Raw genomic sequence first — 111,958 nt, forward strand, 5'->3', positions numbered from 1 at the left:
AGCACGCTCTTGCGAAGACTCAGTCCGTCGGCGCGCAAGGCTTCGTGGCGGCTGGCGCGAACCTGGCCGCGAAGTGCGACGTCGATCTTCATGGGCGAGCCGCCGTGGGCATTGGCTGGCGCCAGATCGACCCGCGTCAGGTAGCGGCGTTCTATGGCGCCAGGTGTCACCATATTCAGGGCAATCTTGGGGTGCACCGCCGCGACAACGCTGCGTGACTCGAGCACTTCGCCGCTGGCAAGCCGGACGCCCTGGGTTTGACCGCCACGGGCCACGATCTCGGCAGCAGGAGCATGGAGCCGAATCTCGCCCCCCAGTTCCGTCAGGCGGGCCGCCAGGGCGTCAGACAGAGTCTGCATGCCTCCCACGGCGCGGCCCAGGCCGAAGCGCTGGATGAAACCCAGAAGCGCGAAATAGACCCCGGTACCCTCACCTGTGATAGGGCCGGCGGCACCCAGCAGGCAGCACAGGGCGGATTGCGTGACCGGGTGCTCGAACCGTTCCATGATGGAGGTGTAGGCGGGGCTTTTCATCAAGCCCATGAGTTCCGGCCTGAGGTGCCGGTTCTTGATCAGCACCTTGAGCGCCTGCCATTTCGCTCCTAGGTTCATCTGCGCGGGATCGACCCGCATCATGGGGATCGCCAAGTCGATGAAGGTGTTTACCAGTTGCATCAAGGCCAGGAACTCCGTGGCGTCTGCCGTGCTGAAACGGCGGATCTCAGCGGCGGTCTGCTCCGCGCTGCGGCCGAATACGAGTGAGTTGCCATCCGGATGCAGATAGACATAGCCAGGCTCCATTTCGGTCTGACGAAAGCCGTGGCGCTCCAACTGGAGCTCCTGCGGCATCATGGGATGCACGCGCAGAGACATCAGATCGAGGGCGCAGGGGTGCACCAGATGATTTGGGGCTTCGGGTATCAGATAGCCGGAGGAGGCCATGCCACCGACCTTGCCGAGGGATTCGACGACGATGACCTTGCGGCCCTCGGCGGCGAGATAGCAGGCGCTGGCCAGCCCGTTGTGGCCTGCGCCGATGACGATGGCGTCATAGAGAGGTGTAGTGCTCATACAGATTCCTGGAAAAGAAGAGGGCGGGCTTAGGCTGGCGCGACTGGCTTCCACCAATGCAAGTGTTCGGACGCATCCTGGAGCCGCTGCCAGGCGATGGCCACGGCGATCCTGGCCGCCGGGAGCTTCATGCCCAGGCCGAGCAGGATCATGACCACGGTCTCGCGGATGCAGGCCCCATTGAGCTGTCCCGTACGGGAGATGCGCCGAGCCCCTTCGACACTGGTGCCTATCACCAGATCGAAGGCGGCCTCGATCGAGTCGAACTGGAAGACGCCTTGCTCGCGTCCATAGTTCAGGCTGCGGAAAGCCAATTGGCGGCGCGGATCGTCGCCGTTGATGCGATCGACCAAGTCCGCATGCGAAACTATGGCGCCATGGGCAGGATCCATCGCCGCACGGGCCAGCGCCATCAACGGGCCCGTGGCGAGCATCACTGCGCCGTCATCCAGGGGCTCGAATAGGCGTTCGAAACTCTGCAGCATTTCGCTCGCTGTGGTGCGGCCGATCTCCGCAAGAACTTCGTCCAGCGTGTCGAAGTATTTATAGAAAGTGCCGCGGGAGACATTGGCCGCACGGATCACGTCATCGATCACGGGGCGGCGTTTTCCCGCGCTCTTGCGGTAGGCGTCCATGGTGGCCGCAATCAGGCGTTCGCGCATGCGCTCGCGCCGCTCCCGCGCCACCCGGCGGCGGTGATCACCCAAGGGATGTTGATCCTTTATTGGGTCGATCGGAGGCAGATGCGCGTCCATGATCGGGCGGCCTACAGCGCATTCATCGAGGTATTGGCCATCCGAGAGGGTTCTGTCAACCTGCCTCGCCGCTCCGGCCACGCGGCCAGTGCTTTCGCCGACTCCTTGGGCCTTTGGACGGCGAGCCTCAGAGAGAGGCGGGCTTGAGGAATGGTTGTGCATGGAATAATTGAACACTTTTTTTGATTGTGCTCATATGTTCATCGGAATGACATAGGTGTTTACTATGTGCCTTCACGGGTTTACGAGTTATTTGATATGTGTTAATTGATGCACAATTCAAAAAAATGTCTATAAATCACCGAGCGCCATGCATAGTTTGCGAAGGAGGCCTGCGATGACCAGCACCAGAACTTCATCCCTTGAACGGGCATTTGCGGGGGTCGCGGACAACTACCGCGGATCCGACGTCGATCTCCATGCGGTCTACGCCGCCATGCGCCGGAATTCCCCCGTGGTGGCGGAAAACTTCATGGCCGGGCTCGGTGTGCCCAATATCGCGGGCCAAGATGCGAACCGTCCGACGTTCACGGTCTTCAAGTACCGTGACGTGATGGCGGTGCTTCGGGATCCGACCCGCTTTACCAGTGGCTTCATCGCGGAAGGCCTGGGCGCTTTTTTTGACGGCTTGATCCTGACAGGGATGGACGGAGAGGAGCACCGCCGGGCACGGGCACTGCTGCAACCGGTCTTCATGCCCGACGTGGTCACCCGGTGGAAGCCGAAGATGGACGCCATCATTCGCGATGAATACCTGCTGCCGCTGGTAGCCTGCAAGCGCTCTGACCTGATGGACTTCGCGCTGCACTTTCCCATCCGACTGATCTATTCGCTGATCGGTTTTCCGGAAAATGATCCAGAGCGCATCCACCAGGTCGCCGCCTGGGCCCTGGCCATCCTCGCGGGACCCCAGGTCGACCCGGAAAAGGCAGCCCGGGCGCGCGGAGCGGCCATGGAGGCCGCCAAGATGCTCTATGACGCAGTCAAGGAAGCGGTGGTTCAGGTGCGGGCCGAAGGCGCGACGGGGGAGGATTTGATCAGCAGGCTGATTCGCGCTGAGTACGAGGGCCGCCAGTTGGACGACCATGAGATCTCGACCTTCGTGCGCTCGCTGCTGCCGGCCGCCGGTGAGACCACCACGCGCACCTTCGGGTCGCTGCTGGTATTGCTGCTGGAGCGGCCGGAACTGCTCGAGCGTGTGCGCAATGATCGCGCGCTGGTCGGCAAGGCGATCGACGAAGCGGTTCGGTTCGAGCCCGTCGCGACATTCAAGGTGCGCCAGGCGGCCGAGGATCTGGAGATCGGTGGCGCGCAGATCCCGAAGGGCGCGATGGTGCAGGCGATCGTGATGTCGGCCAATCGTGATGAGGATGCCTTCGAGCAGGCCGATCGGTTCGACATCGACCGCAAGCCCAAGCCCTCGTTCGGTTTTGGCTTCGGTCCGCACATGTGCATCGGCCAGTTCATCGCCAAGACCGAGATGCAGGTGGCGCTCAATGCCGTGCTGGATCTATTGCCCAACCTGCGGCTGGACCCTGCGAGGCCCGCTCCTCGGATCTCCGGAGCCCAGTTGCGCGGCCCCCATGAAGTGCACGTGGTGTGGGATTGAAGGAGTTCCCATGAAGAACCCGTTCCAGATGTCTCGTCGCCGTTGGCTGCTCGTGAGTGCGGCCAGCATCGCTTCCAATCCGCTTGCTGCCCAGGATGCCTTTCCTAGTCGGCCCGTGAACCTGGTGGTGCCTTTTCCGCCTGGAGGCCTTGCCGACAGCGTGGCGCGGCAGTTCGCGCCGTCGCTGGAGCGGGTGCTTGGCCAGCCCGTGGTGGTTCAGAACCGCGCGGGCGCGGCCGGTGCGATCGGCGCGGCCGCCGTCGCCAGCGCCAAGCCTGACGGCTATTCGATCCTCTTCACGCTGTCGAGCTTGTCAACTTTGCCTGAGCAAGCCCAAGTCAACCAGCAAAAGCCGGCATTCCTGCTGAGCCAGCTCAAGCCGGTGGCGCGCATCAGCACCGATCCGCTGGCTATCGTGGTGAGGGCCGATAGCCCTCTGAAAATCTTGAGCGACCTGATGGTCCGTGCGCGTTCGCGGCCCGGCGAGATGAGCTATGGCTCGTCAGGGAACTACGGCACCGTGCACATTCCGGTGGAGATCTTTGCCCATGAGGCCGGGCTCAAGCTCAACCACATCCCCTATGCGGGAGGCGCGCCCCTGATGGTGGGGCTGCTTGGCGGCCAGGTCGATTTCACGATGTTGCCGCGTTCCTCGATCGCTTCCCATGTCCGGGCGGGCAAGCTGCGCGTCCTGGCCACCGTGGGGGCTGAGGAGTGGCCACAGTTCCCGTCCGCTCCAAGCACCGAGGCCTCGGGACTGAACGTGGGCGTGCTGCCTTGGACGGGGGCCTTCGTACCGTTTGACGTGTCGCCGACCGTGATGGAGCGGTTGCAGTCGGCATTTCGCATCGCCGCCGAGAATCCCGAATTCAAGCAAGCGCTGCTCAAGGCGGAGGGAACTCCCGCCTACCTCGACGCGGACGAGTTCCGGGCATTCTGGAGTCAGGACGCTGCACGCATGAACCAGGCGGTTCGGCGCATGGGCAAGCTCGAATAGGAAGTGACCGATGGATCTGGGCATCGCTGGCCGCAAGGCCATCATTTGCGCTTCTTCGAGAGGGCTCGGGAAGGCATGCGCCTTGGCGCTCGCGCGGGAAGGCTGCATGGTGGTCATCAATGGCCGCAATGCGCAGGCGCTGCATGCAGCCGCTGCGGAGATCGCGGCAGTGTCGGGCCAGCCTCCGGTCGCCGTCATGGGGGATGTCGGCACCGATGCGGGGCGCGCCGCGCTGCTGGCCGCCTGTCCGTCCCCTGACATCCTGGTGACCAACAACGGCGGGCCAGCGCCAGGCGAAGCCGGGCAATGGGACCACGCAACGTGGATCGCGGCCGTCGAGAGCAACATGCTCAGCGGCATTTTGCTGATCCAGGCGGTGGTGCCCGGGATGCGGGAGCGCCGCTTCGGGCGCATCGTCAACATCACGTCGGCCATGGTGAAATCGCCGAAGCTGATGCTCGGACTCTCGACGGCCTCGCGAGCGGGCCTGACCGCCTTCTCGAAGGCCATGTCCAACGAGGTGGTGCGGGACAATGTCACCATCAACAACCTGCTGCCCGAACGCATCGAGACCGACCGCATCGCATACATGGCTGGGCAACTGGCCCAGCGCAGGCAGATTTCCCAAGAGCAAGCCCGCGCGGAGTTGCTCAAACCTGTCGCCGCCAAGCGGTTTGGGCGACCTGAAGAGTTCGCGGATGCTTGCGCTTTCCTGTGCTCGGCCCAGGCGGGCTACATCAGTGGCCAGAATCTGCAGGTCGACGGCGGCAGCTATGAAGGCCTGATCTAGCGGGGGCTGCTGGAAAAAGTTTTCCAGTCTTGGGGCGGGGTTTCGGTTTCGGCGAAGTCCAGTTCGACTTCAATGCCATTGGGATCGGAGAAAAACAGTTGCCATGTCCTGACCGATCCTGGCGCACGGATGAGTCGCAGCCCCACATTGTGCGAACGCAAGGTGGCGGCGGTCTCCTGCAATCCCTCGGCCCAATAGGCCATGTGATCGAGCGCGCCACGACGGGGCATAGGCATTCGATCCACAGCGACCACATGCAGGATGGGCTGATTCCCCGCATAGAGCCATAACCCCGGAACCGGAAATGGGGGACGCGGGCCCTCGCGCATGCCGAGCAGATCCACGTAGAAAGCCCGCGTCGCCTCCAACTGATCCGTCACGATGGTGAAGTGGTCTGGGCGCTTGATCATGAAGCTTCCCTTTCGCATGCGGGCCGTCTGGCGGGACGCGGGGAGATGGGCGTGCAGTGCACGAAGCGGTGGCGAGTTGATGGGGGGGCTCCGCACCGGGCCCCCGTGCCCGCCCGCTACTGCGCTGCGGGCAAGCGCACCACCATACCATCCAGGGCCGCCGTGACCATGATCTGGCACGACAGCCGGCTGTGGGGCTGACGGGGCTCGCCTGTGCAGTCCAGCATGGCATCTTCGGTATCGTCGATAGAGCTGAGCTGCTCGGCCCAGGGTTGCTCGACGTATACGTGGCAGGTCGCGCATTGGCAGGCGCCGCCGCAGTCGGCGTTCATGCCTGGAAGCCCATTGGCGAGCGCGGCTTGCATGACGCTCGTGCCTTCGGCCACGTCCAGCTCGGTACGTTTGCCATCGGGTGTGACATAGATGATTTGCGGCATGGGGTCTCCTTAAAATTGAATCGGTAATCAGAGCGATCGGCTGATGATTTCTTTCATGATTTCACTGGTTCCGCCGTAAATGCGCGCCACCCGGGCATCGACCCAGGCGCGGCTGATCATGTACTCGCTCATGAAGCCGTAGCCCCCGTGCAGTTGCAGCAGTTCGTCCAGGATCTTGCCCTGCATTTCGGAGCCCATGAGCTTGCACATGGCACCGACTTCCGCGCTGAGTTCTCCACGCATCGCCTTGGCCAGGCAGTCGTCGACGAACACGCGCAGCATGGTGGCCTGGGCCTTGCATTCGGCGAGCTTGAATTTGGTGTTCTGGAAGTCGAACACTGTCTTGCCGAACACCTTGCGGTCACGGGTGTACTGGATCGTCTGCTCGATGAGCGAGTCGATCGATGCGGCCGCGCGGATGCCGATGATGGTGCGTTCCCAGGCCAGTTGGTGGGTCAGGTACTTGAAGCCCTGGCCTTCTTCGCCGAGCCGGTTTGCCATTGGAACCGAGACGTTGTCGAAGAAGAGCTCCGACGTGTCCTGGCCCTTGAGTCCGATTTTTTCGAGCCTGCGGCCCTTGGAAAAACCAGGCCGGTCGGTCTCGACGCAGATCAGCGTCAGTTCCTTGGCTGCCGGATCCAGCTTGGTGGCCGTCACGGCAAGATCCGCGTTGCCCCCGTTGGTGATGAAGGTCTTCTGGCCGTTGATGGTGTAGATGTCGTCGCCGCGCACGGCGGTGGTGCGCATGCTGCGCAGGTCGCTGCCTATGCCGGGTTCGCTCATTGCGATCACGCCAATCGTCTCGCCGCTCACCATCTTGGGCAGCCACCGCTGCTTCTGCTCTTCCGTGCCGTAGGCCACGATATAGGGCGCGACGATTTCCGAGTGTGTGGTGAATCCGACCGCGGTGGCGTTGACCCGCGCAAGTTCTTCGATCATCACGGCCGAATGGCCGAAATCGCCGCCCGCGCCGCCGTACGCTTCAGGGACAGTGGAGCACAGCAAGCCGGCTTCGCCAGCCTTGAGCCAGACGCTCTTGGGCACGATACCCTCGGCCTCCCAGGCATGCAGGTGGGGCACGATCTCACGTTCAATGAAGCGGCGGGCCTGTTCGCGGAACTGCTCGTGGTCTTCTCGGAATACGGGGCGCATGGAAATGTCCTGGTTCTGGGGGCTCGCCATCAGCGTCCGGTGAACTGCGCGGGGCGCTTGTCCAGAAAGGCGTTGACGGCTTCGAGGTGGTCTTCGGTGTGGTGGGACAACGCTTGGTAAGCCGATGAGAGCTCCAACAGCGTGTCAAGGCGCACATGCTGGCCTTCGCGCAGCAGGCGCTTGGTCAACCGAAGCGCATGCGACGGGTTGAGGGCGATGCGTTGGGCGAGCGCCTGTGCCTGGCCCAGCAACTGGTCGGCGGGAAAAACGTCGGCAACCAGGCCCCAGGACAGCGCCTTGGCGGCATCGATGGTGTCGCCGGTGAAGGCCAGGAGGCTGGCCTTGGGCATGCCGATCACGCGCGGCAGCAGCCAGGCGCCACCGTCCCCGGGCACGATGCCGACCTTGACGAAGCTCTCCGCGAACAGGGCCTTGTCACTCGCAATCCGGATGTCGCACATGCAGGCCAGATCCAGGCCCGCGCCAATCGCAGGACCATTCACCGCTGCGATCACCGGCACGTCGAGCTCGTAGAGCGCGAGGGGAATGCGCTGGATGGTGTCGCGGTAACTGTCGCGCACCTCGTAGGGGCTGCCCGCGAAAATGCCGCCGCGCTGCTGCATGTCCTTCACATTGCCGCCAGCGCAGAAAGCACTGCCTTCGCCGGTCAGCACCAGGGCCTTGATGCTGTGGTCTGCACGAATCTGGCGGCACAGGGCCACCAGTTCATCCATGTGCGCGGGATCGGTCAGGGCGTTGCGCGTCTCGGGACGGTTCAACCGGGCGGTCAGCACGGGGCCGTCGCGTTCGATCAGCAAGAAGGGGGTAGGGCTTTGTTCGCTCATGGGGTGGGAATTCATGTGGAGGACAGGGCTGCCAGGCGGCCACTGGTTACGGCAGGCCACAGCGAGGCAGAGCCGCCTTGGGCGACGGCCCTTCCCAGCCGCTGTGTCCAGTGCCCCTGGTTGCCGAACTCGCTGCGCCAGGCCCAGAGCCGGCGGGTGCCCAACTGCAGCGCATGCTCGTGCGTAAAGCCGATGGCGCCGTGCACTGCATGGGCCATGGCGGCCACCGCACCGGCGGCTTCTGCGCCGCAGACCTTGGCCGCGGCAATCTGCCAGGCCGCCAGTTGGCTGCCCGATTCCGCGAAGGCGGCCTCGGCGCTGACGAGCGCGCTGCCCGTGTGCTGAGCCATCTGCGCCAACTGGTGCTGAATGGCCTGAAATGCGCTGATGGGCTTGCCGAATTGAACCCGCTCGGTGGCGTAGCGGGTGCTCAGATCCAGCGTGGTTTCGAGGGCTCCGGCCATCTGGGCCGTGCGCAGCATGGCCCCTCCCCACCAGATCACATCGTCGGGCCAATCGGCGGGGACATCCGCGATCGCGATGGGCGTGGTGTTCTTGAAGCTGAGGTCGTCCCGCGGCTCGCCGGCGGTGTTCTGCTTGGTGCTCACTTCCGCGTCGCGGCGCGACAGCAGGATCAACGTCGTTCGTTCGCCGGGGACGAGAGCGACGACGTGCTCCACATCGCGCCCCCAGGGTACGTCGCACAGCGTGCCTGTGACGAGGGTTTCCGCAGGCGCAACCCAGGGTGCGTCGAAGAAAGCTCCTTTTGCGGCATGGTTGAGCGACAGCGTGCTGCGCATGGAGATGCCCAGCGGTTCATTGCGGGCCTCGATCCCGCACTGGCCCAGCAACCAGTTCGCGAACATGGTCTCGGGCAGGGGCAGGGGCAGATTGTGGCGTCCTGCAGCCTTCACGACCCCGTACAGGTCTTCCCAGGAGGCGCCAGCGCCGCCCAGGTGTTCCGGCGCGGCGGCCACAGCGAACCCGGATGATTCGAGGGCTGCCCACAGGTCGGCCGGCCAGTGGCCCGCCTCGCAGTGGCGGATCAGTTCCGGGGTGACGAGATCGGCCAGCAGCCGCTCGATGGTGGATTCAAACAATTCACGCATGCTTGTGTTCTCAACGCAGCCCGAGACCGCGGGCGATGATGCCGCGCAGGATTTCGCGTGTGCCACCACGCAGCGAGAAAGAAGGTGCCATCTGCATCAAGGCCGCCAGCACTTGCGCATGGTCACTGCCCCCGCCGACGGCGGGCGCCACATCGAGCACCTGTTGGGCGAGTTCAGGGATCTCCTGCTCAAACGCAGCACCCAGATCCTTCAGGCAGGAGGCCGCCCAGGCGGGGTTGCCTCCTGCGGCCAACTCGGCCGTGACCGCCAGCGACATCTGGCGCAGCACGACAAGGCGCGCGCTCAGGCGACCCACGGCATGGGCCTGCAGGGCATCCGGTTGTGCTCCGACGGCGTCGATCAGCGTGTGCAGCAGCGCCATGCTGCTCAGGAAACGCTCTGGCCCGCTGCGCTCGAAGGCGAGTTCCGCGGTGACTTGTTCCCAGCCCTGGCCTTCGGTGCCGATCAAGGCATCGGCATCCAGGCGGACGTCGTCGAGGTAGACCTCGTTGAAGTGTTCACCGCCCGCCAGGTCACGGATCGGGCGCACCGTGACGCCGGCGGCCTTCAGGTCAATGATGAACTGCGACATGCCTTCATGGCGCGCAGCCTTCTCGCCCGTAGCAGCACCCGTGCGCACCAGGGCGATCATGTATTGCGCGTGGTGGGCATTGGTGGTCCAGACCTTCTGGCCGCTCAGCCGCCAGCTGCCATCGCCCGCCGCTTCATCACGCACCGCGCGGCTGCGGATCGAAGCGAGGTCCGAGCCCGAGTTGGGCTCGCTCATGCCGATGCAGAAATAGACCTCGCCCTTGCAGATCCCAGGCAAGTACTTCTGGCGCTGGGCTTCCGTGCCATAGCGCAGGATCAGGGGGCCGCTCTGGCGGTCGGCGATCCAGTGGGCGGAGACGGGGGCCCCGGCCGCCAGCAGCTCTTCGATCACGACATAGCGCGCCCAAGGGCTGGCGTCGTGGCCGCCATACTGGTGTGGCAAGGTCATGCCAAGCCAGCCGCGGCACCCCAATTCCCGGCTGAAGGCCGGGTCGGCGCCCATCCACGAGTCCGCGCGGCGCAGGGCGCTCCGATCCTTGAGTGCGGTGGCGAGAAAGCGCCTCACCTCGGCCCGGAGCGGCTCGACGTCTGCGGGGATGCGGTGGTATTGGAAAGATGCAAGCGCCATAGGGTACGGCCGGTTTCCTGGGTTGATGCCGATGGCGGGTTACAAGGCGGTCTGGGCGTCGGCGGCGGCAAACATCTTGTTGATGTCGCCCGAGGTGACCGGACGCTCCGGGTCACGGAGCGGAGCCGCGCCACCCATGCCGCAGGCCGGCTCGATGCTCACGTGCTTGGCCTGCGCCTTCAGCGCGCCGACGGTGCAGTTTTCGCGGCCCAGGATGGCGAAGGGGTCGTAGGAGAACTCGCGCATCGCATTCAGGTGCGTGATCTTGTTGATGACCTCGTCGCTCAGGTGCTGAGATTGCTTCCAGAACACGTTGGCGGATTCCGGCCATGTGCAGTCGGAGTGCGGGTAGTCGCATTCCCAGGTGACCTTGTCGACATTGATGAAGTCCAGATTGCGCAGGCCGAACTCGTCCTCGATGAAGCAGGTGATGATGTGCTCGTTGAAGACGTCGCTGGGCTTCTTGCCGCCAAAGTTGGAGTTGGTCCAGGCGTTGTGGTGGTTGTGGGTGAAGTTGGCGCGTTCCAGCAGGTAGGGGATCCAGCCGATGCCGCCTTCGGACAGGGCCATACGCAGCTTGGGGAATTTCTTCCACATGGGGGCCCAGATCCAGTCGGCGGCGGAGTTGGAGATGGAGATGGGCATCGACGTGATCCAGGCATCGATCGGCGACTCGTCGGATGCATGGGCCGCTTTGACGCCGGTGCCGATGTGGCAGCAGATCACCACGTCGTTGTCCGCGCATGCCTTCCACAGGGGATCCCAGTAGCTGTTGTGGATGGACGGGTACCCATGCACGGTAGGGTTGTCGGAGAACGTGAGGGCATGCACACCCTGCTTGGCCAGGCGCTGGACTTCCGCCGCCGCCGCCTGCATGTCGAACCAAGGAGCCATCATCAAGGGAATGAAGCGGCCCGGTGCAGCGTTGCACCAATCGTGCAGATGCCAGTCGTTGTAGGCCTGGATGGCTGCGAGCGAGACACCGCGGTCTTCGTAGCTCTGAAACCGCTGTCCCGCAAAACCCGGGAAGGTCGGGAAGCAGATCGAACCCAGAACGCCATTGGCATTCATGTCATCGACACGGGCCTTGATGTCCCAAGTGCCGCGGCGCATCTGTTCGTAGCCCAGCGGCTCCATGCCGTATTCCTCTTTGGGGCGGCCGACCACCGAGTTCAGGCCCATGTAGCCCGTGGCTTTTTCCTCGAACACCCAGACGTCGCGACCTTTGTGGTTCTCGACGCGGGGCTCGCGCCCCTTGTACTTCGCGGGCATATGGCGGGCGAATGCATTGGGTGGCTCGATGGCGTGATCGTCAACGCTGACGAGGATGAGATCTTCCAGTTTCATCTTGTCTCCAGAGGGTGAGGCGATGGGGCTTGGCTCGGGGTGGCCGAACCAACGGCATAGGGTGGGATGCTAGATCAAATACTGTACAGATTCAAGAATAATGTTCATATTTGGCAAGGAATACATGCGATTCTAGGGAATACCACTAGCCGAACCGGCTAGGTGGGCGCCTCCCTGGAACATTTCGGCGCCATGCGGATGAGGGGCCTGGAGTCCGGCAATCCAGTGCACATCTGAGCCGAGGTAATTTCGGCTTGCGCCCTAGATCAAAGTGATTTTTTGCTATTAATTTGGAAGCTGTATGCGCTTGCCACGCTTTGTTTTCTTGGGGTTGGTGCCGCAATTGCACGCCTTTTCCGGAGGCGTTATGGCAGCCATCCAGGCTGGCTGCGCAGGAACTGTCCGAGTTCACCTGACGGCAGCGGGCGGCTGAAGTGGTAGCCCTGGGCTTCGTCGCAACCCTCCTCGCGCAGGAACTCCAGTTGCGCTTCGGTTTCCACGCCCTCGGCTGTAGTCTGCATGCCCAGGGCCTGGGCCATGCGGATGATGGCACTGACGATGGCACGATCGTTGTTGTTCCGATCCAGATCCTGGACGAAGGACTGGTCGATCTTGAGCTTGTAAATCTGGAAGCGCTTGAGCTGGCTCAGGGAAGAGTAGCCAGTGCCGAAATCGTCCATCGACAGGCGCACACCACGGCCTCGCAGCTTGTCCATCGTGGCAGCCGCTTGGTGCGGATCATTGATGGCCACGCCTTCGGTCAGCTCCAGTTCCAGCGAATCGGGAGGGATTCCGGTGTCCTGCAGTATGGAGTTGATGATCTCAGGCAGTTGTGGCTGGCGGAACTGAATGGCAGAGAGGTTCACGGCCACCTTCAAATCGCGCAGTCCGTCCTGGCGCCACGTCTGCAATTGCCGCATGGCGGTGCGCAGCACCCATTCGCCGATCTGCAGGATTTGGCCGCTGTCCTCGGCGATGGGGATGAATTCGGCCGGCGAGACGCGGCCCAGTTCGGGATGATCCCAGCGCAGCAAGGCTTCCACGCTGTGGACGCGGCCGGTGCGTAGCGTGACCTGGGGCTGGTAGTGCAGCGAGAGTTGGTTGCGATCCAGTGCACGGCGCAGCGCGTTTTCCACTTGCAGCGCGCGCCGCGACTGGGCCTGCATCTGCGGCGTGAAGAAGCGGTAGGTGTCGCGGCCGGCCCGCTTGGCGTGGTACATGGCCGTGTCGGCGGCCTGGGTCAGGGAGTCAATGTCATGGCCGTCATCGGGATACAGCGCGATCCCGATGGAGGGGGCGATCATGAGCTCATGGTGGTCGATCCGATACGTCAGGCGCGATGCCTTCTGCAGTTTGGCGGCGATGCGCTCGGCGCCCTGGGCATTGGCGTTGGGTAGGAGCAGCACGAACTCGTCGCCGCCGATGCGTGCCACGGTGTCACATTGGTTCACGACTGTGCGCAGCCTTCGAGCGAACTCAATCAGCAGCGTATCGCCGACGCGGTGGTTCAGCGAGTCGTTGACGTGCTTGAAATGGTCGAGATCGAGAAACATCACTGCCAGTTGCCTGCCGCTGGCTCGGGCCAATTCAATGGCTCGCTCGGTGCGCTCGGCCAGCAGTGTCCGGTTAGGCAGGCCCGTGAGCGCGTCGTAGTGCGCCATCCAGTAAATGCGCTCCTGGTCGAGCTTGCGGTCGGTGATTTCGCGGTGCAGGTTCTCCACGGTGGCCCTGAGCCCCCGCTGAGGCCGCTGCTTGAACTGCTCGTGCGCTTCATTCAGGGCCTGTTGCGCGAGCAGGTTCTCCCCCATGTCACTGACGATCCAGATTGAGCCCTCGTGCAGGTTGTCGGCGTTAATGAGGCGGCCCGTAAGCTCTCCCCAAAACAGGCTGCCGTCCTTGCGCCTTAGGCGACGCTGTGTGCGGTAGGCATGGCCCGCGCTGAGCGTGGTGTAGGCCTCGCGTCCAAGGCTGCGCAAGTCGCCTCGGCTGGGATGGAGTTGCTCGCTGCCCACGCCTACCAGCGCGTGCTCGTCTGGGTATCCGAAAATGTCCGCGCATCGCCGGTTGCAGCGGACAATGACACGTTGGCGGATGTAGACGATGCCGACGCCCGCAGTGTCCAGCGCGTGCTGTTCCCGCAGGTTGCACTCGACGGAGGCGGCCATTGCTGACGGATAGTCCAGGATATCCCTGCGGGTTGGGTCCCGCCAGGTTATTTCACCGTGCTCTGGGCCGGAGCCTGGAAACCAACCAGTGGTAAAAGGCTGACAAGAGGTGTGCATCTGATGGTGCTCTTCATGAGATCCAGCCGCTTACTCGGCTTGGATGCCTGCGGCCCTAATGATCTTTCCCCATAGATCACGTTCTTTTGTCTGGTATTTCCCAAGCTGGCCCAGGGGCTGGATGAACGCCAACGTGCCCGATGCCTTCATGGCTGCTTGCACTGCCGGCGTCTCATTGGCTTGAACCAGCAAGCGGTACATCTTTTGAACGATCGGCTCGGGAGTCATGGCTGGCAGATAGGCTGCCAGCCAGAAACCTATGTCCATGCCATCGATTCCGCTTTCACGGAAGGTTGGCAGGTCGGGTGCGAATGGGCTGCGGACTTCATCGGTCACGGCCAGTGCTTTGATTTTTCCGGAACTGACGTAAGTCCAGGCCGAAAAGTCGGTGAACATGAAGTCGATTTCTCCACTGATCAGATCCGGCATCATCGAATTACCGCTGCGATAGGCTGCCCCTACCACTTTCACTGCGGCGGTCTGCTGCAGTACCTCGGCGGGCAAGCGGCTGGTGATGCTCGTGTAGCCGAAAGTGAACCGGCCTGGATTGCTCTTAATCTGCTGGAGGAACTCCTTGGCAGATGCCGCCCTGACCTTGTCCGGATTGACATACAGGTACATGGGGCCCTTGGAGAGTGTCGTCAAAGGGACAAAGCCGTTGACTGGATCGTAGGGCAGGTTCTTGATCACGTGGGGGTTGCCGGTGAATGCCACGTTCCCCGAGATCAGAAGGTTGTATCCATCGGGTTTCGCCGAACCGATCAATTGCGCCGCAATGCCGGAACTGCCGCCAGGGCGGTTTTCGACCACAACAGGCACTCCTGCAGCTTTGGACATCTCGCTTGCGAGGGCTCGGGTGTAGACGTCTGGGGCCGAACCCGGCGTGAAGGGAGTCACGACCTTGACGGGTTTTTCCGGGAAGCCGGCGGCCCCGGATGCATCGGCACCCGCCAAAAAGAACATGAGCATGAGCGCCTTGACCCAAGCTGGAGCCTTCTTCATCGTTTGTATAAAGAATTAAATTCTGTATCTAGAATTTTGTGATTCTGCTCGGCCCGCGCTGCCTTGGGTATTGGGGTTCACCCTGGCTGGCCATTCCTTTCTGTTGTCTTGATTGGCTTGGGCTGTACTTGCAGGTCCCGACCGGCCGCAGGCGATGCGCATGAATGCGCGCCTGGGGCGGGTAGTGCTGGTGACGGGGAGGCCCTTGACCAAGGGGGGGAGCGGCCCAGTGGAGTGGGGCGGGCGGTCGTCGCGTCTCAGTCTGCTGGATTGGGTTGGGATCGGTGTTTTCCTTGGTTTTGGGCGGAAAGAGGCGCATGGAGCGCTTTCTGTTTTGACGCAGGAAGTTGGAATTTGTACATTTATGGAAAAAGTGCCTTTGATTTCCTGTGTGCACAGCCGTCCTGCCATCAGAGGATCGAACCATGGAGACAAAATGCCTTCCTTGATCTTTACGACCGTCTCGAGCCTTGCGGTGGTTGTTGCTGTGCTGTGGCATTTCGCCGATGCCGCTGTCCACCAGCCCAGTCATGTTGGTCATATGCATGCCCACACGCCCCCTATGGCGAGCGATTTTTGGACACTGATGTCTCACGGCTTCCGCTAGATTTCAGCGCATCACTTGGGGGGCGAGCCTTGTGGGCTCGTGCGAACGTGAGCAGCCGCCGCTAGATGCGGGATTGGGGCATGGCTGCAGTGGTGGCTGGTGTTTGAGCCTGTTTTCCAGGCCTGGGTCTCAAAAAAGCACAGATTCCAGCCGGGTGCCCAATTCCTTCAGCGACTGTCCAAGCGCCTTGATCCGGACTTCGGCATCGCTGTGCTGGCTGCGGATCATGACAGCCGAAACAGTGTAGGCAATGCTGCGCGTGGTGTCGCGCACAGGGGCGGCGATCGCAAGGACGCCGTCGGAGAAATACCCGTCGTCAACGGCCCATCCGTGGCGTTGAGCTAGGTGAACCTGTTCCAAATACTCCTCAAACGATAGCGCGCGTGCCCAGCGAATACGGGCGAATTCAGCGCGCAGATCGTTTTCAGAGAGATTCATCTGCCCAACGAAAAGCCGGCCGCTGGCCCCCATCAGGACAGGCAGGCGCTGGCCCAGCGGCATGTAGATGTGCAGATCCGTAGGGCTGGATTCGGAGCTGACGAGCACGATCCTGTCATTGCCCATCCGGCGCCAGAGCGTGACCGTGATTCCGCGCGCGATGGCAAGTTCGCGCATGAGCGGCAATGCCAACTGGACGCGCTGGCCCTGTGTCACCAACTGCTCTGCCAAGCGAGCCAGCCCAAGGCCTGCGGAGTACGTTTTGGACAGCGGATTGAAATCGACGACATCTTCCGAGACCAGGGTTCGGAGGATGTTGAAGCAGGTGCTTGGATTGATTTCCAGGTGCCTCGCTATGTCCGCTGCTCGCTCAGGAGCCCCCTTGTGCGCGAGGTATCGAAGGACTCCGATGGCATTCACCACGGGCTTCACGATGACGCCGTGGCTCGATCCTGATTTCTTGGAGTTGTCGGCCAAAGTCGGAGCTTTGCCCGGCGCGGAGCTGTCTTCGGTCACGACGGATTCCATGTTGTCCAGTGGTCAATTGAATGCAGGTCACTGCCTCGGAAGTGTTGGAACGAGGGGGCGTCACAAAACTTCCACCTGTCTGCAGCAGCGGGCATTCTAAGTGGCGAAGTGCATTCTGTATGGAGTTTTATCTATCGTACGTCTGTTCAGGGGCGTCCTGTGGGGACGGGAGTACCGGGTCGGCTCGTGGGTCGTTGCGCGCAGGTGCAAAGTGTGGGGGCGCGAAGGGCGGTTTAGGGAGAACCCTGAATTAAAAATCAACACTTTATCGAATAATGTGCATATGTCTCTACGCGCAGCAACATCGAACCCGCTGCATCGAAAGGAAAATTATGAGTACCCACGGGAAAACCCCCACACTTCGAGTGATCGTGGATCGCGGTCGTTGCTGCGGCTACGGGCTGTGTGCCCAACTCTGCCCCGAGGTGTACAAGCTGGATGAAAACGGCTTGGTATATGTCGAATCCGAGCTCATCCCTGGCGGGCTTGAGGAGGAGGCGAGGGAAGGGGCCGCGGCCTGCCCCGCGGAAGCGCTGGTCATCGAAGCGATTCAGTCGTGATTGGCCGGGGGGCAGCAGGGTCTGCCGTCGGCGGGCGCTGGCGCATCCCATGGCTGGTTGTCGCCGATGACTCGTTCTGCGGGGCATCGGTTTTTTTAGCTTACGGGAAAGCATCAACATGGACATCATAGGTATTGGATACCTCGGCTTCGAGACAACCAAGGTGGACGAATGGCGGGAGTATGGGCCGCAGGTCATGGGTTTTCAGGTTGGCCAGTCTCCGGCGTCAGATCCGGACTCTCTCTACTTCCGCACGGACGATCGGCGGCACCGGTTTGCCTTCCATCCCGGCAAGATCGATCGCCTGGCCTACATCGGCTGGGAGGCCAAGGGAAAGATCGAGTTCGAGGCGGCGATTGCCCGATTCCAAGAACACGGCGTGGAAGTCACCATGGGCGATGCGGCCCTGTGCGAGCAGCGTGGCGTCAAGGGAGTGTTCCGTTTTCGTGACCCGGTCGGCTACCAGCATGAGATGTTCCATGGTCAAAAATGGATGCCCCGTTCCTTCACGCCAGGCCGCCCTCACGGGGGCTTTGTGGCCGGCGTGCGGGGGTTGGGGCATCTGGTCGTGATCACTCCGCAATGGCCACCCGAACTGCAGGATTTCTTCGTCAAGCTGATGGGCTTCCATTACTACGGCCCAGGGGCCGGCAAGGGCCAGACGGCGTTTTACCGCTCCAAGCTCAACAGCTACACCAGCCACGATATCGCCTATGGATACGGACCTGGGAAGATGGGTGTCCAGCATGTGGGCCTGTTTGTGAAAAGCCTGCGCGACGTCGGCGAGACCTACGACATCGTGAAGCAGCGCGGGATCCCGATGATGATGACGCTGGGACAGCACTCTCAAGATCCGCACGCTTCCTTCTACCATTTCTCGCCGGGCGGCTTTGCACTCGAGACCATCACCGAGCTCGAACCCTGGCATGACGACGGCTTCGAACTCAATCCCGAGAAGCTTAGCACCTGGGGTCATGAAGTGGTGGGCCCGATCCTCGGCCCGAGCGTACGGACGCCCGAAGAACTGCTCGAGCCCGAGTTGCTGGCCAAGTACAAACAGGGATGACGCAGCCCGCTTGCCGACTTCCGCGCTGGGCCGCCAGCACGGGAGTCGGCGTTTCAGACTGATTCCGAAGACGAGACCATCAGCATGCGCGCCACGCTAACGTGCTTTGGCTGCTCGAGCATGTAACGCACGGCGGACGCGACATCCGACGACTGTAGGGCCGGTGTCTGGTCCGCCCGGACCGGTTGGCCCGAGGCGCGCAGCCGGTCAAAGATCTCGGTTTCCGTGGTGCCGGGCGCGATGGTGCCCACACGCACGCCACTGCCTTTGAGTTCGACACGCAGCGCAGTGCTGAACACCTCGACGGCCTGCTTCAACCCGGCGTACACGCCCATGGAAGAATGGCTCAGGTATGCCCCCACGCTGGACACGTTGATGATGGCGCCCGCGCCCTGTTGCTTGAATGCGCGCGCAAACACATAGGAAGTCCGGACCACGGCATCGTAGTTGGTGCGCGTCATCTGCATCAGGCCATCGAGATCGATGGTTTCGAGCGTACCGCTGACCAGCATGCCGGCGTTGTTGACCAGGATGTCGGCGCGGCCGTAGGTTCGGTGGGCCAACTCCAGCAGAGCCTGCGCCGTGGCGGGCTCATCGATCGCTGCGCTCAGGGGGACTGCCGGGCCGGGGAGCTGGGCGCACAGCGCATTCAAGCGCTCGGCGCGGCGCGCGGTCAGCACTAGGCTGCAGCCCGCGGCGCTGAGCTCATGGGCAATGGCTTCGCCGATGCCTGACGATGCGCCGGTGACGACGGCGACCTTGCCTTGCAGGTGTCGTTGGGCCTCGTTCACGTAGCCGGGCCTCAGGCTTGGGTGTCCGGGCTGGGATAGCGCAAGGCCATGGCCGCGCCGAAGTCCCTTTTGAGGGTCGGGTAGTAGGCAATCTGTCCGCCCATGCCACCGGCAATGTCGATGGAGGCCGCGCTGATGAAGCTGGCGTAGTCGCTTGCGAGGAACAGCGCCATGCCGGCGACGTCTTCCGGCTTGCCAAAACGCCCCAGGGGGACAACTTTGAGGACCATGGCGTCGAATTCCTCGCGCGGCGTGCCGGGCGGCATCTCACGGTAGTGGCGGTCCCACTGTCCGGTGTCGATCCAGCCCATGTTGAGGGTGTTGACCAGGATGTTGTCTTTGGGCAGCGACATGCCCAGCGATTTGGACATGGCGATGCAGCCCGCGCGGTTCACCACGGAGGGGATGCCGTCCGGGGTGATCTGGGTGCCGGCCAGCGCATTGATCTCGACGATGCGCCCCCAGCGCTGCTTTCGCATGTGCGGGACCACGGCCTGGATGAAGCGGAAATGGCCCATCTGCAACACGTTGGCGTGTTCCAGGATCTGCTCTGGCGTGAGGGTGTCGAGGTTGCCGCCGCGGCCTTGGCCCGCGTTGTTGATCAGGACGTCCACGCCGCCCCAGGCGGCTGCGATCTCATCCACGAAGGCTTTCACGCCCGCGGTGTCGGTGACGTCGACCGCGCGCGCGATCACGGCTTGCGCCGTCGTCGCCAGTTCGGCTCCCACCGCTTCGATGTCGGCCTGCGTGCGGGCGCAGACCGCAACGCGGGCCCCTTCTTTAGCAAAGGCACGGGCAATGGCCCGGCCAATTCCGCGCGAGGCGCCCGTCACGATGACGCGCTTGTGGCTCAAATCGATAAGCATGTACTGTCTCCTGGTTATGCAGAATATCTGGCAGATTGTAGGCAGAAATTAAAAAATCGTTCATATCTAGGTTCTTGACGTTGCCTGTGCGCCGTTAGCGAATGATCGGCCCAGGAACTGCTCCAGCGCTGCTGCGCAGGGGCTCAATGCACGGCCTGCGGACCAAGCCAGGCCGACTTCCATGACCGGCAGCCGCGCGTCCATGGGAACGGCGTGGATGCGCCGCCCATCCAGGGACCATGGCCGGAACACCATGTCCGACAGGATGGTCACGCCCAGGTTGAGAGCGACCATCTCGCGCAGCGCCTCCATGGAAGACGTCTGGATAATCTTGTGGGGTGTGTGCCCCGCGTCGGCCCAGTACCGCCGGGCATTGCGGTCGCCTTCGTCCACCATGGGCAGGATGTAGGGGAGCGCCGCAAGTTCTTCGAAACTCACGCTCCCCCGGCCCGCGTATTCATGGCCCGCAGCCATCCAGAGCTGACGCCTGGACCTTTCCAGGACGCGGGTTTCCAGGCGCTCCGGCGCTTCCAGGTTGGACAGCAAAAGTGCGCCCATTTCCAGTTGGCCGCTCGCCAGGCGGACCTCGATGTCCTTGCGCGGCATTTCCTCGAGCGAGAGTTCTATCCGGGGGTACAGCTCGCAGAAACGCGCGAGGGCGGGCAACAGGAAGTACCCCAGGACGGTGTAGGTCGCGGCCACTTCCAGCTTCCCGTGGAGGTCGCGCCCATGTATCGGAAAGCGGGCTGCCTCGTTGGCCATGCGCAGAACGGATTCGGCGTGCTGCAGAAAGCCTTGTCCCTGCAAGGTGAGGGTGACGCCTTGGCGTCCGCGATCCAGCAAGGCCGTGCCCATGGCCTGTTCCAGGTCCGCGATCGCCAGGGTCATGGCCGACTGCGACAGGCCGATTTCCGTTGCGGCGGCCGAGATTTGCCCGCAGCGCGCCACGGCCACGAAGTAGTGCAGTTGGCGCAGCGTGAAGCGCGGCAGGGCAGGCAGACCGATTGTCATTGGAAAGGCAAATACCTGGGGTTCAAAAATTGAATTTGACTATGCCATAAATATGAACAAAATATAGATAAATGTTCAAATAAAAGGTTGCGCGAGCAACCTGGAGATATCCCCATGACCCCTCCCGTTTCCCTGGCGGACAAGTACGAATTGCCCGCCGGCCGTGTCTACATGAACGGTACGCAGGCGCTGGTTCGGCTGCTGCTGGCGCAAAAGGCGCGTGACGAGGCCGCCGGGTTGAATACCGAAGGTTTCGTCTCCGGCTATCGTGGCTCTCCCCTGGGCGCCGTAGACCAGGAGCTGTGGAAGAACCGGGCGCTGTTGGACAAGCACAAGGTGCGCTTTCAGCCCGGTCTCAACGAGGAGCTGGCGGCAACGTCGGTCTGGGGCACGCAGATGGTGAGCCTGGATCCGAAGGCACGGGTCGATGGCGTGTTCGCCCTCTGGTACGGGAAGGGACCGGGCGTGGACCGCAGTGGCGATGTCTTCAAGCACGGGAACATCGCGGGTGGCGCTCCGCATGGCGGCGTGCTGCTGGTGGCGGGAGACGACCACGCATGCAAGTCATCCAGCCTGCCGCATCAGAGCGAGCATGCATTCATCGCTGCGATGATTCCGGTGCTGCATCCTTCGGGAGTACACGAATTCATCGAATTCGGACTCCACGGATACGCCATGTCGCGCTACTCCGGATGCTGGGTGGGCTTCAAGGTGATCAGCGACACGGTCGAGTCTTCGTCGTCGTTCGACATCGATCCGATGTCGGTCGAGATCAAGATTCCACAGTCCTACCCGGTTCCCGCCGACGGCTTCTCGATCCGCTGGCCCGATCCTCCGCTGGAGCAGGAGAACCGGCTGCAGCGCGAGCGCCTGTATGCACTGCTCGAATACGTGCGCCTGAACAAGCTCAATCGCCAGGACTGGGCAGTCCCGGACGCACGCCTGGGTATCTGCACCACCGGCAAGAGCTACCTGGACGTGCGCGAGGCGCTGTCGCTGCTGGGCTTGGACGAGGCGGCCGCACAGGCGCTGGGTGTGCGCCTGCTCAAAATCGGCGTGGTCTGGCCTTTGGAACCCACCTGCGTGGTCGAGTTCGCACAGGGCCTCGACGAAATACTGGTCGTGGAGGAAAAGCGCCAGGTACTCGAATACCAGATCAAGGAGCACCTCTACAACGAACCCCATCGCCCCCGCGTGGTCGGCAAATACGATGAATCGGGCGAATGGGTTCAGGTTCCCAGCAGCGGCATCCTGCTGTCGCCTAATGGCGAGCTCACGCCAGCCGGCATCGCTGATGTGATCGCTGCGCGCCTAGTCAAGGTGTACGGGCAAGGCGTGCTGCCGGAGTCGGTGCGGGTGTGGTTGGAGCGTCAGGCGGTGGTGGCAACTCGCTCCCCATCCGATGCGCCTGTGCCCCAGCGGCTCCCTTACTTTTGTTCGGGCTGTCCTCACAACACCAGCACCCAGGTGCCGGAAGGGTCGCGCGCGCTGGCGGGGATCGGCTGTCACTACATGTCGATGTGGATGGATCGCCGCACGGAAACGTTCAGCCAGATGGGCGGCGAAGGGGTGCCGTGGATAGGGCAGGCGCCCTACACGGATACGCCACATGTGTTCGCCAACCTGGGCGATGGAACCTACATGCACTCGGGCTCCCTGGCCATCCGGGCTGCCGTGGCTGCCGGTGTCAACATCACCTACAAGCTGCTGGTCAACGATGCTGTCGCCATGACGGGAGGTCAGCCAGTCGAAGGCGCACCTTCGGTGCCCCAGTTGCTGCGGCAGCTTGCCGCCGAAGGCGTGAAGGAACTGCACCTGGTGAGCGACGAGCCCGAGGCCTTTCAGGCCTTGGACGACTTCCCCAAGGATGTCAAGGTGTCGCACCGTGACGGCATGGACGCGCTGCAGCGTGCGCTGCGCGACGTCAAGGGGGTGTCGGTGATCGTCTATGCGCAGACCTGCGCGGCCGAGAAGCGCCGCCGGCGCAAGAAGAAGACTCTGGTCGATCCGGCGCGTCGAGTGGTCATCAACGAGGCCGTGTGCGAAGGCTGCGGCGATTGCGGCGTGCAGTCCAACTGCGTCTCCATCCTGCCACTGGAAACGCCCTTGGGGCGTAAGCGGCAGATCGATCAGAGCGGCTGCAACAAGGACTTCTCCTGCGTGCGCGGATTCTGCCCAAGCTTCGTGGTGCTCGATGGCGCCGAACTGCGAAAGCCCCAGCGTGACCGCGTGGCACCGCCCACCGGCATGGCGCGACCCGAGCTGCCAGTCTTGGCGCGCCCCTGGAACATTCTGGTGGCCGGGGTCGGCGGCACCGGCGTAGTGACCATCGGTGCCCTCATGGGGATGGCCGCGCATCTCGAAGGCAAAGGGGTGCTGGTGCTGGACATGGCAGGCCTGGCGCAGAAGGGCGGGGCGGTGATGTCCCATGTGCGGCTGGCGGCGGATCCCGTCCAACTGCATGCCGCGCGGGTAGCGCGCGGACAGGCGGACGTGGTGCTCGGCTGCGACCTGATGGTGGCCGCGGCCGGGGATGCGCTTGCTTCCATGGCGTCCGGGCGCACTCGCGCCGTGTTGAATACGGACGTGGCCCCCACGGGCAGCTTTACACGGGATCCCGACTGGCAGGCGTCACCCGAAGCGATGCTCGAGCGGGTCGGCTCGGCCGCTGCCCAGGTGGAGTCTCTGGAGGCCTCCCGCCTGGCAGTCGCCCTCATGGGGGATGCCGTGGCCACCAACGTATTCCTGCTGGGCTTTGCATGGCAAAAGGGCTGGGTGCCTCTGCAAGAGGATTCGTTGCTGCGCGCCATCGAACTCAACGGCGCCGCGGTGGGCATGAACCGCGCAGCGTTTGCCTGGGGACGCCAGGCTGCGCTGGATCCTGCTGCGGTGCGCCGCGCGGCCGGCCTGCCTTCCGACGAGAAGGTGATGCTGATGCCGAGCAGAACAGCGTCTCTTGCGAGCATTCTGGCCGATCGCACTGAGCGGCTCGCCGACTACCAGAATGCACGCTACGCGCAGCACTACGCGGCGGTCGTGCGGCGTGTTTCCGATGTCGAGAAAGCGCGTGTCGGGGGAGAGCGCCTGGCGCGCGAGGTCGCGATGAGCCTCTACAAGCTGATGGCCTACAAAGATGAATACGAAGTTGCTCGCCTGCACACCAGCAGTGATTTCCTTGCCCGGCTGCAAGAGCGCTTCGAAGGTGATTTCACCGTGAGCTACTACCTGGCACCGCCGCTGCTGGCGCGCCGCGACGCGCAAGGCCGTCCAGTCAAGCAGCGCTACGGCGCCTGGGTGCAGACGGCCTTCCGTCTCCTGGCCCGTTTGCGGTTCCTGCGCGGAACAGTTTTCGATCCGTTCGGCTGGACTCGGGAGCGGCGGGAGGAACGTGCGGCAATCGACGAATTCGAGGCCTTGGTTGAAGACCTGCTGAAAGACCTGAACAGCAACAACTTCAACGAGGCGTTGGCGCTCGCCCGTTTGCCCCAGCAAGTGCGAGGCTATGGCCATGTGAAGGCGCGCGAGCACGAGGTCGCGCAGAAGAAGGCCTTGGAACTCCTGGCCCGCTGGCGAACGAAGTCCGGCCTTTCCCAAGGTTAAGGCAGCCAGGACAAGGCTGCACCCATTCCAAAGGAGATACATATGAAAATTCTTGTCGCCGTCAAGCGGGTGGTGGACTACAACGTGAAGGTCCGCGTGAAGTCGGACAACACGGGTGTGGACATCGCCAACGTCAAGATGAGCATGAACCCCTTCGACGAAATCGCCGTCGAGGAGGCCGTGCGCCTGAAGGAAAAAGGCCTGGTGACCGAAGTCATCGCCGTGAGCTGCGGCGTGGCCCAATGCCAGGAAACCCTGCGCACCGCCATGGCCATCGGCGCCGACCGCGCCATTCTGGTCGAAACCGACGCCGAGTTGCAGCCGCTAGCCGTGGCCAAGCTGCTCAGTGCCCTGGTCGACAAGGAACAGCCCGGCCTCGTGATCCTGGGCAAACAGGCCATCGACGACGACGCCAACCAGACGGGCCAGATGCTCGCCGCCCTGGCCGACCTGCCCCAGGCCACGTTCGCCAGCAAGGTAGAGCTGTCTGCCGACAAGGTCAGCGTGACCCGCGAAGTCGACGGCGGCCTGGAAACCCTGGCCCTGACGCTGCCTGCCGTCATCACCACCGACCTGCGCCTGAACGAGCCGCGCTACGTCACCTTGCCCAACATCATGAAGGCCAAGAAGAAGCAGCTCGACATCGTCAAGCCCGAGAACCTCGGCGTGGACGTGGCTCCCCGCCTCAAGACCCTCAAGGTCAGCGAGCCCGCCAAGCGCGGCGCGGGCGTGAAGGTGGCTGATGTGGCCGCCCTGGTCGAGAAACTCAAGAACGAAGCGAAGGTGATCTGACATGTCGGTACTCGTTATTGCTGAACACGACAACGCATCCATCAAGGGCGCGACCCTGAATACCGTGGCCGCCGCGCGCCAGATCAGCATGTTCTCCGATGGGCAGGTGCATGTGCTTGTGGCCGGGCCACGAAGCGCGCCAGCCGCCGCTGCGGCCGCGCAAATCGAGGGAGTGGCCAAGGTATTGCACGCCGACGGCGAGGCACTGGCTCATGGCTTGGCCGAGAACCTGGCCGCCCAGGTACTGGCCGTGGCACCTGACTACAGCCACATCCTGTTCGCCGCCACGGCTGGCGGCAAGAACGTGGCCCCTCGCGTCGCAGCCAGGCTGGACGTCGCGCAGATCGGCGACATCACCAAGGTGGTGAGCGCCGACACCTTCGAGCGCCCCATCTATGCCGGCAACGCCATCGCCACGGTGCAAAGCGCGGACGCCACCCAAATAATCACCGTGCGCACCACGGGCTTCGACCCCGCCCCCGCCACGGGCGGCACTGCCAGCGTTCAGGCCGTTGCCGCCGTTGCCGACAGCGGCAAGAGCAGCTACGTGGGCAGCGAGATCGCCAAGAGCGACCGCCCCGAGCTGACCGCCGCCAAGATCATCGTCTCCGGCGGCCGCGCCCTGGGCAGCAAGGAAAAGTTCGACGAAGTCATCACGCCCCTGGCCGACAAGCTGGGCGCGGCCATCGGCGCGAGCCGTGCGGCAGTCGATGCGGGCTACGCCCCCAACGACCTGCAGGTGGGCCAGACGGGCAAGATCGTCGCGCCGCAGCTGTACATCGCCGCCGGCATCTCGGGCGCCATCCAGCATCTGGCGGGCATGAAGGACTCCAAGGTGATCGTGGCGATCAACAAGGACCCGGAGGCGCCGATCTTCAGCGTGGCCGACTATGGGCTGGAGGCCGACCTGTTCACGGCCCTGCCGGAATTGAGCCAGGTGCTCTCGTAAGGGGATGCTACGCCATGGGATTGCTACGCCAATGTCTGCAGGAAGTGCGTGAGCGAGAGCATCCGCAGCCGCCTGCTCTTACCAAAGTTCCACTCCACAATTCCGTACAACAGCATTACCTCGAAAGTGTGCAACTCGATACCATTGGCACCGGACGCGGTGAGTCCGTCCCCAATTTCCGTACCAATAACAGAATGAACCGGCATGAAGAAGCCTTGAGAAGGGCCGCGAGATCATGCAATAGGGAAATGCCAGTTCACAGAGGACCAGATGGACTACGCGCTGAAGCAAGCTGAGCTGCCGAGCACCGCCAGCGCACTGGTGATGCTCGGTAGTCACCGGAGAGTCCCCACAACCTTGGATTCACTAACAGGCTGTTGAAATTCCCCCGCACAAACACTGTGGCTGTGGGGTACGAATCTTGATACCTTCACCATCATCCATGGATGTGGAGGGACTATGCGTGGAGAAGACGGTTTGCAGGAATCGCTGTTCACGGTAGCCAAGCTGGAGGACTTCGTACCAGCGGATCATCCGCTGCGTCCGATCCGGGCGCTGGTTAACGAGGCGCTGTCGCGGCTGCACGGCCTGTTCAACACGATCTACGCCGACAGCGGGCGCGCCTCCATTGCCCCGGAGAAACTGCTGCGCGCCATGCTCATCCAGGTGCTGTTCTCCGTGCGCAGCGAACGCCAGTTGATGGAGCAGGTGCGCTACAACCTGCTGTACCGCTGGTTCATCGGGCTGGCCATCGACGATGCAGTCTGGGACCACTCCACCTTCTCCAAGAACCGAGACCGGCTGCTGGAACACGCAGTGGTGGAGAACTTCTTCACCGAAGCCATGACGCTGGCCGACAAGCGCGGGCTGCTGAGCAAGGAGCACTTCTCTGTGGACGGCACGCTGATCCAGGCCTGGGCCAGCCACAAGAGCTTCGTGCCCAAGGACGGCAGCGATGACGACGCCAACGGTGGTGTGGCCGGGGGACGCAACCCCCAGGCCAACTGGAAGGGCAAGCCGCGCAGCAACGACACGCATGCGAGCAAGACCGATGCGGATGCCCGGCTCTTCAGGAAGAGCCACAACACGGCGGCGATCCTGGCCTACCAGGGCCATGTGCTGATGGAGAACCGATCAGGCCTGGTGGTGGGAGCAGTGGTCACGCACGCCGATGGCATGGGCGAGAGAGCAGCGGCGCTGGCGATGCTCGACACGCTGCCGGGCAAGCACCCGAAGACGCTTGGGGCGGACAAGGCCTACGACACGCGCGATTTCATTGATGCGTGCAGGCAACGCAAGGTCACGCCCCACGTGGCCTGCAACGACACACGCATCGGGGGCAGCGCACTGGACGGCCGAACGACCCGGCACGTCGGCTATGGCATCAGTCAGACGATCAGAAAGCGCATCGAGGAGCACTTCGGCTGGGGCAAGACAGTGGGAGGCATTCGGCAGACGGTGTATCGAGGGATCCGTCGTGTTGACCAGCACTTCAAGCTGACGATGACGGCCAGCAACATCGTGCGAATGGCCCGAATGCTCGGGCAGGCACCGCAGGGAGTGCGGTGATGAGCAGTGGCAGCCGACATCAGACCACCCCAGTGCGGGACGCGCCAGACCGTCCAACCTCGATGAGGCGGCTTCAGTCTCCGAATGGATCGGCGCCGGATGCATTGGTCGCTTCATCGATGCGAATTTCAACAGCCTGCTAACTTTACACTGGCACCCCTAAAGGGGGCAGGTCACTGAGGCTTCCTGAATTGAGCGGGGGCGGGAGGCTAATTCAGTGTACGGGCGATCACCAAGGGGCTCCTAGCGCCTGACCCGTCTGCCTTCCGCCATCTGGCGAACCCTCCGTTCGAATTCCGCCCGCTCGCGGTTCACGCGCGCCATCTCGGCCGATCTCGCGTGGCCCTCCAGGTTCGCCTTTACTTGCCAAACCACGTCCGGGCGGGACATGATCTCCTTGGCCTGCTCAAACTGATCCGTGAGCCAGGCCCGCATGTGGACAGGTACGAATGTCCCGTCCATCCAGCGCAGCAGATCGCCTGGCGCCGGCACGCTGCCTATCACTTTCCCGGCCAGCACCTTCGCAGCATCCTCGATGAACGCGGACGCAAGTTCGCCAGCGTACCGCTTGGCGTAGTCAGAGGCAGCGCCGGCGATGGCTCCTGCGACCAGTTCCCGGAACTGCTTGCTCTCGCCCTCCGTTCGAGCTTCGGCATCCAGGATCGCCAGTCGCAAAGCGTCAGCGTCGGCTCGACTGCCATTTGGGGAAGGGCGACATGCGGAGTCTGCTTTTGGCTGCGGAGCCGGTCGAGCATCCACTTGAGCCTTTGGTCAGCGGGTGCGGAATGGTGTGCGACTTCGTCCGCTATCCAGTGGGGCTCGATCTCTGTAACCCGCAGTGCATTCCGAGATCGCAGGTCAGGGACGGCCACGGCCATCGCGATCAGCGGCTTGCGCCATTCGTCTGGCGATTGCATCAGCTCCGCGTTGGCCTGCTGATATAGGCTCAACGTTGCAACGGTCTTCGCTGCATCGGAGATCCGCTCGCGCACCAGCACCGCCGTGTCAGGCCTCCAGCGTTCGAAGGGTGTCGCCGTTGCTACGGTGAACGAGGAAGCAGCAAGCAGGCAGATGCCCACCCAGCGAGCGCTGTCGGCCAGCGCGTTCCAGAAGCGGTTTAGAACGGGTCTGCGAAGCCAAAAGGCAGCGGCCAGTACCAGCGCGCCAGCCACCGCGCCCAGCATTGGGCTTGGAAGAAGCAGTGAACTCCAGCGCTCATGCAGCGCCAGCACCCGGACTTCATACGTGATAGCCCAACTACCGAGTTTTTCAACGCCGTCAAGGCTGTGCCAGCTTCTCGTGAGCCGGGAATTCAGCACCATGAGGAACAGTGCGTGAGGGGTAAGTCCCAGCAGGATCGCCGTCACCGTGCCGCGAATCCAATCCAGAACATCCTGACCGACCAGCGCCACGCGGATCAGCACGAACAGGAACCAGATCATGGTCACCCAGCCGCCAGAAACGGCGACGCTGAGCACGGCGAACGGGGAGCCCAGGACGGCCAACGGGATCGGATAGCCATCGGCAATGAGCAGGAAGAATGCTGTCAGCAAGAACAGGATCGCCACGATCCAGGCGACCTCCTTGCGAGACAGATGGCCATCCAGGACCCAGAAATTCCCCATGTGCGGAAGCCTCACCACCGAAGTATGCGAGCATTTTGTCCGAGAACGGTCCCGGAGGTTGCGTATTGGAAGGCTTCGGCGCGAGCGCGAACGGGGCTCAGCAAATTGAGATTTCTTTGTTATTGGTTCTCATGTTGCCTTGGTAACCACGAAGGCAATCTGCAGCGGGTTTGCGGCCCTTGCGACGCACTTCAATCGGGCAAACATAGCCGATGCGGCGAACTCGGTCTTTGGGGGGGCTATCTGTTTCAACCTGACGCAGGCAATCCATGTACACGTTGTGGATGAATAACAGCTTGCTTACGAACCGAGCCGCAGATTGGCAGGCAGTACCTTGCGCTTGGGTATCTGCTTCTCGTACTGCGCGCCCTGGGCGGGAGCAAGCTGCTCCAGTTCATGCTCCAACGCCGCGAGATCGGCATTCGCTATTGCCCACCTGCCGGGCACTACAACACACGGTAGCGTTAATGCACCGCCTCTAGTGCAGTAGCGCCCGCCGCATGACGGAAACGTTGCTTATGCTGCGTGTGAGCGCAACCAGGCAACGATATCGGCAGTCACCTCGCCGCGGTTGGTCTCATTCAGTATTTCGTGGCGGGCGGCCGGGTACAGCGTGACAGTTACATCGGCTATGCCTGCATCGCGGTAGCGCTGGCCCAATAGCTGAATCAGCGCACCACCACCGGCGAGCGGGTCGGCGTCGCCGGAAGCGATCAGGATTGGCAGGTCGCTGCGGATGCCTGCCAGCAGCGCTGTATCAGCCAGTCGGGATGCGGGCGCGAACAGCGAAGGAATCACATCGTCCGGAACGTCCCACCCGCACCAAGGATCGGCGACGTAGGCGTCGACTTCTGCGTCGTCGCGCGAAAGCCATTCGTATCCCGTGCGGTGTTCAAAGCCTGCATTGAAAGCCTCCAGTCCGGTGGGCGCGTCTGCAGGTGCATTGGCCATACCGGCGGCAAACATGTCGAGCGCAGTCGATCCGGACAGAATCGCTCCCGACCATGTCGATGCGTGAGCGAGGAGCGCCGCCTGCGCTGCAAACGATCCCATCGAGTGCCCAAATAGAAACAGCGGCAGGTTGTCATGTTGCGCGCGCAGCACGGCTCCGAACTTTGCAACATCGGCAATCAGTCCGCCAAAACCAGCCGTGCCGAAGTTACCCAGTCGGCCATTGGCGGTGCGCCCGTGCCCACGATGGTCAACCGCGTGGACAAGGAATCCGGCAGCATTCAGCGCCTTTGCAAATCGATCATAGCGTTCGCCATGCTCGGCGAGACCATGGGCGATCTGTACCACTCCAGCGGGCTTACCGGAAACGTCGGCCCAGGTGTACGTCGCGATCCTGGTGCCGTCTGCGTCGGAGAGAAAGGAGGAGGTCGAAGTGCTCATCATTTAATTCTGACACGTTCGCGGTTCAGCCTGATCTGGGGAAGATTGAGGGTAGGCCCTGTATTCGCAAGGCAGGGCGCGCGCAGCACTAACATGGGAAGAGGGAGCGGTAAGATCCGTTCGCTTTAGGAACCCATGCTGCCCATGAGGTTCGGCTACGTGGAGGGCGTAACCAACGACTACGTTCGTCACGGCACTACGACGCTGTTTGCGGCACTCAATGTTCTCAACGGCGCCGTACTGGCCAGCTGCAAACCCCGACACAGGCATCAGGAATTTCAGTCCTTCTTGCGAGAAATTGACAAGGCCGTCCCGTTGGAGCTCGGCAGGCACTGAATCGTGGACACTATGCCAGCCGTAAGCATCCCAAGGTGTGCGCTTGGTTTGCTCAGCGTCCGCAGTGGCACATGCACTTCGTGCCGACATACTTCAGTTGGCTCAATCAAGTGGAGCGCTTCTTCGCCATCAACACCGACAAGGCCATCCGTCGGAGTTCGTTCCCCAGCGTCAAGAGCGGGTCAACAAGATCGAGTTCTTCGTCAGCCGATACAACGAAAACTGCAAGCCGGTCACTTGGACGGCCACCGCTGACTCCATCCTCCAGAAACTCGCTCGACTTTGCGGACGAATTACGGGGACAGGACACCTAGCTCAGGACAGTCAACATCTCGCGTAATGCCATCTTGGGCACCTTGCCATAGCTGTTCTTGGGCAAGACCTGTACAAAGTAGTAGGAGCGCGGGCGCTTAAAGCGCGCGATGTGCGCCAAACAAAGTGCGTCAAGTTCCCCGGATGCGATCCCGTCGCCCACAACGAAGGCCACAGGCACTTCGCCCCATTCCGCGTCGCGCTGGCCGATCACGGCCACCTCGCGTACCTGGGGGTGCCGAAGCAGCACCTCTTCCACCTCGCGGGGGTAGATGTTTGAGCCGCCCGAGATGATCACGTCCTTGGAGCGGTCCTTGAGCGTGAGGAAGCCATCGGCATCCATGCTGCCCATATCGCCCGTGTACAGCCAGCCATCACGCAGCGTCTTCGCAGTGGCCTCGGGGTTGTTCCAGTAGCCGGGCATCACGGTCTCCCCGCGCACCACGACTTCGCCCGTCTCGCCCATGGGCAGGGGCTGGCCGGCCCCATCGAACACGCGCACTTCCACCAGCGACTGCGCCACGCCCACCGAGGCCATGCGCTCGGCCCAGCGCGGGTGGGCGCGGTCGGCCAGCTGCGCGCGCGACAGGGCGGTGATGGTCATGGGGCTTTCGCCCTGGCCGTAGATCTGCGCGAAGCGGTTGCCCAGGGTGTCCAGGGCGGCGCGCAGGTCGTCCACGTACATGGGGCCGCCGCCGTAGACGATGGTCTTGAAGCCCGACGGGTCGGCGCCCGTGGCGCGCACGTGCTCCACCAGGCGGTGCACCATGGTGGGCGCGGCGAACAGGGTGAGCTGGCCCACGGACGCTGCCAGCTCCACCAGCTCAGCGGGCTCGAAGCCGCCCGATGCGGGCACCACGTGGCGCCCACCGCGCAGCACCTGGGCGTAGTTGTACAGGCCCGCGCCGTGCGACATGGGCGCGGCGTAGACCATGGCGTCTCCGGGCAGCACGTCGTCCACGTCGGTGAAGTAGCAGGCCGTCATGGCCAGCAGGTTGCGGTGCGTCTGCATCACGCCCCTGGGGCGGCCCGTGGTGCCCGAGGTGTAGAAGAGCGAGGCCACGTCATCGGGCGCGCGGTCCTGCACGTCCATGGGCGCATGGCGCACGGCGGCCTCGTAGGCATCGCAGCCCAGCACCAGCGTACTCGCCGGTGGTGCGCCAGCCTCCCGCGCTGCGGCCGACAGCGCCTGCGATACCAGCACCGCGCGCGCTCCCGAGTCACTCAACACGTAGGAAAATTCCCTGGCGTGCAGCTTGTAGTTGACGGGCACCGACACCGCTCCTGCCCAGACGATGGCGTGCAGGGCTTCCAGATACTCCGGGACATTGGCCGCATAGATAGCCACGCGATCGCCGGGCTGCACGCCGTATCGTGCGCGCAGGCAAGCCGCCAGGGCAGCGGCACGCGCGCCCAGGGCGCCATAGGTGAATAGCAATCGGTGGCCGCGCAGCACGGCGGGCTTGTGGGTGTGGATCTGCGCGCTGCGGCGCAGCAGGTGGGCTATGTTCACCGGGCGCGCTCCAGGATGCTCACGTAGTTGGCCACAGCGGAGCCGCCCATATTGAACACACCCGCCAGTTCGGAGCCGGGCACCTGCAGGTCGCCCGCCTCGCCCACGAGCTGCATGGCAGAGATCGCGTGCATTGATACGCCCGTAGCGCCGATGGGGTGCCCCTTGGCCTTGAGCCCACCCGAGGCGTTCACCGGCAGGCGCCCGTCGCGCTGCACCACGCCATCTTCTAGCAGTCTGTGGCCCTGGCCTGCGGGGGCCAGGCCCATGGCCTCATAGGTGAGCAGCTCGGCAATGGTGAAGCAGTCGTGCACCTCGGCCAACGAGAGATCGTTCACACCACAGCCCGCCTGCCGCAGTGCCTGTTGCCAGGCGCGCCGGGGCCCCTCGAAGTCGACCACTCGGCGCCGGGCCATGGGCAGGTAGTCGTTGACCTGGGCGCGCGCGCGAAAGCGCACTGCGCGCGGAAAGTCTGGCGCCGCGCCATCCGCAGCCAGGATCAAGGCAGCGGCGCCGTCGGACACCAGCGAGCAGTCGGTCTTGCGCAGCGGCGGCGCGATAATGGGATTGCGCTCCGACACGGTATTGCAGAACTCAAAGCCCAGATCCTTGCGCATGTGCGCCCACGGGTTGAGCACGCCGTTGGCATGGTTCTTGGCCGCGATGCGCGCGAGCGTGGTTGAGTGGTCACCGTGCGCGGCGAAGTAGTCTCGCGCGATGGCCGCAAAAATGCCCGGGAAGCCACCCGGCGGCTCACCCATCTCGCCCGAATAGCCACAGTCGCCCAGGATGCGTGTGGTCTCGGCGCCCGAGACGGCGGTCATCTTCTCCGCACCGACCACGAGCGCCACGAGCGCGCGGCCCGCCTCGATGGCGTCGCAGGCCGCGTAGATGGCGGCCGAGCCTGAGGCGCAGGCGTTCTCCAGCCGCGCGGCGGGCTTCCAGCGCAGCGCGTCGTCGCACTGCAGCGCGAGCGACGAGGCAAAGACATCGGGAGTGAACCCACCGTTGAGGTTACCCAGCCAGACCCCGTCGACATCTGTGCCGTCTATGCCTGCGTGGGCAAGAGCGCTGCGGCCTGCTTGGGTGATGAGGTCTTCTAGCGTTAATCCATCAAGTCTGCCGAACGGCAGATGCGCCCAACCCACAATCGATACAGCCATGCCGGCACTCTCCAGTTCAAAAAAAATTCAAAGCGGTGGAGGTACTTTAGGTAAACCGTCAGTTCGTGCACAGTTGGCCAAATACTCTAGGGAAAACCCGTAATTCAAGTCAGGATATCCAGGTGTCACCCCCGGTATTGCATGGATGAAAAGCGCTGGTCCTCTCATCCGCATCTGCTCAATAGGCGGCAATGTGGTCGTCCGGCTAGCGATGGGTAGGCATATGCTGTGTCAAGCCGTGATGTCCGATTCGCAAGCCACAGGGGCAAGCCATCTGTGCAGTGCGCATCAAGTGCATGGTTTATCTTCGCAGACCTATCCCCGGCCCATCAGGCGCGCCACCAGTTCGCTCGCGCTGGTGACACCATACTTGCGCATGAGTCGGGCACGATGGGCTTCGACGGTTCGATGTCCAATCCCCAGGTTCAGCGCGATCTGCTTGCTGGATTTGCCTTGAACCAGAAACTGAGCAATTTCGCGCTCGCGTATTGTCAGTGAATGCGTCACGGGCCGAACGGCCGAGATATCCTCAAACACCCAGACTGTAGTAGCAAAGGGATCGTCTCGATTCGCCGTCCGACCCATCACATGGCACCAGAAATGCTCACCTGACCGCTTGCGCATGATGCGGTCATCGCCGTAGGTGCCTTTCTTTCTCATCAACTGTATCGCGCGTTCCCCCGCATGTTGAAACTCGGTGCTGGTGGGATATAGACATTCGAGAGAGGATCCTTGCAGCATGTGCTGGGCATACCCGAAGATGTCGCAGAACGCTTGGTTATAGGAGTGAATTCTGCGCTGGCGGGATACCAAGAGTCCTACGGGGGCGATGTCAAAAACCAAAAGCAGATCGTTGTGATCAGGCGAGGTCGGCATTCCAGGTCACTTAGCCCAATAGATGGCGTGTGGGTTTGCTGAAGGGTGCCGCACGCGCCAGTGCGTGGACGTCATAACAGTACACTGTCATCTGAAGACATTTATCGAAGAGCCTTTTCGTGCAGATTGAACGCATTCGAGGACGCTATGGTGCCAGAGAGAGCACCCTTCTGCAGCGGCTTTTTGAGACAGAAAGTGAAGCAGGAAAGCAGGTCTCGTTGCGTCGAATAAGCTTCAGGACAAAGCGGGTTGTACATCCTGATCGGCTCTCGATGTGGCTGCCGCATGCCCAGGAGTTGCGTGCGGCGGCGTTGCTTTTCAAGGGAAGAAGTGCATGAATAAATTGCGATCCGGGGGCTTGAAAGCAGGCGCCGCGGCATTACGTCCTTCCGTTTTGGCCGCTGTGGTGGGCCTCGCGGGCGCGCTGACGGCGCCCACGTCGGCCTGGGCCCAGGGGGCCGCTCCCGTGGCTGCAGCGACCCAGGTCCGGCCGGTGAAGGTGGCGCTCATCGAGAGCCTGTCGGGGGCGTTCGCCAACACGGGCGAGGCGGTCTACCGCAACATCTACTGGGCCCTGGAGCGCGTGAACGCGCGCGGCGGCGTGCAGCTGCCCGCCAGCGCGGGCGGGCCGCGCCTCTTGAGCCTGGAGCGCTACGACAGCAAGGGCTCCAACGAAGAGGCGCTGTCGGCATTGCGCGCGGCCATCGACGACGGCGCGCAGGTGGTGATGCAGGGCAATTCGTCGGCCACGGCGGCGGTGCTGATCGAGGCCATCAACAAGCACAACGAGCGCGATCCGGGCAAGCGCGTGGTCTTCCTCAACTACTCGGCGGTGGACCCGATCCTCACCAACGAGAAATGCAGCTTCTGGCACTTCCGCTTCGATGCCCATGCCGACATGCGCATGGCCGCGCTCATGGAGGTGATGCGCGAGGACAAGGCAATCAAGAGCGTGTACCTCATCGGCCAGGACTACAGTTTTGGCCAGGCCGTGCTGCGCGAGGCCAGGAAGCAGCTCGCCGCCCAGCGCCCCGACGTGGCCGTGGTGGGCGAGGAGCTGCACCCCATCGGCCGCGTGAAGGACTTCGCACCCTATGCCGTGAAGATCAAGGCCAGCGGCGCGCAGGCCGTGGTCACGGGCAACTGGGGCAACGACCTGACCCTGCTCGTGAAGGCCGCGCGCGAGGTGGGCTACGAGGGCAGCTTCTACACCTTCTATGGCAACGCCATGGGCGCGCCGGCGGCCATCGGCGACGCCGGCATCGGCAAGGTGGTGGCCGTAGCCGACTGGCTGCCCAACGTGCCGGACAGCGGGAGCGAGGCGTTCTACCAGTCCTTCCGCCAGCGCTTTCCCAAGCCGCAGGACGACTACGTGCACATGCGCATGCAACTCATGGTGGAGGCCCTGGCCCAGTCCATCGAGCGCGTGGGCGGCACGGACACGCTGGCCATCGCGCGCCAGATGGAGAGCGCCAGCGTGCAGCTCGCGGGCCGCAGCGGCGGCATGCGCGCGGCGGACCACCAGTTCCAGCAGGCGCTGGTGGTGGGCGTGATGGACAAAAAGGGCGCGCCGGGCGTGAAGTTCGACGTGGAAGGCTCGGGCTACGGCTTCCGCGTGGTGCGGCAGATCAGCGCCGTCCAGGCGCAGCAGCCGCACGGTTGCCAGATGCAGCGGCCATGACCGATAGACTGCAGCCACCTCGGAGAGCAGTTCGCTCGCCGCCCGGGCGTGCTGCCGATGCTGGGCAATCGCCGGAGATTGGGCAGACTTTATAACCGTTGCACGTCAACTGCGGTCGCTGGGCTTGGGTTACCTAGTGGCTGGCGCATCGACGACCAGCCGTGTCCCGTGTCGCGGGGCGGCTCGATGAGAAAAGCTGTCTCGCGCGGGTGAATGAGGCCGTCGAGCTTCGTAGCGTGGTCTCCTTCCAAAGCCGGCCCGGCTCGGCGTCCTACCCCCATACTTGCTTGCACGCCGCACGCCGCACGCGGTAGCCGGTTATCCTCATTAGCAAATCATTTGCCAGAGGTTCTTTTTCCCGAACATTATGCGCACAAGCACAACACACCGCGCCAGCGTACCGGCCAAGAACGTATCGAGCGATCTTTCATCTTCAGACGACAGTGTGGTGGCGCCATCCTCGACCAAAAGGCGAAGCAAGCTCTCGGATGTCGTGGCCGAACGCATCCAGGAAGATATTGCGGCGCTGAACTGGCCAATGGGTCATCTGCTTGGCAATGAAGCGCAGTTGATGGAGACGTACAACATCTCGCGTGCCACGCTGCGTGAGGCTGTGCGCCAACTTGAGCGGCACGGTGTTGCGTCTATGCGACGAGGCTTCGGTGGCGGGCTCGTGGTGCAGGATTCGGCGCGTGCGGCAGCGGTGCAGGCGATGGCGACCTACTTGGAGTTGGCCGATGCGCACCTGGATGAATTATTCGAAGCGCGGGCTATCCTGGAACTGCAATCCGTGGATCTGGCTATCCAGCGGCTTTCGGATGAGGACATCGCGATTCTGCGCACGCAGCTGCGCACGTTGCAACAGGCACCCCACGACGATGCCGCGATGGAGCTTGAATGTGCCAAGGCGATCCGGCTGACGGTCACGGGCGCTTCGCGCAATCTGGCGCTCTCGCTGTTCATGGAGTCGATCGGGAGAGTCACTGGTGGCTTCATGCCGGACGCCGAGCGGTTTGCCGCTATGACAGAGCACCGTGCGCGCGGCCGCGAAACGGTTTGCCGGGTTGCCGAGGCGGTCATTTCCGGCAACCCTCTGGAGGCCGAGCAGGCGGTGCTCGCGCGCGTCGCTTTCGTCAAGCAGGCGGCGGTTGCCAACCTGGAGCGCTATACCCGCACCTCGCGCCGCAAAAGCGTCCTGGAGCGCGGAGCAGCCCCTCAAATAGCGGACTGGGACAGCAGTGGCAAGCTACCTCACCGACTGGCGGTTGCGATCGCGCGTGAGGTGGCTCACGGCAATGTGGAGCCTGGTCAGCGACTGGGATCGGAGCCTGAATTTTTGGCGCGCTACGGCGTCTCGCGCGCCATCTTCCGGGAGGCCATCCGCCTGCTCGAAAGCTATGAGATTGTCCAGATGCGACGAGGCCATGGAGGCGGACTGATCATCGGCAGTCCCAATCCGGCCAAGACCGTGTCGCTCGTGAGCGGCTACCTGCTTCAGGGGAGGCTGAGTTCTGCACAGTTCAAGGAAGTGCTTGAAGGACTGGAGTTGGCCGTCGCCCCTCTGGCCGCCCAACGCGCTGATTTGACACAGATAGAGGCACTGCGGGAGGCTACGAGGACACTGGCTGCTGGCACTCGACGGGAGATGGTGGAGGGCGTGGAGGCCCAGTCGTTGGCGCTGAAATCGTGCATCGATAACCAGGCAATCAGCCTCATCGGCCAGATCATCCACCAAGTGGCGCCACGTTACCGCTCGGCGCTACCGAGCCTGCAGTCGTGCAGGGAACTGCTGGACCAACATGTCGAACTGCTGGATACCATCGCAGCGCGCGATGCGGCGATGGCGCGCCGCGTAGTGCTGCGCATGCGGATCAGACCATAGGCAATGGCATGCTTTGATGGATAGTGATTTTTTAATAGGATACTATTAACATCCGAGGGCGGCCTGTTCTGGTCGCCGAATTTTCACAACCATCATTAGGACGCATTGCCATGGAGCAGACATTCACCGCCGTTGTCGTAGAGGACGTGGACGGCACCGCCACTACCTCGTTCAAGACCCTATCCATCCAGGATCTGCCGCTGCATGAGGTGCTGGTGCAGGTAGAGTATTCGGGCCTCAATTACAAGGACGGAATGGCGTTGTCCGGAAACCGAAGTAAGGTCGCGCGCAAGTTGCCCATGGTGGGTGGCATCGACTTGGCCGGCACCGTGGTCGAATCCTCTTCGAAGGAATGGAAACCTGGCGACAAGGTGATCGTCAACGGCTGGGGACTGTCCGAGACGCAATGGGGTGGCTATACGCGCTATCAGCGCGTCAAGCCGGAATGGTTGCTTCGCCTGCCCTCCGGTTTCACCACCGAGCAGGCCATGGCCATCGGCACCGCCGGTTACACGGCGGCGTTATGTGTCGATGCTCTGGAGCGCTGGGGGCGGGTCCAGCCTGGTGCTGGTGAAGTCCTTGTGACTGGTGCAGCGGGCGGTGTGGGGTCGATTGCCATCGCACTGCTGGCACGGCGGGGCTATGCAGTCACTGCATCCACTGGGCGGCCGCAAACCCATGACTATTTGCGGCGTCTGGGAGCGTCTGCGTTCATTGACAGGAATGAGTTGTCCGGCAAAGGCGGTCCACTGCAAAAGGAACGCTGGTCGGGCGCGGTCGATTCCGTGGGTAGCTCCACGCTTGCCAACGTGCTCGCGCAGACCGTCTATGGTGGAGCGGTGGCCGCTTGCGGCCTGGCCGGTGGTGCAGATCTGCCCGCCACGGTGCTACCGCATATTTTGCGCGGCGTGGCTCTGCTTGGCATCGATTCGGTCATGGCTCCGCGTACGTTGCGCGAACAAGCCTGGACGCGGCTGGCGCGAGATCTGGATACCGCATTGCTGGCTGAGATCACTACCGTGGAGCCGATGTCATGTCTACCCGCGCTGGCATCTGAGATTCTGGATGGAAAGGTAAGGGGGCGCGTGGTGGTTGACGTTCAGCGGTGAGCTCAGCGCGTCTGCTCTGCGCAAAAAAAAGCGGCGCCAGTTGACTGGCGCCGCGAAGGGAGTAACTCAAGGGGAGAGGGTTACATGGGTTCGTAGAAACTCTTGTCCACGCCGCACTCAGGGCATGCCCAGTCGTCGGGAAGATCCTCGAAGCGAGTGCCAGGGGCAATGCCATGCTCGGGATCGCCCAACTCTTCATCATAGATGTGCCTGCAGGTCAGGCAGCGCCACTTTCTCATCGTGTGTTCCTTTCTGGTTTGCGGATTCACTGCATGGGCCTGGGCTCCACCAGCAATTGCTTCATGACCCGGAACTGCGCAAGCGGGTGGTAATCGAAAGTCTGGTCGGCCAGCAGGCGCATGCGCGGCGCCTTCTGTGTGAGTTGTTCCAGTACCAGGCCGTATTCAAAACGTGCGAGCGGAGCCCCCAAGCAGAAATGCCACTGCTTGCCCAAGGAGAGGTGCTCGCGTGCATTGGGACGGCGGAAATCCAGCGTCTCTGGATTGGGGAAGTGCTGCGGATCACGGTTGGCCGAGCCCGTCAGCATCAAGACGCGCGCGCCGGCGGGGATGGGAATGCCGCCGATCTCGGTGTCGCGTGTGGTCTTGCGGCGTAATGAGATGGCGGGGGCTTCGTAGCGCAACAATTCTTCCACAGCATCCGGTATCAACTCTGGCTCATCGCACAGGAGATTCCACTGGTCGCGGCTTTCGAGTAGACGACGCAGGCCATTAAGCATGGCATTCTGAGAGGTCTCATGCGAGGCGAGCGAGATTGAATAGACTATGTTGAGTACATCCTCAGTCGTCACCTCGCCGTCGCTTTTGCGCGCGACCTCAAGCAGGTCGGTGGTGAGGTCGTCGCCCGGCTCCTTGATGCGGCGCTGTACGTGCGCCGCAGCATAATTCCAGAAATCCACCACTTCCCGAGCTGCCTGAATTTGCTGATCGGGAGACAGTTTGCCGTAGGTGAGCAGAACGCGATTGGTGCACCAGCCCTTGAGAAGGTCGGTGTCCTCCAGTGGAAAGCCCAGCAGCGCGAAGCCGGCGAATGCCGGCAGCGAGTACGCCAGATCAGCCTGCAGATCGGCGACGGGCTTGTTGACCAGCTCATCGATCAGTTGGGTCGCGTAGGCGCGCACGGCCGGTTGCGATTGCGACCAACGTCGGGGTGTGAGGCACTTGACCACCACGGCGCGCATGCGCGTGTGGCGCGGTGCATCGCAGTTGGTCAATGTCGCCTTGCGTGGAAAGCCCGTCGAGAGGATCTGCTGGGCCTCGGGGCATAGTGGCGAGAAGTTGCTGGATGAGCCTTCGGAGGAGAAGGTTTCGCGATCGATGAAGACCTTGACGATATCGTCGTAGCGCGTGATCAGATAGGCATCCAAATCCGGCACGTAGACCACGGGTGCCGCGTCCCGTAGCTCCTTGAAGATCGGATAAGGATCCTCCCGGTAGCGATCGCCAAAGGGATCGAAATCATGGGCGACAGGGCACCGGGAGGGAGTCGTTGCTGCGGTCATCATTTCCTTTCTAAGCACCATATCGGTGCGGTTCATAGGGCATATGGACTATAGGAATCCCAGCCCGCGATGCCAAGTTGGAGTCTTGCGTCATGGCGCACGCGGGAGTCATGCTGGCGGCGGGCTGGGGTGGAGCACAAGTCCGTGCGCCGTGACGTCGATCCTGGCCTCGGGATACACAGCGAGAGCCAGGCGCAGTGCATCCAGGTAGCGCGGCCGCATCTGGCTGAATCGCTTGTAGTTCGTGCCAAAGCGGGCGGCCAGGGCGGGCCACGGAATGGCCACGGAGGCTGGAAGCGTGGGCAGGCGCTGGCTCATCAGGATGTACTGATCCATTGCCGTGCCGTTGTGACTGATGCACTGTATGGCTGAGCGGCGCACGCGCACGGCCGATGCTCGGATGGCCTGAAAAACAGCCTCGTGAAGGACGGCACGCGCGGGTATGCTCTCCTCGGCATGGCACTGCGCGGTGCCATGCGGCTCTCCTGAGGCATTGGAGAGGCCGCGCACCAACGGGGCGTGCAGCGGCTGAGCGCTGAAGGACTTCCACATGATTGACAGCTGGCAGTCGAACAAGCGCGTAGCTTGTTCGCGGATGATGCGGTAGGTCATGCCGCCGGGTGTTTGCCGTGTCATCGAACGTAGCCACGCGTGCATGCTGGGGCCGAGCTCCACCTCCGGTGAGTTGTTGCGTATGGCTTCGGTCTGAAGATAGAGCAGCACCATGCGGGCCTTGGCGCCATAGGGCAGACCCGTTGCGTTGCGTGATTCGTAGCGCAGACAAGCCTGTGCGCATTCGTGCTCCCAGCGCAATGGAACTCCGGGGTGATCCAGTTTTTTATGTGGCAGACCCGTCACAAGTACGCTCGCATACAGCGCATCGTCCGAACCGTTGGCATCAGCGGCGCGCGCGGCTAGCGTGGCGACCGCTGCATTTACCGAGGCACGCTGCTGTTTTGTGGCACAGCGTTGGCGTACGACTCCGATGCCATCGAGTGCTATAGCCTGGTGCAGATTAAATAGGCCCGCCATGGGCCTCTGCGCAGCGGATGGCGTATCCGGGTGGTGTTGGAACGAATTTGCAGGCATCGTCGTCGTGGCGCATGGGTGGTTGGGTATGCATTGGCAGTCTATGCACCGTCCGTTTTGGGAACGTGCACCACAAGGCCGCCGAGACCTGGGTTGACGACGATCTGGCAGATCAGCCGGCTATTCGCTTGCAGGTCGAGCACACCATCAAGCACCGCCAGTTCATCCGCTGTGGGTGCAGGCACGCGTGCCGAGGATGCATCTTCGACGTAGGCGTGGCAGGTGGCGCAGCTACAGGTGCCACCGCAGTCACCCAGGATTCCTGGCATCGATTGGTTGACGGCCGCCCGCATCAGCGTCTCGCCGTCTGTGGCCTCTACGCTGTGTTCCGTACCGTCGTGCTCAATGAATAGGATGCGTGTCATGGGTGGCTCCAGATTCCGTGGTTCAAAAGAAGAATGGATGTATCGATTGATTTAGTATACTATTTGATGGAAATTTGAGAAATTCAGAAAAACCCCTATCAGAAAAGGAGGCATCATGGTTACTGATGAACTGGTCGATTTCATCGTTAGGACGCGCTACGAGGAGCTTCCGGGGGCGGTACGCGAGATGTCGCGCACTTTCATTCTTGATGCCATCGGGGCGGCGTTTGGCGGTGCTGGAACGTCCATCGGGCGCATCGCTCTGAATACCGCGCGCATCTTTGGGGGTAGTCCCCAGGCCACGTTTTTCGGAACCGGGGAGCGTGGTTCCTTGGCGATGGCGGCCTATGTGAATGCAAAGACCGCCAATGCGCTCGATTTCGATGACGCGCATTTCAACTGGTTGCACATCGGACCCGCTCTGGTGCCTTCGGCCTTGGCCGTGGCACAGGCTTACCGCTGCAGCGGCGAACGTCTGCTGCTTGCCGTGGCTATCGGCTACGATGTGGCCGCGCGGCTGGGACTGGCGATGGGCATGCCGTTCACGTTGGGCAAAGAAGGCGAGGTGGAGCTACCGCCAATCCTTGGCACCGGCTGGAAGGCGGTAGGGGCGGCGGCGGCTGCTGCTGTGCTGATGGACCTCACTACGGAACAGGTGCGTCAGACCATCGGGATCGCGGGCGCCAATGCGCCAACCCCTGCGACGTTGAAGTACGAATACCACGCCGATCGTCCTCTGCCACTGCAGAAGTCGGTGGATATCGGATGGATGGCGCAGGCTGCCGTGACCGCCGCAGTGCTTGCGCGCGAGGGAGCGACCGGTTTTCATGACATCCTTGAAGGGGACAACGGCTTTTGGCGCATGAATGGCTCGCCGCGCTTTGACGAAGGCGTGGTGCTCCACGAACTGGGCAAACGCTGGCACATACTCGATGCCGGCATGAAGCCTTATCCTTCATGTCGCCATCTGCACGTGGCGGCCGACTGCTTCCGCAGCATTGTGCAGCGCGAGGGTATCCAACCCGAAGAGATTTCGCAGATCCGTATCGGCCTGAGTCCCATGAGTACGCGGCCTACCTGGATGAACTCGAGGCCGCGCAATCTGGTCGAGTCGCAGTTCAGCTTGCCGCACACTATCGCCATGCTTGCCTGTGGCGTGCCGCCGGGACCCGCCTGGCACGCGGACGACAAGCTGGCCGGCGCGCGCTATCAGGCGCTGCGCGACAAGGTGATCATGTACGTGAATCCCTCAACGCGCGATGCGATGCTGGCGCAATACCCTGGCTTCTATCGCGAACTGCCCGCCGAGGTTGATGTCGCAACGGCCCGCGGCTGCTTTAGCCAGAGCGCTCAAGCCGCACGCGGCGATGCCTGGAGCCCTGAACACGCAATGGGAATGGACGAGTTTCGGGAAAAATTCCGAGCGAATGCGCAGCCCTCGGTGGCGGGAAGCGCCAAGCGCGCGCTGGCTCTGGAGCAATTGCTGGCGCAGCTGGAAACGCTAGAAGCGATGGAAGATGTGTCGCGCCTGCACGAATCGTTGGCGGCGGTCGTAGCCTGAGCAAACAGGCAGTGCGAACACCTCGGGACGGCACGAAAGCGCCCCGAGGATGCGTGAGAATCCTCAGTCCTGCAACTGAATGTTGCCTTTCGTGATGATCGTCTTGTAGCGCTCGCGCTGCGCATCAAGAAATTTGCCGAAATTCTCACCCACGATGACATTCTGTAAATCGATCTCGATAACCTCTCCATTCTTGAGGAAAGTAGGTGACTGGGTGGCGACCGTGATCTTCTCGATCAACCACTTGACAATCTCGGGCGGTGTGTTGGCTGGGGCGAAGATTCCATTCCAGCTGAAGATCGTCAGGTCGCTATAGCCGAGTTCTCCCATCGTTGGCACTGAAGGAAAAGCAGTGGAGCGTCGCTCGCCCATCATGCCGAGGATCTTGACCTTGCCGCTTTGCTGGAACGTCGCGACTTCCGCTGCGCCTGTCCAGGCCAGTTCAACTTGGCCAGCTGCCGTATCGGTGATCGCAGGGCCTGCGCCACGATAGGGTATGTGGGTCATTTGAAGCCCGAACTTCTGCGCGAATTGCTCACCCGCCAGATGCATGATCGTTGCCGGACCGCCGGAGGCATAGCGTATCTCGCCCGGCTTTGATTGGGTCAGAGCAACTAGCTTGGGGACACTGTCAGCGGGAACGTTGGCATTGGCCGCCAAGTAGATGTTGGCCACCCGTATGCGCGCAATTGGAATGAAGTCCTTGATGCTGAACGGTACCGACTTGCGTGTCAGCGGCCCGAGCAGCAGCGAGTCGGAACCGGTCAGGAGCGTGTATCCGTCCGGCTTGGCTTTGGCCACGTATTCGTTGCCTACGATGCCGCCCGCGCCGGTACGGTTTTCCACAAGGAAGGTGGCGCCGGATGTTTCCTTAAGCGCCTGCGCGAGCTTGCGCGCAACCAGGTCGCCTGAGCCTCCGGGAGCGAAAGGCGCCACCAGCGTGATTGGGCGTGACGGATAGGTGTCGGCCAGCGCTTGGGTCTGTGCGATTAGGGCTATCGAGCAAAACCACACGCTGCGATGAAGGATCGTTTGCCATGCACGGCGGCTAGGGGTGATCGGTTTGGCTTGAAGGTGCATTTTCGTGTCTCCTGGAGAGTTGTAAAAGTTAGAGAAAAAGCTCTCGCCACAGTCAGAAACGCCGGCGTGATCTCCGAATTCGGGTAAGCACCGTGGCTGCAGCTATCAAATAGGATACTATTTGATGGCGTGTTCTTTAATGCATGTAAACCCGCATTACGGTTCGCTTGCCGCATTGGCGTGCTTTTCAGCCGCAGGCGTGCCAAATTCAGCCCCCAAGGAGTTCCCAATGACCATTGCAGACCCCAGCCGCTCCACTTCCATAACCTACGACTACATTCCGCTCAAGTATGAGGAACGGCGTACTTTTGTTGAAACCTACGGCTTTGCCGGCAGCCAGGGCATCGTCCATGTCGATGCCGTGCTGATGCGTCCCGCCAGCGGCGCTCCGTCGGACACGGTGGTTGTGATGATGCACCCCAGCGTCTCACAGCACATCTTGCCTGTGCCACGCGCGCTGGCCGAACAGGGTGTGCATGTGTTGTGTGCGCAAAATCGCTACTTCAGGAATGATTCGGCGTTGATCTTCGAGAAGGCCTTGCTCGACTTGGGGCATTGCATCCGCCATGCCAAGGAAGTGCTTGGGTACCGCCGCGTCGTGCTGATCGGCTGGAGCGGTGGTGGCCCGCTGATCACTTACTACCAGTCCCAGGCCGAGCATCCGACGGTGACACAGACACCAGCGGGCGACCCCGTGGACATCGCCGCAGCAGGATTGATTCCGGCGGACGCCGTGATTTTCCAGGCGGCCAGCATCTCCCGAGCGCGCATCCTGGCCGAGTACATCGATCCGTCGGTGATCGACGAGCTCATGCCCGAGACGCGCAACTTCGAGCTCGACATCTACGACCCCCGCAATCCTCACCAGCCGCCGTATTCATCCGACTTTATCGCTGCCTACCGTGAAGCCCAGCTTGCGCGCGTGCGCCGCATCACGGATGGCGTGAAGGCAACGCTGGATGCATTGCGACGCAAGGGGGGAGCCGAGACGGAGCGGGCATTCTGCGTGCATCGCACCATGGCGGATCTGCGTTTTCTTGATGTCGCCATCGATCCGAATGACCGCACGCAGGGTGTGAGCTTCATCGGCAATCCGGAGTCGGCCAACAGCGGGCCGGCGGGATTCGCACGTTTTTGCACGTTGCGGTCCTGGCTGTCGCAGTGGTCGATCGACGATTCGCGCGCCGATGCGGAGCAGTGCGTGCGGCACATCGGCGTGCCGCTGCTGGTGATCGAAAACGGAGGGGATGATGGCGCACCCGCTTCACATGTGCGGGCGGTGTATGCGGCAGCACGTTCAAGCGATAAGCAGATGCACTGCATCGCCGGTGCGAATCACTATTATGCCCGGCAGCCCGAACTGCTCGGCCAAGCTGTCCGCATCACGCTCGACTGGATGCGTGAGCGTCAGTTGATCGCTCTGTGAGAACTGTTCACTGATCCATCGGACGATCTCCTCCCCGGTGGCCGGGGAGGGCGGCGGTCTTGATCAGTGCGCGTGCTTGTAGCTGCCCTGCAGCTCGTTCACTAGCGCGGTCATGGGCGCCATGTCGCCTTGCGCGCGCGAACGGGCCTTCGCTGCTTCCCAGCGCTGCAAATGGTCCACTGCTTGTTCCGGACTGAGTCCCCAGCCGGTAGTGCACGTGAGTTCGATGCGGACGCCATTCGGGTCCTGGAAGTAGAGGCTGTAGATCACGCTGTGGTCGATGGGCCCTATGAAATCCACACCTTGTTCGCGCAGGTGCTGTGCCCAGGCATCGACGGCTTGCGTGGTGCCCACATCAAGTGCCAAGTGGTTGAACACCGTGTAGGCGGCATGTGACGCGGCGGCAGGGGGTGGCAGGCCGAGGGATTCGAAGAATGCGATGGTCGAGCCGTCACCCATTTCGAAGAACAAGTGGATGTAGGGATAGTCGTCACCCGTAGAGGGAACCTTCTCGTTGATGACCGTGCCAATGAAGCGCATGCCCAACACGCGGGTATAGAAATCCGCGGTCTTCGCTGCATCGGCCGTCACATAGCCCACATGGTGCAGGCCTTTGGGGCGCGCCGAACTGCAGGAATGGGGTGGGGCCTCCGTGATGGGAGTAGTGGTTGACATAGATCATTGCTCCTTTGTGCGCATGAGCCGATGGGCTCTGCCTGTGAATGGCCGTGTATGAATCAATCGGCCGCTGCGGCCCGTAAAAAAAGTGTTGCGGTGCCGTTGCCTTAGCATATACTAATAGTGCACTGTTTACAAATTTGGACGTGAAAACACGTTTCCATGTCGATCAGAGATGGCGGAGCTCAACGCCGCGAGCACGAAGAGAACGTCTTTCGACGGATGAATGAGGAAGCAATCAGCGTGAATCAGGACAACGAATTTCGATATATCGCCTACGGGCTCCAGGATGGAGTGGCGCGCATAACGCTCAACCAGCCCGAGCGCATGAATGTGCTCGGCATCGGCCCCGGTTCGAGCCGCGACGAGATCGCACGCGCAATGGCGCTGGCGGACGCTGACGAGCAAGTCGGAGTGGTCCTGATCGACGCCGCCGGTGGGGCTTTCTGCGCTGGCGGCGATCTGACCGGCGCGGCCCCCGCAGAGACTCCGTTGGATGAGCATCTTTTCAGTGAACGGATATTGCAGTTCTATGCCGCCTTTCGCGCCATGCACAAGCCGGTGATCGCAGCCGTGCACGGGCTTTGCCTGGGTGCCGGCATGGGGATGATCGCGCAGTGCGACATCGTGCTTGCCGCAGACGACGCACGCTTCGGCCTGGTCGAGGGCCGCATCGGCCATCCGGGTGCTTCGGAATTGGTGCCACTGATCGGCGCGACCTGGGCCAAGTACCTCATCCTGACGGGCGACTACATCGATGCCTGGCGCGCCGCAGACATCGGGCTTGTGCTCACGGTGCTCCCGGAGTCCATGCTGCACGAGCGCGCATTCGATCTCGCACGGCGCATTGCGCGCATGCCGCGCGAGTCTGTTCTGCTGAACAAGGCCTGTATTGATGGCATGAGCGACGCCATGGGGCGCCACGCGGCCAGGCTGGTCGGTCGCGCGCACGACACCATTACCAAGTCCATGAGTTCCCATGCCTGCGCGCCGGACGGGCGCCGGTTCGTGGACATCCTGCGCGAAGGCGGCATGCCGGCGCTCAAGCGGGCACGCGATGCGCAGTTCACCGGCTCGTGGCTGGAGCCGCTGCGCCGTGCCTGGCCCGACGCAGGACAGGAAGCCCAGCAGATTTATGAACCGAAAGAGAAGAAGTGACCCTCAAAGCCGCAATGAACACAGGCCCGCTGGACGGCGTGCGCATCATCGACATGACGTCTGTGGTGATGGGGCCCTATGCCACCCAGATCCTTGCTGATTTCGGCGCCGACGTGATCAAGGTTGAATCGCCTGCGGGCGACACGACCCGCAGAGTGCCGCCCATGCGGCATGACGGTATGGGCAGCACCTTTCTGCATGCGAACCGGAACAAGCGCAGCATCGTCATCGACCTCAAGCACCCGGATGGTGTAGGCGCGCTATTGGTGCTGCTGCGGACAGCGGACGTCCTGGTCTACAACGTGCGGCCGCGCGCCATGGAGCGGCTGGGCCTGGATCAGGAACGCCTCGCCGCCGCCAATCCGCGGCTCATCACCATTAGTCTTGTGGGGTTCGGGCAGGACGGACCATACGCGGATCATCCTGCGTACGAGGACCTGATACAGGGGCTGACGGCCGTGCCGTCCATGCTGGTCGATGCTGGATCCGAGGCTCCGCACTACGTGCCACTGTCCTTCAATGATCGGGCCGTGGGTCTGAACGGCGCCATCGCACTGGTCTCGGCACTGTACCGGCGCGAGCGTAGCGGGCGCGGCCAGCACATCGAGGTGCCGATGTTCGAAACCATGGTACAGGCCACCTACGGTGACCACCTGGGCGGTCTGACCTTCGAGCCGCCGCTAGGAGGACCAGGCTACTTGCGTCAGCTCAACAAGGAGCGCAAGCCTTACCGCACGCTTGACGGCTACATCTGCGTCATTGCTTATACCGACCGGCACTGGCAGGCTTTTTTCGAGCTCATTGGGCAGCCAGCCGCTATGGCGGCCGATCCGCGCTTGCGCGATATCGGCAGCCGTACGGAGCATGCCAGTGCAGTCTATGCACTCATGGCCGAGCACATGGGCACGCGCAGCACGGCTGAATGGCTCAAATGCCTGCGCGAGGCAGATATTCCCGCCGCGCCACTGCACACGCTCAGCAGCATTCTCGAAGACCCCCATCTGGTCGCTACGGGCTTCATCCAGACCGTGGAGCACCCTACCGAGGGGCTAGTGCGCCAGATAGGTATTCCGAGCAAATGGAGCGAGTCGCCGCCTTCGGTGCGACGGCAGGCACCACGCCTGGGTGAGCACAGCGTGGAGGTGCTGCGGGAGGCCGGGCTCGATGCTCAGAGCATCGCCGCGTTGATCACCAGTGGGGGAATCCGCACAGCCTCGGATCCCACACCCCCGGGTGCGCCGTCCGTGGGCAAGTAGTCCTTTCCGGTATCTGTACACGTGTTTCATAAATAGAGCAGGAGACAAGCACATGAGCAAGACCATCGAAACCCCCGTGCTGATCGTTGGCGGGGGGCCAATTGGGCTGGCGCTCGCGCTCGACCTCAACCACATGGGCACCGCCAGCCTCGTGGTCGAGCGCGACCCAGGAACGGCCACGGTGCTGCTTGCCAAGGCAGGCACCGAAAACGAGCGCACCATGGAGTTCTGCCGACGCTGGGGGCTGATCGACAAGATCGCAGCCTGTTTCCCAGACGATCACCCACGCGACAACGTTTTTTGCACCTCACTCACCGGCCATGTGGTGGCGCGCACGCCCGTGCCTTCCACCGCAGAGCGCGGCGTGCCGTTGGTGGGGCCGGAGATGCTCCGGCGCTGCGCTCAGTATGAGTTCGACCCCATCCTGGCCGAGGCGGTGCATGCAAGCAGCCATGCGCGCATTCGTTATGGCGTCAACTTCGAAAGCATGCGGGAAGATGAGAATGGCGTGATCTCGGAACTGACGGACGCCACCTCGGGTGAACGCATCACCGTGCACTCGCAGTACGTGGTGGGCTGCGACGGTGCCGGAAGTGCGGTGCGCAAGCAATTGGGCGTGCCGTTCGAGGTGCTGGCGCAAATGGATTTCTCGCTCAGCGCCATGCTGCGCATTCCGCAGTTCGAGCGCTACCACTTCCATGGGCGCTGTGAACGCTTTCTCTTCATGGGCGCCGACGGCATCTGGGCCAACATGACCACGGTAGATGGACGTGATCTGTGGCGCTTCACGGTGGTCGGCTCGGAAGCGGCGTTGGATCCTCAGCGCTATGACATCGCGCCCGTGATCCGGCGTGCCTTCGGTGATGCTCAGGTGCCCTACGAGATCGTGCGCATGATGCCCTGGCGCCGCGCGCAGACGCTGGCGCAGACCTACCGCGTGGGCCGCGTGCTGCTTGCGGGCGATGCCGTGCACACGACGTCGCCAACGGGTGGCCATGGACTCAATACCGGGATTGGGGATTGCACCGACGTGAGTTGGATGCTCGACGCCATGGTGAAGGGCTGGGGCGGCCAGCGTTTGCTGGAGGCCTATACGCGCGAGCGTCGGCCGGTGGCGCTGCGCAATTTTGGCAGTTCCACGCAGAACTACCGTGCCTGGGTGGGGCCGGGCATGGCCAATGTGGAGGCTGGAGGGCCTGTGGGCGACGCCGCGCGGCGCAACGTCGGCAATTACCTGAGCGTGGCGCTGCATCAGGAATGGTTCTCGCAGGGCATTGCGCTGGGCTACCGTTATGAAGACTCGCCCATCGTCGTGCCCGATGGAACGGCGCCGCCGGCCGACCACCCGAGCTTTTACCTGCCGACAGCGCGTCCAGGCCACCGGGCACCGCACGCTTGGCTCGCCGATGGCCGCTCCCTGCTGGACCTGTTTGGACGCGGCTTTGTGCTGCTGCGCTTTGGCGCGGATGCTCCAGACACCCGGCCGCTGTGCCTGGCCGCGCACAAGCACGGGGTGCCACTGCAAGTCGTCGACATCGATCAGCCTGAGATCGCTGCCGCCTACGAGCGGCGACTCGTGATGGTGCGCCCCGATGGGATGGTCGCCTGGCGCGCTGAAACGCTGCCCGGAGATTGCGGTGCGCTAATCGACCGCGTACGCGGCGCATGAGCCGCAAAAGCCTCAGCGCATCCTTCGAAAAGGAGGTTGGCCGACGACGCATCCAATACCACTTCACCACGAGAGATCAGCTCTTCCCCATTCAATTCAAAACCAATTCAAGAACGACTATGAGACAAATGATCATGACCTTGGCCGCGGCTGCCGTCGCCGTGCCAGCCTACTCCCAGGACGCGAACGACGTTTCCGCATTGAAGGCACAAGTCAATGCCCTCATGCAGCGCATCGAGCAACTGGAAAAGGACAATTCGGCCAAGGCGAGCGCCCCTGCGGCTCCCCAGGATGCAGTCACCAAGGGAAACATCCCCGGCAGCTTCAAGCTGCCTGCTTCCAACACTTCGATCTCGCTGAGTGGCTATGTCAAAGGCCAGATGGCATACAGCAACCGGGGCCCGCTTGGAAACCCGGGTGGCTCAGACGAATTGCTCATCCCATCGATGATTCCGCTTTCCAACACGCCCAACACTGCGCTCAAGAAGAATTACTGGAAAGCATCGGCCAAGGAATCCCGCCTGACGCTGCGCACGCACACGCCTTCCAGCTGGGGGCCGATCACCACGCTGCTGGAGGCGGATTTCTATGGCACCGCGGGGACGGAAACCGCAACGAACTCGAACAACCCGCGGTTGCGCCATGCTTGGGGCACTATCGGCAGCTTCGGCGCCGGGCAGTACTGGTCGAATATTGCCAACCTTTCAGCAGTACCTGAGACGATCGACTTCACGCCACAGATCGGGATTTTCGGACCCTTCCGCCAGGCGGGCTTCCGCTGGACGCAACCTACGAGCTTTGGCTTCTGGTCCGCAGCCATCGAGAACCCCGAGTCGCGCATCATCAGCATGGCAGGCGCTGTGACTGGACCGGACAATGACAAATCGCCGTTGTTCAACGGCAAGTTGCACTTCAAGCTGGGGCCGGGCGAGTACGAGGCTGTCGGCGTGCTGCAGCGGGTGAACACTGCCGAGGCCGCCTTTGGGGCAGAGCCCGCTCCCCAGCGCTCGCTGAGCAAGACGGGCTATGGCCTGGGTTTTTCCGGCTTCATTCCCACGACGGGCGACTACAACCGAATCATGTTCGGCGTGAGCGCGACCCGCAACATGGGACGCACCCAGGGCGCGCTGTTCGGTGACGCCGTGTTGGTGACCAGCGGCACGGGAGCCGCGATGACCGGTGAATTGCGAGGTGTCGATACACGGGGCGGTTTTGTCGCATATCGCCATCGTTGGACGCCCTCGCTTCGTTCCACACTCGCCTATTCCAGGGTGAGCGGGGACTACCCGGACGGTTTGGCTGCCGCCGCAGGGAGTGTGCTGGACAAGTCCTTCTGGACGGCCCATGCGAACCTGATCTGGTCCCCCGCCCCGGAGGTGGATTTGGGAATCGAGTACCTGCGCGCCAGTCGGCAGGTCGAGTCCGGATTGAGCGGCACATTGAGCCGGCTCATGATGTCCGCCAAGTACAAATTCTGAGTCCACCATCAGGCGCATCCTGCCGCAGGGAGATTGAATGCATAGCCAATCCATTGTGATCGTGGGCGGAGGCCATGCCGGGGCGCAATTGTGCGCGGCCCTGGCGGCCCTGGGGCAGGGCGCGCGCGTCCATCTGGTTTGCGAGGAGGACGAGGTACCTTACCAGCGGCCGCCGCTATCCAAGTCGTTTCTTAAGAACTCCACCGAGACATTGCAGACGCTGCGCAGCGCGCAGTGGTATTCCAGTGCAGGCATCACGGTGCACCGGGCTGATCCCGCACTGGCGATCGACCGCGCACATCAGGTGCTGCGACTTCGCTCTGGTGCACAGCTTGAGTACGCTCATCTGGTGCTGGCCACCGGCGTGCGCGCCCGACGGCTGCCCCACCTGCCCGAGGGGCTGGGGAACGTGGCCGTGCTGCGCACCGCTGCGGATGCGCTGAGCGTGCGTGCGCTGCTCGAGGGGCCAGGCAGCCTCACCGTGATCGGCGGAGGCTTCATTGGCCTGGAAGTCGCGGCCACCGCATGCGCGCTTGGCAAGCGCGTGCAGGTGTTCGAATCGGCGCCCCGCCTGCTCATGCGATCCGCCTCCCCTGAGCTGGCGCAACACGTGCTGCAGGTTCATCGCGAGAAGGGCATGGACGTGCGTGTAGGCGTGGCCGTCGGTGGATTCGAGTGTGCGGAGGGGCGGCTTGCAGCGCTGGAGGTGGATGGCGAGCGGCATCTGGTGAATGCGTTGCTGCTGGGGATCGGCGCCGTGCCCGAACATGGCCTGGCGAGCGATGCCGGTCTCGTGTGCGAGAACGGCATCGTGGTCGACGAGTACATGCGCACATCGGATCCGGCCATCCTTGCGATTGGCGACTGCGTCTGTTTTCCCGAGCCCACCACCGGAAGGCGGTTGCGGTTGGAGTCGGTGCAAAACGCCAACGACCAGGCGCGCACGGCGGCTGCCACACTGACTGGCCAACTTCAGGCCTATGGAGCAATTCCCTGGTTCTGGTCTGAGCAAGGGGGGATGCGCTTGCAGATCGCCGGGCTGATGCCCATCGATGGTGTGCGTCATCTCCGTCCCGGCACCACGGTGGACGGCTTCTCGTTGCTGCACTATGACCAGGGCCGGCTGATATGCGTTGAGTCGGTGAACGCGCCGGCTGACCACATTGCCGCGCGCAAGCTGCTAGAGGTGGGGGCGAGTCCGAGTCCTGAACGTGCCTGCGACCCTGGTGTGTCGCTGAAATCGTTCCTGTGACCTCACACGATTGCCGCCGATGACCGTGGGACTGTTGAGTCCCTTCCGGCGTTGAGACGCGATCGAGAAAGGGCTCATGCCGGCACAACGAGCTTGCCGTTGTCTGTTCCCGGTCAAGGCCCGCGTCGTTTCCTTGCTTTTCTCCATGCAGTGCAAGCCCCAACGAAAGTGACTTCCGTAAAGGTCGGTTACCTGCTGAGTATGGAGACTGTGCGCCTTCGGCATCCGTGCGTTTTTCGAGACGCCCTCGTTTGGAAAGTCACGGATTTATACAGATGGAATATATCGATCTGATTGGCTTCGGCCATACCCCGTTCGGTCGGCGACCCCACTGCAGTGTGCAAGCACTGATGCAGCAGGCGGCGCAGGAGGCATTGAACGATGCCGGTTTCGAAGGCGCGGACATCGATGCTGTCGTCATTTCCCATTTCAATCATGGTTTTTCGGAGCAAGGGTTCACCGCCGGCCTGTCCGCAGCCTTGGCTCCCGGCCTTCAGGGGTGCCCCGCAATCCGGGTGGAAAGTGCATGCGCTTCGGGGGCGGCGGCGGTGCACGTAGGCGCTCAGGCCATATTATCAGGGCGCGCGCAACGGGTGCTGGTCATTGGCGTCGAGGCGATGACGCATCTGACCTCTGTCCAAGCGGGTCGGCTGCTGCTCAAGGCGAGCCACGTTGATAGCGAGGCGGATACGCCAGCAGGGTTTGCTGGACTTTTTGCCCGTGCCGCCGATGCCTATGCCAAGCGGTTTGCCGATCCATCCATGGCGATGGCTCGCATCGCGCACAAGAATCTCTCCAACGGCGCCGCCAATAGCTTGGCCCATTTTCGCAGGCCCATGGACTTGGCTGCATGTTCCGTGGTCTCGGCCGATAACCCTCACGTCATGGGGCGTCTGAAGCTTAGTGACTGCTCGCCGATCTCAGATGGCGCAGCGGCCATTGTCATGAGTCATGCCCAAGCTCATAGCAAGGGAGACGATGTTGTGAGTCTGCGTGCGATGGCGCAATTCAACGATTTCTTACCTTTGGCTGCACGCGATGCCAGTGTTCTGCACGGTGCTGGAGTCGCGTGGCGACATGCACTGTCTGAAGCAAGAGTAACCCTGAATGACATCGATTGCGTCGAGACGCATGACTGCTTCTCCATCGCTGAGCTGATGCAGTACGAGGCGATGGGCCTGACCGGACTCGGGGAGGGCGCGCGGGCGCTGGAGGAAGGGTGGGTCTTTCCCGACGGGCGTTTGCCGATCAACCTTTCGGGAGGACTGAAATCAAAAGGTCACCCCATCGGCGCGACGGGTGTTTCCATGCACGTCATGGCATCCCGGCAGTTGCTAGGCCGGTACGGCACCCAGTGGTTGAAGAGTCCTGAACTGGCGGGGGTCTTCAATATGGGAGGAGCTGGAGTAGCGAATCTTGTGTCGATTCTTGAGCGTGTCAAGTGATGAAGACATTCGGGTTTGCATGTATTTCCATGAAAAATATGAACACTATTATTGAATTTGTACACTAATTGATTGGACGTTCCGCCCGCCTTGGTTCGGCAAGAGTCGAACCAAGGCCCATCGCCTCACCCTCTGGCCGAAGGATGGGGCTGAAAGACACCATCTTCGTCAGCGCGCCGTGCAAATCGCCTGTTCTAGGCCTTGTCCATGCCGCCCTTCGCGGCTTTCTGGCGAGGATCGAAAGAGTCGAGCATTCAATGTGCGTTTGGCACAGGGTACACGCACTGTCAACGGGGCGCGGTCAGCCGTTTACAACCCGTGCAGACCGCACCTGGCGCGGGTGCATCAGGGAGCTTTCATGCGCATCAATCTGCCGGTGACCCAGCAGAACTTCGACTATTCCGGGGACGAACTGCTGGTGTCCAGCACCAACACCCGGGGCGAGATCACCCACTGCAACCCGGCCTTCGTGCGCGTGAGCGGCTACGGCTACGACGAACTCATCGGCCAGCCCCACAACATCATCCGCCACCCCGACATGCCCGCCGAGGCCTACAAGGATATGTGGCGCACCATCGGCCGGGGCGAGCCCTGGACGGGCCTTGTCAAGAACCGCCGCAAGAACGGCGACCACTACTGGGTGCGGGCCAATGTCACGCCCATCCTGGAAGGCGGCAAGCCGCGCGGCTACATGTCGGTGCGCACCAAGCCCGGCGCCGCCGAAGCCGCCGCCGCCGAGGCGCTGTACGCGCAGATGCGCAGCGAGGCCGCCTCGGGCGCCCGCAGCTTCTCGCTGGAGGCGGGCAGCGTGCGCTACCGTGGCCTGCGCGGCTGGCGCCAGGGCCTGGCGCAGATGGCGATGCTGCCCCGCATGGCGCTGCTGCTGGCCGTGATGGTGCTGCTGGCGCTGGTGCCCGACGCCCTGGGGTTGCAGGGCGCGGCGGCCTGGGGCGCTCGCGTAGTGCTGCTGTTGGTGGGGGCCGGCTGGGTGCTGTGGCGCTTCCAGGCCATCGTGCTGCACGGGCTGCACGATGCCACGCGGTTCGCATCCGACATCTCGGCCTGCAACCTCGCGACCTCGGTCAGCGCGGACTACCCCGAGCCATTGGGCGCGCTCATGCAGCGGCTGCAGCAGACCCAGGTCAACCTGCGCGCGGTGGTGGGCGACGTGCGCACCGAGGTGGGCAACTTCACCCAGTCGGCCGCCGAGATCACGCGCGGCAGCCTGGACCTGTCGGCGCGCACCGAATCACAGGCGAGCAGCCTGGAGGAGACCGCCGCGTCGATGGAGCAGTTGGCCAGCACCGTGCTGCATACCGCCGAGACCGCCGCCCAGGTCTCGCAGGAGAGCGCGCAGAGCAGCCAGGTCGCCTCGCGCGGCGGCCAGGCCGTGCGGGAGGTGGGCGCCGCCATGCAGCAGATGAAGCACTCGTCCACCAAGATCAGCGAGATCGTGGGCGTGATCGAGGGCATCGCCTTCCAGACCAACCTGCTGGCCCTGAACGCCGCCGTGGAGGCCGCCCGCGCGGGCGAGCAGGGCCGGGGCTTCGCCGTGGTGGCGGGCGAGGTGCGCGCGCTGGCCCAGCGCAGCGCCAGCTCGGCCAAGGAGATCAGCGGCCTGATCGCCGTGACGGTGGACCAGATCGCCAGCGGCGCCCAGCAGATGGACCACGCGGGCACCACCATCCAGGGCGTGGTCGATGCGGTGGAGCGCGTGAGCGCGCTGGTGCAGCAGATCAGCAGCGCCACGCGCGAGCAGTCGCAGGGCATTGCCCAGGTCAACGAGGCCGTCACCCAGCTCGACACCGTGACGCAGCAGAACGCCGCGCTGGTGGAGGAATCCACGGCGGCGGCCCAGGGGCTCAAGGACGGCGCCGAGTCGCTGGGGCGCGCAATGGACGTGTTTCGGCTGGGGTGAAACAGCGGTACGCATCGCTCGTGCTTGCCCTTTGGAGGCACCGTAGTGCGGCAGGAGTCTAGTAATGGAAATTTGATATATAGACAAAAAGCACAAATATGTATAATTTTTGATGATACTGTCCATTTATTTAAAGAGGCAGTGCGGACAGTCCCCCAGGTGAATAGCAAGGTCGGCGGTCGAGAAGGAAGGCGCACGAGGTAGCCGCATGCATGGCTCCTCCGACCTCTCTGAGATGCGGTTGGCGTGCTGCACTCAGCCTCTGGTTCTCATGGGTAGCGGCTTGTCCTAACAAGAAAACGAAGGAGACCCGCGCTATGCGGAATGTGAATAGTGGGTATCGGCGCCTGGCGGTGGCTTTGTCGGCGGGTCTGGTGTGGTGCAGTGTGGCGCTTGGCGCCGACATGATCGTCCTGGGCCAGTCGCTGAACATCGGACCCGATTCGGACGGCGGCGGATTGCGGGTCATGGCCGCGGCCAAGGGGTACATAGACGGCGTAAATGCAGCCGGAGGCGTGCAGGGGCGTCGGCTTGATTTGATCACGCTAAACGACGATGGTGACCCGCGCAAGCACGAGCGCAATGTTCGCGAGCTGATCACGCAGCGTGGGGCGGTGGCCTTGCTCAATTGTCAGGGCGAGGCTTCTTGCCGGGCCTCCGCCGCAGTCACGGCAGTACTGAAGGTGCCCTTGGTTGGGCCGTTGAGCGGCGCCTCAGCCTTGGCGCGCAGCAATGCGCCCTGGCTGTTCCAAGTACGGGCCAGCAGCGCGCGTGAGGCCGAGGCCCTGGCCCGGCAGTTCAAGGCCATCGCCTGCTTTCGGGTCGCCATCGTCACCGACGCGCCGGAAAGCGAATCGGTCGCAGCGCTCAAGAGCGCCATGGGCGGGCAGGGTATGGCCGCCACCGTGCTCGCCGTTCCTGTCGGCTTGCCGGGCGACAGCGCGCAGAAGCTGATCAAGGCCCTGGGCGGGGAGAGTTTTCATGGAGCCGTGCTTGCCTTGCAACTGCCGACGGCCGAGGCCTTGGTGGATCTTCAATTGGGGGCACGGGAGGAATGGCCTCGCGTTATCGCTTCCCTGGCGAGTCCTCACCTCAATACGCTGCTGGCTGGCTTCAAGGGCCGTCTCTTCGGCTTCACCGCGGTGGTGCCCAACCCGGAGGCGGGCAATCTGCGCCTGGTTCAGGAGTTCCAAAGGAATATGGACACCTACGGCGCGGGCCACGCGGTGACATTCGTGGGCATGGAGTCCTACATCAACACCAGGGTGCTGGTGGAGGCCTTGCGCCGCACGCCGCGTCTCACGCCCGAGGCAGTGGCTGCCACGCTGTCGCAGCTCAACGATCTGGAGCTGGGCGGCTTCAGCGTGAGCTTCGCGCGCCAGCGCAACCAGGGCTCCGACTGGGTGGACGTGGGGGTGCGATCACGCTATGGGCAATTGATGCGCTGAGCCGGGGCACCCTTCTATCACCCAATTGTCTTTCATCTTTTCGTTTGACTGGATCGTGACCATGCGCCGTATATTTTCGCTGGCACTGCTGGCCGTGCACCTCGCCGCCGCAGCAGGAGTGTCTCCTGAAGAGGCCCGCCAATTGGGTAGCAGCTTGACAGAGTTTGGCGCGGTGCGCGTCGGCAATGCCGACGGCAGCATCCCGCCCTATACCGGGGGGCTCCGAAGCGCGCCTGCCGGACACAAGCCGGGCAGCGGCTTTTGGGTCGATCCGTTCAAAGGTGAAAAACCGCTTTACCGCATTGATGCACGCAACGTGGCTCAGCACGCCGACAAGCTCTCGGAAGGCCAGCGGCAGTTGCTGGCCCGATTCCCGGAGTACTACCTGGACGTTTACCCGAGCCACCGCACCGTCGCCTACCCCGACGCAGTCTTGGCTGCGACACGGCGTAACGCCACCAGTTGCCGCAGCCTGAAGGACGGCTTGGCGGTGGACGTGGCCTGCCGCGGCGGCATGCCATTCCCGATTCCCAAGACGGGACACGAGGCGATGTGGAACCAGCAGTTGCGCTACCAGGGCAGCAAGGACATGGTTACCATGTCTTCGCGATCCTGGGTGGTGGATGCCAACGGCCGGCCCATCAAGACAGCGGAACAGCAGACCTATCAGAATTTTCCCTATTACGAACTGGATCAAAAAGATCGTGATCCCACCATGGCCTGGCGGGTCTATTCCGTCACCAAGTCGCCGGCCCGCAGGGTAGGTGAAATGACAGGTTTGGCCGACTACCTGGATCCCAGCGCCAGGCCCCGGAAGGCCTGGACTTATACGCCGGGCCAGCGCCGGGTGAAGCTCGCGCCTGAATTCGCCTATGACACGCCGGTGGCAAGCATGGGCGGTGTCATCGTCTATGACGAATTGTTTGTTTTCTCCGGAATGATGGATCGCTTTGACTTCAAGCTGCTCGGCAAGAAGGAAATGCTCATTCCCTACAACGGCTACAAGGCGACCTACGACTGCCCCGTACCGGAAGTTGCGCTGATGGCCCGCCATGCCAACCCCGCATGCGAGCGCTGGGAGTTGCATCGGGTCTGGGTGGTGGATGCGGTCCTGCGCCCGGGCCAGCGTCATGCATATCCACGCCGGACATATTATTTTGACGAGGATCTTTCCGGAGCTGGCATGTTCGATGCGTTTGACCAAGAGGGGCAGTTGGCGCGAGTCATGTTCAATACCACCACTCCTATGTACGATTTGGACATTCCTTGGTCCGTCAAGAATGTGGTGTACGACTTCAGCAGGGGCCTGTACGCGTACCTGAACGACGCCATGATTGGCGGCTTCAAGCAGATTGAGACGCCGCGCAGCGAGCGCGAGCTCAATCCTGAGGCGGTAGTTGGCCGCGAAACCGCACGTTAACTTACTGCTTGAAAAGGGCTAGGTGGTTCTGGGGCGAAGCATCCGTGTCGTCAGCAACGACGAGATCGCAGCCGGTGCATTGTGCATTCGACAGGCCGTTGCTCCGCCTCAAGAAAAGGGGGCTAGCTGTGAGTGAGAGCGCCAGTAACAAGATTACGACGCGCAACGCCATGCAGTCGGTGCCCGCGCTGCATGCCGTGCGCATGCGCTTGTATGGCACAGCATCAAGCAGTCGCCGTCATGCGAAAAGATTCCTATGTCTGTCTCGCCGAAGGGCTTGCCTCGTGATCGAGGCGCTGGTATCTGACGGCTCGTTGCTGGTCCCATGGAGCGCAGGCTGGCAATGCGATCAGGTTGTGAGGCATTGCCCTTGGGCGTCTAGGTAGTTGATCCCGAAACCCCCCGGACTGCGACGCGATTTCGGCTGGCGCGGCGCGTGCCAGGGCGTCAGGATGCGTTCGTAGTGTGATTGCCTTGAAAGGAGGCATGCGGCGTGCAAGAGCAGGAACTCTCCGGCGATCCCCGGCCCTCGTGGGACGTGTCTGTGATGATGCTGCGCGCGGTGCTAGACGGGGCGGCCTATGATGCCGTGGCGGCACTGCACGGGGTGTCGCGCACGGCCGTCGAGCGGCGCATCAAGGCGGTGGCGACCCACCTGGCCGGCAGCGCCGGAATCGACGGGCTGAACCAGAACGGTGCGGCGTTCGTTCGCAGGCTGCGCCTGCACCGTGACGCGCTGCAGACCGCGCTGGACGGCCTGCAGCCTCCTGGCGCGGAGCGGGCCATGGGCACGCCCATCCTGAGTGAGCCGGAGATCGCCGCTGGCGCCGTGCGGATCCGGGGCCGCAGCCAACACCCTCTGGAAGACCTCGCGCTGTACTACATGCTGTTCGCGATCGGCGCGCGGCCGTTGGAGATCGCGCGTCTGGAGGTGCGGGACTATCTGGACGCCGCAGGCAGCGTGCGCCGGGTCTCCGTGCTGCGTGAGGAGGCCGCTATCACCTCCCGGGCGCGGCCGCTGTACTTCCACAGCACGCGGCTGAACGAAGCCATGAACGCCTATCTCGCTGATCGTGTGCGGTGCGGTGCGGGACTCGGTGTGGAAGGCCAGTACCGTGGCCTGGCGCCTGGCAGCCGCCTGTTCCTGTCCGCCAGCGGCAAGGGCTTCGAGATCACGCCGTACGGAGAGGCTGGACAGCGCCGCTTCCGGTGTCGCGGAATCCAAGAGACCTATCGCAAGCTGTTCCGCTATGCCGAGTTTAAGCAGGTCACGGCGTTGACTGCACGGCATACGGTTGCCGACCGCCTCTATACCCGAGGTGCGGACGAGGCGCAGGTGGGGCTGCTGCTGGGAATCGCGGAGCGCAGCGCAGTGAGAGAGCAGTTTCCACGGCGACAGCAAACGATGGAAGAGCTGACGCGCGATCTGGTGTAGATAGGGAAGAACGATGAAGCCGATTCAATGCCGTGAACCAAACTCCTCTTTGTGGGGTCTCGTCTGATGGATACCCGACATGTATGAGCATTTTTTGGTGCCCGTTGATGGAACGCCGGCGTCGGATGAGAACGTAAGCGTCGCGATCGGATTGGCGGAGCGATTGGGCGCGAAGATCACCTTTCTTCACGCCTCTCCTGATCAGGCCGCGACGTTGAGAGGCACCGTGCTTCCAGCGGCCTTGGCCAGCACATTGCAGCACGCGGCCTTCGGCGATTCCGATGCGGTGTTGTCGAAGGCGAAATCGAGCACGGTGGCACGTGGCGTTCGCTGCGAGAGTTCGGCCATGGTGTCGGGCCATCTCGCCGAGGCCGTTGGCACCGCCGTCAAGATCCATGGGTGCGACGTCATCGTGATGGCGTCGCAGCGGTGCCCTGGTGCCCAGGGATGGAGTCTCCAGTCCTGCGCGGAGCAAGTTCTTCGGGACGCGCCGGTGCCATTGCTTGTGACGGACGTTACAGCCGGCAGGGTTCCCACTGTGCAGGATCGAGCCGTCTCCGCCATACTGAGCATGCGTCGTGCACTTGCCTCCAGCACGCTTGGGTTGCTCGCGCTGGTTGAGGAAGACAGCGCGGGGCAACAGGGCACGAATTGCGATGCGATCCGGATGTGCGTGCAGCATGTCCGGCGAGACCTCCTGCGAGCCAATGGAGAGCTTGAATTGCACATGGTGCTGCGTAAGCGAAAACCCGAGCTTGCCGAAATTCTGTCCTGCCTGGAGGAGCGGTGCAGCCGCGAACGTGGACTGGCTGCGAAATTCATGGAGATCGTCGAGGAGGCATCTCTCGGGGACAAGACGGCGTCGGCACAGTTACAATCGCTCGTGAGCGCCGTCCGCGAGGGCATGCGGAACGAAGATGAAGTGGAGCAGATCTTGTTGGTGGCTCGGCGGTATCTGCTGGACTCGGACTGGGATGAAATCGCAGGCCCCATCGGGCTGAACGACGATCTGGGGTGCACGGACTTGGAGAGTGGTGTGCAAGCGGCTGTCTCGCCGCGTGGTGAACTTTGTCCCCCGTTGTCCGTAGATGCAGACCGGTTCGCCCGCAACCTTCCTCGTATGGGAGATGACCTTGCGCCGATTGCATTCTATGAAGCCTCTCGCTACTACCAGGAAGAGACCGTCGGCTACCTGATGCGCCGCGTCACAGCGTCGATAGTGCGGAACGCCGACATAAGCCTCCATCAGCACGGACTGACCAGCACCCAATGGGGGCCGCTGGTGAAGATCAAGGCGCGCCAGCGGCCAACGGTGGCGGAACTCGCTCAAGATCTCGAAATGGACGCGGGCGGCGTGACGCGGGCTCTTGACCGACTCGAAAAGAAGGGCCTTTGCAGGCGTGTGAGAAGCGTCGAGGACCGGCGCGTCATCCATGTCCAGCTCACGGAGGCAGGGGAGAGCACCGTTGCCGAGGTGCCGGCCATTCTGGCCGTTGTGCAAAACGCTCATCTGGCAGGCTTTTCGCGCCAAGAATGGCTGACCTTGCTGGGCTACCTTCGACGGATGTTGCTTAACGGCAAGGCGATGCAGAGCGCGGATGCAGTGACCGGCTGAGTGCGAGCTGGCCGCATGCTTGAGCTACCTATCGATGGCGCGTGGTTTGCCTGCTGGATGGTGGCCTAATGGGAGCGAGGCCTCCCGAATGATGTGATGGAGGCGTGCTTTACCTCGTGAAATTTCTGCGCCATCAAGGTCGAAATCTCACCGATTTCGATGCGAATCCGGCTCGCCTTGAGAGCCACGAAGGTCCAGGATGCGTTCGTGGCATTGACCTCGACGGGGGAAGGCAGCATGCAAGAGCAGAATTTCTTCGATGGTCCTGGAAGAACTGGTATGCAATCAGGCCCTGCAGCAACGGGCGGAGCCGACGGTTTGCGGCTGCCCTATGAGCTGCAGCACTTCTCGATCCACGGCCGTGTATTTGCATCCACGGATCCTGGCCTTCAGTTGGCACTTGCGTCGATCCATGACGATGCCGGACGGCCGCGTTGCTTGTGCGTCGCCGGTGGTGTGGAAATGTATGTGGCCCGGCATCGCAAGTACGTGGTCAAGCGCATGCCCGAAACCGGCAAGGATCATCATCCCTCCTGTCCATCCTACGAGCCCGACGCCGCGCTTTCCGGGTTGGGTGAGCTCATGGGAGAAGCCGTGCTGGAGCCCGAATCTGGCCGTGTGGAGCTGCGCGTGGACTTCCCTTGGGCCCGGACGCAGGGCCATGCCCTGTCACGGGGCGCGTCCTCGGAGCCAGCGGAGATCACGGTTGCGCGACGGCGCATGTCGCTGCGCGCCGTGATGCATTATCTTTTCGAGCGTGCAGGCTTCAACCGCTGGACGCCCGCCATGGCCGGAAAGCGCAACCAGGGTGTTCTGTGCAAATACCTGCTCACGGCGGCGGCCGAGATCGATGTCAAGGGCATCCCCCTGGCCGAGCGTCTCTATGTCCCCGAGCCATTCCAAGAATCCACCAAGGCTGATTCCGCTCAGCGTCGACGGGAAAAGCTGGCCATCCTGCAGCCCCAGGAAGGACATGCGCCGCTGGCGCTGGTGATCGGCGAGTTCAAGGCCTGCGATCATGCGGATCATGCTTGCCGGATATGGATTCGCCATATGCCCGATGCGCCGCTGCTGATGCCCGCGAAAAGCTGGGAGCGTCTGGCGCGTGTTCACGCCCCTTTGCTGGAGGCGCGCGACGCCGACACGGGACGTCGGGTCCGACTCATGATCGCGGCGCTGATACGCGCCCGTCGTGAATTCACCTACGAGATCGATGGGGCCAGCCTGATGCTGGTCAGCGATCAGTGGATTCCGCTGGAAGGTGTTCATGAGTGCCCCCTGCTGGATGAACTCGTCGGGCAGCAGCGGCGCTTTCTCAAGCCTTTGCGGTACGACGCGCCGCAGGGTTGCGCCTTCCCGAATGTACTGGTGCTGGATGGGGGCTCCATGCCGATCCCGCTGTACATAGTGAGTGCGTTCGCTGGGGCCAAGGAACGCGCTGCCAAGGAGAGAGCCATCGCCAAAGGGGCGTGCTGGGCCTGGTGGACCGACCAGCCCATGCCGGCGTTGCCCGCGCCGACGGCTTGAATCGCTTGCACCCTGTGCTCCGGGACGCGGATGCCTGGACTGGGCTGGCCGGCCCGCGTTCGTGTCCGACGGGTTGAATAGCGGGCAACGCGCGAGAGCATGAAGCGTCGCAACCCCGACGTTTCATGAAGGAGCGCCACATGGCAAACGCTGTCGTTTCGGTACCGGGCGGATCGGTCGCCCTGTACACTCTGCTGGGCCAGGTCCCGGCTCGCATTCCCACGGGCGGAAAGATCCGTCCCGGCATCATGGTCCTGACCCGCAAGGCCGCCGAGCACCCCGAGGCCAAGGCCATCTACAGGCAGGGCGTGGACGAGGGCCGGTCGTTCGAGGAAATCGAACGTAGGCTGGCGCAGGCGGTGCCGCAGCTCAAATCTCCGCTGGTGCCGCGCAACGTGCCTTGGTTCACGGTACGCGGGTCGGATTTCGCCAACCCGGAGACCGCCCGGGAGATCCTAGACGCCTACGGCGAGGACCGAGGCCAGGGCCATCGCCTGTACCGTTTTCCCGTCGTCTTCCCTGCGGACCATTGGCAGACCGTGATGCCTCACGAGCTGGCGGCCTGGGGCACCCATGAGAAGCGGTTCTGGTCGCAGTACTCGCCCGATGGCCTGGTGCGCCACTGCATGCGCCATGCACCGGTTCCGGTGGACGACACGGGACGGCGCGCGATCCGTATCTTTGGCGGGCGCAAGGCCGTGTTGCGCGAAGAAAACAGCGGCCTCTGCGACCCGGAATCCTGCCCCGAGTACCAGGCGCGCCAGTGCAATCTCACGGGCCGGTTCCTGTTCTTCATTCCGGGCATCCGTTCCATCAGCGCGCTGGAGCTTCCCACCACGAGCTTCTACGCGATGAGCGCGGCCATCCAGCGCTTCCAGGCCATGGCCATGATGCGCGGCGGGCGCATCTCCGGCTTCCTGGGGCGCGATCGCGCGACGTTCTTCCTCACGAAGGTACTCAGGGATGTGCCGCACATCGACGAACATGGGCGGGCGGTGCGCGTGCCCCAGTGGATCATCGAACTGGAAGCGCCTGTGGACGTCACGGCCCTGCTGCGCGAGCACGAGGATGAACAGACGGCGATCCAGCAGGCCCATCTCGCAACCCAGGTACTCGAAGGGCGGCCCGAGGCGCATCAGGACGCCGGGACAGGCGAAACTTCCGCCGCGCCCGCCGACGCCGGGGGCGACCATCCACGGCTGCAGCAGGCGCGACCCACGCTCGCGCAACTGCTGGCGCGCGTCCGGGCCATGGGCGGAGATACGGAGCGCTACTCTGCTTACGCGGCCTTGCGCTGGGGCCATGGCTGGCGGATCAACCCCCATGGCCGCGGCCGTGCATGGGACGAGCTCGACAGGTACGCCCAGGACCCGGAGGGATACCTCGACAAGATCGACGCCGAACTGGGCCTGGGTGCCTGAAGGAGAAGATCATGCGCATCGCACACTTCTCCGACCTGCACTATGGGACAAAGACCCTCGCCGAGGCCGAGCGCTGCTTCGGCGCCGCCATCGAGCGGGCCGTGGCGCTGGGGGCGCAAGCCGCCGTGATGTCCGGGGACGCGACCGACCATGCACTGGATCTGCATTCGCCCGCCGCGGCGAGGCTGGTGGCGCGTGTGCGGTGTCTGGCCGATCATTGCCCTGTGCTGCTGTTGCAGGGCACGTACTCGCACGAGCCCCCGGGCACCTTGGAGGTGTTCCGCTCGGTCGGTGGCCGCCACCCGATCCATGTGGCCGACCGGATCCAGCAGGTGGCCCTGACCCGTGAAGGCGGCTGGATCGCCTCCCCGCAATGGAGTTTCGACGCTTTGCCGGACCGTGCTGAGGCGCTGTTCTCCTGTCTGCCCACCGTCAACAAGGCGTCCGTGGCCTCCACCGCCAGGGCGACGCAAGCGGCGCAGGAGGTGGGCGAGCAGCTCGCCCGGCTGCTCTGCGGCTTTGCGCCGTCTCACCGGATCGCGCGCAGCCGAGGACTTCCCACCATCGGCGTATCCCACGGTACGGTGTTCGGTTGCGTGAGCGAGCACGGTGTGCCAATGGCCGGTTTCGATCATGAGTTCACCATCGGTGCCCTGTTCGCAGCCGAGGCCCAGGCCTTCATGCTCGGCCACATCCATCGGCACCAGACCTGGGCGCAGAAGGGGGCGGCAGGTGCGCAATTGATCGCCTATGCGGGTTCCATCGGACGCTTTCACTATGGCGAAGAAGGGGAGAAGGGCTTTCTGCTGTGGGAGGTGGGTGCGGATTCGGCCTGCTGCACCTTGGAGTCCACCCCGGCGCGCCGGACCATGGATATCGTGTTCGAGGGCCGCCCGGACCTCGACGCCTTGCGCGAGGCGGCCGCACGGCAGGACATCGCCGGTGCCAGCGTGCGCGTGCGCTGGACCGTGGCGGAGGAGGACCGGGGAGTCGTGGATCGCGGGGCCATCCAACGGATCCTTGCCGGCGCCGCAGAGACCAAGCTGGAGGGCCGCATCGTGCCCGTGGTGCGCACGCGCATGGCCGGCATCTCGCGCATGGCGAGGATGGAGGACAAGCTGCGCGCCTGGGCCCAGGTGTCCGAGGTCAACCCCGAACCGCTGCTGCGGTGCCTGGCCGCACTGGAGGAGGCGACGCCCGAGGACATTGCAGAGGATCTTTTGCGCGAGCCGGGTGTCGAAGATCAGTCGGCGGAACCAATGCGGCTGGCGGCCTGACACGTCCGGTGGACAGGGCTACGGCAGCACTTCCAGGAGCGCTTTGGCGACCGCGTCGAAGTCGCCGAAAGCCTGTTCGAATGCCGGTGAGCCGCCCCCATAGATCAGCGGCAGCAGGTTGCCGGAGAACTCCACCTGGATCTTCGCATCCGCACGGGCCTGCCGCAGCGCGCCGCTCAGCACCTGGCGCGGCGCCGCAGCAAAATCCGGGAACTGGGCGCCGAACTCCTTCCGGTCACCGGCGACCAGCGCGGGAAAAGCCCGCCGCGCTTCGCTCAGCATCTCTGGCTGGCGTTGGCGGATGCAATGTACGTCGTAGAGATGCCGGACCAGGGCCGTATCCCAGGCTTGGCGCATGAGCCCGGCGCGATGCTGGGCGTAGCGGCGCAGGAACGAAAGGATTTTCTCCGCGACCGTCTCGGCCACAGCGACCACCGGGGCCTCGAAAGCCTGATCGGAGCGGCCCGCGAGCTGGTCGGCCAGCGTGTTGATGCGGCGGACCTGCGGAGGCAAAACTGGCGTGCGTGCCGTCAATTCAATTTGCAGGTGAGGGCGCAGCCCCGCGGCAGATGCATAGTGCCGCGCGTAGCTCCACTCGCTGCAGAAGTACCGATTCTCGTTGAAGGCCAGCTCCTTGCCCTTGTCCTCAACCAGGCCGATCCCGACCAGCGTTTCGGCCACCTGCGCTTTCAGCGCGGAAAGGCGGCGGCGGATCTCGGCGCGGGAAGCCTGGCCCGCATCCGGCAGCACTACCTTCAGATCTGCGTCCTCGGACATGCGTTCGATCAGCCCGTAGGCCTTGGACAGGCTGGTGCCGCCGCAGAACACCAGTTGCACCCCTTCAAGCTTCAAGGAGAACAGGGCCCGCAACGCATCGGTCAGGTGCTCGTCCTTTTCCAGCAGGCCCGCCGTGATTCCGCCGGGGGCGGCTTCCGCGACGAGCGCCTCGATCAGTTCCCGCCGCGGCGGCGCCAGCACCCTCATGCGTGTTCGTACTGGATCGCCTTGCCGTTGAAGCCCAGCTTGCGGGCGATGCGGCGTCGGCCGACGTTGAAGACGATGCCTGCGGGCAGCTGGGTGCTGCGCCCGGCGTTGTACGCCTCGGTCAGGCGGCTGGCCATGACGGTCACGCCCAGCTTATTCAGCGCCTCGGGGGCCAGGACTTCCAGCGGCCGCACCGGAATCGGCTTTCCCGTCAGCACGCTTGGCTTTGCCTTGGCATAGACGCCCAGGCCCAGGCGAATCAGCGTGCCGTCCTGCACCAGTTCGCGCAGGGCGCGGCCCACCTGAGCGGCACTGCCGAACTGGTCGAACTCGCTGCGCAGCAGCACATCGTCGCTGCGATTGGCGACGGAGCGTTTGATGCGGTTGAGCGTGTTCATGGCGGCGGAGAGGTGGATCCTTGAAGAACGATTTTACCTCTCTTGTCAATTTGGATAAGCCATTGATCAGAAAAGGAATTTCTCATCATAACTCGATCATCCACTGATCAACGTGCCTGGCGGGGCGACCGCAGCGTTCAAGCCCTTGCTTACTCAGGCTCTCACGGGAAACTGGGGCGGAACTAACCCATGGAGAACGTCGCCATGCAACTACTTTCCCTGACCCTCAAGGGCTTTCGCGGGATCCGGGATGGCCTGGGCCTGGATACCTTGACCCTGGACTTCGAGGCCCTGTGCGACGGTGCCGAGCTGGTCGCCATCAAAGGCGCCAATGGACGCGGCAAGACCACGGTGCTCGACAACATGCACCCATACCTCACCATGCCTTCGCGCGCCTCCGCCGTCGGCGCTGGCGGCTTCAGCTACTACGACCATGTATTCCTCCCGGAGAACGAGAAGGATTTGGTTTGGGCGCTCGAAGGGCAAAGCTATCGCTCCCAGGTCGTGATCCGGCTCAACGGTCGGCGCCGGACGGAGGCCTTCCTGTTCGAACTCTCCGATGCGGGAGCGTGGCGCCCAGTCTCCCTGGAGGATGGCACGGTGTCGGACGGCAAAGTGGACACCTATGTGCGCTGCGTAGAGCACCTGTGCGGCAGCGCCGATACCTTTTTCACGTCGGTCTTCGGAGCCCAGTGCAAGCGCCAGCTCAGCGACTACCGCAACGCGGAGATCAAGACGCTGCTGGCCGACCTGCTGGGGCAGGAGCAGATCCGCGAGCTGGGGCGCAAGGCCGGTGAGACGGCCAAGCTGTTGAAGGCCGGGCTGATAGCGCTGCGGCAGGAGGCCGCTTCCATGGACGCAGAGGGAGAACGGCTGGCCCGCGCGCGGACCGATGCCGCCGATGCGCCGGCGCGTGCCGCCCGGGCGCAGGCGGCTGTGGCAGCGGCGGCGTCGGCGCTGGACGAGACGCGCCAGGCCCACGCCCAGGCCGCAGTTCAGCGCGAGCAGGCGCGCGAGACCGACGCGCGGCGGGTCCAGTTGCTACAGGAGCGGGAAGCTGCGCAGGCCGCGGGCCGAGTGGCTCTGCAGGACCTGGCGGATCGCGAACAGGATGCGCGCCAGCGGCTGGACCGGCTCACGCGCCGAGTCGTGCAGCGGCGGGCGCAGGCCATGCAGCGCCGAGAACGGCTGGTGGACGTACGGGACCGGTGCCATGACTTGCTGGCGCGGGAGCATCTGGTGCGCAACGCGCTGCGGCGCTTGCCGCTGGCAGAGCAGTTGCTGGAACTGCGCACCGAGCGTGCTCGTCATGGCCGAGACCAGGTAGCGGAGCGGGAGCAGGCCAAGGGCCAGTTGCGCATTCTGGTGCAGCGGGTTCAGGGTATCGAACGCGAGGCGGGGCAGGCTGCCTTGCAGGCGCAGGCGCTCAGGCGCCGTTTGGGCCTGACCGCCGAGGTGCCGTGCGCCGGGATGCCGCTGCAGGGAGCTTGCCAACTGCTGGCCGACGCACGGGAGGCGCAGGCGCTGATCCCCAGCGCCGATGCGGCGCTGCGGCGTCTGGCCGGCGAGAAGGCAAGGGTCGAGCGGGAAGGCCGGGCCGTCAAGGCGCATTTCCAGTCGCTGGCAGCTGCAAGCGGCCAATTGGAAGCCGCCGAGCGTCGCCAGGAGCGCGCTCGCAGCCGCGCATCACGGCTTGCCCTGCTGGCGGCGAAGGCGCAAGAGATCCAGGTCGCGCGCCAGCGCCTGGCCGACGTTCAGGCCGAACTGGCCGGCCTTGGAGATTCCGAGAGGGAAGATTCCTCGGTCGAAGCGGTGGCCGAGCGGGAGGAGCGGGATGCCATCACCGCCGCCATGCAGGCCATCGACGCACAGCGGGCGCTGCAGTCCGACCAGTTGCAACAGGCGCTGGCCCGGCTGGATGCCGTCCTGTGCACTTTGCCGGAACCCTTTGATCCCCAGCAACTGGCCATTGCCGAGTCAGCGCGCGATCGCGCCATCGCCGCGCATGGCAATGCGCAGCGCGCGCACGTGGACGCTTTGAAAGAGTTGGAAACTCTGGCGGCGCTGCGCCAGCAGCTGGATGCTCTGGCACGACGCCAGGCCGCGGCGCGCCGGCGTGCCCTGCGCATCGAGGGCGCGATGGGCGACTGGGCCCTGCTGGCGCGGTGCATGAGCAATGATGGTTTGATCGCGCTGGCGATCGACGATGCCGGACCAGCCTTGTCGGGACTGGCGAACGACCTGCTGCTGGTGTGCTATGGCCCGCGCTTCACGGTCTCCATCCTCACGCAGGGGGAGACGGCCAAGGGCGAGAAGCGGGAGGACTTCGACATCCTGGTGCATGACGCCGATTCAGGGGAGAGCAAGAGTGTGCGGCTGATGAGCGGAGGGGAGCGGGTCTGGATCAACGAATGCCTGGTGCGGGCAGTGGCGCTGTATTTGGCGCAGGCTGGTGAACGGCGCTACGAGACCCTGTTCTCGGATGAAGCAGACGGGGCCCTCGACCCGGACCGCAAGCGCATGTTCGGGGCGATGAAGCGCGAGGTGTTGCGATTGGGCGGCTACCACCGGGAGTTCTTTGTCTCGCAGACGCCCGAGTTGGCCGGCATGGCCGATGCAGTGATCGATCTGGAAGCTTTGCGGGTAGATGCCGACGCCGTGCCTGTGGAGTGAAAGAGGTCAAGGTGTCCGCTCCGGCCGCAGTGCGCTGGCGTCGCGGGGTCTCAGAGGATAGTGTCTTGGGGCGTGAAAGTCGGCAGGCCCTTTACGGTCGGCGCTTCGCTGTCGAACTTGAGCCAGACGACGCCAGCTTGCTCTGCAGCCTCGAAGATCGTTGCAAGGTCGGATTCCACAGGCATGCGGTAGCGCGGCGAGCCTACGTATACGAAGCCTCCAAAGTCGGTGGGGTAGGCGTTGACGGACAGATCGTCTGCGTGCAGCTTTTGTCGGGTGGTGGGTGTCAGGTGGGTCAGCGAGAGAGCCGCCAGAGGCTCGGCGAGTCCGCGCAATTGCTCAATGCAATGGGGGTGCATGTTTTCTTCCTTGTGTGGCAATGCCGACACGGGTTCTGGGATGCCTTGTGGGCTTCGCAAATACCATGCCGCTATACAAGAGAATCCGCGGGGATTTCCATGCGAAACGCCCAGAGTTGCTCGCGGCGACGAGCCGGTAGATGCACGGCGCACCCAGCAGTGCTATTCGCGGATACGAGGTTGTGAGCGCGTTTTCCACATCGCTCTCCTTGATCGAAATGCAGGGCAGCGCCGGTCGCCGAGGGGATGGCGTCCGCGGTCTGATGGAGGTGCGCAACGGCTGTCGGCACGATGGTCTTGGCTGGATGGGCTGTGACGTGAGCAAGCGACCGGAGGCCCTGATCAGGCCCTCGACCGGTATTGGGACTGTGCCCCTGGGTTTGCCGCATCACAAGGGGGAAAACCTGTGTCGGCTGGAAATCGTGACGGTGGCGGGTGTTTGTTCGCGGGGCCGGATGGGAAATGCGCCGAAACGTGGCCATTCGCCAGCATCTGGAAATCCGGAGGCATGGCATATGGCAGTCCCGTGACACTCGAAAATTACTCTGCTGCCACTCAGGAAATTTTTTTATCAGGGCCCGTTGATTTGCCCTCAAGCACGTTGTTTTGCGTCAGCATGGTGACCATCAAGAGGTTTCTCCATGATCCGCCTGGGTTCCCAGATCCGTTTGACGCAGAAGGAAATCGAGTATTTCCGTTGGCTGACAGACATCGAGCCTTCCGGTATCCGCACGCTTGCGGATCTGGATGCGTATGTGGCGAAGTGCAAGGCGCACTATTGGGGCGTGTCGCAGGATACGCAGTTCCTTCATTGGATGATCGACCGGGAGGTTGCGCGTTGCCTGGCGGCGTGAGCCTGCCGCAAGAGAAGTTGGGCTGTTAGCCTGCCCATGGGGCGAAGCACCGCATTCCCCCAGCCACGCGGCCAGGGGAATGGGATGCATGGCTCAGCCAGTGGCTTGAGTTGCTCGGGGCGCCGAATCCACCATTGCCGAATCCGCCGATGGGGAGGTGGGTTTCTCGCTGATGGAGGGTGCCTTGAATGCCGCGCGGGCGGCACGTACCTTCGGGCTTTTCGCCAGACGCTGGATCTGGGCCGTGGCAGGCTCGGAATGCTCCTCGGGCAGGCAGGCTGCGGCGAGGTCGCTTCCACGTCCCAATGCGCGCCGCACATTTGCCGGAAACCGGATGAACAGGCCGCCGAGCAGCCAGCGCACGAACCGGCCGAACCGCTGGTTGTGCGCCTCGCGCGCCTGGTGCAGGCGCAGCGACTCGCGGCAGCATAGGTACAGTGCCAGGTGCTCGCGCTTCATCTCGGGATCGCTGTCCAACTGGACCAGCACTTCCGCCGCGATCGCGGGATCCTTGCCGGCACGCCGGTAGAAGCATACCCAGGCGCGCTCTTCCTCGATGCCGATGGCACTGCGCCTTGGCTTGGTGCGGGATGCGTTCACGGTCATGGTTTTTCTCCTTGCTTGCGGGATGCACGCGCCATGCCCTAGTGGGAGGCGTCAGTCTCCCAGGGTTGTGGCGGTGTGTTGGCCTGCTAAGCTGGCATCCCACCGCTTTCGAAAGCCCACACATGCTTCGTGCAGGCCATTCACTCCGGTTCACGCCCACCGAGATCGAGGAACTCCGAAGAGTCGGCATCGACGTCGATGGGGCGCGAACGCAGGACGATCTCGACCAAGCGCTGGCCCGATGGGCCGGCACGCTGGCCGAAGAGCGTCCGGAACTGCTGGACAAGATTGCCTCGGCCATGGCCCAGGCGAAGGGTGCCCCGCTACCCGCGCGCTTGACGCGCGTGCGTTGAGGCCTCCTGCCGGGCGTTGGCTTCAGCGATGCCGATCCAGCGGTCGGCGATCCGGTCCAGGTAGACCAGATCGTCGGCTTCGATTTCGCCCGCTGCGCGCAGACGGGCGATGACCTCCTTGACCAGGAAGGGATCCTCCCGGGCCAGTTCGACCACGGTGGCGGCGATGCGCCGGCGGTACAGATCGACCGGCATGGTCAAGCTGCCTCGCGGCAGTCCGCACACGGGCGGCCCCCGCACTTGCCGAGGCAGGGCAGGGGACGCAGCAGTACCGCAAGCTTGGGCTGCGGCAAGGGGGCTGGGCGGGTGAGGCCCGATCCACCCAACAGCACCGGAATGCGGTGCGACTCTCTGGCTGCAAGGGCAGCGAACATGGCGTTCTCCTTCGATGAAAAAGGGGAACGCCCAACCCTGGCGGGGACTGGGGTCCCCGTTCGGGTATGCCTCGCGGACGCGAAGCGGCTTGGCGCCAGCCTTGGGGCTGACGTGGGATGTGAAGGTCCGTGCCCTGCGGCAAGAACCTTCGCTCGGTGGCCGGCGACCCAGGGGCCGTCGACCATGTGCATGCGTCAGCCCGAAGGCCGACCGGAACTCATGGCTGCCAAGGCAGCCATCCCGGACGATGCCCGGGAACTCGAGGGCAGGTATCGACTGCGACGCCAGCGAGGCTGGACTTCAGGACAGCCAGGCGGTCGATGAAGGCTTTGTGGACGCGATGCCCACGGGAAGCCGTTCCAGTATGGCGAAGTCCGATTCGCGTCGGGATGACTGGCGCGGTTCGCCACCCGAAACCCCCAGCTGTGCAGGGCCGTTTTCAACGGCGGCACCTTGACGGATCGCGCAGGCTTTTCCGCTACTGTTCGTGGTGATGTGCATCAGGGCAAGAAAAAGCGCCCCACCACATTGCGGTAGTGGGGCGCGAACTCATGCGGCCTGGCGTGCCGCCGCCTCTCCATCCAGACTGGCGCTGCCAGCCACGTCCTTGTCGAGGTCCAGCGCCTTGACGAGCTCGCGCTGGCGAACCAACAGCCCGGTCAGCCGGCCCTCGTGCTCGAAGGGGCGGATCAGCTCGATCTGCAGGTCTTCCAGCCGCTTGCGCCGTACGACGAGTTGCTCACTGGTCTTGGCCTGCTGCTCGGCGACGGACGCCAGGGCCGCCAGCAGCGCGGACACGATACCAGGTCCCGTCTGGTAGGGCTCGGCGTCGTAGCGGCAGTGCCCCGCGAGATAGAACGTTGGCGTGGCTTCTCCGCCGATGGTCTGCAGGCCAAGATCGAAGCCGCCGAAACGGCCTACGAACTGGTCGCTCACCGATGGCCTGGTGCGGGCCGCTGCCTTCGCGGTCTTCACCAGTTCGCGCAAGCCGTCGCCCACCGCGTCGGGCCCGGCGATCCGCCGGCCTCCCAGTTCCAGGGCGATCTGCCCCATGGTCTGGGGCTCGACCTGCTCGGCATCCGCGGCAAGCAACGCGGCCTTCTGTTCCAGCGACGCGATCAGCATCGGCAACCGTCCCACCTCGCTCTCGTTGGTCCAGCGCTGATTGCGCCAAACCGAGAACAGGGTGGAGAGTTTGGCCACTTCCGCGTCCACGCCAGCCTTCTCGATCACCATCGGGTTGCCTGACGCCAGGGCCTTGACCTCGGCGTAGCTCAGCGTGGCCAGTTCCACGTCCTCGATGGCCCGTAGGCCCTTGTCACCGCGCATGACCTGCGCGATGAAGCGCGCCTTAGTCTCCAGCGTTTGCCACATGTAGGCGTCGAAGCTTTGCTCGGTCACGTAGCGGAAGATCTCGACCTCCTCGCATTCGTTGCCCTGGCGCAGGATGCGGCCCTCGCGCTGCTCGACGTCACAGGGACGCCACGGCGCGTCGAGATGGTGCAGCGCCACCAGGCGGGTCTGCACGTTGGTGCCCACGCCCATCTTGCCGGTCGATCCCAGCAGCACGCGCACGCGGCCCTCGCGGACCGCCTTGAACAGCGTAGCCTTCTGAACGTCCGTCTCGGCGTCGTGGATGAACGCGATCTCGCGCTCCGGGATGCCGGCATCCATCAGCCGCTGCTTCAGGTCCTCGTAGACACTGAAGGCCTTGCCGCCCTTAGGGCTGGACAGGTCGCAGAACACCATTTGCGCGCCGCGGAAGTCCGCCGTGCGCTGCCAGATCGCCAGCACTTCGCGGGCACAGGCACCCACCTTGCCCTCCGGATCGAACTTCGCCGTCGGCGCGATCAGCCGGAAGTCCAGTGCAGCCGCGCGGCCATCGTTCGTGACCGCGAGCATGTTGTCTTCGGTCGGATCGACATGCCCATTCCGGATCGCTTCGGCACGCTGGACCAGCGTCTGCACATAGGCCTTCAGTGCCGGGCTGGCCGGACAGGCCACCGTGCGTGCCTTGCCGCCATGCAGCTTCGGCACCGGCAGGTTCAGCATCTCGGCGGTGCGGATGTCACCGACCTCGCCGAAGATCGACATCAGCTCCGGCACGTTGATGAAGCGCGCGAAGCGCGTGTGCATGCGGTAGCCGCTGCCGTCCGGCGCGATCTCCAGCGCTGTGACGCTTTCGCCGAAGGTGGCCGCCCAGGCATCGAACTGCTGCAGGCCCAACTCCTCCAGCCGCCGGGGCTGCAGGTAGCGCTGCATCGTGTGGATCTCGGCCATGGTGTTGGCCACCGGCGTCGCCGTCGCGAAGACCACGCCACGCTGCGCGTTCCCGTGCAGCTTCATCGTGTAGCGCGTCTTCAGGTACAGGTCGAACGCGCGTTCCGAGTTGGACAGGGGCAGGCCCGCGACCCGCGTCATCTTGGTGAACCGGTACAGGTTCTTGAACAGGTGGGCCTCGTCGACGAACAAGCCGTCGATGCCCAACTGCTCCCAGGTCAGCAGGTCGTCCTTCTTCTTGTCGGCGGCCAGACGCTCCAGGCGCACCTTCCAGCTCTTCTTCTGCGCTTCGAGTTGCTTGATGATCCGGTTGCTCCGATCACCGCTGTTCTCGGCGCGCACAGCCATCTCTATCTCATGGATCACCTCCGCGATGTAGTCCTCGGTGAATTGCGGCGACATCCGGATGCGCTCGAAGCTCGAGTGCGTGATGACCACCGCGTCCCAATCGCCCGTGGCGATGCGCGACACCAGCTCGCGCCGGCGGTCGCCTTCCAAATCCTCCTTTCCGGCCATCAAGACCGACGCCTGCGGATACAGGCGTACGAACTCGGCCGTGTACTGCGCCAACATATGGTTGGGGACCACATGGCAGGGCTTCGCGAGGAAGCCAAGGCGGCGCATCTCCATGCTCGCGATCACGCACACCGCCGTCTTGCCGGCGCCGACCACGTGGAACAGGCCCACGTTGCCGGTCTGCACCACACGCCACACCGAGTCCCGCTGGTGCGGGTGCAGATCGAAGCACTGCGAGAACCCCGGCAGCCTCAGGTGCGAACCATCGAAATGACGTGGCCGCGTGGCGTTGAACAGGTCGTTGTAGACCCGGCACAGCCGCTCGCGCCGTTCGGTGTCCTCGAAGGCCCAGGCCGCGAAGCGGTCCTTGAGCGCCCCGAACTTCTCCCGCGCCGCCAGCGTTTCCTCCGGATTGACGTGGTAGCGGTCCGTGGCCGGATGGCGGTCGCGCACCGTCGGCACTTGCACGTTCAGCGCGGCCTGCACTAGCTCGATGGCGTTCATGCGTGTGGTGCCCCATTCCTGGGTCACTTTGACGTTGTGCCGCGCGCTCCACTCCGGGTAGGTCACCGACCAGGCGCCGGCCTCGGCCGAGTACGCCACCTGGCAGTCCTTGAGTTCGAGCACCTCATGGATGAAGCCCTCTACGTCGCCCGCCGGAATCCACACCGCGCCCAGGCGCGGCTCGATGGCCGCAGGCTGCAGGTCTTCGGGCTGCACCCGCTCCAGCGCCTCCACGTTGCGGCGGAAGGCCGGGCCGGACAACGCCGCCTGCTTGAGCTTTTCCTTGACGTTGCCCGACAGGTACTCGTCGGATGTCTTCCAGGCGCTGTCAGCCGGATCGAGGAAGACCTGTCCGGCCTCGGACAACGCGGCCAGCACCTCGTCCTCGGGCGCCGACAGCAGCTGTGCCATGTAGGCCGGATCGACCCGGCCGCGCCATTGCACGGACGTGGCCAGCGCCTCCAAGGGCTCGCCGACCGCCGTCGGCGCTGACACCCGGCGCAGTGTGCGCTTCGTGAACAGCGCCGCCTTGCGCGCGGTGTCCGACTCGTCGTCGTAGTGCTCCAGCGACAGCAGCAGCGGGTAGTCCGGGTCGCGCCGGAACGCCAGCGCGTTGGCGCGCGTGCTCAGGCAGCCATGGCGCGCCACGTAGCGGTCGTAGGTGCCGTTGAGCATGGCCCGCAGATGGGCCAGCCCTTCGTCGTCGTCCTGCGCCAACTGCGCGTCGAGCAGCGCCCGGGCATGGTCCCGGATCGCGCACAGGCCCGCGATGCGGGCGCGCTGCGTGGCGTTCAGGCTGTCATGCAGGTCGACCAGCTCGGTGCCTTCGACCCGGTGCACGCGCCCGTGGTGGACGCAGTAGCTTCCGGGGCGCGCGCCAGGTTCGGCAGGCACGGTTGCCCGGACGGACGCCAATGCCACTGGCTTGGCCGCTTCATACACGCCACTGGGCAGCAGCGCGATGCGCTCCGCCAGCGCCGGCTCGAGGTCGCCCTCGAACACGACGGTCGGCACTTCCTCGTAGCCATTGCTCTCTTGCGTGACCTGCCCGATGCAGAAATCGGGGTTCTGGGCGTACCAGGCATTGATCTGCAGGTACTTCTGCGCGCAGCGCGGGTGCCGCAGTGCATCGGGCACCATCACTCGCTCCAGCCAGGCGCCGCTCACGGCTTCGCCGGGGCGGCGCTTGCGCAGGAACAGGATGTCGGTCTGAACGTCGGTCGACGCGAGGCCGGCGAACGCGCCCTGCGGCAGCCGGATCGCGCCCAGCAACTGGGCTTGGGACGCGACGTATTCGCGCACAGCGTCCGCGCGCGCCTCCATCGTGCCGGTGCTGGTGATGAAGCACACCAGCCCGCCAGGGCGGACCAGATCCAGCGCGCGGCCGAAGAAGTAGTTGTGGACGCGGAAGCGCGCGTAAGGCTTTGGGCCCGTGTCGGCGACCGGATAGTTGCCGAAGGGCACGTTGCCGATTACCAGGTCGAACCAGTTTTCGGGCAGCGCCACCTTCTCGAAGGGCGCGATGCGCACGTCGGCACCGTGCGGTGCGTACAGCGTCTGCAGGAGCCGGCCGGACAACTGGTCGATCTCGACGGCGGTGACTGAACTGCGCTCGGCGAGCGCGCGCGGCATCGCGCCGAGGAAGTGGCCGACGCCGGCTGCGGGTTCGAGCACGCGCCCGCCCGTGAAGCCGAAGTGCTCCACGGCCTGCCACATGGCCTCGATCACATGGATCTCGGTGTAGTGGCTGTTGTTGACTGAGGCGCGGGCCGACTCGTAGTCCTCGGCGGGCAGCAGCGCCTGCAGTTCCTCGGCGCGGCGGCGCCAGGCCAGATCAGTGCCTTCGAGGTTGAAGGCGGCGGGCAGGCCGCCCCAGCCGGTGAAGCGCAGCAACTGAGCGCGCTCGGCGACATCCGGCTGACGCTGGCCGGCTTCGAGGGCCTGCAGGGCCTGGATCGCTGCCACGTTGGCGTCGAACTTGGTGGCCGTGCCGGCCAGGCCGGACAGGTGCTCGCGCTGTAGCGTGGGCCACAGGGATCGGGGCGTGTCGCGCTTGGCACCGGTGAGCACGCGCCAACTGGCGCGCGGTGCCGTGCTCGGGACTTCGGTCTCGACTTCGACCTCAGCCGCGGCGTCCATGGGCGCGTCGGCCACGAGGGCGACGGGTGCGAGCTGGATGGGGTTGGAAACGGGTGCTTGGGGCGCAGACAGTTCAGCGAACAGGTCCGTCTCAACAGACGGCTCAGGGGTGTCTGGGATATCCGGGTCGAAGCCCGGAAGCCACAAGGAAGGCGCAGTGGTGCGTGCCATCGGTGGTTCTCCGAAGGAAGGCGGGGAACGCACCGACCCATCGGGGAGGCGAGCTCCCCGGATGGGATGGACGAAAGATCACGGCCCTGGCCCCTTGCGCGCAGGCGTAGGAGCCAAGGTGTGTGGTGGCGGGCAGCTCAGGGCTGCCGTGGCGGCGGGGCGGGTATCGACCGCGACGCCCGAGCGGGATCGGGAACGCCCATAGGGCGTGCGTTGGCCGTGGCCAGGATGCGCGGGTCAGTATGGGAGCGTTGCCGGTGTGCGTTGAGCTGGATGCGTCGTTGCCTCTCTCACCGCCCGGATTGACAGGCGGTTTGCCGTGGCGACGGACTGCCGTCTTGCCCCGTCAGTGGTAGTCCCGGCTCTTGTTCGTCGCCTCGGCCAGTCGGCCCAGCAGATGAGTCAGATACACCAGCTGCGCCGCCACCACATTGCACGCCTCACCTCGCGCCGCGAGCTCGCGGTTCGTTCCGTGGATCCGGGCACATTCCTGGCCGCACTGCTTGAGGCCGGGCCGGAGGTGGCGAAGGTGCTGGGCGGCATGCTCAAACGGTTCGAGGCCCCGCCCGTTAGCCGGGAGGACTTCCTGGTCATCCTGGACAAATCTGCCTGTTCGTCCTTCGCGACCGCTTTGACCAAGCACTGGGGGTTTCCAGGTTGATTGAGATCAGTATTCACTGGGCAGCAATAGCGTGGTCACGCTCCGGTCCCACTCGGTGATGATCCAGAGCTTCAGGTCGGGCGCAACCTGGTAGGACGAGAACAGCCGATCCTCGCCGGACTGCAGTGCAGCGTCGTTCAGGCACCGATCGCTGTCGTCGAGATCGCCCCAGTCACCGCAAAGATGACGGTAAAGGTACGGTGCCGGGTTGAGCCTGCCTTCGCCGATCAGCGCGCCGACGCCGGTGGTCACAACCACCTGACCTGAGGCGAAACGGGCTCGTGACGGAAGAATGAAAACTGCGAGTGCCATGGGGTTTCCTTGGAAAAAAGGAAGGGCCGCGGCACCCGCTGGGGCGACACGGCCCCGTTGTGGGTGAGAGGAATGAAGACGGTTGCGGGCCGTCAGGAGGTCAAGACCAGTGAAAGTCTTGTTTTGTCGTCGATACAGCGGTGCCGTGCTTTTTGTGAACTACAGGGGAAACGTGGTCAGCAGTTCGCTGAAGCTGTGATCCGCGGGCAGGTCCGGGACGTCGTTGCCGCGGTAGACCGTCGGTACCTCCTGCGGCTGCAGATCGCCGCGCAGGACTGCTCGCTGCAGTTGGTCCTTGCGTTCGATCCAGATGAGCTCGTAGCGTGCGATCGCGTCCCATTGGGCGGGCGTGTTCGCTTCGACCGCATAGGCGTGGTCGCAGGCACGGGCATCGGAGTCTTCGTAGCGCACGCAGACTTCGCGGTAGGTGCCGAACTCGTGGGGAGAGCTGATCACGGCGAACCGGGCGGGCACATCATCGGCCAAGGGAAACAGGCGTTCGAGCATGCGCCGGAAGACCAGGCATTCACGCCGGGATCGCGCCTCGTAGTCGGGATGGCCCACCTGGGCGCAGTTTTCCTCGCAGGGCGAGGCACCGATGGTCATGGTTTCATAGGACATGGGTGTTCTCCGGAGAGGGAAACACCAGCCCAGCATCGGGAACGGTGTTCCCGGATGGAAGGGACGTGCCGGCGACGGGGCCGGCGCGTTGAAGGCAAGGGGCGGGTAACGGCCGCGCCGCCAGCGCAGAGCGCTGGAAGCCCCCCTGGAGGCGGATGAAAGCAGGTCCAGTGTGGCCGTGGCGTGGGCGTGGTGTCTGCGCCGCCGAGCGGTGCCACGGAACAGCGGCGGAGATGTTCCCCGATCGCGGGTGGCGCGATGGCCGCTGCCGCAGGCTGCGGAGCGCAGGGCTGCGAAACCGTGCGGGCCGGCGTCTTGCGCGAACCCGCCATGGTGCTATGGGGTGGTGGCCTGCCCCAGTCCCCAGGCACGGAATGCCGCATGCCCGTCGATGGGGCTGGCACACAGCAATTCCGCAATGGGCTTGCGCTCCAGCGTCAGGTCGAGATCGTCGTAGCCGCTGGGAGTCTCCGAGAGGCACGTCTAGAGATCGAACTCGCTGTCCTCGATTTCTTGCTCGACGATCTGCTCGGCAGTGTCCGAGTCGAATTCTCCCTCCGTGAGCAGTTCTTCAGGCAGGGGATGCTGCGGCACGGCGCGCGCCGACCGGATCTGGCAGGAGATGGAGCGGAAGTAGCCCCCGCTATCGTCGTACTCGGCGGAAACCGCGAAGGACAGCGTCACGGCGTCCAGCCAGGCGTGCTGTGCGAACAGCCGCGCCAGGAAGGCGCCGGCCCAGCTCGCATCCAGCGCGTCATGCTCGGCTTTCACCTGACGGTAGCGGGTCTGGAGTTCGATGCCAGCCTGGTTGAGGGCCAGCGTGCCGTCGGCCTGTGCCAGGAAAGTGGGTTGCTGTTGGGGATTTTCAGTGGACATGGTTGTTCCTTGCTCTGCGGTGGTTGCCTTCGGAAAACACCACCGCGTAGGGATGGATGTGCGGCAGCAGCGGGAGCCACCAGGGCCGCTCTGCGCAGACCTGGTGCCAGTCGCCGTGGCCGTCGTTGTCGCTGAGGTGGACCTCGATGCAGCGCTCGCAGGCCAGCATCTCGGCCACCAGCGTGGTCTCGCGGCAGCCCGTACGGGTCGCCAGGATGTGCAGATGCGAGAGGTCGAGCGCGTAGGGCACGCCCGAATCGAACACCGTGCGGTACTCCGCCCAGCTCGACACCAGCCAGACATCGCCGGCCGAGGGGTAGTGGCCTTCGACGCCGACCGGACAGCCGAACAGGTCGGCGCAGCGGCGCGCGTGGCCCAGCATGCGGGGCAGATCCGCTTCGCAGCGGCGCCCGGCATGCGCCGTGTACGCCGGTGCATCCAGCCGCCGGCTGATGCGCGCGGCCTGCGCGAACCAGTCGGCGTGCAGCGCGAACCCGCTGAGGTCGGCCAGCCGGCGCCTGGAGAGCACCTGGACGTTGGCGTGCAGCCGGAAGCGCGTGCCTGGATGGGCGGCGCGCAGCGCATCGGCCAGCGCTTCGTCCAGGCAGCCCAGGCTCTGCGGTACCAACTGGACGTGTTCAGCCGAAAGCCGCCCGAACAGCGGTTCCTCGATCGGGTCGCACAGCAGCGCTGCCGCCGCTTCATGCCGCAGGCCCGGCCAGCAGGCAAGCGAGACATGCGCCTTCATACGCGGATCTCCGAGTATTCGGAGTCGATGAAATAGCTGTTGTGCTCGATGACCACGGTGGATGCCGTGGCATCGAACACCACTTCGCCCGAGGCACCGCTTTCGTTTTCCCAGCCGCCGAAGTGCTGGTCGACCGCATCCATCGCGAAGTCGGTGAGCGCGTCGTCGAGCGGCCTGTCATCCAGGCTGACCGTGGTCTGCCATGCGCCGTCGACGTACTGGCTGGACTCCACGTACTGCGGTGCCATTGGCATCTCGTCCAGCTCACGGGGACCGTCCGGCATCTCGAAACGGACGCCCTCCGGGCCGCCCGAGTCGCCGGAGCCGGTGTAGCTGACCGCAGCCCGCAGGACGCCTTCGTCGCGCAGCGCGGAGAAAATCGCCGTGCGGTTGGCGGCGATGCGTTCTTCTTCGGAGAGCGGTGCGCCCTCCGTTTGGATGGGATCGTGCATGTTGCTTCCTCATCAAAATGAGGCGCACGCGCCCCCGTCGGGGCGTCGGTGCCCCTCGGGGTCAAGAAAACGCCCGCCGGTGAACGGCGGGCCAGGATGGCGGTGCCGCTTGCGGCGGTACCGTGTGCTTCTCGCATTGCCGCGAACGGCTATGGCGCGGGCGGGCTGATGTGTTACCAGCCGTGGGGCGCGGCTGCTACGAGCGCGGTGCTTGCGGTTTCGCGAGTTCTGCCAGCAGGGCGTCGTCGTCAGCACCGGAGCGTTTGTCGGCGCGCCGTGCCTTGGCGACGGTGTATCCCTTCGCGCGAAGCTGGCGGATGGTGTCCGCCGCATGGACGGAGAACACCTTGCCGGTGCCGTCCGTGTGGGTTGTCATCACACGCCAGGCGTCCTCGCCGGCCTTGGTGTTGGGCAGGAACTGCGTGAACCAGCCGTCGTCGCTCCAGCTCAGGTCCGGCACGGGCAGGTCGGCTTGCATCCGGGAATTCATGGTTCGATCTCCGCGCGTCGCGGTGCGTCCGCGAAAGCAAGCATCCAGGCGTCGGTCTCATCGTCCACATGACAGGCGATGGCGGCACGGCGTTGGCGCTGACCCACACACTCAGGAAAGTACGCGATCAGCCCCCTGACGCAGCGCACGTCCCACTGGTCGATACGGTGATGGCCCGTCTGGCGTATGCGCTGCAGCCACTGCGACCAGTCGGAGCGGTTCGCTTCGGCGTGCATGCGGGCACGCTGCGCAAGGTCCGAGCCATCACGGGCGCTCCGGGCCGTGGCCCGCAGTGCCGCGCGCTCATCGTCGTCCAGCACAGCGCAGCGAATCAGCGCGAGGCATGCGGCTTCGGAGTCGAAGTCGATGCCGATGCCGATGCCGATGCCGTGCAGCAAAGGATCGCAGCGGGCGATCCGGGTGTCCAGGGCGCGCTTGGCGCGCGCCTTGAGATTCTCGAAAGGTAGTAAGGACATGGGGTCTCCTGGCCGCCGCAGCGCGCAGGCGTGCAGTGGCGAAGCGCACCGTGTGGTGCGCAGGAGCCCGCCCCACGGGGCGAGCCCCGGGGGGTGGTGGAATCAACGGCGGGCGCCAAGACACCCGGGCGCCGCAGTTTCAGGCGGCCAGAGGCTCCGGCTGCATCTGCACGGGGGTGATGAACAGACACCGCAGCGCCGTGAGGCTCCCCTTGCCGAATTCCTTGCAGGCGTCGGCGACCAGTGGCTCCACTTCCGGCGTGAGCGGCTCGCAGGGCGAGATGCTGGCGACGAGCATGTCGTCATCACCCAGGAAGGCCAGTTCGCCCGTGGTGTTGTTGTGGGTCACTTCCCACACCAGCTGGGGCCGCTCGGCTTGGTGCTGACGCACCAGTTGGGCGGCCGAGGCCAGCGTCTCGACGAGGACCGCGCGCTCCAGATCGCCCAGTTCGTGGCCGTAGAGATGGACCAGATAGCGATCCGGCTGCAGCGGTTCCAGCGAGTCGATCGGGAGCATGGGAAACCCTAGCCCGGTAGGCGCGGCGGACGGTGCGATGGGGCAGGGCGCGACGGTGTCGACCTGCTGGCAGCGTTCCAGGTGGGTCAGCTTGAGCAACAGCGCATCGGCGTGCGCGCGGTCCGCGAGCGTGAGCTGGGTCCGCATGGCAAGAATCTCCTGAGTCATCAGACGCAGCTCCTGCACGATGGCGCGCTCGGCGCGGCGCTCGATGGCGCAGAGGGTTTCGGCGACAGTGGTCATGGATGGCCTTTCAGAATGGGTGGACCGCGACCAGGCCCGCGAACGGACATGGCACGGCATGGCGCGGCTATGGGCCGCGGGGTAGGTGAAAAAACGGAGCGGCGCCGGATCGGCGCGGAAGCTGGGGCCGGAGAACCCGGCGCGGTGCTTGGCAGCAGTGCTGCGTTGGGCGGGTAACGACCGCGACGCCCGAGAAACTCGGGAAGGCGCTCGATGGCGAGCGAGGGCCATGGCCCGGGAAAACGCCTCCAGTGTGGGGCTCAACCGTCGGCGTGAAAGCAGCGCTCGGTAGGCTCCGCGCGCATTCAAGGTCACGGACGAGCGATTACCGGTGGCGATGGACCGTGCGTCGTTGTGTCGTGGTCCTCGCGACCCGCGTGGGCCTGAGCAATGTCGTTTCGCGATGGATGGTGGCTCGCGGGGTGCCCGTGCTGACGCAAGGGTACCCGGCGAACAGGATGGGCCTCAGTCAGGCGGCCCGGATTCAGCCGGTGTGCAGCACGGCGGGCGGCCGGTCGGCATGGTGCTCGACCACGCGGTTGCCGGCGTTCAGACACTGGTCGAGAAAGATGCCCTGAATCAGGCTGGCGGGCGGCTCAATGCCAAGGGACTCCAGCTTGTCGGCTACGGTGTTGATGTCCGTCCAGTCGAGCCAGGGTTCCGCCAGGCTGTCGTAGAGGAAAGTCTCTTCCTGGGGGAGTGCCGCGTCGCTGTTCCGCACCACGTGCAGGAACAGCTCGCGCAGCGGCCGGTCGTAGCCAGATACCACCGTGACGGCCTGGCCCGCATGGACTAGATGAAGAATGTGGCGGCTCATGAGAGTGTCTCCTGATCCCCGAAGGTCGCGAAGCCCTCGACCGTTTCGGCGTCGGCATCGAACTTGATCCAGACGATGCCGGTTGCACGTGCCGCGATGAAAATCGGGACCAGCTCGGGTTCTGCGGGAACGCTCTCGCCGTGGGGGGCGACGTAGACGAACCCGCCGTAGTCGTTCGGATAGGCGATGACCGACAGTTCGCCATCGGCAAGTCGCAGGCGGGTGGATGGGCATAAGTGCGCGATCGAGACCGCGACCAGGGGCTCGGCGTGCCGCAGCAGGTGCTGGGCGGGGGACGCGGGTGTGGCGTTCACGGGCTCTCTCCCGCTACGCCAGCGCAGCCAGTTCGGCGTACGGAGCTCATTGCTGCGCAAGCCGAGTGTCCGGTCCATGGCATCGGCCGTGGCGTGGTAGAGGTCTTCCGTGCTGGCGCCTGGATTGGCGGCGCGCAGCGCAGTCTCGATTGAGTTCCATGGTTCATGGCGCCCTCGAGGGCGTTGGCAATGGACATGGGATGCTCCTTTCGTATGGATGGGGCGCTGCCCCGAAGGGACAGTGCTCTTGGGGAACAGGTGCGCCAGGGGCGCGTGGGTGGAGCCGGGGCCTTCGTCGCGGGGGGCGGCTGCCGGTCGGGTCGCTACGCTTTGCCGGTTGGCGTCGCCGTCTCGGCGATGCGTGCATCAGGCCCGAAGTACAGGCCGCTGATCAGGTAGTGCCGCCCGGTGGACGGATCGCGCACTTCGATCGAATGGGGCGTGTGGATACGGGTGACCTCGCATTCGCCCAGCCGTTGTGTCGCTACCCGGTCGCCGGTGCTGAGTGCGCCTTCGCGCGCCAGCCGGACCAGGCGCAAGGTTCCGGGCGGAACGGGCTCGGGCCGCGGCGGTTCGGTGTACGAGCCGATGAAACGGCGCCGACAGATGTGCCGTGCCGATTCTCGGGTCTGCGCATCGACCGCCTCTGCGTAGCATCGCGCGTAGCTGTCCAGCAGTTCGTCGAGCATGGCTTCGCTGCGCAGCGCGGCGTCCGCGTCGAGCCGCTCAATCGCGACCTTGGCCCACAGGGGCAGGTACTGGTAGGGCGTCGGACCCATCTCAGCACTCTGGCGTGGACGGGGATTCCTCGGCGGGATCGGCGCTGAGGCGGGCCAGCAGTTGGTCGATCTGCGGAACGCCGAAGTCCCGGGGCTCGAAGGGCCGGCCATGGGGACTGAGCCCCGCGGCTCGCACGATGCCCAGTGCCTCGACCTTGGCTTCACGCAGGCGGTAGAGCCCTTCGTAGACGAGTTGGGCTTCGCCGTCCCCGAGCAGGTCTTCGAGGTCGATGGTGGCGCGGTCCTGTGCCGGACCGGCACTGTCGGAGCAGGTTGTGTGCATGGTGTTCTCTCCAGGGGTGGACGGGAACACCGCTCCCTGGGAGACGGTGCTCCCAGGTGGAAGTGGTTGGCGGGACGGATCCGCGCCGGGCAGGTAACGACTGCGACGCCCGGCATGGCCGGGGCTTCCTTGAGGGAAGCGGGTGAGCCTTGAGTGTGGGCCGGGATGCGGTAGCTGCCGCCGCAGTCGCACGACCGCGAGCCGCGAACGCCTGGCTCGGCGGGCGAATGCGGGTGGCGACCATGGCGCCGCAGGATGCGGCGGGGTGTTGCAGCAGAAGGGGGACATGCAGCCTGCTGCAGGGCGATCAGGCTTGCGCGAAGCTGCTGGACCTCGTCCAGCGCATTGGCGTCCACATCACGCCGGGCAAGGAACGGTTGAGGCAGGCCTCGACCGCGCCGCATATTGAACGCTGCGGCAGTGGATGATAGAGTGACCAGGCTTTCGGCGCTGCGCGCCGTCACAGGCAAGCTGCCAGCCTGCTCATCGAGCGAATCGTAGCCTTGTGAGACATGCGGACGGTGTCCGCTTTGCGATCGCGCCACCTGTCAACGGGTGGCCCGCTTTCTGCCGTGTGGCAGCCCCTGCCGGGTTGTCCGTTTTCTTGACCCCTGCGCGGATCCGCGCAGGGGCTTTCCATTTTCATTGAGCCCCGCGCCCGCGCTGCATGCGCAGTTTCGCGCGTCGGCGACCTTTCGATGTCCCGTGCCGCACCGGCAAAGGACACCTGTCAACCCTAGCGGGACGCTTCCCGCGCAGGGACGGCCCCGCGACTTGTTCAAGGAGCCATCATGAACAAACACCAAGTCAAGGTTCTTTCCAACCTGCGGCCGGAGACGGTCGTTGCCGTAGAAGGGGTTCCTTTCGCTATCCGGGGGCTGGCGCTTCCCGGCGTCGAGGACGCGCGTGAATCGCTCTCCGAGGTGGCCTTCGTCGGCGCGGCCGACGCGCAAGAGACGATCGACGTCAAGGCAGTGCTGCGCATCCCGCCGGACACCGAGGAGCGCATGGTCGTGATGGAAAAATTCATCGTGGTCGGCGGCCTGTGTTTCGACGATGACGCGGAACGCTGCAACCCGCTCGCCGAGGGCCATGCCATGGGCTGCCTGTACCACCGAGGGCGGCGCGCGCGGCGCGACGAGGAGGGGTACTTCTTCCACGCCCTGGGGCGCGACGGCGACGGCAACAAGGATCTCGGCGACGAGGGTGTGTCCGGCCAGTTGGCCGACTGCGTTGTTGCTTCGCTCCGCAAGAACCGCTCGCTGATGGCGACGCTGGGCAACCTCCTGCGCAGCCGCGGCAAGGCAGCCACGTGGAACGCGGTCCTGCAGACGGTCGAGGATGCCGTCCACCAGGAAGGCTGGGAGTTCGCGCTCGACTACATCGCCAAGCAGTTCCTCGACGTTCCCTGGTGGAACGACCTGGCACCGTGCTGGCACGACAAGCTCAAGGACCTGGCGAACCTGCTCTGCGAAAGCGAGGCGGAGGCGGCCTGGGAGCGTGCCCTCGCGGCAGGCAGCATCGGCTACCCGCTGGCGGTCCTGCTCGACATCTACGACCATGGCGGCATCGTCTACAGCGTGACCGGCCATGGCATGCAGTGTCGCTGGGACACTACGCGCGGCGGTGCCGTCTGGGTGCCCGACGAGGACGCCGAGGACAACATCCGGTCCAACGTGCTGCGCGAACTGGGCGTTGGCGAAGCGTTCTGGTTCGGCACGGCCGGCGGCCGGGGCGATCCGCCGGCCGTGCACTATTCCCTCGACGGCGGGACCACCTGGATCGGCGGCTATGCGACACGGACGCAGGCTATGGCGGCGCTGGTCGAAGCCTCGGGCCTGGACATCCCGCCGTCCAAAGTGGCGGCCAAGCTCGCCGAGGAAGCCGAGCGGTACTGCCGTGGCGTGCTCGATGAGTACAACGCCTGGGTCAACGGCGAGGTCTACGGCATCGTCGTCTACGTGGTGGACCGCGTCACCGGACGGCGCGTCGAGGACCGCGACGAGGAGTGTTGGGGCTATGTCGGCAGCGAGTACGCCGAGGAGACCCTGGAAGACACCCTCTTGAACACCGTGATGCATCTGGGTGCCTCACCGCACTAGTCCCGGAGCCTGCCACCGGCGTGCTACCGGCATCACATCCATTACCCCCAGGGGCGCCGACCCCTGGGGGTAGCGCCCCTTCATTTTCATGAAGGAGAAACCACATGAACACCGATCCGAGAACGCTCATCGACGACGTGCTGGCGTACGCGCTCAGGTTCGCCGAGAGCAACGACGAGCCCACCACCGGAGACTGCTGGGCCGCGATCGAGCGAGCGCGCCACTACCTGCGCGAGTCGGCCAACCAGGACCAGTCCCGCGAAACTGCACCGTCCGCACCGTCCGCACCGTCCGCACCGGCGTTGGGTGCGGTACCAGGCATCCCTTCCCTGGAAGCCCTGTGCGCAGAGGGCCTGACCATCGGAGAGTGCATCCGGGCCTTTGCGGTGCCCGGCGACGATCCCTACGTCTCGGCGGCCCGCGCGGCTATCGAGGATGACGACGACACGGAGATCGACGACCACACGACCACTTCGACCGGCGACGGCGGCGCGTGGGTGCTGGCCTGGCTGTGGATCAGCGATGCGCAGGCTGGCGTGCTCTCGCACAGTGCAATGCTGGAAGAAGTACTGGTCCATGCGCGCAAGTCACTTGCCGGCGCACACGGCCTGGACGTCGAGACGGCGAGGCTGCGGGAGAACCAGGCCGATTGGCTGGAGGATTTGCTGTCGAACTATGCCGATGAAGTCGATGACATCGCGTCGGCCCGGCCCGAATCCGAGCCCGGTGCCATCCTGTGGGTTGATGGAGAAGGCCGCGATGTGCTCTTCGCGCCGTCCGAGGCGTTGCTGCACTTGCTCGCGCTGGCCCGACAAGCCGACCTGAGGGAGCGAGCGGTCGAGCACTGCGAGCGGTTCTGCGCGCAGCATGGCAGTACCCTGGATGCCGTGCTGGTCGTGATCCAGATCGGCTGAGGCCGACAAACGAAATAGATAGGAGCGCAATAAAACGCCCGGACCGCCTTGGATGGCGGGTCGGGCGTTGCTGTTTCTGCGGTACGAAGGCAGCCCCGGGGGGCATGGGGCTTCGGGCGGCGCGCGTGCAGGGTCTTGGCTTCCCGGCGAGTACTAGCTCTTGAAGACGCCGCGTGTCGCGAGAAGCTGTCCGCATGCTCACCGATGCAGAAAAATCCCAGATGCAGACCTGCCTGCGCGCGCTGCGCGAGGCCATGCCGGACTACACGAGCCGCCGGGGGCAGCTCGTGATGATGGCCGAGTTGGCGCAGGCCCTGGGCAGCCTTGGCGACGCGGAAGAAGGCTTGCGGCCACCAGCCCGGCGTATCGCTGCGATCGAGGCCGGCACCGGCACGGGAAAGACTCTGGGCTACCTGCTGCCGGCCATCGTGCTCGCGCGTTCGCGCGGACGCACCGTGGTCGTGTCGTCCTCGACCGTAGCGTTGCAGGAGCAGCTCATGGCGAAGGATCTGCCCACCCTGCAGAGGCACCTGCCGGTCGCGTTCAGTTGCGCACTGGCGAAGGGTCGAGGCCCAAGGCAGGTCGGCCTTCATGGAGCGCAGCGTTCCGGAGGTCGGCATCCGGCTGGCGCAGGCCGTGGGTCGGCTGCTGCGCACGCGCGAGGACCGCGGCCGCATCACGGTGCTGGATACGCGGCTCGGAAGCACCCCATGGGGGCGGCGTTTGATCGCGGGGTTGCCGCCGTTTCGTGTTGTGCGAGGTACGGAGCCGGGGCAGGAACGGCGCGTGGCGTGAGATGTGCGCAGGCGTGAGCTGGAAAACGAAAGCCCTGCCGCATGGCGGCAGGGCTTCCTCCAGGAGATGCCGGACGTTCACGAGGTCGGCAGTCCGCACACCTCGATCCAGTACTGCGCAGGCAGTTCGCTGGCGTAGCGATCGATCAGCGCGAAGTACGCGCCATGGTGCTCGGGCCGTGGCTCGACGAGAGCCTGCTGCTGCCCGTCGCGGGTTTCCAGCCGCGGTTCCAAGCCAAGCTGGCGCAGCGCCTCGATGGCGGGGTGGTCCGCCGCAGCGCGCAGCCGCGCATGCCAGGAGCCCTGCGGGGGGGTGGCGGCGGCTGCATCCAGCAGATAGCGGATCTGGCGGATGTAGGTCTCCGGCATCCAGCGGCGTCCATGGGGCCTCAAGCTGCCGTTCTCGCAGGCACCAGCAGCCTGAACGGCCTGCCGCAGGATCTGCGAGCGGTCGCCCACCATGCAAGCGTCCCAACTGCGCGCGCGTCTGCCGTGGATCCCACAGCGCACGGCGTTGTCGCCGCCTTCGATGGCGATGATGTAGCGGTCCTGGGCTAGCCCGAGCGGAGCGCCTGGCACGTGGAACGCGGCCCACTGGTATTCGACGCGGTGGCTCATGGAGTGGCCTCCTCGAACAGGTTGGCCTGCCAGTCGAAGACAGGCAGGCGGTACGGGGGCTGGGCCACGCGCCCGAGCGTCACGCGGATCCCGGCCTGCGTGTCCCCGGTCTGGGCCAGCAGCGATTCAACGTAGAACGTATGGCGCGCCGCCTCGGGCTCGCGCAGGTCGAGCGAGAGCCCGAAGCGTGTCTCACCGGTTTCAGCCGTGATGTAGATCAGCCGCGTTCCATGGAAGGCCTCCAGATGCTCGAAGGTCTCGAATGGAGCATTCGGCCAGGGGCAGCGCATGCCGCGCACCCTGTCGAGGGTTGCGCACAGCGTGACGCGAAGGCACAGGCCATGCCGCTCGGCCAGCTGCGCTGGCGTCAGGGGGCTTTTGAGGGCCTCGCGCCACAGCCGGAGGTAGTCTTCGGGGCTGACCTCCCCGTACCAGAGCTTCAGATTGCCATCGACCGTGCGCGTGGCCCGGTCCTGGCAGAGGAAGCCGATCAGTCCCCGGCTGGTGAAGCAGGGCAGCGCACAGTGCGGATCCCGCAGGATCCGGGGCCGTCCCGCCCCGTCGTCGTTCGTATCTTCCCAGGTGATCGGCACGAAAAGCGCCTCGCCGGAGGAGGTCGCATCCGGTGGCAGGGCGACTGCCACGCGGGTGCGTTCAATCTCAGACGGCCGGTGGGCCGCCTGGAGCGTCTCTGCTTGCATGTGAATTCTCCTGTCAAAGGGAGGGCGGGGGTTGGGCCAGAAGACCCAGGCGACTCGCCCACTGCTTGGCCACCGCAGAGGTGGCGGGAAATGAAGAAGCCGCCGACGTGCAGCCATGGTGGGCTTGGCGACGGCGAAGGATGGACTGGGATTGCTCGGAATCCCGTTGTCGGCCGGGTTGCCGCTCAGATGGCGGCGACCACCAGCGCTGCGCATGGCCTGGCCACCGCACACGAGCGATGGCGGCGAATCCCGTAGAGGCAGGTAACGACTGCTACGCCCAGCCGGAGCGGGGAAGTCTTCCGCAAGGGAAGCGAGGGAGTCCCCAGTGTGAGCGCAGCCGCAGCGCAGCAGTTGGTGTTTCCGAAGGAGTGCCGCGCAAGCGCCCCGGTCTGCGGGGGATTTCTGGTGGCATCGACATCGGCGTTGGCATTGACTTGGCCGGTCGCGTCAAGCTATCACCGATCGGTAGTGTTCCCGGCCATCGTCTTGTGCGAAAGCGTTTTTCCAACAAATCGGTCACTGGTCATCATTTTTCTTTGGCTGTCGGCGTATTTGTGTAACCATGTGCCAAAGTGTTTTTTCTCCAACGGAGTTGATAATCATCATTTTTCGTGGTGATTAAGGGGATTTTTGTAACATGCAGATTGGCTTCAAGGCCCTGGAGGCTCAGTACGGCATCGCCTTGGTGCAGCCCCTGCGGGTGGAATCGACCATCGGCACCACCCGCTCGGTGCGAGAGTCGCCCGAGCGCATCCTGAACCAGTACCCGGTCGTCTACCGGCCGGCGGACAGCTTCGCCGGTCACTTCGAGTTCGGCCTGAAATACGAGGAGATCCACCTCGAGTTCTTCGCGCGGCTGTTCGCAGCCTGTGGGTCGGAGCCGCTGGAGCAGTGGTGCCGGGCTGAGCCCTTCGGGCAGTACGCACGCCGTGCCGGCTTCTTCTACGAGTGGCTCACCGGGCACCGGCTCGATGTGCCTGACCTGACCGCCGGAACCTATGTCGACGCCATCGCCGCAGACGCCTATCTGACGCGCACCGAGGCCATCCGGGAGCGGCGCTGGCGCATCAACAACAACTTGCCGGGTACCCCGGCGTTCTGCCCGCTCGTGCGCCGCACCCCGGCCTTCGGCCAGGCGCTGCAGTTCGATCCCTTCGGGGCGATCGCCGAGCTGGACCGCCAGTTCGGCGAGGACGTGCTGATGCGCGCCGCGGCGTGGCTCACGCTCAAGGAGTCGCGGGCGAGTTTCCTGATCGAGCACGAGGCGGACAAGACTGATCGCATCAAGCGGTTTGCCCACGTCATGGCCGAGCACTGCGGCAAGCTCGAGGAACCACTGGGCATCGACAGCCTCACCGTGCTGCAGAAGGGCATCCTCGGCGAAACCGCGCTTCGCTTCGGCGTGCGCCAATCGCCGGTCTTCGTGGGCCAGGCCACCATTCGCGACGACATCGTCCACTACATCGGCCCGGACTTCACTTCGCTGGACGGAATGCTGGACGGGCTCAAGGCGTTCGAGCAGGCGACGCGCGGACGGGAGGCGCTGGCGCGCGCGGCCGTCATCGCGTTCGGCTTCGTCTACATCCACCCGATGAGCGACGGCAACGGACGCATCCACCGCTTTCTCATCAACGACACGCTGCAGCGCGATCGGGCCATTCCCGCGGGCGTGATCCTTCCTGTGTCGGCCACCATCACCGGCGTGCGGGAGTTCGGCCATGGATACGACCGCGTCCTGGAGGTGTTCTCGCGCCCCTTCATGCGGCGCTACGACGATGCCCACCGCTTCGGCGAGATGGTCGCCTACGAGGACGGGGTGCGCTCGAACCTTCTGTTCGACGCCTACGAGGACGCCGGTGCGGCCTGGCGCTATCCGGATCTCACGGAACACGCGGTCTACACGGCCCAACTCGTCGCCCACACGATCCGGCACGAGATGGCGGACGAGGCCCGCGTGCTGGTCCGGTTCGAGGTCGCGCAACGCCGCATCAAGGACGTGCTGGAGATGCCCGATTCGGACGCCGTGCGCATGATCCGGTCGATCAAGGAGAACGGATGGCGGGTCTCCGGCAAGCTGACAAGGGAGTACACAGTGCTCGAAGACAAGGCGTTAGCCCTGCGCGTCATCGAGGCGGTGCAGTCGGCGTTCGAGGACCGCGAGCCGGTTCCCATCGTCGAGTGAGCGGATCCGCCGCGGTACAACGCTCCTCCGTTTTCCCAGGAAGCACATGTTGAAACGCGTTCGCCGACGTGTTCAGGAAGACGGCCCGACAGCTGAACTCGAAGCCTTCCTAGCTTCGCAAGGTTACATCCAACTCCGCGTCATCGGCACTGCCGCGTGTGGCTTGCATCGCTTCAGTTTCACGACCGGCCTCGTGGTCGGACTGAACTTCGAAGGCTATGAGCGTCGGTATTGCTACGAGCATGCGGCCGATGCCCTTGCGGCGCTCGCGGCCTGGGATGGCTATGGGCATCCCGGCGGCCCGTGGATCAAGTGCAAGGGGGCAGGGATCGATCTGTTGAATCCTTCATTTGTGGAGTAGGCCGGACGACGCCGCAGCAACGCTGGCAGATGTGCCCTTGCAGGGTAAGCACGGCTCCGTAAGGTGTTTCCGAAAGGAGACTGGCTGAAAGACGGTGAACTTGCCCGGCGGGCCGTGCCGAGCGGCAGCCGCTCCCACCGCAAGGCCGTGTGCGCCCGCGCACGGCGCTACTGGGCACGGGTGCGCTTCCATCGCGCCTGCCACCTGCCTGGCTGGCGGCCGAAGGCCGGGGGCGCGCACCGGCTGCTGCCTGACGGCCGGGCGGTGCCGTTGACCCGGCCCTGCCGGGCGGGATGCTGTTCTGGACGACCCGCATGGGCGGGTGCGAAAGGATGGCGATGGATCTGGACGGTACCGACCACACCAAGGAGCTGCTGCAACTGATCCGCAAGACCGCTCACCGCTGGAACCCGCACGAGGTGTTCTCGGATTTCGTTGAGCTGTCCTGCCTGTCTTTCAGCAACGCGGTGGACCGGTGCCAGTTCGACGCACGCGAGGCGCGCTACCTGCAGATCGCGAAGAGGTATCCGCGCGACGTATTCGAGAGCTTCCCACGCATGCTGGGACACCTGACCCTCGCGATGGAGCGGCGCTGCGCCGCGGGCGGACTGGGCGACGTGCTCGGGGGTGTCTACATGCAGCTCGAACTGGGCAATGACCGGGCGGGGCAGTTCTTCACGCCCTACCACGTGTCCCAGATGATGGCGCGCATGCTGGTCGGCGACGGGGCCGAGGCCAGGGCGAAGGGCTTCCTCGACGTGCTGGAGCCAGCCTCCGGCGCGGGCGGCATGGTGATCGCGATGGCCGATGCGCTGCAGCAGGCGGGGCTGAACTACCAGGGCGCGATGCACGCAACCTGCATCGACATCGACATCGACCTGTGCTGTATCCACATGACCTATCTCCAGGCTTCGCTGCTGCATATTCCGGCCATCGTGCTGCACGGCAATTCTTTGAGCAACGAGGTCTGGAGCCGCTGGTACACGCCAGCCCATGTGCTGGGCGGCTGGCGGCGGCGCATCGAGGCGCGGCAGGCGCGCGAGCCCGAGCCGCAGCGCACCGATACCGTTTCCCCCGCCGTGCCCGATCACGTCGGGGCGCACAGGAGCGATGCGCGGCCCGAGCGTAGGCCGGTGGTGCGTCAGGAGTCGCAACCGGAAGTGGCTGCTCAGCTCAAGCTTTTCGATGATTGACGCGGTGGCCGACGACCTTGCACCGGGGGGCTCCGCTGGGAAGCTCCGGGCATGGACACCAGTACCGATGGCCGCCTGGGGCCGCTCTTCCATGGCACGCGCAGCGCGAGCGGGCGGAGCATCTTGCGGGAGGGGTTTCGGCGCTCGGCATCATGCAGCTACACCGGCACCGGGATCTGCCTGAGCGAATCGCTGTCCGTGGCCTACGAGTACGGCGAGTACGGAGCGGGAGGCTGTGTGCTGGAGGCCTGGGTTGCGCCCTCGGCGCGCTGGACCGAGGGGATCAATGCACCGGAGGGGCGTTTCGACGTGGGTGAGGCCTACGACAGGTTCTTCGAGTGCTCGGGCAACGACGCGGCCCGCGATTTCTGGGGCAACGTCTGGGTCGTGTGGAACCCCGCAGTGCTGGTCGCCGTGCACCGGCTGACTTTCCGCGAAGCGCTGCGGCGCCTGTGCGCGGAGTTCGAGGAGGACGGCCCGGACTGCGGCTACAACGGCGCGGTCTCGGACTACGCCGGCATCTGGTGGGGCCGGGAAACCAGCGATCCCAACGTCACGCGATTTCCCGAGCACCTCTCCATGATGCGGCGGCTGCAGCGCATGGTAGGGCGGTGCAGGTCGGAGCGGGTCATGCCGACAGGGCCGGTCGGCTGACCGGTCCGCCGCTGCCGCGCAGCATCACAGTGCTGCGTCCTTGAGCTTCTTGAGTGCGCGGACCTTGATGCGAACCGTGGCGGGCTTGGCGGCGAAGACCTGTTCCTCTTTGGTGAACGGGTTGATGCCCTTGCGCTTGGGCTTGGCAGGCACCTTCTGTACGCCAATCTTGAGCAGGCCGGGCAGCGTGAACTCGCCCGCCCCCTTCTTGTTGACCGTGCCCAGCACGGTGGCTTCCAGAGTGGCCAGCACCGCCTTGACGGCCTTGGGCTCGACGCCGGACTGCTCGGCCAGGTGGTTGGTCAGCGCGCCCTTGGTGAACGTGTCCTTGATCGGACGGATGCCGGTGGCAGCAGCAGGGGTTTTGGCCGCCTTCTTCGCTGGTGCAGACGCGGTGGTCTTTTTTGCAGTTGCCATGATTGTCGAGCTCGTTCTTTGTGAATGAAGGAATTGCACAGCGTCGGTATGCACTGCGCAGCGCCAGATTCTATAGAGCGGCGTCTGCCCATGGCCGCGTTGTCTCTCAGCGTTGAGCTGGCAACTCTGGAGCCTTGATGCCGCGTGAGGTCTCAGTTCAGGTGTTGATGAACCAACCGCCTGAACTCCGGGCGTAGCGCGCTGTCAGGCTCGAACGACAGCGCGTCGCAACGGCCGCTGGGCCAGAGCAGTTCGCCGTGCGTGCCGTCGAGCTTGAGCACGGCGCGGTCGAAAACACGCAGGGATGGGGTGCCTTCGTTGATGGGTTTGAGCAGTGTCACCCAGTGGGATTCGATCCAGAGCCATAGGCGTTCACCGCAGGCCACGTTCGGGTACACCAGCTCGATCTCGGCCAGGCTGCCGTGAGCAGCATCCAGGAGAAGGAGGACGGTGAACTGGACGAGCATGGAAGGAGCGGTTGGCGAAACTGCGAGGCGGCACCGATTGTTCCAGATAGACCGCTCGTAGCGGTTGCTTTGCCTGCGGCGTAACGCTCGCAGGCCCGCGCGTTGGCTGATGAAAGGCGGAAAAATGGATGTCTTTGATATATCAAAAAGAGTCCTGCATACCTGCCCGTTCAACTGCTGCCCAGATCGCTTTTCGCTACTGCTCGGTCGATAATGCCACGGGCGTCACGCGCGAGACGGCCAAGCGTCTGAGATATCTTGGCATTGAGGTTGACGACGCCCTCGAAATTTCAGAACAGACAGAAATCTGATCAATCAGAAGGTCTGCCGCTAAGCCCCTCCTCTGCCGGGGACACGGAGGGCGACCGGCTGTTGTCAGGCAGCAGGCCGAACTCGCAGTCCCGGCTAGCGGCTGTCCTCGCGGGCGCCATGTGTGGGGCCGATTCGGGCTGGTTTGAGACAGTCGCCGTTAGCTGGCGTTCGACGGCTGTGGCCGAAACCGGCCACTTGACTAACGATGACAATGAATCCTCCAGGAACGGGCGTCCAGGCTGCGACAGCAGCCTTATAGACGCTACGCGAGACGTTCTGAGCTGATCTCCATTGCGACCTCTACATCCTGCACAAGAGCTACTCGCTCGGTTCCTCGGGATTGCTTTCAGTGCTCAACGAGACCAGATGCCCAGCGACGCCAACAGACGGGAAAGCAAATCGGGTTACTGCGGGCGCTGCAGTCCGGGCAGGTGGCGACGAAGCTTCCACCACAACGGCCTGCAATGCCCTAAGCGCGTCTTCCAGTTCATCCAACATGCTCCCGGTTCTTGGTGCCAGCGACGCGGAACATCCGCGCGACCACCCGGGGGTGAGCTGACAATCTGCACAGCCTGCCCGTCGATTTCGCGAGCCTCTTCGCCCAAGACGGCGATATTGATCGCCGTGTTCGCAGAGTGATGTGCTGTGGGAAGCATGGATGGGCTTGGAGGCGAAACTCAGGGCACGCCGGTCAGATGCTCTCGAGCTGGCCGTGCGGCCAGCCATGCAAAGAGGCCTGGTGCGTCGGCACGGCTGTCACTAAGTGCTTGGGCTGCCTGCGCCCGCCAAGCGAGATCGCCGGACTCATGAAAATCCCTGCGGAGGTCTCGGACGGTGACGAGAGCCTGGTCTGCCCACCGCCGGAAATCGTCGAGATCCCAATGAGAGACGCGGGCTAGGTGCGGCATCGCTCCGTCCTTGGCCTTCTTCGCTGGCGTCACCAGTACCGGCTGAATCTGCGCACCAGCCGATGCAGGCACATGCTCCCGCATCCAGTCGGGATGAGAAGCGGCCTGGCGCGCTTTGGTGGCGTCGATTGTGGATGTTTCACCCTTGGCGTTTGCATGATCCTCGAAGACCAGCGCTATGTTGCCGACGATCCACCAGGGGTCAGGTGAGGCGTCGTCTTCCCGCTTGCCTGCGTTGAAGCCCAGGTGCTCACCCAGGAGAACTTGAGCTTGCTCGAAGGTCTTGCCGTCCTTCAGCCCCTCGCGTATTGCGTTCTCGCGAGCAGAGAACTCGCGGTTGTGCAGCGTGCCCAGCTTAACGAGTTGTGCTTCCAGTTGTTCGACCTGCAGCAGCAGCGTGCCGTGACCGACTTCTTCGGGCGTTGGCGCTGTTGTTGTGCCGCCGCGGGCCAGCCCGATGAGCCAGGGAATGCCGGCGGCGGCTTCCTTGGCCTTGCGGTATTGGGCGCGCGCGTGCGTGTCGAAACCTGCTTCCCCTGCGGCCGAGGCAACCTCGGCCGATGTGCCGGCCAAGTAGTGCCACAGCGCGCGGTAGCCGCGCAAGGCCGGGTCGGTGAGGCCGCCTAGGACATCGCGCGCCGCATCGTAGGCCTTGATGTAGTCCTCGTTCCACATGGCTGTCTGCCAGGCAATTTCCTGGGCCACGACCGCCTCCAGCTGGTCCATGGCGGGGAACTTGGCCTGCGTCGCTGCTTCGCGCGCATCAAGGATGCCCTGGTTCGCTTCTTCCCAGTCCTCATCGTGGTCCAGGAAGATAGCGAAGTTGTCGAGCAGATCCTGCGCCGTGATCCTGGTCGACTGGTCGACCCCGAATTCCAACTCTGCCTGTAGTTCAGGATGGAAGAACGCCCGACGCTTGCGATCAGTCAGGTAGGCCGACAGTTCGTCGCCGGTGATCACAACAGCAGAATAGTCGTTCAAGCCACGCGTGCAGCGCCCGATTGCCTGCAGTACGCGCGTCTGGATGCGCTCATTGAACAGCAGGTTCGCCCCCATGCGGTTGATGAGGAAGCGTTCTTGCAGATTTGTCGTTCGGGACAGGCCCTCTACAAACAGCAGTCGGCAGTCGTCATCGGGAAAGTCGATCCCGTCGTAGCGGTTGGCGATCACGGCAGCTGCATGCGCAGAGCTCGTAAAGCCTGTCTTGCTGACTTCGAGATCGTCGGCCGTGAACACCGGATACTTCAGGTGCTCGGTCACGTCCTTGCTCACCGTTTCGGCGTCCGGCTTGTTGGGCGTCAGCACTAGGCTGCGGCCGGCCTTGCGCATCAGGTCGCGCCGCAACTGCAGCGTCTGCTCTTCGGTAAGTGACTTCTCCGGAAACATGAAAAAGCGCCTCCCGATGCCTTGGCGATCCCACCCCTCGGGGATTGGCAGGCGCTTGATCCGCGGACGTCCGGTGAGTCGCTCCAAGTCTCCGCCTGCACCCAGTGTGGCAGACATGAAGATCCGCTGTTTTGCGCCGGCAAACGGACCGTGGGACCAAGTCGGCGGGATCAGCGGTCGCAGCATGATCTCGCTGGACGAGACGTACAACTGGCATGCATGGAGATGGTTGGCCAACATGCGCCATGAATAGCGATGATCCGTATCGCCGACGTTCGCGGTTATGGTAGCCCGCAGTTCGGCCGCGATTTCAGTTAATAAGTGGCCCGGGATCTTATCGACCCAACTGATGTCGTCAACGCTTTGCCAGTCGCCGGTCAGGCGGGTGTAGTTGTGCGGAGGAAGCACTGCCTTGATCACGCTTGCCATGGCCGTGAACAGCGCTTTGTCATTCGGCTCGAACCGGCTCACGCGCAAGGTCCATTGGCTCGCCATGTAGTTCTCGGCAGCGTGGGCATCGTCGATGATGATGATGTCCGGGCTATCGAAGAACGGATTGGTGTTGAAGAGGCTGTTGTACGTCGTCACGGCGATGCGGTCGCCGTCCTGGTACGCGGTCTTTGCCTCTGGTGAGTAGTTCTTGATCTTGCCCGTGAACGGCTCAACGGTCAGACCGTACTTCGCCGACGCTTCCTCAGCGACCTGGTGAACAAGCTGCCGGGTAGGGCAAAGGTAGACGATGCGTTCGCGGAACTTGCGCCGCCGCCACTCGGCCAGAAGGAGACCCACCAACGTCTTGCCGCTGCCGGTTGGTAGTTGCAGCGCTACATCTGGCACGTCCAACGCGTGCGCCACGTAGTTGCGCAGCACCTGCCCCTGATGATCGAACAAGCTGGCGTGCTTGCGTCGTGGAAGATCGCGAAACAACCGGTCGGGGCTTTCTGGAACAGCAGCGTGAGTTGTCGGCTTCTTGAATGCCATGAGAGATAAATCCTTGCAGAAGCGTTCGAGCGCCACCGGTGACGCACCGTTTCGCCCCGGAGACTCATATAGTAAATGCAGCATTGGGTCACGACGGAGCAGAAATCAGCACCGTGAAAATGTGATCAGGCTCATTGGTGGCAGCGATCTGCCGCGGATCTGTCTTTGGCGGTCCGCGGGTGGACGACGCCTATCGCTGCAGAACCTACCTCTGGCGTGGCAGCTTCAGACTGACAAGGGACGTTGCGATTCCGAACTTCGGTGTCAGCTCCTGCCAAAGCCGATGTTGAGAACAGCCCTGGCGGCCAAAGGGGGCGCAGCGATTATTCCACCGCTGACAACCATAGATGGCGCAAGGCGATGTCGCCTGGATGCTGCTGATCGGGCAGCGGGAACGTTCGCTGGTGAATACTGATCGCAACCGTCGGCCCAGTTGCCGTGTCTACCTGGAGCTTGCCTGTAAGCAAGCCACTGGCGAGTGCGCCTGAACGAGCTTTTGTCCAGTAGCCACTCAGTGCGACGTCCGCGACTGCGGGGGGAGGTGGTGACACGTAGGCAATCATGCCGGCATGCGGCATGGCCCAGGCGTATCGACCATCCACAAAACGCATGACACCTTCGTCGTGATAGTCGTCAAGCGTCCGCCCACGACCGATGATCTTGCACTCATAGAACTGAGCGTTCTGCGTGTCCACCGGCCTTGCTGCCAGGCGTTGAAAGGTCAGATCCGGCCTTTTTTCCTTTTCAGATCCAGAGTGATTCTCTACCTCCTGGCCACGTATGGGAGGTGCGAAAAAAGCTGCAGAAAAGCCTCGCACCTCGTTGGTGTTCAGTAGCAAAACCAGTTGCTTTTGAAGCTGGATGGTGATGTCGCGCTCAATGGCTGTCTGAACCCATGCGACGAAAGCTGGTTGGCTCATCAGTCGCCCCCACGCAATGGCGATAGCGCGTTCAATTGTCCGCAAATGACGTGCAGTCCATGGCGAATATGGCGGCAGTCCGACTGGAGGCGTTCCGAGGTTGAAGGACATGCCGGTTGCCGCTCAATGCTCGGACGAGAACAAGCCCTGATGGATCAGGTCCAACGCAAGAAGGCGGGCTTGGCTGCGAGACCAGTACCTGCCTTGACGCAGACGACCGATCAACCAGTCACGTGGACCGAGCTGAAGTCGGATCTCTGAGGACATCAATGTGTCAGGCGCGTGCTGCAAAAGGGCATGGACCTGCTCACGATCGAGCGCAGCCTGGGCGCCAGCAGTCAGCCGAACAAACTGCCACACCCGGTCGCCATCGGGTGTCACAGCGCATGGGATGCCGTGGACTTCCACATCCTCAAGCTCGGAGATGATAGATGCAATGCTTCGCGCGAACGCGTGGATGCAAGGGTCTGCCTCATCAATCAAGGCCAAAGCGCGAGCCTTGGAGGCCGGATATGGATTCTCAAATTCCAGGGCGTCAGCGATGAGCTCCTCGTCAAAAGACGAAAGTTCGTAGATTTCCGCGACCAGCTTGTTAAGCGAAGACCAGGACGGCTTGCCACTCTTGAGGTCCGCAGCCATTTTTGAGATGAGACTTTCCTGCGCTGCTGTCAGCTCGGTACGTGGAACCACCGGGAAGTTGAGGAAGTCGACCTGGTTATAGATATCGCGTTCGACACCGAACTTCGAGCTCGTCATCAATGTCCAATACGCCAGCAGGTCGGCATATGACAACACGTACAGGTAGTCGGCCTCAAACGCTCGATTTGATGGGATGGTCATCCCGTAGAACGAGCGGCTGAACACCACGTCGCTGTCACAGTAGATGGCGCCACGATGCACAGTCTGCTGCTTGGGCGCCTCTCTGAACAGCAGAAGGGGCCCTCGATAGATGTCAGGGTCACGAGGCCACTGGAACTTGAGCTCAGGATGGCGCGCCTCGATTTTCGACAGTTGCCTTGTATTCACGACAAGCGTTGGCTTGTCAGCAGCCTCTAGCACATACTGGCCACGAAGATGCGCGGCATACTGAAGCTCCTGCTCGCCTGGAATGAAGCCCTGCCGGAGCCCGAGATGAAGCTCGTCCAAGTACTCCTTCATCGGGATGCGCGGAACGCGATGGATCCGCCCGATTAGTTCGAGGTCGAGCGCACTGCCCCGGGAGAGCGATTTGAATGCGTGAGGATCGTGGACTGCCAGTTCCACCGGCACAGGAATGGCGGCCTTTGGATCGAGACGGATCTCCCGTCGTCTGCCAAGGGCCGGCTCCCGCCGAGGCGAGAGGAAGTAGAACGAGTCGGCCGGCTTTGACGGTAAATTGATGGACACCAGCGCACAAAATGGCTGACTATTAGACGGCCAGATTTTCGGCTCCTGGCGCACATGCATCCCGTTCAAGATGCCAGTCACCCGTGTCATCGAGAACCAATGCCGACGAGCCTGTGCGGTCTCACTGCTGAACAGAAGTCGTGCATGGACGAGCAAACCGATCACGCCCCCGGGCTTGCACCACTGGGTTGACCGCCACATGAAGGCGAGGTCCGGCCACTGGTTCGGCACAAGGCTCTTTGCACCTTGGGGTGCCTTCTCGTCGGCAGCGTAGGCCGTCCGGTCCAGGTCTTTTTTCAGACGACCCGGCAGCCTCGTCCAAGGAGGATTGGCCAAAACGATATCGTACGGCCCCATCGAGCGTAGCTGCATGCTCAGACTTCCAAGCTCTGCGTCCTTGGCCCCATTGAGATACTTCTCATCCACGCACCTCAGTGTCTTGTCAAATAGACGCTCGAACCGCAGATCGCTCAGCGGCTGCGGCTCGGGGTCCAGCTCCAGTGCAGCAAGATAAAGGCTCAGTGCTGCGACCTTGATAGAGATCGGATTGATGTCCAGTCCGCACAGCTGTTTCGTCAGGATCGCACGGATCGTTCCCCGCTTCGGTCGGCTTCCGGTGTGCATCCACGTCTCGGCGACGAGCCGGCGAAATGACAGTACGAGGAATACCCCAGCACCAACTGCCGGATCTAGCACCGTGACTTCATGCCGCTTCTCTTGAGCGGTTGCGCCGAAGACCCCATCCACAACCAGCTCAGCAATGGAGCGCGGCGTGTAGTGAATGCTGGTCTTCTTCGCCTTCGCAGGCATGTAGCGGTGCGCAAAGTGCTCGTACACCTGACTCAATACATCCACGGGAATGTGTTGAAAGCGCAGGCCACCCCAGTCCAGTGACAACTGGCCGTCGTAGGAGCCCACCATGACGTTAGACAGGATGCCGCAGACCTTGGAACCAGCCGTCCCAAGCGCGTGCATCAGGCCTTCGTAGTCCTTCGACCGTAGTTCCAGGAGGTCGCCGTTAAATACTTGATCCAGCCACTCGAAAGTTCGGACTAGGGCTTGAGGATTTTCGAACAACTGATCAGGCCTGACGGCACCTCGGACGATGGCATCAAGGTCAGAGCTTCGAACGATGTCTCGATCCGCCAGAAATCGCGTGAATAACGCACGACCGATCAATGACAGCACCTCTTCGTCGCTTAGTTCCGTCTGACTGCAAGCCTTGCGAAGCGCGTCAGCCGACCGGGTCAGCAGCTTGAACAGCAAATCGTCAAGCCAGAGGCGGTCCACATCCTGTTCGTCACCGCCTGCTGCGTCGTTGAGCAGCCCACGCAACCCATTCGGATCTGACATCTCGACGGTTGACTCGACCGTGGGCATCGCGCCTTCCGCGTAGAAGCCCACTCGGTAGATGGTTGTCGAGCCAGCGTTAATCACTGCAAGGTATGCGGCGTCGGCTCGACAAGCCACGGTGCGCATCAACTGCGCAAGCTTCTGGCCTTCGATCGGGCCGGCCAGCAGCTCCCTTCGAACTACGTAAACCGCAGCTTTTCCGGAGACCTCCACGGCACCTTCGGGCAGCGGCTCCGCAACAACACTCGATCGTTCGCCGGGCAGCAGGTCAATGTACCGCAGATGCCGGGCGGACGCTTTCTCACCAAAGTCGACGATTGACTCTGGCGGCACGCAAAGCCTTTGCAGAGTGTTAACCAGTGCGCCGTGCATTGGGCTGCTCCACAGAAGGTGAGGGCACCGCCATCAGGCCGAACGGAAGATGCGACTGGGGGCTGGGCTCCAGCCCCACAAATTCATAGACAGCGCGCCAGATCGGCGCTGAATCGATAGTCAGCGATACGGCACCGTCAATCTCGGTGCCAATTTGCCAGAGGCCGTCGACTTGGTTCGCAAAGTAACGTGTCGGCATGGTGTTTGAAGCGGCTGGAGCATTCAGCAATGCGTGCAGGTCGGCTGAGAAGCAGGCAATGGTTCGCAGCGGCATTTCCAGCTGCTTGTGGAGCATGGCCACGATGCTGAAGAACGCAAGATCGCTGATGGTGAAAGTCCGCGCGGTTCGAGCCTGGGTAGGCGACTCACTGAATGGCGGGAGCGTGCTGAGCCAGCGCTGGACATCAGTGCGACTGACGCCCAGTAACTCGCGTATATGCACTGCTTGATATTGAAGTCCTGCCATTACACGAATTATAGGCAGTACTGCACCAGATTTGATGCAGTACTGCGCGGAGATTTGGCTGCGACAGACGCAGGCAGGACTTGAATGCGCCCGGCGACGTGACTTTCCACTTGCGGAAGCAAGCGGCCCGCGCCGAACTGGTCCTGGCGCTGCAGGCCTGGGTGGAGATGGTTCGATCGCCCGTCGACGAGGGGCGCGAGCACCCTTGAAGGTGAGCCGGGCCGCGGGAGCATGGCTGCATCCCACCCGATGCAGACAGGAGGCACCGTGACCGATACCCCCCACCCGAGTCAGCCCACCTTGCCGATCCGCCGGATCGTCCAGGGCAGGAACCCGCGCACGTACTTCGATCCCGACAAGATGGCCGAACTGGAGGAGGGCATCCGCGCCGTCGGCGTGCTCGAACCCATTGTCGTGAGGCAGATTCCGGGCACCGACCGCTACGAAATCATCGCGGGCGAACGCCGCTGGCGTGCCGCCAGGAACGTCTTCGGAGACGGTTACGACATGCCCGTGGTCATCAAGGACGCCAGCGACGAGACCGCCGAGGCCATGTCGGTGATCGAGAACTATCACCGCGAGGACATGTCACCCGCCGAGGAAGCCCATGCGGCCCAGCGCCAGCTCCTGCGCCAGCGCGGCGACAAGGAGGAAACCGCCCGCCTCATGGGCTGGTCGCCCGACGTGCTGGAGCGGCGGCTGGCGCTGCTGGCCTGTACGCCTGCCGTGCTGCAGGCGCTGACCAGCCGCACCATCCTGCTCGGCCACGCCGAACTGCTCTCGGGCATTCCCCCCGACAAGCAGGACACCGTGCTCGAGGGCATCCTGGCGCAGAAGGTGCCGGTGGCCGTGCTCAAGGCGCAGTTGGGTCGCTATGCGCGTCGGCTGGCCGATGCGATCTTCGACACGGCGCCGTGCGGCGGCTGCGCGCACAACTCGGCGCGGCAGGCGGGCCTGTTCGCCGAATCCCTGGGCGAGGGCTACTGCCAGCACCCGAGCCATTTCGAGGAACTGACCTTGCAGGCGGTCCAGGCCCGGGCCGATGCCCTGCGCGACGAGTTCCCGGTCATCCGCATCGTGAAGGCGTCCGACGGCTTCACGCCGCTGCCGCTGACAGCCGAGGGCGACCTGGGTGTCGGTGCCCCGCAGTACACCTCCTGCCAGGGGTGCCAGTCCTTCGGCTGTTCGGTGTCCGCGATGCCGGGCAGCTACGGCGAGGTCACACGGTCGCTGTGCTTCGATGCCGCATGCAACAGCCATAAGGTCGCCCTGTGGCGCAAGGCGCAGCGCGACGCGCAGGCGGCAGTGGCCGAGGCAGCGGGCAAGGGGAGTGCGAAGGCTGGCAAAAGGAACAAGAGCGCTGCGAAACCCGCAGCCGTCGCACCAGCGAACCAGACCCCGCAGCGCGTGGCGGCGCACCGCCTGACGGAGTGGCGCAAATGGCTGGCCAAGGCCCTGATGGCCGAACCGCAGCGCAGCCAGCGCGTGCTGATCGCCCTGGCGCTGGCCGGGCGCGGTGCCGATCTGCGCGAGGCGCAGTTCCGCAACGCCTTCGAGCGGATTGCGGGCCAGCCCGGACGTGCTGGTTTCGGCGTGCGGGGCGGGCTGCAACGCGCGGATGCTGCACCCGAGGCGCAACTGGAGCGGCTCTTGCAGGCCGCCACCGCGTCCGCCGCCTTCGGCGTCAGCACTAGCGACCTGGAGCTTCTCCTGAACTACGCCGAGGTCGATGAAGGCCGGTACTTCCAGTGGGACAAGGCATTCCTTGACCTGTTCACGATGAGCGAGCTGGAGAATCTCGCGGCCGAGGTGGGGTTGAAGAAGGCGATGGGCTCGGGCTTCAAGGTGGCGCGCTCGGGCAAGAAGCAGGAGTTCATCGCGGCCTTGCTCAAGGTGCCGGGGTTCGCCTACCAAGGCACCGTGCCCGCCGTGATGTGCTATCCGCGCCAGCCGATCCTGGCCGATGAAGCGCAAAACGGAAGCGGCGAAGCGGATGAAGTGGAAGGCTCCGAGACCAGCGGTGCCGTAGCCGAACCGCAGCCAGAACCGGCCCTGGTCTGATGCCGGGGCAGCCCCTGGACAGCAGGGGAGCCGGTTCTAGCATGGTCTGGACGGCCCCGCACGGGCCATGTCCCCCCATTCCCCCAAGGAGCATGACATGACGACGTTCGAGGAATTGTTCGCGCTGGCTTGCAGCGCCACGCTCACCATGACGGTGAGCGCCGACGAGAAATCCGGCCGCCTGACGGTCAACGTGATTCCCAAGCCCAGGCAGGACGCGGGCGAGCCCGCGCTGGCCCAACCCCTGAGCCTGACGGCCACCCCGCAGGAATTCGACGCAGGCTTCATCGACGCGCTGCGCGGCTACCGCGAAGTCCGGCGCAGCCTCGCACAGCAGGCCGAGGCCACCAAGGAAGTGATCGAGGCGGCCAAGGCGGCATCGGTCAAGAAGGCCAGTGATGCGACGGCCAAGGCCGCAGCGCCCAAGTCGCCCGCCGCCAAGCCCGCCCCGGCATCCACGGCCACTGCCAGCCCGGCCCTGCGGGACGATGACGATGGGGTGGACGGCGGCGGGGAGGCCGCGCCGCAGCCCGCGACGGCGGGCAGTGGCCAGTCCTTCGACCTGTTCGGATGAACCGGCGCAGCGCCCTTGCGCCGGTGGCACACGGCGAGAGACTGAGTGCAAGGCCATCGCCGTGGTGGCCGCATCCGAACCCAAGGAGTTATCCCCATGTCGATCGAAGTCACCCCCATCGTGCGCACCTTCACCTACAACGGCATCCTGCTGCCGGACGTGCCCGGCCTCGCGCCACGCGAGGTGCGCGACCTCTACAGCGCCCAGTTTCCCGAACTCGTCAGCGCCGAGGTCGAGGCGGGCGAGGTCGGCAACGGACGGCAGGACTTTGTTTTTCGCAAGGCCGTGGGCACCAAGGGCACGGGCACCCATGACGCCGTGCCGCAAGCACCATCCGGCCCACGCCTCGCGGCGCTGCTGGAGCGTGTGCAGGCCGTGGAGCGCGGCAACCTGGGTGCGACGGGCAAGCTGTCACGCGCCTTGTCGCGTCGCAGCGTGCAGACCCGTTCGTCGGCCTGGAGCCAGTTCGCGCATCGGATGCTGGAGGAGCAGCACCACGCCGCCTCTGTCCACCGGGCCAGCGCCACCAGCGACATGCTGGTTCCACTGCCATGACGGCGCTCACCGTCCTGCCCTGTTCGCCGTTCCTGGCGTTGCCGGGCCTGGGCGCAGGGGTGCCGCTGACCGTTGCATCGAATTCCCAGGCCCGGGCCAACGCGGCGCTATGCCGCTTCCTGATCGAGGCGGGCGCGGTGCGCGAAGGGGACTTGCCGGAGAGCGAGTCCGACCCGCTCAAGGCGTGCGAGCACGCCATCGATGCCTGGGTCAAGCGGCAGGTCGGGCCGCTACAGTGCCTGGAGCCGCGTTTCGCGGTCGGTGTGCTGGATGAGCATGGCCACCGCCCGGCGATGCGCGGCGAGCGGCAGACCGCCTACGCCCAACTCGACGTGTACTGGTGCGAATACCGCGAGGCGGAGTGGGCCGTGGGCGAGGGCCTGGAGGCGCTCAATGCCGCCATGCCGCACCTGGGGGCCACGGTTCTGCAAGTGCTGCGCGACCAGAGTCGCCATGTGTACCCGCTGTTCACCCCCGACATCGCCTGCGACGTGGCGTCCTACGTGTACTGGCAGGGCGAAATGGACGAGGAAGCCGCCCTGGACATGATGTGCGAGGACTGCGACGAAGCCGAACGCGACGCCATGCGCGAGGAAATGGTCACGCGCGGCAAACTGGACGCTTCCTACCCCGAATGGGCGCGGAGCTGGCTGTCACCGCCCGGCAAGGGCGAGCGGCGGTCCAAGGGCAGGAAGGCATGGAAACCGTGCAACCTGCGGCATGCGGCCAAGACGCTCACCGACCCGCGGATGCGCCAGATCGCCGACGATGCGCTGGCGCTGTCGCGCCTGACGATCACCGACGAGTTCCTGCCCGACATGGACGGCGAATACATCGGCTTCGGCGCGGTGCTGTCCTGGGACGAGGGCGATGTGACCACGCGCATCTACGACGACCTGCTCCAGATGGCGCATCAGGCTGAGTTCTGCGACCGCATGGGCGAGGCGCAGATTCCGATGAACGACCCCGGTGCGCTCGGGGCGTGGTTCCACCGCATGGGCCAGCGCTTCAAGGCGATCGGACTGATCGACCGCTTGATCCACGCGCTATCCGCTGGACACTGACAGCAGGAGGTCATCGAAGATGAGCGAAGCGGAGTTTTCTATCCACACACCCACGGACGACGTGCTGACGCTGGACCAGGCCGTGCTGCTGTACCACGGACGCTCGGGCGGCGCGCTTGCCACCGTGCATGAGATTCTGACCGTGGACGGTGCGCCGGTCATCGGCGCGGGACGGGCCATGACCGCCCAGGCGGCGCGGGAACTGGCCTCGGCCTTGCTCCAGCGGGCCGCGCACGGCGGCTTTCTGCCTGAGACGGTGCTTTACGTGCATGGCGACGTGCTGGTGTGGTGGGCACCACCGGCGCGCAGGCACATCGCGTTCCGCGTGGGCACCGACCATGCCGAATCCTTCGGCGGTGGCGAGCGCGGTGAGGCGGTGCCGCTGCCAGGGCTGGTTTTCGGGGCCTCCAGCCGAGCGTGGCGGGTGTGGGCGGTCAAGGGCAGCCGCCGCCCGACGCTGGGCACGCCGCTGTTCCAAGCCCCGTTCTTCAATGTCAATGCCCACGGCCACATCTGTCAGGGCAACGTGCCGGTGCCCGAGGGAACGACCGTGGAGAAGATCGGTGCCTGGAACGATGCGTTCTTCCACTCCTACTTCACGCACCCTAACGTGGCGGGCAAGCTGCTGAACTACCGGGGCGGCTCCTATGCATTCTGGCGCGACATTCTGAACCAGCGCTTCAACCGCTTTCCCGAACGGGTGCTGGTCGATACCAAGACCACGCTGGGCCAACTGCTCGGCGAACCGGAGGCCCCATGATGCACACGATGGACCCCAGGGACCAGGCCCTGCTCGCCGCCTGTCCCGTGGTGGCTGCTCCGCGCTTCGGCGCGCTGCCGGACATGGCCAACGGCCAGCGCATCGTGGTCGCCCGCAATGGCTGGTTCGTGCAGACCCGGCTGGACTGGCTCGACAGCATCACCGCCTTGGGGCTGGAGCCCCCTGCGATGCGCCTGCCCTACGGGGAGGTGGAAGAGCGCTTGCGGTTCAGCTTCGGGCAATTGCCGATCAGGATGATCGAGGAATTCGTGGCCCATGCGCGGGAGCACCTGCCCGATGAGGTCGCCGGGGCGCTGATCTACTCGCGCAGCACCGGGCGGCTGCGCTTGGCGATCTGCGAGGCCGAACGTGCCTCGCCTGTGCGCATCGACTACCGCAGGCCGCCGATGGCCAGTGACGAGACGGTAGCGGTGGACTTGCACACGCATGGCCGCGGCCCGGCCTTCTGGTCGGCCGACGATGACCGGGACGACCAGGGCATCAAGGTGGCCGGGGTGTTCGGGCTGCTGGACCAGCCCGCGCCGATGGCGTGCTTCCGGCTGGTGATCAACGGCCTCTACAAATCACTGCCGCACCATCCGTGGCAGGGGCCGCAGGCGCTGGCATCCATGTCGGACGCAGGGGAGCCCGGTGCAGGCCGCGATGGCTGGGCGCTGCGCTTGGTGCGACGCTGGGACCGCGCTTGAAAGCCATCCTCCCCGCGAGAAACTGACGGCAGGACATGGAACTGGAGACGCTGGTGGAACACCTGATTCATCCGAAGTTGCTGGAACGCCGCGTTGCGGTGCATCTGGTCGGCGTGGGCGGCAACGGCGCGCAGATGGCGGCGTGCCTCGCACGCCTGGACATTGCGATGCGCGCCCTGGGCCATCCCTACGGCCTGCACGTCACTGCCTTCGACGCCGACCGCGTCAGCGAAGCGAATGTCGGGCGGCAGCTCT

General features: G+C 64.0%; 104 protein-coding genes and 1 pseudogene (2 of these 105 running past the window's edge). 50 read left to right on the forward strand and 55 right to left on the reverse strand.

From position 1 onward, the window contains the following. Together ACODS0_RS13975 and ACODS0_RS13980 are read right to left on the reverse strand one after the other, a co-directional pair. Positions 1–1,070, reverse strand: partial view of a phytoene desaturase family protein gene (locus tag ACODS0_RS13975; protein WP_488835569.1) — the 5' portion only. 508 nt of this gene lie to the left of the window's left edge; only the first 1,070 of its 1,578 coding nucleotides appear in the window; it begins with the start codon at positions 1,068–1,070; its stop codon lies off the left edge, out of view. 29 nt (positions 1,071–1,099) lie between these two features. Then, a complete protein-coding gene (locus ACODS0_RS13980) occupies positions 1,100–1,825 on the reverse strand; it encodes a TetR/AcrR family transcriptional regulator (protein WP_158603247.1) in 726 nt (241 codons plus the stop codon). A 337-nt stretch (positions 1,826–2,162) separates the two neighbouring features. Between ACODS0_RS13980 and ACODS0_RS13985 the strand changes: the two genes are divergently transcribed. The 3 genes from ACODS0_RS13985 to ACODS0_RS13995 are packed head-to-tail and all read left to right on the forward strand — an operon-like array spanning position 2,163 to position 5,221. Continuing rightward, positions 2,163–3,434 (forward strand): cytochrome P450, encoded by a 1,272-nt coding sequence (locus tag ACODS0_RS13985; RefSeq protein WP_121506356.1) that lies wholly within the window; start codon positions 2,163–2,165, stop codon positions 3,432–3,434. Between the two features lie 10 nt (positions 3,435–3,444). Next, positions 3,445–4,431, forward strand: a complete 987-nt coding sequence (locus tag ACODS0_RS13990; protein ID WP_488835572.1) for a Bug family tripartite tricarboxylate transporter substrate binding protein — start codon at positions 3,445–3,447, stop codon at positions 4,429–4,431. Between the two features lie 10 nt (positions 4,432–4,441). Beyond that, complete coding sequence (locus ACODS0_RS13995; RefSeq protein ID WP_488835574.1) at positions 4,442–5,221, forward strand: SDR family oxidoreductase; 780 nt, start codon at positions 4,442–4,444, stop codon at positions 5,219–5,221. Here ACODS0_RS13995 and ACODS0_RS14000 read toward each other — a convergent pair. The 9 genes from ACODS0_RS14000 to ACODS0_RS14040 all read right to left on the reverse strand — a co-directional run bounded on the left by ACODS0_RS14000 (position 5,218) and on the right by ACODS0_RS14040 (position 14,985). Next, complete coding sequence (locus tag ACODS0_RS14000; protein ID WP_488835576.1) at positions 5,218–5,631, reverse strand: VOC family protein; 414 nt, start codon at positions 5,629–5,631, stop codon at positions 5,218–5,220. The two genes, ACODS0_RS13995 and ACODS0_RS14000, sit on opposite strands and share 4 nt — an antisense overlap. Before the next feature lie 116 nt (positions 5,632–5,747). Beyond that, positions 5,748–6,068, reverse strand: coding sequence for a 2Fe-2S iron-sulfur cluster-binding protein (locus ACODS0_RS14005; RefSeq protein WP_060987152.1), 321 nt, complete (start codon positions 6,066–6,068; stop codon positions 5,748–5,750). A gap of 27 nt (positions 6,069–6,095) precedes the next feature. Then, positions 6,096–7,220 (reverse strand): acyl-CoA dehydrogenase family protein, encoded by a 1,125-nt coding sequence (locus ACODS0_RS14010; protein WP_060987194.1) that lies wholly within the window; start codon positions 7,218–7,220, stop codon positions 6,096–6,098. A gap of 29 nt (positions 7,221–7,249) precedes the next feature. Continuing rightward, the gene (locus ACODS0_RS14015) at positions 7,250–8,065 is read right to left on the reverse strand and encodes a crotonase/enoyl-CoA hydratase family protein (RefSeq protein WP_060987151.1); all 816 of its coding nucleotides are present in this window, start codon (positions 8,063–8,065) and stop codon (positions 7,250–7,252) included. Positions 8,066–8,076: 11 nt separating this feature from the next. Beyond that, entirely contained in the window at positions 8,077–9,174 is a 1,098-nt protein-coding gene (locus tag ACODS0_RS14020; protein WP_063460650.1) for an acyl-CoA dehydrogenase family protein, read from the reverse strand. A gap of 10 nt (positions 9,175–9,184) precedes the next feature. Then, on the reverse strand, positions 9,185–10,354 hold the full coding sequence (locus tag ACODS0_RS14025) for an acyl-CoA dehydrogenase family protein (protein ID WP_060986061.1): 1,170 nt from the start codon (positions 10,352–10,354) through the stop codon (positions 9,185–9,187). A gap of 39 nt (positions 10,355–10,393) precedes the next feature. Then, positions 10,394–11,701, reverse strand: a complete 1,308-nt coding sequence (locus ACODS0_RS14030; protein ID WP_060986060.1) for an amidohydrolase family protein — start codon at positions 11,699–11,701, stop codon at positions 10,394–10,396. Positions 11,702–12,066: 365 nt separating this feature from the next. After that, positions 12,067–13,866: a putative bifunctional diguanylate cyclase/phosphodiesterase gene (locus ACODS0_RS14035; RefSeq protein ID WP_488835580.1), complete on the reverse strand. Its 1,800-nt coding sequence runs from the start codon at positions 13,864–13,866 to the stop codon at positions 12,067–12,069. A gap of 147 nt (positions 13,867–14,013) precedes the next feature. Further along, on the reverse strand, positions 14,014–14,985 hold the full coding sequence (locus ACODS0_RS14040; RefSeq protein ID WP_488835582.1) for a Bug family tripartite tricarboxylate transporter substrate binding protein: 972 nt from the start codon (positions 14,983–14,985) through the stop codon (positions 14,014–14,016). 160 nt (positions 14,986–15,145) lie between these two features. On the opposite strand from ACODS0_RS14040, the gene ACODS0_RS14045 reads away from it, so the two are divergent. Further along, on the forward strand, positions 15,146–15,592 hold the full coding sequence (locus ACODS0_RS14045; protein WP_488835584.1) for a hypothetical protein: 447 nt from the start codon (positions 15,146–15,148) through the stop codon (positions 15,590–15,592). 129 nt (positions 15,593–15,721) lie between these two features. On the opposite strand, the gene ACODS0_RS14050 is transcribed toward ACODS0_RS14045, so the two are convergent. Further along, positions 15,722–16,558, reverse strand: a complete 837-nt coding sequence (locus ACODS0_RS14050; protein ID WP_082836396.1) for an IclR family transcriptional regulator — start codon at positions 16,556–16,558, stop codon at positions 15,722–15,724. Positions 16,559–16,890: 332 nt separating this feature from the next. Here ACODS0_RS14050 and ACODS0_RS14055 point away from each other — a divergent pair, with 332 nt between their 5' ends. After that, positions 16,891–17,118 (forward strand): ferredoxin, encoded by a 228-nt coding sequence (locus ACODS0_RS14055; protein WP_060985465.1) that lies wholly within the window; start codon positions 16,891–16,893, stop codon positions 17,116–17,118. A 118-nt stretch (positions 17,119–17,236) separates the two neighbouring features. Then, the gene (locus ACODS0_RS14060) at positions 17,237–18,184 is read left to right on the forward strand and encodes a VOC family protein (protein WP_060985464.1); all 948 of its coding nucleotides are present in this window, start codon (positions 17,237–17,239) and stop codon (positions 18,182–18,184) included. 53 nt (positions 18,185–18,237) lie between these two features. Here the strand turns inward: ACODS0_RS14060 and ACODS0_RS14065 are convergent, their stop codons facing one another. The 3 genes from ACODS0_RS14065 to ACODS0_RS14075 form a co-directional block, all read right to left on the reverse strand. Beyond that, positions 18,238–18,975: an SDR family oxidoreductase gene (locus ACODS0_RS14065; RefSeq protein ID WP_488835588.1), complete on the reverse strand. Its 738-nt coding sequence runs from the start codon at positions 18,973–18,975 to the stop codon at positions 18,238–18,240. An 11-nt stretch (positions 18,976–18,986) separates the two neighbouring features. Next, positions 18,987–19,841 carry an SDR family oxidoreductase gene (locus tag ACODS0_RS14070; protein WP_063460646.1) on the reverse strand — a complete coding sequence of 285 codons (855 nt, stop codon included), beginning with the start codon at positions 19,839–19,841 and terminating at the stop codon, positions 18,987–18,989. Between the two features lie 66 nt (positions 19,842–19,907). Continuing rightward, the gene (locus ACODS0_RS14075) at positions 19,908–20,852 is read right to left on the reverse strand and encodes a LysR family transcriptional regulator (protein WP_488835590.1); all 945 of its coding nucleotides are present in this window, start codon (positions 20,850–20,852) and stop codon (positions 19,908–19,910) included. A gap of 114 nt (positions 20,853–20,966) precedes the next feature. Here ACODS0_RS14075 and ACODS0_RS14080 point away from each other — a divergent pair, with 114 nt between their 5' ends. Genes ACODS0_RS14080 through ACODS0_RS14090 form a run of 3 tightly spaced genes read left to right on the forward strand, consistent with a single transcriptional unit; the run spans position 20,967 to position 26,193 of the window. Continuing rightward, entirely contained in the window at positions 20,967–24,452 is a 3,486-nt protein-coding gene (locus tag ACODS0_RS14080; protein ID WP_488835592.1) for an indolepyruvate ferredoxin oxidoreductase family protein, read from the forward strand. Positions 24,453–24,494: 42 nt separating this feature from the next. Next, on the forward strand, positions 24,495–25,244 hold the full coding sequence (locus tag ACODS0_RS14085; protein ID WP_488835594.1) for an electron transfer flavoprotein subunit beta/FixA family protein: 750 nt from the start codon (positions 24,495–24,497) through the stop codon (positions 25,242–25,244). A 1-nt stretch (position 25,245) separates the two neighbouring features. After that, on the forward strand, positions 25,246–26,193 hold the full coding sequence (locus ACODS0_RS14090) for an electron transfer flavoprotein subunit alpha/FixB family protein (protein ID WP_488835596.1): 948 nt from the start codon (positions 25,246–25,248) through the stop codon (positions 26,191–26,193). A 23-nt stretch (positions 26,194–26,216) separates the two neighbouring features. Here ACODS0_RS14090 and ACODS0_RS14095 read toward each other — a convergent pair whose 3' ends face one another. Next, on the reverse strand, positions 26,217–26,399 hold the full coding sequence (locus ACODS0_RS14095) for a hypothetical protein (protein ID WP_488835598.1): 183 nt from the start codon (positions 26,397–26,399) through the stop codon (positions 26,217–26,219). Positions 26,400–26,652: 253 nt separating this feature from the next. Between ACODS0_RS14095 and ACODS0_RS14100 the strand changes: the two genes are divergently transcribed. After that, complete coding sequence (locus ACODS0_RS14100; protein WP_488835600.1) at positions 26,653–27,762, forward strand: IS5 family transposase; 1,110 nt, start codon at positions 26,653–26,655, stop codon at positions 27,760–27,762. A gap of 243 nt (positions 27,763–28,005) precedes the next feature. Here the strand turns inward: ACODS0_RS14100 and ACODS0_RS14105 are convergent, their stop codons facing one another. The 3 genes from ACODS0_RS14105 to ACODS0_RS14115 all read right to left on the reverse strand — a co-directional run bounded on the left by ACODS0_RS14105 (position 28,006) and on the right by ACODS0_RS14115 (position 30,779). After that, positions 28,006–28,281: a hypothetical protein gene (locus ACODS0_RS14105; protein WP_488835602.1), complete on the reverse strand. Its 276-nt coding sequence runs from the start codon at positions 28,279–28,281 to the stop codon at positions 28,006–28,008. Next, positions 28,263–29,387 (reverse strand): hypothetical protein, encoded by a 1,125-nt coding sequence (locus ACODS0_RS14110; protein WP_488835604.1) that lies wholly within the window; start codon positions 29,385–29,387, stop codon positions 28,263–28,265. The genes ACODS0_RS14105 and ACODS0_RS14110 overlap by 19 nt, the downstream gene beginning before the upstream one ends. Before the next feature lie 516 nt (positions 29,388–29,903). Further along, on the reverse strand, positions 29,904–30,779 hold the full coding sequence (locus ACODS0_RS14115; RefSeq protein ID WP_488835606.1) for an alpha/beta fold hydrolase: 876 nt from the start codon (positions 30,777–30,779) through the stop codon (positions 29,904–29,906). Between the two features lie 129 nt (positions 30,780–30,908). Between ACODS0_RS14115 and ACODS0_RS14120 the strand changes: the two are divergent. After that, a pseudogene (locus ACODS0_RS14120) lies at positions 30,909–31,455 on the forward strand (transposase); the annotation flags it as partial. Here the strand turns inward: ACODS0_RS14120 and ACODS0_RS14125 are convergent. From ACODS0_RS14125 to ACODS0_RS14135, 3 genes are all read right to left on the reverse strand, one after another. Then, the gene (locus tag ACODS0_RS14125) at positions 31,426–32,940 is read right to left on the reverse strand and encodes an AMP-binding protein (protein ID WP_488835608.1); all 1,515 of its coding nucleotides are present in this window, start codon (positions 32,938–32,940) and stop codon (positions 31,426–31,428) included. The pseudogene ACODS0_RS14120 and the gene ACODS0_RS14125 sit on opposite strands and share 30 nt — an antisense overlap. Continuing rightward, on the reverse strand, positions 32,937–34,103 hold the full coding sequence (locus tag ACODS0_RS14130) for an acetyl-CoA acetyltransferase (RefSeq protein WP_488835610.1): 1,167 nt from the start codon (positions 34,101–34,103) through the stop codon (positions 32,937–32,939). The genes ACODS0_RS14125 and ACODS0_RS14130 overlap by 4 nt, the downstream gene beginning before the upstream one ends. Before the next feature lie 315 nt (positions 34,104–34,418). Next, the gene (locus ACODS0_RS14135) at positions 34,419–34,979 is read right to left on the reverse strand and encodes a response regulator transcription factor (protein ID WP_488835612.1); all 561 of its coding nucleotides are present in this window, start codon (positions 34,977–34,979) and stop codon (positions 34,419–34,421) included. A 119-nt stretch (positions 34,980–35,098) separates the two neighbouring features. Between ACODS0_RS14135 and ACODS0_RS14140 the strand changes: the two genes are divergently transcribed. The 4 genes from ACODS0_RS14140 to ACODS0_RS14155 all read left to right on the forward strand — a co-directional run bounded on the left by ACODS0_RS14140 (position 35,099) and on the right by ACODS0_RS14155 (position 39,651). Further along, the gene (locus tag ACODS0_RS14140) at positions 35,099–35,317 is read left to right on the forward strand and encodes a hypothetical protein (protein ID WP_488835614.1); all 219 of its coding nucleotides are present in this window, start codon (positions 35,099–35,101) and stop codon (positions 35,315–35,317) included. Next, a complete protein-coding gene (locus tag ACODS0_RS14145) occupies positions 35,314–36,660 on the forward strand; it encodes a branched-chain amino acid ABC transporter substrate-binding protein (RefSeq protein ID WP_488835616.1) in 1,347 nt (448 codons plus the stop codon). The genes ACODS0_RS14140 and ACODS0_RS14145 overlap by 4 nt, the downstream gene beginning before the upstream one ends. 367 nt (positions 36,661–37,027) lie before the next feature. After that, positions 37,028–38,542 (forward strand): FadR/GntR family transcriptional regulator, encoded by a 1,515-nt coding sequence (locus ACODS0_RS14150; protein WP_488835618.1) that lies wholly within the window; start codon positions 37,028–37,030, stop codon positions 38,540–38,542. 110 nt (positions 38,543–38,652) lie between these two features. Beyond that, the gene (locus ACODS0_RS14155) at positions 38,653–39,651 is read left to right on the forward strand and encodes an MDR family oxidoreductase (protein ID WP_488835620.1); all 999 of its coding nucleotides are present in this window, start codon (positions 38,653–38,655) and stop codon (positions 39,649–39,651) included. A gap of 80 nt (positions 39,652–39,731) precedes the next feature. Here the strand turns inward: ACODS0_RS14155 and ACODS0_RS14160 are convergent, their stop codons facing one another. From ACODS0_RS14160 to ACODS0_RS14175, 4 genes are all read right to left on the reverse strand, one after another. Continuing rightward, the gene (locus tag ACODS0_RS14160) at positions 39,732–39,890 is read right to left on the reverse strand and encodes a rubredoxin (protein ID WP_488835621.1); all 159 of its coding nucleotides are present in this window, start codon (positions 39,888–39,890) and stop codon (positions 39,732–39,734) included. A 26-nt stretch (positions 39,891–39,916) separates the two neighbouring features. Beyond that, the gene (locus tag ACODS0_RS14165) at positions 39,917–41,209 is read right to left on the reverse strand and encodes a cytochrome P450 (protein ID WP_488835623.1); all 1,293 of its coding nucleotides are present in this window, start codon (positions 41,207–41,209) and stop codon (positions 39,917–39,919) included. Between the two features lie 72 nt (positions 41,210–41,281). Further along, positions 41,282–42,205 carry a replication protein RepA gene (locus tag ACODS0_RS14170; protein ID WP_488835625.1) on the reverse strand — a complete coding sequence of 308 codons (924 nt, stop codon included), beginning with the start codon at positions 42,203–42,205 and terminating at the stop codon, positions 41,282–41,284. A gap of 98 nt (positions 42,206–42,303) precedes the next feature. Then, positions 42,304–42,627: a 2Fe-2S iron-sulfur cluster-binding protein gene (locus tag ACODS0_RS14175; RefSeq protein ID WP_488835627.1), complete on the reverse strand. Its 324-nt coding sequence runs from the start codon at positions 42,625–42,627 to the stop codon at positions 42,304–42,306. 115 nt (positions 42,628–42,742) lie between these two features. On the opposite strand from ACODS0_RS14175, the gene ACODS0_RS14180 reads away from it, so the two are divergent. Continuing rightward, positions 42,743–44,188, forward strand: a complete 1,446-nt coding sequence (locus ACODS0_RS14180; RefSeq protein WP_488835629.1) for an MmgE/PrpD family protein — start codon at positions 42,743–42,745, stop codon at positions 44,186–44,188. 63 nt (positions 44,189–44,251) lie between these two features. Here ACODS0_RS14180 and ACODS0_RS14185 read toward each other — a convergent pair whose 3' ends face one another. After that, on the reverse strand, positions 44,252–45,268 hold the full coding sequence (locus ACODS0_RS14185; protein WP_488835631.1) for a Bug family tripartite tricarboxylate transporter substrate binding protein: 1,017 nt from the start codon (positions 45,266–45,268) through the stop codon (positions 44,252–44,254). A gap of 229 nt (positions 45,269–45,497) precedes the next feature. On the opposite strand from ACODS0_RS14185, the gene ACODS0_RS14190 reads away from it, so the two are divergent. After that, positions 45,498–46,694 carry an alpha/beta hydrolase family protein gene (locus ACODS0_RS14190; protein ID WP_488835633.1) on the forward strand — a complete coding sequence of 399 codons (1,197 nt, stop codon included), beginning with the start codon at positions 45,498–45,500 and terminating at the stop codon, positions 46,692–46,694. Positions 46,695–46,757: 63 nt separating this feature from the next. Here ACODS0_RS14190 and ACODS0_RS14195 read toward each other — a convergent pair whose 3' ends face one another. Further along, positions 46,758–47,369 carry a VOC family protein gene (locus ACODS0_RS14195; protein WP_488835635.1) on the reverse strand — a complete coding sequence of 204 codons (612 nt, stop codon included), beginning with the start codon at positions 47,367–47,369 and terminating at the stop codon, positions 46,758–46,760. Positions 47,370–47,534: 165 nt separating this feature from the next. Here ACODS0_RS14195 and ACODS0_RS14200 point away from each other — a divergent pair, with 165 nt between their 5' ends. The 14 genes from ACODS0_RS14200 to ACODS0_RS14265 all read left to right on the forward strand — a co-directional run bounded on the left by ACODS0_RS14200 (position 47,535) and on the right by ACODS0_RS14265 (position 67,691). Next, the gene (locus ACODS0_RS14200; RefSeq protein ID WP_488835637.1) at positions 47,535–48,530 is read left to right on the forward strand and encodes an enoyl-CoA hydratase/isomerase family protein; all 996 of its coding nucleotides are present in this window, start codon (positions 47,535–47,537) and stop codon (positions 48,528–48,530) included. Between the two features lie 14 nt (positions 48,531–48,544). After that, the gene (locus ACODS0_RS14205) at positions 48,545–49,786 is read left to right on the forward strand and encodes a CaiB/BaiF CoA transferase family protein (protein ID WP_488835760.1); all 1,242 of its coding nucleotides are present in this window, start codon (positions 48,545–48,547) and stop codon (positions 49,784–49,786) included. A 52-nt stretch (positions 49,787–49,838) separates the two neighbouring features. Continuing rightward, positions 49,839–51,455, forward strand: a complete 1,617-nt coding sequence (locus tag ACODS0_RS14210) for an FAD-dependent monooxygenase (RefSeq protein WP_488835639.1) — start codon at positions 49,839–49,841, stop codon at positions 51,453–51,455. A gap of 128 nt (positions 51,456–51,583) precedes the next feature. Further along, on the forward strand, positions 51,584–52,933 hold the full coding sequence (locus ACODS0_RS14215; protein WP_488835641.1) for a DcaP family trimeric outer membrane transporter: 1,350 nt from the start codon (positions 51,584–51,586) through the stop codon (positions 52,931–52,933). 37 nt (positions 52,934–52,970) lie between these two features. Then, entirely contained in the window at positions 52,971–54,185 is a 1,215-nt protein-coding gene (locus ACODS0_RS14220) for an NAD(P)/FAD-dependent oxidoreductase (protein WP_488835643.1), read from the forward strand. A 275-nt stretch (positions 54,186–54,460) separates the two neighbouring features. Further along, positions 54,461–55,630 (forward strand): thiolase domain-containing protein, encoded by a 1,170-nt coding sequence (locus tag ACODS0_RS14225; protein ID WP_488835645.1) that lies wholly within the window; start codon positions 54,461–54,463, stop codon positions 55,628–55,630. A 358-nt stretch (positions 55,631–55,988) separates the two neighbouring features. Then, the gene (locus ACODS0_RS14230; protein WP_488835647.1) at positions 55,989–57,548 is read left to right on the forward strand and encodes a methyl-accepting chemotaxis protein; all 1,560 of its coding nucleotides are present in this window, start codon (positions 55,989–55,991) and stop codon (positions 57,546–57,548) included. 317 nt (positions 57,549–57,865) lie between these two features. Beyond that, positions 57,866–58,996 (forward strand): ABC transporter substrate-binding protein, encoded by a 1,131-nt coding sequence (locus tag ACODS0_RS14235; RefSeq protein ID WP_488835649.1) that lies wholly within the window; start codon positions 57,866–57,868, stop codon positions 58,994–58,996. Between the two features lie 61 nt (positions 58,997–59,057). Next, a complete protein-coding gene (locus ACODS0_RS14240; protein WP_488835651.1) occupies positions 59,058–60,416 on the forward strand; it encodes a DUF1329 domain-containing protein in 1,359 nt (452 codons plus the stop codon). Positions 60,417–60,909: 493 nt separating this feature from the next. Then, entirely contained in the window at positions 60,910–61,851 is a 942-nt protein-coding gene (locus tag ACODS0_RS14245) for a site-specific integrase (RefSeq protein WP_207375596.1), read from the forward strand. Positions 61,852–61,930: 79 nt separating this feature from the next. Beyond that, positions 61,931–63,466: a universal stress protein gene (locus tag ACODS0_RS14250; protein WP_207375298.1), complete on the forward strand. Its 1,536-nt coding sequence runs from the start codon at positions 61,931–61,933 to the stop codon at positions 63,464–63,466. Between the two features lie 207 nt (positions 63,467–63,673). Then, positions 63,674–64,993: a DUF1173 domain-containing protein gene (locus ACODS0_RS14255; RefSeq protein ID WP_341274964.1), complete on the forward strand. Its 1,320-nt coding sequence runs from the start codon at positions 63,674–63,676 to the stop codon at positions 64,991–64,993. Between the two features lie 140 nt (positions 64,994–65,133). Next, positions 65,134–66,414, forward strand: a complete 1,281-nt coding sequence (locus ACODS0_RS14260) for a recombination directionality factor (protein WP_207375297.1) — start codon at positions 65,134–65,136, stop codon at positions 66,412–66,414. Between the two features lie 11 nt (positions 66,415–66,425). Beyond that, positions 66,426–67,691 (forward strand): metallophosphoesterase family protein, encoded by a 1,266-nt coding sequence (locus ACODS0_RS14265; RefSeq protein ID WP_207375296.1) that lies wholly within the window; start codon positions 66,426–66,428, stop codon positions 67,689–67,691. An 18-nt stretch (positions 67,692–67,709) separates the two neighbouring features. On the opposite strand, the gene ACODS0_RS14270 is transcribed toward ACODS0_RS14265, so the two are convergent. Both ACODS0_RS14270 and ACODS0_RS14275 read right to left on the reverse strand, forming a co-directional pair. Then, positions 67,710–68,675 carry a nucleotidyl transferase AbiEii/AbiGii toxin family protein gene (locus tag ACODS0_RS14270; protein WP_488835655.1) on the reverse strand — a complete coding sequence of 322 codons (966 nt, stop codon included), beginning with the start codon at positions 68,673–68,675 and terminating at the stop codon, positions 67,710–67,712. Further along, positions 68,672–69,073, reverse strand: coding sequence for a DUF6088 family protein (locus ACODS0_RS14275; RefSeq protein WP_488835657.1), 402 nt, complete (start codon positions 69,071–69,073; stop codon positions 68,672–68,674). Before ACODS0_RS14275 ends, ACODS0_RS14270 begins: the two co-directional genes overlap by 4 nt. Positions 69,074–69,262: 189 nt before the next feature. Between ACODS0_RS14275 and ACODS0_RS14280 the strand changes: the two genes are divergently transcribed. Next, on the forward strand, positions 69,263–71,746 hold the full coding sequence (locus tag ACODS0_RS14280; protein WP_488835659.1) for a DNA repair protein: 2,484 nt from the start codon (positions 69,263–69,265) through the stop codon (positions 71,744–71,746). A 50-nt stretch (positions 71,747–71,796) separates the two neighbouring features. On the opposite strand, the gene ACODS0_RS14285 is transcribed toward ACODS0_RS14280, so the two are convergent. Then, complete coding sequence (locus ACODS0_RS14285; protein WP_488835661.1) at positions 71,797–72,105, reverse strand: DUF5983 family protein; 309 nt, start codon at positions 72,103–72,105, stop codon at positions 71,797–71,799. A gap of 641 nt (positions 72,106–72,746) precedes the next feature. On the opposite strand from ACODS0_RS14285, the gene ACODS0_RS14290 reads away from it, so the two are divergent. Then, positions 72,747–72,959, forward strand: coding sequence for a hypothetical protein (locus ACODS0_RS14290; protein ID WP_488835663.1), 213 nt, complete (start codon positions 72,747–72,749; stop codon positions 72,957–72,959). A gap of 93 nt (positions 72,960–73,052) precedes the next feature. On the opposite strand, the gene ACODS0_RS14295 is transcribed toward ACODS0_RS14290, so the two are convergent. Beyond that, positions 73,053–73,565, reverse strand: coding sequence for a hypothetical protein (locus ACODS0_RS14295; RefSeq protein WP_488835665.1), 513 nt, complete (start codon positions 73,563–73,565; stop codon positions 73,053–73,055). A gap of 122 nt (positions 73,566–73,687) precedes the next feature. On the opposite strand from ACODS0_RS14295, the gene ACODS0_RS14300 reads away from it, so the two are divergent. Beyond that, positions 73,688–73,918, forward strand: coding sequence for a hypothetical protein (locus ACODS0_RS14300; RefSeq protein ID WP_488835667.1), 231 nt, complete (start codon positions 73,688–73,690; stop codon positions 73,916–73,918). Here ACODS0_RS14300 and ACODS0_RS14305 read toward each other — a convergent pair. The 3 genes from ACODS0_RS14305 to ACODS0_RS14315 all read right to left on the reverse strand — a co-directional run bounded on the left by ACODS0_RS14305 (position 73,889) and on the right by ACODS0_RS14315 (position 79,903). After that, complete coding sequence (locus ACODS0_RS14305) at positions 73,889–74,113, reverse strand: hypothetical protein (protein ID WP_063460634.1); 225 nt, start codon at positions 74,111–74,113, stop codon at positions 73,889–73,891. The two genes, ACODS0_RS14300 and ACODS0_RS14305, sit on opposite strands and share 30 nt — an antisense overlap. Before the next feature lie 2 nt (positions 74,114–74,115). After that, the gene (locus ACODS0_RS14310) at positions 74,116–74,292 is read right to left on the reverse strand and encodes a hypothetical protein (RefSeq protein ID WP_488835669.1); all 177 of its coding nucleotides are present in this window, start codon (positions 74,290–74,292) and stop codon (positions 74,116–74,118) included. Between the two features lie 550 nt (positions 74,293–74,842). Then, positions 74,843–79,903 (reverse strand): DEAD/DEAH box helicase, encoded by a 5,061-nt coding sequence (locus tag ACODS0_RS14315; protein WP_488835671.1) that lies wholly within the window; start codon positions 79,901–79,903, stop codon positions 74,843–74,845. Between the two features lie 397 nt (positions 79,904–80,300). Here ACODS0_RS14315 and ACODS0_RS14320 point away from each other — a divergent pair, with 397 nt between their 5' ends. Next, positions 80,301–80,564: a hypothetical protein gene (locus ACODS0_RS14320; RefSeq protein WP_488835673.1), complete on the forward strand. Its 264-nt coding sequence runs from the start codon at positions 80,301–80,303 to the stop codon at positions 80,562–80,564. A 6-nt stretch (positions 80,565–80,570) separates the two neighbouring features. On the opposite strand, the gene ACODS0_RS14325 is transcribed toward ACODS0_RS14320, so the two are convergent. The 12 genes from ACODS0_RS14325 to ACODS0_RS14380 form a co-directional block, all read right to left on the reverse strand. Next, on the reverse strand, positions 80,571–80,876 hold the full coding sequence (locus ACODS0_RS14325; protein WP_488835675.1) for a hypothetical protein: 306 nt from the start codon (positions 80,874–80,876) through the stop codon (positions 80,571–80,573). Positions 80,877–81,035: 159 nt separating this feature from the next. Next, the gene (locus tag ACODS0_RS14330; RefSeq protein WP_488835677.1) at positions 81,036–81,497 is read right to left on the reverse strand and encodes a hypothetical protein; all 462 of its coding nucleotides are present in this window, start codon (positions 81,495–81,497) and stop codon (positions 81,036–81,038) included. Positions 81,498–81,980: 483 nt separating this feature from the next. Next, entirely contained in the window at positions 81,981–82,373 is a 393-nt protein-coding gene (locus ACODS0_RS14335; RefSeq protein ID WP_488835679.1) for a hypothetical protein, read from the reverse strand. Continuing rightward, positions 82,363–83,121, reverse strand: a complete 759-nt coding sequence (locus ACODS0_RS14340; RefSeq protein ID WP_488835681.1) for a hypothetical protein — start codon at positions 83,119–83,121, stop codon at positions 82,363–82,365. The genes ACODS0_RS14335 and ACODS0_RS14340 overlap by 11 nt, the downstream gene beginning before the upstream one ends. Then, positions 83,118–83,573 carry a DUF6878 family protein gene (locus ACODS0_RS14345; RefSeq protein WP_488835683.1) on the reverse strand — a complete coding sequence of 152 codons (456 nt, stop codon included), beginning with the start codon at positions 83,571–83,573 and terminating at the stop codon, positions 83,118–83,120. Before ACODS0_RS14345 ends, ACODS0_RS14340 begins: the two co-directional genes overlap by 4 nt. A 196-nt stretch (positions 83,574–83,769) precedes the next feature. Further along, positions 83,770–84,063: a hypothetical protein gene (locus ACODS0_RS14350; RefSeq protein ID WP_488835685.1), complete on the reverse strand. Its 294-nt coding sequence runs from the start codon at positions 84,061–84,063 to the stop codon at positions 83,770–83,772. Next, entirely contained in the window at positions 84,060–84,539 is a 480-nt protein-coding gene (locus ACODS0_RS14355; RefSeq protein ID WP_488835687.1) for a hypothetical protein, read from the reverse strand. The genes ACODS0_RS14350 and ACODS0_RS14355 overlap by 4 nt, the downstream gene beginning before the upstream one ends. Positions 84,540–84,678: 139 nt before the next feature. Next, a complete protein-coding gene (locus ACODS0_RS14360) occupies positions 84,679–85,299 on the reverse strand; it encodes a hypothetical protein (protein WP_488835689.1) in 621 nt (206 codons plus the stop codon). Positions 85,300–85,783: 484 nt separating this feature from the next. Then, positions 85,784–86,116, reverse strand: coding sequence for a hypothetical protein (locus ACODS0_RS14365; RefSeq protein ID WP_488835691.1), 333 nt, complete (start codon positions 86,114–86,116; stop codon positions 85,784–85,786). After that, the gene (locus ACODS0_RS14370; protein ID WP_488835693.1) at positions 86,113–86,430 is read right to left on the reverse strand and encodes a DUF5983 family protein; all 318 of its coding nucleotides are present in this window, start codon (positions 86,428–86,430) and stop codon (positions 86,113–86,115) included. Before ACODS0_RS14370 ends, ACODS0_RS14365 begins: the two co-directional genes overlap by 4 nt. Positions 86,431–86,753: 323 nt before the next feature. Beyond that, positions 86,754–87,209, reverse strand: coding sequence for a hypothetical protein (locus tag ACODS0_RS14375; protein ID WP_488835695.1), 456 nt, complete (start codon positions 87,207–87,209; stop codon positions 86,754–86,756). A 1-nt stretch (position 87,210) separates the two neighbouring features. Beyond that, positions 87,211–87,492 (reverse strand): hypothetical protein, encoded by a 282-nt coding sequence (locus ACODS0_RS14380; protein WP_488835697.1) that lies wholly within the window; start codon positions 87,490–87,492, stop codon positions 87,211–87,213. A gap of 791 nt (positions 87,493–88,283) precedes the next feature. Between ACODS0_RS14380 and ACODS0_RS14385 the strand changes: the two genes are divergently transcribed. From ACODS0_RS14385 to ACODS0_RS14395, 3 genes are all read left to right on the forward strand, one after another. Beyond that, complete coding sequence (locus tag ACODS0_RS14385; RefSeq protein WP_488835699.1) at positions 88,284–89,594, forward strand: hypothetical protein; 1,311 nt, start codon at positions 88,284–88,286, stop codon at positions 89,592–89,594. Positions 89,595–89,698: 104 nt separating this feature from the next. Further along, positions 89,699–90,508: a hypothetical protein gene (locus ACODS0_RS14390; RefSeq protein ID WP_488835701.1), complete on the forward strand. Its 810-nt coding sequence runs from the start codon at positions 89,699–89,701 to the stop codon at positions 90,506–90,508. Between the two features lie 194 nt (positions 90,509–90,702). After that, positions 90,703–91,320, forward strand: a complete 618-nt coding sequence (locus ACODS0_RS14395; protein ID WP_488835703.1) for a DEAD/DEAH box helicase — start codon at positions 90,703–90,705, stop codon at positions 91,318–91,320. Between the two features lie 60 nt (positions 91,321–91,380). Here the strand turns inward: ACODS0_RS14395 and ACODS0_RS14400 are convergent, their stop codons facing one another. After that, complete coding sequence (locus ACODS0_RS14400; RefSeq protein ID WP_488835705.1) at positions 91,381–91,920, reverse strand: hypothetical protein; 540 nt, start codon at positions 91,918–91,920, stop codon at positions 91,381–91,383. Next, entirely contained in the window at positions 91,917–92,621 is a 705-nt protein-coding gene (locus tag ACODS0_RS14405) for a hypothetical protein (protein ID WP_488835707.1), read from the reverse strand. The genes ACODS0_RS14400 and ACODS0_RS14405 overlap by 4 nt, the downstream gene beginning before the upstream one ends. A 640-nt stretch (positions 92,622–93,261) precedes the next feature. Between ACODS0_RS14405 and ACODS0_RS14410 the strand changes: the two genes are divergently transcribed. From ACODS0_RS14410 to ACODS0_RS14425, 4 genes are all read left to right on the forward strand, one after another. Next, positions 93,262–94,806 (forward strand): Fic family protein, encoded by a 1,545-nt coding sequence (locus ACODS0_RS14410; protein WP_488835709.1) that lies wholly within the window; start codon positions 93,262–93,264, stop codon positions 94,804–94,806. A gap of 46 nt (positions 94,807–94,852) precedes the next feature. Then, on the forward strand, positions 94,853–95,167 hold the full coding sequence (locus tag ACODS0_RS14415) for a hypothetical protein (RefSeq protein ID WP_488835711.1): 315 nt from the start codon (positions 94,853–94,855) through the stop codon (positions 95,165–95,167). Positions 95,168–95,499: 332 nt separating this feature from the next. Further along, the gene (locus ACODS0_RS14420) at positions 95,500–96,360 is read left to right on the forward strand and encodes an N-6 DNA methylase (RefSeq protein WP_488835713.1); all 861 of its coding nucleotides are present in this window, start codon (positions 95,500–95,502) and stop codon (positions 96,358–96,360) included. A 51-nt stretch (positions 96,361–96,411) separates the two neighbouring features. Continuing rightward, positions 96,412–97,014, forward strand: coding sequence for a hypothetical protein (locus ACODS0_RS14425; RefSeq protein WP_488835715.1), 603 nt, complete (start codon positions 96,412–96,414; stop codon positions 97,012–97,014). Between the two features lie 24 nt (positions 97,015–97,038). Here ACODS0_RS14425 and ACODS0_RS14430 read toward each other — a convergent pair whose 3' ends face one another. Continuing rightward, positions 97,039–97,431, reverse strand: a complete 393-nt coding sequence (locus tag ACODS0_RS14430; RefSeq protein ID WP_488835717.1) for an HU family DNA-binding protein — start codon at positions 97,429–97,431, stop codon at positions 97,039–97,041. Positions 97,432–97,583: 152 nt separating this feature from the next. After that, positions 97,584–97,898: a hypothetical protein gene (locus tag ACODS0_RS14435; protein ID WP_488835719.1), complete on the reverse strand. Its 315-nt coding sequence runs from the start codon at positions 97,896–97,898 to the stop codon at positions 97,584–97,586. A 128-nt stretch (positions 97,899–98,026) separates the two neighbouring features. On the opposite strand from ACODS0_RS14435, the gene ACODS0_RS14440 reads away from it, so the two are divergent. Further along, positions 98,027–98,209 carry a hypothetical protein gene (locus tag ACODS0_RS14440; protein WP_488835721.1) on the forward strand — a complete coding sequence of 61 codons (183 nt, stop codon included), beginning with the start codon at positions 98,027–98,029 and terminating at the stop codon, positions 98,207–98,209. Positions 98,210–98,887: 678 nt separating this feature from the next. On the opposite strand, the gene ACODS0_RS14445 is transcribed toward ACODS0_RS14440, so the two are convergent. The 4 genes from ACODS0_RS14445 to ACODS0_RS14460 form a co-directional block, all read right to left on the reverse strand. Further along, entirely contained in the window at positions 98,888–101,485 is a 2,598-nt protein-coding gene (locus ACODS0_RS14445) for a DEAD/DEAH box helicase (RefSeq protein WP_488835723.1), read from the reverse strand. A gap of 323 nt (positions 101,486–101,808) precedes the next feature. Next, complete coding sequence (locus ACODS0_RS14450; RefSeq protein ID WP_488835725.1) at positions 101,809–102,516, reverse strand: hypothetical protein; 708 nt, start codon at positions 102,514–102,516, stop codon at positions 101,809–101,811. Positions 102,517–102,528: 12 nt separating this feature from the next. Then, positions 102,529–105,516 carry an HsdM family class I SAM-dependent methyltransferase gene (locus ACODS0_RS14455; RefSeq protein WP_488835727.1) on the reverse strand — a complete coding sequence of 996 codons (2,988 nt, stop codon included), beginning with the start codon at positions 105,514–105,516 and terminating at the stop codon, positions 102,529–102,531. Then, the gene (locus ACODS0_RS14460) at positions 105,497–105,982 is read right to left on the reverse strand and encodes a hypothetical protein (RefSeq protein WP_148262971.1); all 486 of its coding nucleotides are present in this window, start codon (positions 105,980–105,982) and stop codon (positions 105,497–105,499) included. The genes ACODS0_RS14455 and ACODS0_RS14460 overlap by 20 nt, the downstream gene beginning before the upstream one ends. Positions 105,983–106,249: 267 nt before the next feature. Here ACODS0_RS14460 and ACODS0_RS14465 point away from each other — a divergent pair, with 267 nt between their 5' ends. From ACODS0_RS14465 to ACODS0_RS14495, 7 genes are all read left to right on the forward strand, one after another. After that, positions 106,250–108,043, forward strand: a complete 1,794-nt coding sequence (locus ACODS0_RS14465; RefSeq protein ID WP_488835729.1) for a PRTRC system ParB family protein — start codon at positions 106,250–106,252, stop codon at positions 108,041–108,043. A 97-nt stretch (positions 108,044–108,140) separates the two neighbouring features. Continuing rightward, the gene (locus ACODS0_RS14470) at positions 108,141–108,617 is read left to right on the forward strand and encodes a PRTRC system protein E (protein WP_488835731.1); all 477 of its coding nucleotides are present in this window, start codon (positions 108,141–108,143) and stop codon (positions 108,615–108,617) included. A gap of 96 nt (positions 108,618–108,713) precedes the next feature. After that, entirely contained in the window at positions 108,714–109,172 is a 459-nt protein-coding gene (locus ACODS0_RS14475) for a PRTRC system protein C (RefSeq protein ID WP_488835733.1), read from the forward strand. Next, positions 109,169–110,236 carry a PRTRC system protein F gene (locus ACODS0_RS14480; RefSeq protein ID WP_488835735.1) on the forward strand — a complete coding sequence of 356 codons (1,068 nt, stop codon included), beginning with the start codon at positions 109,169–109,171 and terminating at the stop codon, positions 110,234–110,236. Before ACODS0_RS14475 ends, ACODS0_RS14480 begins: the two co-directional genes overlap by 4 nt. A gap of 19 nt (positions 110,237–110,255) precedes the next feature. Further along, positions 110,256–110,996 (forward strand): PRTRC system protein B, encoded by a 741-nt coding sequence (locus ACODS0_RS14485; protein ID WP_488835737.1) that lies wholly within the window; start codon positions 110,256–110,258, stop codon positions 110,994–110,996. Next, complete coding sequence (locus ACODS0_RS14490) at positions 110,996–111,703, forward strand: PRTRC system protein A (RefSeq protein ID WP_488835739.1); 708 nt, start codon at positions 110,996–110,998, stop codon at positions 111,701–111,703. Before ACODS0_RS14485 ends, ACODS0_RS14490 begins: the two co-directional genes overlap by 1 nt. A 35-nt stretch (positions 111,704–111,738) precedes the next feature. Beyond that, positions 111,739–111,958, forward strand: the start of a protein-coding gene (locus tag ACODS0_RS14495; protein WP_488835741.1) for a PRTRC system ThiF family protein. It continues 647 nt past the right edge of the window; only the first 220 of its 867 coding nucleotides appear in the window; its start codon is at positions 111,739–111,741; its stop codon lies off the right edge, out of view.

It is taken from the genome of Acidovorax sp. FG60 (assembly GCF_057808995.1).

Bases quoted from the DNA above. Each gene is read 5' to 3' on its own strand.
- ACODS0_RS14135 (WP_488835612.1), bottom strand. From the start codon at position 34,979: ATGCCGACCTCGCCTGATCACAACGATCTGCTTTTGGTTTTTGACATC.
- ACODS0_RS14165 (WP_488835623.1), bottom strand. From the start codon at position 41,209: ATGAACCGCACCGATATGGTGCTTAGAAAGGAAATGATGACCGCAGCA.
- ACODS0_RS14145 (WP_488835616.1), top strand. From the start codon at position 35,314: ATGAATAAATTGCGATCCGGGGGCTTGAAAGCAGGCGCCGCGGCATTA.
- ACODS0_RS14325 (WP_488835675.1), bottom strand. From the start codon at position 80,876: ATGGCACTCGCAGTTTTCATTCTTCCGTCACGAGCCCGTTTCGCCTCA.
- ACODS0_RS14450 (WP_488835725.1), bottom strand. From the start codon at position 102,516: ATGTCCTTCAACCTCGGAACGCCTCCAGTCGGACTGCCGCCATATTCG.
- ACODS0_RS14075 (WP_488835590.1), bottom strand. From the start codon at position 20,852: ATGACAATCGGTCTGCCTGCCCTGCCGCGCTTCACGCTGCGCCAACTG.
- ACODS0_RS14345 (WP_488835683.1), bottom strand. From the start codon at position 83,573: ATGCACGATCCCATCCAAACGGAGGGCGCACCGCTCTCCGAAGAAGAA.
- ACODS0_RS14400 (WP_488835705.1), bottom strand. From the start codon at position 91,920: ATGAGCCACCGCGTCGAATACCAGTGGGCCGCGTTCCACGTGCCAGGC.
- ACODS0_RS14490 (WP_488835739.1), top strand. From the start codon at position 110,996: ATGCACACGATGGACCCCAGGGACCAGGCCCTGCTCGCCGCCTGTCCC.
- ACODS0_RS14115 (WP_488835606.1), bottom strand. From the start codon at position 30,779: ATGAGCACTTCGACCTCCTCCTTTCTCTCCGACGCAGACGGCACCAGG.
- ACODS0_RS13980 (WP_158603247.1), bottom strand. From the start codon at position 1,825: ATGGACGCGCATCTGCCTCCGATCGACCCAATAAAGGATCAACATCCC.
- ACODS0_RS14170 (WP_488835625.1), bottom strand. From the start codon at position 42,205: ATGGCGGGCCTATTTAATCTGCACCAGGCTATAGCACTCGATGGCATC.
- ACODS0_RS14335 (WP_488835679.1), bottom strand. From the start codon at position 82,373: ATGTCCACTGAAAATCCCCAACAGCAACCCACTTTCCTGGCACAGGCC.
- ACODS0_RS14160 (WP_488835621.1), bottom strand. From the start codon at position 39,890: ATGAGAAAGTGGCGCTGCCTGACCTGCAGGCACATCTATGATGAAGAG.
- ACODS0_RS14430 (WP_488835717.1), bottom strand. From the start codon at position 97,431: ATGGCAACTGCAAAAAAGACCACCGCGTCTGCACCAGCGAAGAAGGCG.
- ACODS0_RS14150 (WP_488835618.1), top strand. From the start codon at position 37,028: ATGCGCACAAGCACAACACACCGCGCCAGCGTACCGGCCAAGAACGTA.
- ACODS0_RS14265 (WP_207375296.1), top strand. From the start codon at position 66,426: ATGCGCATCGCACACTTCTCCGACCTGCACTATGGGACAAAGACCCTC.
- ACODS0_RS14110 (WP_488835604.1), bottom strand. From the start codon at position 29,387: ATGGGGAATTTCTGGGTCCTGGATGGCCATCTGTCTCGCAAGGAGGTC.
- ACODS0_RS14040 (WP_488835582.1), bottom strand. From the start codon at position 14,985: ATGAAGAAGGCTCCAGCTTGGGTCAAGGCGCTCATGCTCATGTTCTTT.
- ACODS0_RS14470 (WP_488835731.1), top strand. From the start codon at position 108,141: ATGACGACGTTCGAGGAATTGTTCGCGCTGGCTTGCAGCGCCACGCTC.
- ACODS0_RS14420 (WP_488835713.1), top strand. From the start codon at position 95,500: ATGGCGATGGATCTGGACGGTACCGACCACACCAAGGAGCTGCTGCAA.
- ACODS0_RS14030 (WP_060986060.1), bottom strand. From the start codon at position 11,701: ATGAAACTGGAAGATCTCATCCTCGTCAGCGTTGACGATCACGCCATC.
- ACODS0_RS14130 (WP_488835610.1), bottom strand. From the start codon at position 34,103: ATGGCTGTATCGATTGTGGGTTGGGCGCATCTGCCGTTCGGCAGACTT.
- ACODS0_RS14225 (WP_488835645.1), top strand. From the start codon at position 54,461: ATGGAATATATCGATCTGATTGGCTTCGGCCATACCCCGTTCGGTCGG.
- ACODS0_RS14460 (WP_148262971.1), bottom strand. From the start codon at position 105,982: ATGGCAGGACTTCAATATCAAGCAGTGCATATACGCGAGTTACTGGGC.
- ACODS0_RS14190 (WP_488835633.1), top strand. From the start codon at position 45,498: ATGACCATTGCAGACCCCAGCCGCTCCACTTCCATAACCTACGACTAC.
- ACODS0_RS14085 (WP_488835594.1), top strand. From the start codon at position 24,495: ATGAAAATTCTTGTCGCCGTCAAGCGGGTGGTGGACTACAACGTGAAG.
- ACODS0_RS14405 (WP_488835707.1), bottom strand. From the start codon at position 92,621: ATGCAAGCAGAGACGCTCCAGGCGGCCCACCGGCCGTCTGAGATTGAA.
- ACODS0_RS13995 (WP_488835574.1), top strand. From the start codon at position 4,442: ATGGATCTGGGCATCGCTGGCCGCAAGGCCATCATTTGCGCTTCTTCG.
- ACODS0_RS14000 (WP_488835576.1), bottom strand. From the start codon at position 5,631: ATGATCAAGCGCCCAGACCACTTCACCATCGTGACGGATCAGTTGGAG.
- ACODS0_RS14290 (WP_488835663.1), top strand. From the start codon at position 72,747: ATGATCCGCCTGGGTTCCCAGATCCGTTTGACGCAGAAGGAAATCGAG.
- ACODS0_RS14080 (WP_488835592.1), top strand. From the start codon at position 20,967: ATGACCCCTCCCGTTTCCCTGGCGGACAAGTACGAATTGCCCGCCGGC.
- ACODS0_RS14215 (WP_488835641.1), top strand. From the start codon at position 51,584: ATGATCATGACCTTGGCCGCGGCTGCCGTCGCCGTGCCAGCCTACTCC.
- ACODS0_RS14385 (WP_488835699.1), top strand. From the start codon at position 88,284: ATGAACAAACACCAAGTCAAGGTTCTTTCCAACCTGCGGCCGGAGACG.
- ACODS0_RS14300 (WP_488835667.1), top strand. From the start codon at position 73,688: ATGCTTCGTGCAGGCCATTCACTCCGGTTCACGCCCACCGAGATCGAG.
- ACODS0_RS14305 (WP_063460634.1), bottom strand. From the start codon at position 74,113: ATGCCGGTCGATCTGTACCGCCGGCGCATCGCCGCCACCGTGGTCGAA.
- ACODS0_RS14010 (WP_060987194.1), bottom strand. From the start codon at position 7,220: ATGCGCCCCGTATTCCGAGAAGACCACGAGCAGTTCCGCGAACAGGCC.
- ACODS0_RS14100 (WP_488835600.1), top strand. From the start codon at position 26,653: ATGCGTGGAGAAGACGGTTTGCAGGAATCGCTGTTCACGGTAGCCAAG.
- ACODS0_RS14235 (WP_488835649.1), top strand. From the start codon at position 57,866: ATGCGGAATGTGAATAGTGGGTATCGGCGCCTGGCGGTGGCTTTGTCG.
- ACODS0_RS14260 (WP_207375297.1), top strand. From the start codon at position 65,134: ATGGCAAACGCTGTCGTTTCGGTACCGGGCGGATCGGTCGCCCTGTAC.
- ACODS0_RS14315 (WP_488835671.1), bottom strand. From the start codon at position 79,903: ATGGCACGCACCACTGCGCCTTCCTTGTGGCTTCCGGGCTTCGACCCG.
- ACODS0_RS14425 (WP_488835715.1), top strand. From the start codon at position 96,412: ATGGACACCAGTACCGATGGCCGCCTGGGGCCGCTCTTCCATGGCACG.
- ACODS0_RS14200 (WP_488835637.1), top strand. From the start codon at position 47,535: ATGTCGATCAGAGATGGCGGAGCTCAACGCCGCGAGCACGAAGAGAAC.
- ACODS0_RS14005 (WP_060987152.1), bottom strand. From the start codon at position 6,068: ATGCCGCAAATCATCTATGTCACACCCGATGGCAAACGTACCGAGCTG.
- ACODS0_RS14070 (WP_063460646.1), bottom strand. From the start codon at position 19,841: ATGCTTATCGATTTGAGCCACAAGCGCGTCATCGTGACGGGCGCCTCG.
- ACODS0_RS14180 (WP_488835629.1), top strand. From the start codon at position 42,743: ATGGTTACTGATGAACTGGTCGATTTCATCGTTAGGACGCGCTACGAG.
- ACODS0_RS14250 (WP_207375298.1), top strand. From the start codon at position 61,931: ATGTATGAGCATTTTTTGGTGCCCGTTGATGGAACGCCGGCGTCGGAT.
- ACODS0_RS14230 (WP_488835647.1), top strand. From the start codon at position 55,989: ATGCGCATCAATCTGCCGGTGACCCAGCAGAACTTCGACTATTCCGGG.
- ACODS0_RS14380 (WP_488835697.1), bottom strand. From the start codon at position 87,492: ATGCACACAACCTGCTCCGACAGTGCCGGTCCGGCACAGGACCGCGCC.
- ACODS0_RS14155 (WP_488835620.1), top strand. From the start codon at position 38,653: ATGGAGCAGACATTCACCGCCGTTGTCGTAGAGGACGTGGACGGCACC.
- ACODS0_RS14050 (WP_082836396.1), bottom strand. From the start codon at position 16,558: ATGGAATCCGTCGTGACCGAAGACAGCTCCGCGCCGGGCAAAGCTCCG.
- ACODS0_RS14220 (WP_488835643.1), top strand. From the start codon at position 52,971: ATGCATAGCCAATCCATTGTGATCGTGGGCGGAGGCCATGCCGGGGCG.
- ACODS0_RS14340 (WP_488835681.1), bottom strand. From the start codon at position 83,121: ATGAAGGCGCATGTCTCGCTTGCCTGCTGGCCGGGCCTGCGGCATGAA.
- ACODS0_RS14455 (WP_488835727.1), bottom strand. From the start codon at position 105,516: ATGCACGGCGCACTGGTTAACACTCTGCAAAGGCTTTGCGTGCCGCCA.
- ACODS0_RS14480 (WP_488835735.1), top strand. From the start codon at position 109,169: ATGACGGCGCTCACCGTCCTGCCCTGTTCGCCGTTCCTGGCGTTGCCG.
- ACODS0_RS14375 (WP_488835695.1), bottom strand. From the start codon at position 87,209: ATGGGTCCGACGCCCTACCAGTACCTGCCCCTGTGGGCCAAGGTCGCG.
- ACODS0_RS14475 (WP_488835733.1), top strand. From the start codon at position 108,714: ATGTCGATCGAAGTCACCCCCATCGTGCGCACCTTCACCTACAACGGC.
- ACODS0_RS14035 (WP_488835580.1), bottom strand. From the start codon at position 13,866: ATGGCCGCCTCCGTCGAGTGCAACCTGCGGGAACAGCACGCGCTGGAC.
- ACODS0_RS14045 (WP_488835584.1), top strand. From the start codon at position 15,146: ATGAATGCGCGCCTGGGGCGGGTAGTGCTGGTGACGGGGAGGCCCTTG.
- ACODS0_RS14280 (WP_488835659.1), top strand. From the start codon at position 69,263: ATGGAGAACGTCGCCATGCAACTACTTTCCCTGACCCTCAAGGGCTTT.
- ACODS0_RS14350 (WP_488835685.1), bottom strand. From the start codon at position 84,063: ATGAATTCCCGGATGCAAGCCGACCTGCCCGTGCCGGACCTGAGCTGG.
- ACODS0_RS14240 (WP_488835651.1), top strand. From the start codon at position 59,058: ATGCGCCGTATATTTTCGCTGGCACTGCTGGCCGTGCACCTCGCCGCC.
- ACODS0_RS14025 (WP_060986061.1), bottom strand. From the start codon at position 10,354: ATGGCGCTTGCATCTTTCCAATACCACCGCATCCCCGCAGACGTCGAG.
- ACODS0_RS14485 (WP_488835737.1), top strand. From the start codon at position 110,256: ATGAGCGAAGCGGAGTTTTCTATCCACACACCCACGGACGACGTGCTG.
- ACODS0_RS14445 (WP_488835723.1), bottom strand. From the start codon at position 101,485: ATGGCATTCAAGAAGCCGACAACTCACGCTGCTGTTCCAGAAAGCCCC.
- ACODS0_RS13990 (WP_488835572.1), top strand. From the start codon at position 3,445: ATGAAGAACCCGTTCCAGATGTCTCGTCGCCGTTGGCTGCTCGTGAGT.
- ACODS0_RS14175 (WP_488835627.1), bottom strand. From the start codon at position 42,627: ATGACACGCATCCTATTCATTGAGCACGACGGTACGGAACACAGCGTA.
- ACODS0_RS14015 (WP_060987151.1), bottom strand. From the start codon at position 8,065: ATGAGCGAACAAAGCCCTACCCCCTTCTTGCTGATCGAACGCGACGGC.
- ACODS0_RS13985 (WP_121506356.1), top strand. From the start codon at position 2,163: ATGACCAGCACCAGAACTTCATCCCTTGAACGGGCATTTGCGGGGGTC.
- ACODS0_RS14195 (WP_488835635.1), bottom strand. From the start codon at position 47,369: ATGTCAACCACTACTCCCATCACGGAGGCCCCACCCCATTCCTGCAGT.
- ACODS0_RS14440 (WP_488835721.1), top strand. From the start codon at position 98,027: ATGTCTTTGATATATCAAAAAGAGTCCTGCATACCTGCCCGTTCAACT.
- ACODS0_RS14285 (WP_488835661.1), bottom strand. From the start codon at position 72,105: ATGCACCCCCATTGCATTGAGCAATTGCGCGGACTCGCCGAGCCTCTG.
- ACODS0_RS14270 (WP_488835655.1), bottom strand. From the start codon at position 68,675: ATGAGGGTGCTGGCGCCGCCGCGGCGGGAACTGATCGAGGCGCTCGTC.
- ACODS0_RS14185 (WP_488835631.1), bottom strand. From the start codon at position 45,268: ATGCACCTTCAAGCCAAACCGATCACCCCTAGCCGCCGTGCATGGCAA.
- ACODS0_RS14275 (WP_488835657.1), bottom strand. From the start codon at position 69,073: ATGAACACGCTCAACCGCATCAAACGCTCCGTCGCCAATCGCAGCGAC.
- ACODS0_RS14410 (WP_488835709.1), top strand. From the start codon at position 93,262: ATGCAGATTGGCTTCAAGGCCCTGGAGGCTCAGTACGGCATCGCCTTG.
- ACODS0_RS14055 (WP_060985465.1), top strand. From the start codon at position 16,891: ATGAGTACCCACGGGAAAACCCCCACACTTCGAGTGATCGTGGATCGC.
- ACODS0_RS14210 (WP_488835639.1), top strand. From the start codon at position 49,839: ATGAGCAAGACCATCGAAACCCCCGTGCTGATCGTTGGCGGGGGGCCA.
- ACODS0_RS14020 (WP_063460650.1), bottom strand. From the start codon at position 9,174: ATGCGTGAATTGTTTGAATCCACCATCGAGCGGCTGCTGGCCGATCTC.
- ACODS0_RS14320 (WP_488835673.1), top strand. From the start codon at position 80,301: ATGAGTCAGATACACCAGCTGCGCCGCCACCACATTGCACGCCTCACC.
- ACODS0_RS14395 (WP_488835703.1), top strand. From the start codon at position 90,703: ATGCTCACCGATGCAGAAAAATCCCAGATGCAGACCTGCCTGCGCGCG.
- ACODS0_RS14295 (WP_488835665.1), bottom strand. From the start codon at position 73,565: ATGACCGTGAACGCATCCCGCACCAAGCCAAGGCGCAGTGCCATCGGC.
- ACODS0_RS14090 (WP_488835596.1), top strand. From the start codon at position 25,246: ATGTCGGTACTCGTTATTGCTGAACACGACAACGCATCCATCAAGGGC.
- ACODS0_RS14205 (WP_488835760.1), top strand. From the start codon at position 48,545: ATGAACACAGGCCCGCTGGACGGCGTGCGCATCATCGACATGACGTCT.
- ACODS0_RS14415 (WP_488835711.1), top strand. From the start codon at position 94,853: ATGTTGAAACGCGTTCGCCGACGTGTTCAGGAAGACGGCCCGACAGCT.
- ACODS0_RS14330 (WP_488835677.1), bottom strand. From the start codon at position 81,497: ATGTCCTATGAAACCATGACCATCGGTGCCTCGCCCTGCGAGGAAAAC.
- ACODS0_RS14365 (WP_488835691.1), bottom strand. From the start codon at position 86,116: ATGAGCCGCCACATTCTTCATCTAGTCCATGCGGGCCAGGCCGTCACG.
- ACODS0_RS14310 (WP_488835669.1), bottom strand. From the start codon at position 74,292: ATGTTCGCTGCCCTTGCAGCCAGAGAGTCGCACCGCATTCCGGTGCTG.
- ACODS0_RS14435 (WP_488835719.1), bottom strand. From the start codon at position 97,898: ATGCTCGTCCAGTTCACCGTCCTCCTTCTCCTGGATGCTGCTCACGGC.
- ACODS0_RS14060 (WP_060985464.1), top strand. From the start codon at position 17,237: ATGGACATCATAGGTATTGGATACCTCGGCTTCGAGACAACCAAGGTG.
- ACODS0_RS14360 (WP_488835689.1), bottom strand. From the start codon at position 85,299: ATGACCACTGTCGCCGAAACCCTCTGCGCCATCGAGCGCCGCGCCGAG.
- ACODS0_RS14390 (WP_488835701.1), top strand. From the start codon at position 89,699: ATGAACACCGATCCGAGAACGCTCATCGACGACGTGCTGGCGTACGCG.
- ACODS0_RS14095 (WP_488835598.1), bottom strand. From the start codon at position 26,399: ATGCCGGTTCATTCTGTTATTGGTACGGAAATTGGGGACGGACTCACC.
- ACODS0_RS14355 (WP_488835687.1), bottom strand. From the start codon at position 84,539: ATGTCCTTACTACCTTTCGAGAATCTCAAGGCGCGCGCCAAGCGCGCC.